This is a genomic window from Alteraquisediminimonas sediminicola (assembly GCF_019740335.1).
GTDB lineage: Bacteria > Pseudomonadota > Alphaproteobacteria > Sphingomonadales > Sphingomonadaceae > Alteraquisediminimonas > Alteraquisediminimonas sediminicola.
This window is the reverse complement of the sequence record NZ_JAHXZS010000001.1, coordinates 856,660-968,693: the sequence shown is the minus strand read 5'-3', so window position 1 is coordinate 968,693 and position 112,034 is coordinate 856,660. Positions and strand designations below refer to the sequence as shown.

General features: G+C 60.0%; 116 protein-coding genes, 2 tRNA genes and 1 riboswitch (1 of these 119 running past the window's edge). Of the genes, 74 read left to right on the top strand and 44 right to left on the bottom strand.

Annotated features, from left to right (window positions below; genetic code table 11):
- A protein-coding gene (locus tag K6117_RS04830) for a glycine--tRNA ligase subunit alpha (protein ID WP_343211743.1) crosses the window boundary here: on the bottom strand, positions 1-144 show its beginning. The gene continues 735 nt to the left of window position 1, outside the view; 144 of the gene's 879 nt are visible here — the first part of the coding sequence; its start codon is at positions 142-144; its stop codon lies off the left edge, out of view.
- Between the two features lie 29 nt (positions 145-173).
- Here K6117_RS04830 and K6117_RS04825 point away from each other — a divergent pair, with 29 nt between their 5' ends.
- Positions 174-1,247, top strand: a complete 1,074-nt coding sequence (locus tag K6117_RS04825) for a TraB/GumN family protein (RefSeq protein WP_221792561.1) — start codon at positions 174-176, stop codon at positions 1,245-1,247.
- A gap of 51 nt (positions 1,248-1,298) precedes the next feature.
- Here K6117_RS04825 and K6117_RS04820 read toward each other — a convergent pair whose 3' ends face one another.
- Together K6117_RS04820 and K6117_RS04815 are read right to left on the bottom strand one after the other, a co-directional pair.
- Entirely contained in the window at positions 1,299-2,606 is a 1,308-nt protein-coding gene (locus K6117_RS04820) for an ammonium transporter (protein ID WP_221792560.1), read from the bottom strand.
- A 121-nt stretch (positions 2,607-2,727) separates the two neighbouring features.
- Complete coding sequence (locus tag K6117_RS04815) at positions 2,728-3,726, bottom strand: 2-hydroxyacid dehydrogenase (protein ID WP_221792559.1); 999 nt, start codon at positions 3,724-3,726, stop codon at positions 2,728-2,730.
- A gap of 199 nt (positions 3,727-3,925) precedes the next feature.
- On the opposite strand from K6117_RS04815, the gene K6117_RS04810 reads away from it, so the two are divergent.
- The 5 genes from K6117_RS04810 (at position 3,926) to K6117_RS04790 (ending at position 7,746) form a co-directional block, all read left to right on the top strand.
- Complete coding sequence (locus tag K6117_RS04810; protein WP_246604806.1) at positions 3,926-4,432, top strand: SH3 domain-containing protein; 507 nt, start codon at positions 3,926-3,928, stop codon at positions 4,430-4,432.
- Positions 4,433-4,671: 239 nt separating this feature from the next.
- Positions 4,672-5,442, top strand: a complete 771-nt coding sequence (gene lptB, locus K6117_RS04805; protein ID WP_246604890.1) for an LPS export ABC transporter ATP-binding protein — start codon at positions 4,672-4,674, stop codon at positions 5,440-5,442.
- A 2-nt stretch (positions 5,443-5,444) separates the two neighbouring features.
- Positions 5,445-7,016: an RNA polymerase factor sigma-54 gene (gene rpoN / locus K6117_RS04800; RefSeq protein ID WP_221792557.1), complete on the top strand. Its 1,572-nt coding sequence runs from the start codon at positions 5,445-5,447 to the stop codon at positions 7,014-7,016.
- A gap of 72 nt (positions 7,017-7,088) precedes the next feature.
- Positions 7,089-7,529 carry an ion channel gene (locus K6117_RS04795; protein WP_246604805.1) on the top strand — a complete coding sequence of 147 codons (441 nt, stop codon included), beginning with the start codon at positions 7,089-7,091 and terminating at the stop codon, positions 7,527-7,529.
- Between the two features lie 61 nt (positions 7,530-7,590).
- Positions 7,591-7,746 (top strand): hypothetical protein, encoded by a 156-nt coding sequence (locus K6117_RS04790; RefSeq protein WP_221792945.1) that lies wholly within the window; start codon positions 7,591-7,593, stop codon positions 7,744-7,746.
- Between the two features lie 54 nt (positions 7,747-7,800).
- On the opposite strand, the gene thiC is transcribed toward K6117_RS04790, so the two are convergent.
- The 5 genes from thiC to K6117_RS04765 form a co-directional block, all read right to left on the bottom strand.
- Positions 7,801-9,672 carry a phosphomethylpyrimidine synthase ThiC gene (gene thiC / locus K6117_RS04785; RefSeq protein WP_221792556.1) on the bottom strand — a complete coding sequence of 624 codons (1,872 nt, stop codon included), beginning with the start codon at positions 9,670-9,672 and terminating at the stop codon, positions 7,801-7,803.
- Between the two features lie 40 nt (positions 9,673-9,712).
- Positions 9,713-9,867: riboswitch (TPP riboswitch) on the bottom strand.
- Positions 9,868-10,041: 174 nt separating this feature from the next.
- Positions 10,042-10,656, bottom strand: a complete 615-nt coding sequence (locus tag K6117_RS04780; RefSeq protein ID WP_221792555.1) for an ABC-type transport auxiliary lipoprotein family protein — start codon at positions 10,654-10,656, stop codon at positions 10,042-10,044.
- 20 nt (positions 10,657-10,676) lie between these two features.
- Complete coding sequence (locus K6117_RS04775; RefSeq protein ID WP_221792554.1) at positions 10,677-11,618, bottom strand: MlaD family protein; 942 nt, start codon at positions 11,616-11,618, stop codon at positions 10,677-10,679.
- Positions 11,618-12,424 (bottom strand): ABC transporter ATP-binding protein, encoded by an 807-nt coding sequence (locus K6117_RS04770; RefSeq protein ID WP_221792553.1) that lies wholly within the window; start codon positions 12,422-12,424, stop codon positions 11,618-11,620. Before K6117_RS04770 ends, K6117_RS04775 begins: the two co-directional genes overlap by 1 nt.
- On the bottom strand, positions 12,424-13,533 hold the full coding sequence (locus K6117_RS04765; protein WP_221792552.1) for an MlaE family ABC transporter permease: 1,110 nt from the start codon (positions 13,531-13,533) through the stop codon (positions 12,424-12,426). The genes K6117_RS04770 and K6117_RS04765 overlap by 1 nt, the downstream gene beginning before the upstream one ends.
- Before the next feature lie 204 nt (positions 13,534-13,737).
- Here K6117_RS04765 and K6117_RS04760 point away from each other — a divergent pair, with 204 nt between their 5' ends.
- Together K6117_RS04760 and K6117_RS04755 are read left to right on the top strand one after the other, a co-directional pair.
- A complete protein-coding gene (locus K6117_RS04760) occupies positions 13,738-14,997 on the top strand; it encodes an aspartate kinase (protein WP_221792551.1) in 1,260 nt (419 codons plus the stop codon).
- 5 nt (positions 14,998-15,002) lie between these two features.
- The gene (locus K6117_RS04755) at positions 15,003-15,992 is read left to right on the top strand and encodes an NAD(P)H-dependent flavin oxidoreductase (protein ID WP_246604889.1); all 990 of its coding nucleotides are present in this window, start codon (positions 15,003-15,005) and stop codon (positions 15,990-15,992) included.
- Positions 15,993-16,351: 359 nt separating this feature from the next.
- Here the strand turns inward: K6117_RS04755 and rlmB are convergent, their stop codons facing one another.
- Positions 16,352-17,104: a 23S rRNA (guanosine(2251)-2'-O)-methyltransferase RlmB gene (gene rlmB / locus K6117_RS04750; RefSeq protein ID WP_221792550.1), complete on the bottom strand. Its 753-nt coding sequence runs from the start codon at positions 17,102-17,104 to the stop codon at positions 16,352-16,354.
- Between the two features lie 94 nt (positions 17,105-17,198).
- On the opposite strand from rlmB, the gene K6117_RS04745 reads away from it, so the two are divergent.
- Positions 17,199-17,284, top strand: a tRNA-Tyr gene (locus tag K6117_RS04745).
- 143 nt (positions 17,285-17,427) lie between these two features.
- Here K6117_RS04745 and K6117_RS04740 read toward each other — a convergent pair.
- The gene (locus tag K6117_RS04740) at positions 17,428-17,862 is read right to left on the bottom strand and encodes an Hsp20/alpha crystallin family protein (protein WP_221792549.1); all 435 of its coding nucleotides are present in this window, start codon (positions 17,860-17,862) and stop codon (positions 17,428-17,430) included.
- 202 nt (positions 17,863-18,064) lie between these two features.
- Between K6117_RS04740 and msrB the strand changes: the two genes are divergently transcribed.
- The 6 genes from msrB (at position 18,065) to K6117_RS04710 (ending at position 22,922) form a co-directional block, all read left to right on the top strand.
- Positions 18,065-18,511: a peptide-methionine (R)-S-oxide reductase MsrB gene (gene msrB, locus K6117_RS04735; RefSeq protein ID WP_343211742.1), complete on the top strand. Its 447-nt coding sequence runs from the start codon at positions 18,065-18,067 to the stop codon at positions 18,509-18,511.
- 44 nt (positions 18,512-18,555) lie between these two features.
- Entirely contained in the window at positions 18,556-19,665 is a 1,110-nt protein-coding gene (locus K6117_RS04730; RefSeq protein WP_221792548.1) for an acyltransferase family protein, read from the top strand.
- A 124-nt stretch (positions 19,666-19,789) separates the two neighbouring features.
- A complete protein-coding gene (locus K6117_RS04725) occupies positions 19,790-20,134 on the top strand; it encodes a hypothetical protein (RefSeq protein WP_221792547.1) in 345 nt (114 codons plus the stop codon).
- Entirely contained in the window at positions 20,127-20,777 is a 651-nt protein-coding gene (locus tag K6117_RS14535; RefSeq protein WP_221792546.1) for a collagen-like protein, read from the top strand. Before K6117_RS04725 ends, K6117_RS14535 begins: the two co-directional genes overlap by 8 nt.
- A gap of 1 nt (position 20,778) precedes the next feature.
- The gene (locus K6117_RS04715) at positions 20,779-21,108 is read left to right on the top strand and encodes a hypothetical protein (RefSeq protein WP_221792545.1); all 330 of its coding nucleotides are present in this window, start codon (positions 20,779-20,781) and stop codon (positions 21,106-21,108) included.
- Positions 21,105-22,922 carry a BspA family leucine-rich repeat surface protein gene (locus K6117_RS04710; RefSeq protein WP_221792544.1) on the top strand — a complete coding sequence of 606 codons (1,818 nt, stop codon included), beginning with the start codon at positions 21,105-21,107 and terminating at the stop codon, positions 22,920-22,922. Before K6117_RS04715 ends, K6117_RS04710 begins: the two co-directional genes overlap by 4 nt.
- Positions 22,923-22,965: 43 nt before the next feature.
- On the opposite strand, the gene uvrA is transcribed toward K6117_RS04710, so the two are convergent.
- Positions 22,966-25,887, bottom strand: a complete 2,922-nt coding sequence (gene uvrA / locus K6117_RS04705; protein ID WP_221792896.1) for an excinuclease ABC subunit UvrA — start codon at positions 25,885-25,887, stop codon at positions 22,966-22,968.
- Positions 25,888-26,221: 334 nt separating this feature from the next.
- Between uvrA and rpsL the strand changes: the two genes are divergently transcribed.
- From rpsL to K6117_RS04565, 28 genes are all read left to right on the top strand, one after another.
- Positions 26,222-26,593, top strand: a complete 372-nt coding sequence (gene rpsL / locus K6117_RS04700) for a 30S ribosomal protein S12 (RefSeq protein ID WP_221792895.1) — start codon at positions 26,222-26,224, stop codon at positions 26,591-26,593.
- Between the two features lie 75 nt (positions 26,594-26,668).
- The gene (gene rpsG / locus K6117_RS04695; RefSeq protein ID WP_221792543.1) at positions 26,669-27,139 is read left to right on the top strand and encodes a 30S ribosomal protein S7; all 471 of its coding nucleotides are present in this window, start codon (positions 26,669-26,671) and stop codon (positions 27,137-27,139) included.
- Positions 27,140-27,198: 59 nt separating this feature from the next.
- Entirely contained in the window at positions 27,199-29,274 is a 2,076-nt protein-coding gene (gene fusA / locus K6117_RS04690) for an elongation factor G (protein WP_221792542.1), read from the top strand.
- Between the two features lie 116 nt (positions 29,275-29,390).
- A complete protein-coding gene (gene tuf / locus K6117_RS04685; protein ID WP_221792541.1) occupies positions 29,391-30,581 on the top strand; it encodes an elongation factor Tu in 1,191 nt (396 codons plus the stop codon).
- A gap of 137 nt (positions 30,582-30,718) precedes the next feature.
- Positions 30,719-31,030, top strand: a complete 312-nt coding sequence (gene rpsJ, locus K6117_RS04680) for a 30S ribosomal protein S10 (protein WP_221792540.1) — start codon at positions 30,719-30,721, stop codon at positions 31,028-31,030.
- Between the two features lie 188 nt (positions 31,031-31,218).
- Positions 31,219-31,971, top strand: a complete 753-nt coding sequence (rplC, locus tag K6117_RS04675; RefSeq protein ID WP_221792539.1) for a 50S ribosomal protein L3 — start codon at positions 31,219-31,221, stop codon at positions 31,969-31,971.
- 5 nt (positions 31,972-31,976) lie between these two features.
- A complete protein-coding gene (rplD, locus tag K6117_RS04670) occupies positions 31,977-32,600 on the top strand; it encodes a 50S ribosomal protein L4 (protein WP_221792538.1) in 624 nt (207 codons plus the stop codon).
- The gene (locus tag K6117_RS04665; RefSeq protein WP_221792537.1) at positions 32,593-32,895 is read left to right on the top strand and encodes a 50S ribosomal protein L23; all 303 of its coding nucleotides are present in this window, start codon (positions 32,593-32,595) and stop codon (positions 32,893-32,895) included. The genes rplD and K6117_RS04665 overlap by 8 nt, the downstream gene beginning before the upstream one ends.
- Before the next feature lie 13 nt (positions 32,896-32,908).
- Positions 32,909-33,745, top strand: coding sequence for a 50S ribosomal protein L2 (gene rplB, locus K6117_RS04660; protein ID WP_221792536.1), 837 nt, complete (start codon positions 32,909-32,911; stop codon positions 33,743-33,745).
- 3 nt (positions 33,746-33,748) lie between these two features.
- On the top strand, positions 33,749-34,024 hold the full coding sequence (gene rpsS, locus K6117_RS04655; RefSeq protein ID WP_221792535.1) for a 30S ribosomal protein S19: 276 nt from the start codon (positions 33,749-33,751) through the stop codon (positions 34,022-34,024).
- A 3-nt stretch (positions 34,025-34,027) separates the two neighbouring features.
- Positions 34,028-34,411, top strand: coding sequence for a 50S ribosomal protein L22 (rplV, locus tag K6117_RS04650; RefSeq protein ID WP_221792534.1), 384 nt, complete (start codon positions 34,028-34,030; stop codon positions 34,409-34,411).
- Between the two features lie 2 nt (positions 34,412-34,413).
- Complete coding sequence (gene rpsC, locus K6117_RS04645; RefSeq protein ID WP_221792533.1) at positions 34,414-35,109, top strand: 30S ribosomal protein S3; 696 nt, start codon at positions 34,414-34,416, stop codon at positions 35,107-35,109.
- 63 nt (positions 35,110-35,172) lie between these two features.
- Positions 35,173-35,595 (top strand): 50S ribosomal protein L16, encoded by a 423-nt coding sequence (rplP, locus tag K6117_RS04640; RefSeq protein ID WP_221792532.1) that lies wholly within the window; start codon positions 35,173-35,175, stop codon positions 35,593-35,595.
- A 10-nt stretch (positions 35,596-35,605) separates the two neighbouring features.
- On the top strand, positions 35,606-35,812 hold the full coding sequence (gene rpmC, locus K6117_RS04635; RefSeq protein WP_221792531.1) for a 50S ribosomal protein L29: 207 nt from the start codon (positions 35,606-35,608) through the stop codon (positions 35,810-35,812).
- Between the two features lie 14 nt (positions 35,813-35,826).
- Positions 35,827-36,087 (top strand): 30S ribosomal protein S17, encoded by a 261-nt coding sequence (gene rpsQ, locus K6117_RS04630; protein WP_221792530.1) that lies wholly within the window; start codon positions 35,827-35,829, stop codon positions 36,085-36,087.
- 15 nt (positions 36,088-36,102) lie between these two features.
- On the top strand, positions 36,103-36,471 hold the full coding sequence (rplN, locus tag K6117_RS04625; RefSeq protein WP_221792529.1) for a 50S ribosomal protein L14: 369 nt from the start codon (positions 36,103-36,105) through the stop codon (positions 36,469-36,471).
- On the top strand, positions 36,471-36,791 hold the full coding sequence (gene rplX, locus K6117_RS04620; protein WP_221792528.1) for a 50S ribosomal protein L24: 321 nt from the start codon (positions 36,471-36,473) through the stop codon (positions 36,789-36,791). Before rplN ends, rplX begins: the two co-directional genes overlap by 1 nt.
- Entirely contained in the window at positions 36,784-37,362 is a 579-nt protein-coding gene (gene rplE / locus K6117_RS04615) for a 50S ribosomal protein L5 (protein ID WP_221792527.1), read from the top strand. Before rplX ends, rplE begins: the two co-directional genes overlap by 8 nt.
- Before the next feature lie 34 nt (positions 37,363-37,396).
- Positions 37,397-37,702: a 30S ribosomal protein S14 gene (gene rpsN, locus K6117_RS04610; protein WP_221792526.1), complete on the top strand. Its 306-nt coding sequence runs from the start codon at positions 37,397-37,399 to the stop codon at positions 37,700-37,702.
- A 13-nt stretch (positions 37,703-37,715) separates the two neighbouring features.
- Positions 37,716-38,111: a 30S ribosomal protein S8 gene (gene rpsH, locus K6117_RS04605; RefSeq protein ID WP_221792525.1), complete on the top strand. Its 396-nt coding sequence runs from the start codon at positions 37,716-37,718 to the stop codon at positions 38,109-38,111.
- On the top strand, positions 38,111-38,644 hold the full coding sequence (gene rplF / locus K6117_RS04600; RefSeq protein ID WP_221792524.1) for a 50S ribosomal protein L6: 534 nt from the start codon (positions 38,111-38,113) through the stop codon (positions 38,642-38,644). The genes rpsH and rplF overlap by 1 nt, the downstream gene beginning before the upstream one ends.
- Before the next feature lie 3 nt (positions 38,645-38,647).
- Positions 38,648-39,004 carry a 50S ribosomal protein L18 gene (gene rplR / locus K6117_RS04595; protein ID WP_221792523.1) on the top strand — a complete coding sequence of 119 codons (357 nt, stop codon included), beginning with the start codon at positions 38,648-38,650 and terminating at the stop codon, positions 39,002-39,004.
- 2 nt (positions 39,005-39,006) lie between these two features.
- Positions 39,007-39,726, top strand: a complete 720-nt coding sequence (rpsE, locus tag K6117_RS04590; protein ID WP_221792894.1) for a 30S ribosomal protein S5 — start codon at positions 39,007-39,009, stop codon at positions 39,724-39,726.
- A gap of 6 nt (positions 39,727-39,732) precedes the next feature.
- Entirely contained in the window at positions 39,733-39,912 is a 180-nt protein-coding gene (gene rpmD, locus K6117_RS04585; protein ID WP_221792522.1) for a 50S ribosomal protein L30, read from the top strand.
- A gap of 226 nt (positions 39,913-40,138) precedes the next feature.
- A complete protein-coding gene (gene rplO / locus K6117_RS04580) occupies positions 40,139-40,669 on the top strand; it encodes a 50S ribosomal protein L15 (RefSeq protein ID WP_221792521.1) in 531 nt (176 codons plus the stop codon).
- A 157-nt stretch (positions 40,670-40,826) separates the two neighbouring features.
- Positions 40,827-42,203 (top strand): preprotein translocase subunit SecY, encoded by a 1,377-nt coding sequence (gene secY / locus K6117_RS04575; RefSeq protein WP_221792520.1) that lies wholly within the window; start codon positions 40,827-40,829, stop codon positions 42,201-42,203.
- A 66-nt stretch (positions 42,204-42,269) separates the two neighbouring features.
- Positions 42,270-42,920, top strand: coding sequence for an adenylate kinase (locus K6117_RS04570; RefSeq protein ID WP_221792519.1), 651 nt, complete (start codon positions 42,270-42,272; stop codon positions 42,918-42,920).
- A gap of 5 nt (positions 42,921-42,925) precedes the next feature.
- Positions 42,926-43,891: a bile acid:sodium symporter family protein gene (locus K6117_RS04565; protein WP_221792518.1), complete on the top strand. Its 966-nt coding sequence runs from the start codon at positions 42,926-42,928 to the stop codon at positions 43,889-43,891.
- Here the strand turns inward: K6117_RS04565 and holA are convergent.
- From holA to K6117_RS04545, 4 genes are all read right to left on the bottom strand, one after another.
- The gene (holA, locus tag K6117_RS04560) at positions 43,888-44,922 is read right to left on the bottom strand and encodes a DNA polymerase III subunit delta (protein ID WP_221792517.1); all 1,035 of its coding nucleotides are present in this window, start codon (positions 44,920-44,922) and stop codon (positions 43,888-43,890) included. The genes K6117_RS04565 and holA overlap by 4 nt on opposite strands.
- Complete coding sequence (gene lptE / locus K6117_RS04555) at positions 44,922-45,548, bottom strand: LPS assembly lipoprotein LptE (protein ID WP_221792516.1); 627 nt, start codon at positions 45,546-45,548, stop codon at positions 44,922-44,924. Before lptE ends, holA begins: the two co-directional genes overlap by 1 nt.
- Positions 45,545-48,082, bottom strand: a complete 2,538-nt coding sequence (gene leuS, locus K6117_RS04550) for a leucine--tRNA ligase (protein ID WP_221792515.1) — start codon at positions 48,080-48,082, stop codon at positions 45,545-45,547. The genes lptE and leuS overlap by 4 nt, the downstream gene beginning before the upstream one ends.
- A gap of 77 nt (positions 48,083-48,159) precedes the next feature.
- Complete coding sequence (locus K6117_RS04545; protein WP_221792514.1) at positions 48,160-48,591, bottom strand: DUF3576 domain-containing protein; 432 nt, start codon at positions 48,589-48,591, stop codon at positions 48,160-48,162.
- Between the two features lie 277 nt (positions 48,592-48,868).
- Between K6117_RS04545 and K6117_RS04540 the strand changes: the two genes are divergently transcribed.
- From K6117_RS04540 to K6117_RS04525, 4 genes are all read left to right on the top strand, one after another.
- Positions 48,869-49,615: a hypothetical protein gene (locus K6117_RS04540; RefSeq protein ID WP_246604804.1), complete on the top strand. Its 747-nt coding sequence runs from the start codon at positions 48,869-48,871 to the stop codon at positions 49,613-49,615.
- 79 nt (positions 49,616-49,694) lie between these two features.
- Positions 49,695-50,828 carry a tRNA epoxyqueuosine(34) reductase QueG gene (queG, locus tag K6117_RS04535; protein ID WP_221792513.1) on the top strand — a complete coding sequence of 378 codons (1,134 nt, stop codon included), beginning with the start codon at positions 49,695-49,697 and terminating at the stop codon, positions 50,826-50,828.
- A gap of 125 nt (positions 50,829-50,953) precedes the next feature.
- Positions 50,954-51,029, top strand: a tRNA-Lys gene (locus K6117_RS04530).
- 175 nt (positions 51,030-51,204) lie between these two features.
- Complete coding sequence (locus tag K6117_RS04525; RefSeq protein ID WP_221792512.1) at positions 51,205-51,663, top strand: hypothetical protein; 459 nt, start codon at positions 51,205-51,207, stop codon at positions 51,661-51,663.
- A gap of 64 nt (positions 51,664-51,727) precedes the next feature.
- Here the strand turns inward: K6117_RS04525 and K6117_RS04520 are convergent, their stop codons facing one another.
- From K6117_RS04520 to K6117_RS04495, 6 genes are all read right to left on the bottom strand, one after another.
- A complete protein-coding gene (locus K6117_RS04520; protein WP_221792511.1) occupies positions 51,728-52,366 on the bottom strand; it encodes a hypothetical protein in 639 nt (212 codons plus the stop codon).
- Positions 52,367-52,379: 13 nt separating this feature from the next.
- Complete coding sequence (locus tag K6117_RS04515) at positions 52,380-52,832, bottom strand: lysozyme inhibitor LprI family protein (RefSeq protein ID WP_221792510.1); 453 nt, start codon at positions 52,830-52,832, stop codon at positions 52,380-52,382.
- Between the two features lie 32 nt (positions 52,833-52,864).
- The gene (locus K6117_RS04510) at positions 52,865-54,004 is read right to left on the bottom strand and encodes a LysM peptidoglycan-binding domain-containing protein (protein ID WP_221792509.1); all 1,140 of its coding nucleotides are present in this window, start codon (positions 54,002-54,004) and stop codon (positions 52,865-52,867) included.
- A gap of 111 nt (positions 54,005-54,115) precedes the next feature.
- A complete protein-coding gene (locus K6117_RS04505; RefSeq protein WP_221792508.1) occupies positions 54,116-54,457 on the bottom strand; it encodes a MarR family transcriptional regulator in 342 nt (113 codons plus the stop codon).
- A gap of 160 nt (positions 54,458-54,617) precedes the next feature.
- A complete protein-coding gene (locus K6117_RS04500; RefSeq protein ID WP_221792507.1) occupies positions 54,618-55,286 on the bottom strand; it encodes a MarR family winged helix-turn-helix transcriptional regulator in 669 nt (222 codons plus the stop codon).
- 335 nt (positions 55,287-55,621) lie between these two features.
- The gene (locus K6117_RS04495) at positions 55,622-56,764 is read right to left on the bottom strand and encodes an aminotransferase class I/II-fold pyridoxal phosphate-dependent enzyme (protein ID WP_221792892.1); all 1,143 of its coding nucleotides are present in this window, start codon (positions 56,762-56,764) and stop codon (positions 55,622-55,624) included.
- Between the two features lie 87 nt (positions 56,765-56,851).
- Here K6117_RS04495 and K6117_RS04490 point away from each other — a divergent pair, with 87 nt between their 5' ends.
- Positions 56,852-59,461, top strand: a complete 2,610-nt coding sequence (locus K6117_RS04490; protein ID WP_221792506.1) for a cation-translocating P-type ATPase — start codon at positions 56,852-56,854, stop codon at positions 59,459-59,461.
- A gap of 9 nt (positions 59,462-59,470) precedes the next feature.
- Here the strand turns inward: K6117_RS04490 and K6117_RS04485 are convergent, their stop codons facing one another.
- A complete protein-coding gene (locus tag K6117_RS04485; RefSeq protein ID WP_221792505.1) occupies positions 59,471-60,748 on the bottom strand; it encodes an MgtC/SapB family protein in 1,278 nt (425 codons plus the stop codon).
- Between the two features lie 28 nt (positions 60,749-60,776).
- On the bottom strand, positions 60,777-62,126 hold the full coding sequence (rimO, locus tag K6117_RS04480) for a 30S ribosomal protein S12 methylthiotransferase RimO (RefSeq protein WP_221792504.1): 1,350 nt from the start codon (positions 62,124-62,126) through the stop codon (positions 60,777-60,779).
- A gap of 223 nt (positions 62,127-62,349) precedes the next feature.
- Between rimO and K6117_RS04475 the strand changes: the two genes are divergently transcribed.
- Positions 62,350-62,538 carry a hypothetical protein gene (locus tag K6117_RS04475; protein WP_221792503.1) on the top strand — a complete coding sequence of 63 codons (189 nt, stop codon included), beginning with the start codon at positions 62,350-62,352 and terminating at the stop codon, positions 62,536-62,538.
- Between the two features lie 235 nt (positions 62,539-62,773).
- On the opposite strand, the gene dksA is transcribed toward K6117_RS04475, so the two are convergent.
- Entirely contained in the window at positions 62,774-63,193 is a 420-nt protein-coding gene (gene dksA, locus K6117_RS04470) for an RNA polymerase-binding protein DksA (RefSeq protein WP_246604886.1), read from the bottom strand.
- 203 nt (positions 63,194-63,396) lie between these two features.
- Positions 63,397-64,317: a DMT family transporter gene (locus tag K6117_RS04465; protein ID WP_221792501.1), complete on the bottom strand. Its 921-nt coding sequence runs from the start codon at positions 64,315-64,317 to the stop codon at positions 63,397-63,399.
- Positions 64,318-64,412: 95 nt separating this feature from the next.
- On the opposite strand from K6117_RS04465, the gene ccmC reads away from it, so the two are divergent.
- The 8 genes from ccmC to K6117_RS04425 all read left to right on the top strand — a co-directional run bounded on the left by ccmC (position 64,413) and on the right by K6117_RS04425 (position 71,387).
- Positions 64,413-65,144, top strand: a complete 732-nt coding sequence (gene ccmC / locus K6117_RS04460) for a heme ABC transporter permease CcmC (protein ID WP_221792500.1) — start codon at positions 64,413-64,415, stop codon at positions 65,142-65,144.
- Positions 65,141-65,275: a heme exporter protein CcmD gene (locus tag K6117_RS04455; RefSeq protein WP_221792499.1), complete on the top strand. Its 135-nt coding sequence runs from the start codon at positions 65,141-65,143 to the stop codon at positions 65,273-65,275. The genes ccmC and K6117_RS04455 overlap by 4 nt, the downstream gene beginning before the upstream one ends.
- Entirely contained in the window at positions 65,272-65,703 is a 432-nt protein-coding gene (gene ccmE / locus K6117_RS04450) for a cytochrome c maturation protein CcmE (RefSeq protein ID WP_221792498.1), read from the top strand. The genes K6117_RS04455 and ccmE overlap by 4 nt, the downstream gene beginning before the upstream one ends.
- Entirely contained in the window at positions 65,703-67,673 is a 1,971-nt protein-coding gene (locus K6117_RS04445; RefSeq protein ID WP_221792497.1) for a heme lyase CcmF/NrfE family subunit, read from the top strand. The genes ccmE and K6117_RS04445 overlap by 1 nt, the downstream gene beginning before the upstream one ends.
- The gene (locus K6117_RS04440) at positions 67,670-68,197 is read left to right on the top strand and encodes a DsbE family thiol:disulfide interchange protein (protein WP_221792496.1); all 528 of its coding nucleotides are present in this window, start codon (positions 67,670-67,672) and stop codon (positions 68,195-68,197) included. The genes K6117_RS04445 and K6117_RS04440 overlap by 4 nt, the downstream gene beginning before the upstream one ends.
- Entirely contained in the window at positions 68,197-68,640 is a 444-nt protein-coding gene (locus tag K6117_RS04435; RefSeq protein WP_221792891.1) for a cytochrome c-type biogenesis protein, read from the top strand. The genes K6117_RS04440 and K6117_RS04435 overlap by 1 nt, the downstream gene beginning before the upstream one ends.
- Complete coding sequence (locus K6117_RS04430; protein WP_425514688.1) at positions 68,640-69,296, top strand: tetratricopeptide repeat protein; 657 nt, start codon at positions 68,640-68,642, stop codon at positions 69,294-69,296. The genes K6117_RS04435 and K6117_RS04430 overlap by 1 nt, the downstream gene beginning before the upstream one ends.
- Before the next feature lie 165 nt (positions 69,297-69,461).
- Positions 69,462-71,387, top strand: coding sequence for a potassium transporter Kup (locus K6117_RS04425; protein ID WP_221792890.1), 1,926 nt, complete (start codon positions 69,462-69,464; stop codon positions 71,385-71,387).
- 299 nt (positions 71,388-71,686) lie between these two features.
- On the opposite strand, the gene K6117_RS04420 is transcribed toward K6117_RS04425, so the two are convergent.
- The 3 genes from K6117_RS04420 to K6117_RS04410 form a co-directional block, all read right to left on the bottom strand.
- Complete coding sequence (locus K6117_RS04420) at positions 71,687-72,184, bottom strand: DUF192 domain-containing protein (RefSeq protein ID WP_221792494.1); 498 nt, start codon at positions 72,182-72,184, stop codon at positions 71,687-71,689.
- 11 nt (positions 72,185-72,195) lie between these two features.
- Positions 72,196-72,780 carry a cold shock domain-containing protein gene (locus tag K6117_RS04415; RefSeq protein WP_221792493.1) on the bottom strand — a complete coding sequence of 195 codons (585 nt, stop codon included), beginning with the start codon at positions 72,778-72,780 and terminating at the stop codon, positions 72,196-72,198.
- Positions 72,781-72,866: 86 nt separating this feature from the next.
- Positions 72,867-73,418, bottom strand: a complete 552-nt coding sequence (locus K6117_RS04410; protein ID WP_221792492.1) for a regulatory protein RecX — start codon at positions 73,416-73,418, stop codon at positions 72,867-72,869.
- Between the two features lie 295 nt (positions 73,419-73,713).
- Between K6117_RS04410 and K6117_RS04405 the strand changes: the two genes are divergently transcribed.
- Complete coding sequence (locus tag K6117_RS04405; protein WP_221792491.1) at positions 73,714-75,447, top strand: fatty acyl-AMP ligase; 1,734 nt, start codon at positions 73,714-73,716, stop codon at positions 75,445-75,447.
- A gap of 234 nt (positions 75,448-75,681) precedes the next feature.
- On the opposite strand, the gene trmFO is transcribed toward K6117_RS04405, so the two are convergent.
- From trmFO to K6117_RS04390, 3 genes are all read right to left on the bottom strand, one after another.
- Complete coding sequence (gene trmFO, locus K6117_RS04400; RefSeq protein WP_221792490.1) at positions 75,682-77,010, bottom strand: methylenetetrahydrofolate--tRNA-(uracil(54)-C(5))-methyltransferase (FADH(2)-oxidizing) TrmFO; 1,329 nt, start codon at positions 77,008-77,010, stop codon at positions 75,682-75,684.
- A 163-nt stretch (positions 77,011-77,173) separates the two neighbouring features.
- A complete protein-coding gene (locus K6117_RS04395) occupies positions 77,174-77,614 on the bottom strand; it encodes an NfeD family protein (protein ID WP_343211741.1) in 441 nt (146 codons plus the stop codon).
- A 4-nt stretch (positions 77,615-77,618) separates the two neighbouring features.
- Complete coding sequence (locus K6117_RS04390; RefSeq protein WP_425514687.1) at positions 77,619-78,503, bottom strand: SPFH domain-containing protein; 885 nt, start codon at positions 78,501-78,503, stop codon at positions 77,619-77,621.
- A 135-nt stretch (positions 78,504-78,638) separates the two neighbouring features.
- On the opposite strand from K6117_RS04390, the gene K6117_RS04385 reads away from it, so the two are divergent.
- From K6117_RS04385 to K6117_RS04365, 5 genes are all read left to right on the top strand, one after another.
- Complete coding sequence (locus K6117_RS04385) at positions 78,639-79,445, top strand: HpcH/HpaI aldolase/citrate lyase family protein (RefSeq protein ID WP_246604802.1); 807 nt, start codon at positions 78,639-78,641, stop codon at positions 79,443-79,445.
- A gap of 35 nt (positions 79,446-79,480) precedes the next feature.
- Complete coding sequence (locus K6117_RS04380) at positions 79,481-81,010, top strand: M28 family peptidase (RefSeq protein ID WP_221792487.1); 1,530 nt, start codon at positions 79,481-79,483, stop codon at positions 81,008-81,010.
- Positions 81,011-81,082: 72 nt separating this feature from the next.
- A complete protein-coding gene (gene guaB, locus K6117_RS04375; RefSeq protein WP_221792486.1) occupies positions 81,083-82,543 on the top strand; it encodes an IMP dehydrogenase in 1,461 nt (486 codons plus the stop codon).
- A gap of 24 nt (positions 82,544-82,567) precedes the next feature.
- Entirely contained in the window at positions 82,568-83,752 is a 1,185-nt protein-coding gene (locus tag K6117_RS04370) for an RsmB/NOP family class I SAM-dependent RNA methyltransferase (protein WP_221792485.1), read from the top strand.
- A gap of 30 nt (positions 83,753-83,782) precedes the next feature.
- On the top strand, positions 83,783-84,304 hold the full coding sequence (locus K6117_RS04365) for a tetratricopeptide repeat protein (RefSeq protein WP_343211740.1): 522 nt from the start codon (positions 83,783-83,785) through the stop codon (positions 84,302-84,304).
- 71 nt (positions 84,305-84,375) lie between these two features.
- On the opposite strand, the gene rsmA is transcribed toward K6117_RS04365, so the two are convergent.
- The 4 genes from rsmA to K6117_RS04345 all read right to left on the bottom strand — a co-directional run bounded on the left by rsmA (position 84,376) and on the right by K6117_RS04345 (position 89,991).
- Entirely contained in the window at positions 84,376-85,248 is an 873-nt protein-coding gene (gene rsmA, locus K6117_RS04360; RefSeq protein WP_221792484.1) for a 16S rRNA (adenine(1518)-N(6)/adenine(1519)-N(6))-dimethyltransferase RsmA, read from the bottom strand.
- Positions 85,245-86,240 (bottom strand): 4-hydroxythreonine-4-phosphate dehydrogenase PdxA, encoded by a 996-nt coding sequence (gene pdxA, locus K6117_RS04355; RefSeq protein WP_221792483.1) that lies wholly within the window; start codon positions 86,238-86,240, stop codon positions 85,245-85,247. The genes rsmA and pdxA overlap by 4 nt, the downstream gene beginning before the upstream one ends.
- The gene (locus tag K6117_RS04350) at positions 86,237-87,589 is read right to left on the bottom strand and encodes a peptidylprolyl isomerase (RefSeq protein WP_221792482.1); all 1,353 of its coding nucleotides are present in this window, start codon (positions 87,587-87,589) and stop codon (positions 86,237-86,239) included. The genes pdxA and K6117_RS04350 overlap by 4 nt, the downstream gene beginning before the upstream one ends.
- A gap of 80 nt (positions 87,590-87,669) precedes the next feature.
- Positions 87,670-89,991 carry an LPS-assembly protein LptD gene (locus K6117_RS04345; RefSeq protein ID WP_425514686.1) on the bottom strand — a complete coding sequence of 774 codons (2,322 nt, stop codon included), beginning with the start codon at positions 89,989-89,991 and terminating at the stop codon, positions 87,670-87,672.
- A gap of 119 nt (positions 89,992-90,110) precedes the next feature.
- On the opposite strand from K6117_RS04345, the gene K6117_RS04340 reads away from it, so the two are divergent.
- From K6117_RS04340 to K6117_RS04325, 4 genes are all read left to right on the top strand, one after another.
- A complete protein-coding gene (locus K6117_RS04340) occupies positions 90,111-91,598 on the top strand; it encodes a leucyl aminopeptidase (RefSeq protein WP_221792886.1) in 1,488 nt (495 codons plus the stop codon).
- On the top strand, positions 91,588-92,028 hold the full coding sequence (locus K6117_RS04335; RefSeq protein ID WP_221792481.1) for a DNA polymerase III subunit chi: 441 nt from the start codon (positions 91,588-91,590) through the stop codon (positions 92,026-92,028). The genes K6117_RS04340 and K6117_RS04335 overlap by 11 nt, the downstream gene beginning before the upstream one ends.
- Positions 92,029-92,164: 136 nt before the next feature.
- Positions 92,165-92,587 (top strand): nucleoside-diphosphate kinase, encoded by a 423-nt coding sequence (gene ndk / locus K6117_RS04330; protein WP_221792480.1) that lies wholly within the window; start codon positions 92,165-92,167, stop codon positions 92,585-92,587.
- A 100-nt stretch (positions 92,588-92,687) separates the two neighbouring features.
- Positions 92,688-94,064: an MATE family efflux transporter gene (locus K6117_RS04325; RefSeq protein WP_246604799.1), complete on the top strand. Its 1,377-nt coding sequence runs from the start codon at positions 92,688-92,690 to the stop codon at positions 94,062-94,064.
- Here the strand turns inward: K6117_RS04325 and K6117_RS04320 are convergent.
- Positions 94,042-94,806 (bottom strand): zinc-ribbon domain-containing protein, encoded by a 765-nt coding sequence (locus tag K6117_RS04320; RefSeq protein WP_221792479.1) that lies wholly within the window; start codon positions 94,804-94,806, stop codon positions 94,042-94,044. The genes K6117_RS04325 and K6117_RS04320 overlap by 23 nt on opposite strands.
- 126 nt (positions 94,807-94,932) lie before the next feature.
- On the opposite strand from K6117_RS04320, the gene ftsE reads away from it, so the two are divergent.
- From ftsE to K6117_RS04305, 3 genes are read left to right on the top strand one after another with little or no spacing between them, the layout of a single operon-like run.
- Positions 94,933-95,649 (top strand): cell division ATP-binding protein FtsE, encoded by a 717-nt coding sequence (ftsE, locus tag K6117_RS04315; RefSeq protein ID WP_221792478.1) that lies wholly within the window; start codon positions 94,933-94,935, stop codon positions 95,647-95,649.
- The gene (locus K6117_RS04310) at positions 95,646-96,533 is read left to right on the top strand and encodes a cell division protein FtsX (RefSeq protein WP_221792477.1); all 888 of its coding nucleotides are present in this window, start codon (positions 95,646-95,648) and stop codon (positions 96,531-96,533) included. Before ftsE ends, K6117_RS04310 begins: the two co-directional genes overlap by 4 nt.
- The gene (locus K6117_RS04305) at positions 96,530-97,063 is read left to right on the top strand and encodes a YdcF family protein (RefSeq protein ID WP_221792476.1); all 534 of its coding nucleotides are present in this window, start codon (positions 96,530-96,532) and stop codon (positions 97,061-97,063) included. The genes K6117_RS04310 and K6117_RS04305 overlap by 4 nt, the downstream gene beginning before the upstream one ends.
- 167 nt (positions 97,064-97,230) lie before the next feature.
- Here the strand turns inward: K6117_RS04305 and K6117_RS04300 are convergent, their stop codons facing one another.
- Genes K6117_RS04300 through K6117_RS04290 form a run of 3 tightly spaced genes read right to left on the bottom strand, consistent with a single transcriptional unit; the run spans position 97,231 to position 101,223 of the window.
- Complete coding sequence (locus K6117_RS04300; RefSeq protein WP_221792475.1) at positions 97,231-98,580, bottom strand: aspartate aminotransferase family protein; 1,350 nt, start codon at positions 98,578-98,580, stop codon at positions 97,231-97,233.
- Positions 98,577-99,869 carry an NAD(P)/FAD-dependent oxidoreductase gene (locus K6117_RS04295; RefSeq protein ID WP_221792474.1) on the bottom strand — a complete coding sequence of 431 codons (1,293 nt, stop codon included), beginning with the start codon at positions 99,867-99,869 and terminating at the stop codon, positions 98,577-98,579. The genes K6117_RS04300 and K6117_RS04295 overlap by 4 nt, the downstream gene beginning before the upstream one ends.
- A gap of 4 nt (positions 99,870-99,873) precedes the next feature.
- Entirely contained in the window at positions 99,874-101,223 is a 1,350-nt protein-coding gene (locus K6117_RS04290; protein WP_221792473.1) for a glutamine synthetase family protein, read from the bottom strand.
- Between the two features lie 257 nt (positions 101,224-101,480).
- On the opposite strand from K6117_RS04290, the gene rplU reads away from it, so the two are divergent.
- The 3 genes from rplU (at position 101,481) to K6117_RS04275 (ending at position 102,808) form a co-directional block, all read left to right on the top strand.
- Positions 101,481-101,786, top strand: a complete 306-nt coding sequence (gene rplU / locus K6117_RS04285; RefSeq protein WP_221792472.1) for a 50S ribosomal protein L21 — start codon at positions 101,481-101,483, stop codon at positions 101,784-101,786.
- A gap of 22 nt (positions 101,787-101,808) precedes the next feature.
- Positions 101,809-102,075 carry a 50S ribosomal protein L27 gene (rpmA, locus tag K6117_RS04280; protein ID WP_221792471.1) on the top strand — a complete coding sequence of 89 codons (267 nt, stop codon included), beginning with the start codon at positions 101,809-101,811 and terminating at the stop codon, positions 102,073-102,075.
- Positions 102,076-102,256: 181 nt separating this feature from the next.
- Positions 102,257-102,808, top strand: a complete 552-nt coding sequence (locus tag K6117_RS04275) for a GNAT family N-acetyltransferase (protein WP_221792470.1) — start codon at positions 102,257-102,259, stop codon at positions 102,806-102,808.
- A gap of 153 nt (positions 102,809-102,961) precedes the next feature.
- Here K6117_RS04275 and pepN read toward each other — a convergent pair whose 3' ends face one another.
- Genes pepN through K6117_RS04260 form a run of 3 tightly spaced genes read right to left on the bottom strand, consistent with a single transcriptional unit; the run spans position 102,962 to position 109,116 of the window.
- On the bottom strand, positions 102,962-105,562 hold the full coding sequence (pepN, locus tag K6117_RS04270; RefSeq protein ID WP_221792469.1) for an aminopeptidase N: 2,601 nt from the start codon (positions 105,560-105,562) through the stop codon (positions 102,962-102,964).
- Between the two features lie 31 nt (positions 105,563-105,593).
- Positions 105,594-107,354 carry a putative bifunctional diguanylate cyclase/phosphodiesterase gene (locus K6117_RS04265; RefSeq protein ID WP_246604798.1) on the bottom strand — a complete coding sequence of 587 codons (1,761 nt, stop codon included), beginning with the start codon at positions 107,352-107,354 and terminating at the stop codon, positions 105,594-105,596.
- Complete coding sequence (locus tag K6117_RS04260) at positions 107,338-109,116, bottom strand: ABC transporter transmembrane domain-containing protein (RefSeq protein WP_221792468.1); 1,779 nt, start codon at positions 109,114-109,116, stop codon at positions 107,338-107,340. The genes K6117_RS04265 and K6117_RS04260 overlap by 17 nt, the downstream gene beginning before the upstream one ends.
- 130 nt (positions 109,117-109,246) lie before the next feature.
- Between K6117_RS04260 and K6117_RS04255 the strand changes: the two genes are divergently transcribed.
- Complete coding sequence (locus tag K6117_RS04255; protein WP_246604797.1) at positions 109,247-110,122, top strand: DMT family transporter; 876 nt, start codon at positions 109,247-109,249, stop codon at positions 110,120-110,122.
- Between the two features lie 83 nt (positions 110,123-110,205).
- On the opposite strand, the gene glnA is transcribed toward K6117_RS04255, so the two are convergent.
- Positions 110,206-111,618 carry a type I glutamate--ammonia ligase gene (gene glnA / locus K6117_RS04250; protein WP_221792466.1) on the bottom strand — a complete coding sequence of 471 codons (1,413 nt, stop codon included), beginning with the start codon at positions 111,616-111,618 and terminating at the stop codon, positions 110,206-110,208.
- A 70-nt stretch (positions 111,619-111,688) separates the two neighbouring features.
- On the bottom strand, positions 111,689-112,027 hold the full coding sequence (locus K6117_RS04245) for a P-II family nitrogen regulator (protein ID WP_221792465.1): 339 nt from the start codon (positions 112,025-112,027) through the stop codon (positions 111,689-111,691).
- Positions 112,028-112,034 lie beyond the last annotated feature (7 nt).

The following is a 112,034-nucleotide window of genomic DNA, read 5'->3' as shown; positions in this document are numbered from 1 at the left end:
CGCGCGCAACGTGGTCGCCGGGTGGAACGTGCCTGCGCCCATTTCCATGTCATAGGGCTGCAGGATGACGCAGCCCTGTTTGCTCCAATAATCATGGAGGGTGAGGATCAGATTTTGGAAACTGAGCGGCGTACCGGTGTCCACGATGAACCCTTCGCAATGACGGAAATTATTTGGCATTGCCTTTGGCGGATGGGGTGCGCAGGGTCAAGTCGGCATCGGGTGCAAATGGCCATTGCGGCGGCAGTGCTTTGCGCCGTAAGCATGGGCGCATGAAATGGAAAACCCTGTTGAGCGTCGCGTTGCTGGCCATTGTTCCGGCGAGTGCTGTCGTATTCGCCGATAATGTCGCGAATGGCGTGGCGACCAAGTCGCAAGTCCCGGCGCGGGCCAAGCCGACATTGCGGTCGAATGGCAATGTTTTGATGCGGCTGGAACGCGCAAGGCCGGGTTTGTGGCTATTGTCCGATCAGGATACGAAAATCTGGCTGTTCGGCACGGTCCATGTCCTGCCGGAACATACCAAATGGCGCAGTCGGGTGCTGGATCAGGCGATGGCGGAGTCGCAGGAACTCGTGCTGGAAATTGCACCCGACAAGATGAAGGACGGCAGTGCCGGGGTGGCGATGCTGCAATTGGGGGTGAGCGACGGCCTGCCGCCGATCCGTGCGCGCGTGCCTGTCGATAAGCAACAGATGCTGGTCAGCATGATCGGCCAGAGCAAACTGCCCGAAGCGTTGTTTGATCGGCTGGAAAGCTGGGCCGCGGGCTTTACATTGGTGGGCGTGCAATTTGCCCAGCTTGGTCTGGTGTCGGGTAGCGGGGTGGAGGATGCGTTGGCGATGCGGTTCCAGCAAGCGGGCAAGCCGATTGCCGGGCTGGAAACGCCGATCGAGCAATTGGGCTATTTCGACGGGCTGAGCGAGGATAGCCAGCGGATGTTTCTCGCGTCGATGCTGGAAGATCCGACGGAATTGCGCGGCGAGTTCGATGCGATGCTGGCGGCATGGGCGCGGGGCGATGAACGCGCCATCATGGCCAGTTTCGACGAAGAGGCGAATCTGACGGCGGAATTGCGGACGGTGCTGCTCAACAAGCGCAATGCGCGTTGGGCGGACTGGCTGGCCAAAAGGATGGATAAGCCGGGGACTGTGATGGTCGCCGTGGGGGCCGGGCATTTGGCCGGGCCGCAATCGGTACAGGCGATGTTGCAGCAGCGCGGGTTGGCGACCAAGCGGGTGCAGTGATTTGTATACGCCCTCAAGCGCCAAGCGCCTGAGGGCGTATATCAAAAACGCTTAATCGAAATCATACGCCCGTTCGCCGTGGCTGTGGAGATCGAGGCCGTCATATTCGGCCTCTTGATCCACCCGCATGTCGATGAACAACGACACGACCCATGCGATGGCGGCGCTCATGACCGCCGACCAAAGCGCGACGATAGCGACAGCAATGAACTGCGCGATGAATTGCGACCCCATCGTGACCTGTCCTTCAAAACCCGGACCGCCAAAGGCCGGGAAGGCGAAGACCGCGAGCAGGAGCGAACCCAGCATGCCGCCGACACCGTGGACCGCAAAGACGTCGAGCGAATCGTCGACGCGGAAGCGGTGTTTGACCAGTTGCACGCAGTAAAAGCACAACACGCTGCCAATCGCGCCCAAGGCGATGGCGCCCATTGGGCCGACATAGCCTGCCGCAGGCGTAATCGTCGCAAGGCCCGCCACTGCGCCGGTGACGATGCCGATGCTGGTCGCCTTGCCGATTTTCACGCGTTCAATCGCGATCCAGATGAGCGCGGCCATGCTGGCGGCGAGATGGGTGTTGAGGATCGCGGTGGCGGCGCTGTCGCTCGCACTCAGGGCCGAGCCGCCGTTAAAGCCGAACCAGCCGAACCACAGCATGCCCGCACCGACCATCGTCAGGGCCGGGCTATGCGGCGGGATGATGTGATTATGTTTGAAGCCGTGGCGCGGGCCGATCAGCAGGGCCGTGACCAGCGCCGAAACGCCTGCGGTGGTATGCACGACGATGCCGCCCGCAAAATCGAGCGCGCCGAGATTGGCGAGCCAACCGCCGCCCCAGACCCATTTGCACACGGGGATGTACACGAGCAGCATCCACAATGTGGAAAAGGCCATGACCCAGCCAAAGCGCACGCGTTCGACGAACGCGCCGATGAACAGCGCCGGGGTGATGATCGCGAAGGTCATCTGGAACAGCACGTAAACGGTTTCGGGAACGGTTGTCCCGGCCCGTATTTCTGTCAAATTCGCGAGGAAAGCGTTGGAAAGACCGCCGATAAAGGGCGACCCATCGGCAAAGGCGAGGCTGTAGCCGCACACCGCCCAGATCAGCGAAGCCGCGCAGCAAATGGCGAAGCACTGGACGATGATCGACAGGAAATTGCGCGCGCGCACCAGGCCGCCGTAAAAGAGCGCAAGGCCGGGCAGCGTCATGAACAGCACCAAGGCGCTAGCGGTCAGCAGCCATGCGGTGTCGCCGCTATTGACCGGGGAAGGCAGGGGGGTGCTCGCCTGCGCCTGCGCAATTGCCGGCAGGGTGATGGGCAACAGCCCGGCGATATTCCGTAAAGATTTGACCATCGATGTTGCTCCCCTCGCCCGCCGGATTCCTGAACTGGTCGGTTGGCCGCCTTTACTGGCAAAGCCGGGGGGATGGCAATCGGTTGTTTAAGGGGACGACTTCGCCTTTATATCAGGTGGATCAGTTCCAGCCTTCCAGCACCTGATCGGGCGGGCGGTGGCCGTCTTTCCAGCTTTGGATATTGGCGATGACGCGGGCGCCGCTTGCCGCCCGGCCCTCGAACGTGGCGGAGCCGATATGCGGCAACAACACGACATTGTCGCAGGCCAACAGGCGCGGATTGACGGCGGGTTCATGTTCGAACACATCAAGCCCGGCCCCGGCAAGCTGGCCCATTTCCAATACCTCGATCAAGGCGGCCTCATCGACGATTTCGCCGCGCGCGGTGTTGATGAGATAGCCGTCGCGGCCAATCAGGCGAAGCCGTTCGGCGGTCAGCAAATGATGGGTGGCGGGGGTGTGCGGGCAGTTGACCGTGACGATGTCGCTATCGGCCAGCATTTCATCAAGATCGGCGACATAGCGCGCGCCGAGTGTTTTTTCGACCGCCTCGGGCAGGCGGTGGCGGTTGTGATAGAGGACATTCAGATCAAAGGCGCGGGCCTGACGCGCGATGGTCTGGCCGATCCGGCCCATGCCGATGATGCCCAATGTCTTGCCCTGAATGCGGTGGCCGAGCATGCCGGTCGGCGCCCAGCCACGCCAATTGCCGGAATGCACGACGCGACTGGCTTCGGCAATGCGACGCGGGACGCAGAGGATCAGCGCCATCGCCATTTCCGCCGTGTCCTCGGAATACGCGCCGGGGGTGTTGGTGACGATTACCTTGTGTTCTCGGGCGGCGTGGAGGTCGATATGATCGATGCCTACCCCGAAATTGGCGATCAGCTTCACCCGATTGCCGGGCGCAGCGATCAATTCGGCATCAATGTCATCGGTAAGGGTCGGCACCAGCACATCCGCGTGCTGCATTGCATCGCGCAATTGTTGGCGGGTGAACGGCTTGTCATTGGGATTGAGGATGGTGTCGAACAGCTCGACCAGCCGCCGCTCCGTTTCCGGGAGCAACTGGCGCGTGACAATGACTTTGGGTCGGGCGGGTCGATCAGCGCATATCATGGGGCAGACGATTGATCGTTCGGCCCGCGCCCGTCAAGGGGGTGGGTGCAGGTGGCAATCTGCACCACTTTGATCTCGACGCTTACTGACAAGGTTGATAGCTTCTGCCGTCTGTGTTTAAGGCTTTGCTTTGAGACTGCGGTGGGCAGATGCGCCGGTCGAACGGCGATCAGATCAAAGGGGGCAGCGTCAAGCGGCCATGTACAAGATGTTCGGGATCAAGCGCTTGGGATATTATCTGTCGCTGCTGTTGGCGGTGGTGGTATTTGCCATGCCGCAACCTAGCCTGGCCGAGGTGCGTAACCCTCCTTATTGGGTGTCGATTGCAGCCGGTCAGGCGCGGATGCGCACGGGGCCGGGGCGCAGTTTTCCCGCCACATGGCTGTATCAGCGTCGCGATCTGCCGGTCAGGGTGCTGGAGATTTATCCGAATTGGCGCAAGGTCGAAGACCCGGATGGCGCAAAGGGTTGGATCCAATCCAATTTGTTGAGCGAAAAGCGCACGGCAATGGTGCGCGGCGGTGTTGTCGCGATGCGCGAAGCCCCCAATCCATCGGCAAAGATTTTGTGGCGGGCGGCGCCGGGCGTGATTGGCCGGGTGACCAAATGCCAGTCGTCTTATTGTGAATTCGATGTGTTGGGCAAAATCGGCTATGTCGAGATCGCGTCCCTTTGGGGGATCACGCCGGGTGAGGCGATTGATTGAGCGCGCGTATCGATTTAATATTATATCTCCATGTTCAATCTGATGATGCGCCACATTCGATCCGGGCGCGGAATCTCATCGTGACAAATCTCATAGTGACAGGGGCTGGACCTCGGGTCTAATAACCCGATGTTCATCATACTGGATGCATGAAGTGCGCCAAGCTATGGTGCTGCAACAGTTTTTAACCTATCCGGGCGACGGAATCGCAACAGGAATCCTTGTTTATGACCGATAGCATGACGCTTGACATCGACCCGCAGGATTCTTCGGCATCATTTGCCGGGGTCAGCGGCCTGTCGGTTGAGAATATCGCGAAGTCCTATGACAAGCGCCGGGTGTTGTCGGATGTGTCGCTGTCGGTCGCGCCGGGCGAAGTGGTGGGCTTGCTGGGGCCAAATGGCGCGGGCAAGACCACGTGCTTTTATTCGGTCATGGGATTGGTCAAGCCGGATGCCGGTCGGATCTGGCTGGATGGGCAGGATATTACCGATCTGCCAATGTATCGCCGTGCAATCCTTGGCCTTGGGTATCTGCCGCAGGAAACGTCGATTTTTCGCGGGCTGACGGTCAGCCAGAATATCGAGGCCGTGCTGGAAACGGCAGAGCCGGACCCGGTACTGCGCGGGGAGCGGCTGGATCATTTGCTGGCGGATTTCCATCTGGAGCGGTTGCGCGATGCGCCGGCCATGGCGCTGTCGGGTGGGGAGCGGCGTCGGTGCGAAATCGCCCGCGCCTTGGCCGCCGATCCGTCGATCATGTTGCTCGATGAGCCGTTTGCAGGGATCGATCCCTTGTCGATCGCGGACATTCGCGAACTGATCAAGGCGCTCAAAAAACGGGGGATCGGCGTACTGATCACCGATCATAATGTGCGTGAAACCCTTGATATTGTTGATCGCGCCTGCATCATTTACGGCGGCACCGTCTTGTTCGCGGGTAGCCCGGAAGATCTGGTCGCCAATGAAGATGTGCGTCGTCTTTATCTGGGCGAGGGTTTCAGTCTCTGACCATGAAAATGGGGCCTCGCCTCGACCTGCGGCAAAGCCAGTCGCTGGTAATGACGCCGCAATTGCAGCAGGCCATCCGCTTGTTGGCCTTGTCCAATCTTGAAATCGAGAGTTTCATTGCTGAGGAGCTGGACAAGAATCCGTTGCTCGAAATGGCGCGGGATGAGCAAGCGCCAACTGCGGATGCGAGAGATACGGATAGCGGCGATTTAGGCGAGGCGGCGGCCCGCGATGGCTTTGAGGGCCATGAGGGGATTGACGGCGATCTTGCACCTGCCGAGCCGCAAAGCGCGGACCGGCTGCTGGAACAGGGTGCCGAGGCGGGGGATGCGCCGCTGGATGTCGATTTTGACAGCGAAACCTTCATGCATGACAGCAATGCCGACATGGGGCGCGGTCAGGATGGCGGCCTGTCGATGGAGGGCGGAGTCTCCGGTGTTGGGGGCGGTGATGACGGCGTCGATTTCGACAGCTTTGCAGGTGCCAGCCTGTCATTGCATGATCATTTGCTGATGCAGGCAGGGCAAAGTCTGGATGAACCGGTGTTGTCCGTGGCGCGCGGGTTGATCGATCAGATCGACGAGGTCGGATATTTTACCGGATCGGTGTTGGAGATGTCGCAGCGGTTGGATGTGCCGGGGGTGCTGGTTGAGCAGGCTTTGGCGGCGGTGCAGGGGTTTGATCCGGCGGGCGTCGGGGCGCGTTCCTTGGCCGAGTGCATTGCGATTCAGGCGCGCGAGGCGGATCGTTATGACCCGGCGATGGCGCGGTTGATCGAAAATCTCGACCTGCTGGCAGAGGGTAAGCTTAGCCAGCTCAAGCGCATTTGCGGTGTCGATGATGAGGATCTTGGCGATATGGTGCGCGAATTGCGCGGCTATGATCCCAAGCCGGGATTGCGATTTTCGGCGGAACGGACCGAGGCAATTACGCCCGATATTTTCGTGGCCAAGACCAAGCAGGGCTGGGCGATTGAGTTGAACAGCGCCAGCTTGCCGCGCGTGCTGGTCAACCGTAGCTATTATGCGGAACTGAGCCGGGATGCGCAGGACAAGACATCCAAGGCGTGGCTGTCCGATTGCCTGACTAACGCCAATTGGCTGATCAAGGCGCTCGATCAGCGGGCGCGGACGATCGTCAAGGTCGCGACCGAGATTGTGAAGCAGCAAGAGGGGTTCTTCCTCAACGGGGTGGAGCAATTGCGCCCAATGACCTTGCGGACGGTGGCAGAAGCGGTGGAGATGCATGAATCCACCATCAGCCGAGTGACGTCGAACAAATATCTGTCCTGCGCCCATGGTATTTTCGAGCTGAAATATTTCTTCACCAGCGGCATTGCATCCGCCGATGGTGGCGAGGCGGTGTCGGCGGAGACGGTCAAGAGCCATATCCGGGCGTTGATCGCCGCCGAGGATGCCAAAGCGATCTTGTCGGATGACAGTTTGGTGGACCTGCTGCATGCCAAGGGCTTTGATCTTGCGCGGCGCACTGTCGCCAAATATCGCGAGAGTCTGGGGCTGGGGTCGTCCGTCCAACGGCGGCGGCAAAAAGCGATCAGCGCCAAGGCCGGCTAGGTAAAGGGCACGGCTTGCGGTCGTGCGGGTGCCGCGCTATCCCCTTTAATAAATTATTGGGGGACAAAGCAGATGGTTGCAGGCGGGATGTTCCTGCATCTCGCCGTATCGACGGTGATGGTGTTGGTGACAGTGACCATCCACGGGGCCGGGTTGGCGCTGCTGGCATGGCTGGTGCGCAACGAAACGCAGTCCGAACGCATTCATCATGTGCCGAGCATGTCTTCACGCGGATTGCTGTGGACCTTTGGACTGGTGATCGGCCTGTTTGTGCTGCACGGCATTGAAATCTGGCTTTATGCCGCCCTTTTTATGGCATTGCAGGCGGTCGGCGATCTTGAAACTTCGGTCTATTTTTCGACCATCAGCTATTCCGGCGTCGGCTATGACGATGTCTATATCACGCCCCAATGGCGGATGCTGGCGGCAATTGAGGGGATCAACGGGGTGTTGTTGCTCGGTTGGTCGACGGCGTTTTTCCTGACGGTGGTGGCGCGTATACGGCGGGATTAAGCGGGTGTGCTGAGATTAAAGGCGACCCGGGTGAATTAAAGGCCTAGCTGTGTCATCGGGCATGACGCCCATGAAGGAATATCTCGTGGCCAAGTCACAGAAGAAATCCAACCGGGAAGTACGCAAACCCAAGGCCGAAAAGGCCCCCAAGCAGAATGCGTCCAACCCATCGACCAAGGCGGGCGTTGTCGCCGGATTGGATAATTTCAAGCGTTAAGCAGGTGCGGATGCCGCCCCCCTCCCGTTTGCACGGGAAGGGGGAGCGGTGTTTTTATTCCGCAGGGAGGTAGATTTCCCCGCCCTTTTCTTTGAACTGCTCGCTCATTTTTTGCATGCCCGCTTCGGCATCGGTCGCATCGCCGGTGGCGGCGATGAAGGCGTCTGCCGATTGATTCTGCTTGGCGGCGAATTCGCGGACTTCCTGACTGATTTTCATCGAGCAGAATTTCGGCCCGCACATCGAGCAGAAATGCGCGGTCTTTGCCCCTTCGGCGGGCAAGGTCTGGTCGTGATATTGTTCCGCCGTATCCGGATCGAGGCTGAGGTTGAACTGATCGCGCCAGCGGAATTCGAACCGCGCCTTTGACAAAGCATCGTCGCGGACCTTGGCCGCCGGGTGGCCCTTGGCAAGATCGGCCGCATGGGCGGCGAGCTTGTAGGTGACGACGCCGACTTTCACATCGTCGCGATCCGGCAGGCCGAGATGTTCCTTCGGCGTGACATAGCACAGCATCGCCGTGCCATACCAACCGATCATCGCCGCGCCGATGCCGCTGGTGATGTGATCATAACCCGGCGCGATGTCGGTCGTGAGCGGCCCCAAGGTATAGAAGGGTGCTTCGCCACAGCTTTCCAACTGCTTTTCCATATTTTCCTTGATCTTGTGCATCGGCACATGGCCGGGGCCTTCGATCATGACCTGCACATCCTGTTCCCATGCCCGCTTGGTCAATTCGCCAAGGGTGTAGAGTTCGGCGAATTGCGCTTCGTCATTGGCATCGGCAATCGAACCCGGACGCAGGCCATCGCCGAGCGAATAGGCGATGTCATAGGCCTTCATGATTTCAGTGATGTCGTCGAAATGCTCGTACAGGAAGCTTTCCTTATGATGCGCGAGGCACCATTTCGCCATGATCGACCCGCCGCGCGAGACGATGCCGGTGACGCGCTTGGCCGCGAGCGGCACATAAGGCAGGCGCACGCCCGCATGGATGGTGAAATAATCGACGCCCTGTTCGGCCTGTTCGATCAAGGTGTCGCGGAAGATTTCCCATGTGAGGTCTTCGGCCACGCCGCCGACCTTTTCCAGCGCCTGATAAATCGGCACGGTGCCGATCGGCACAGGCGAATTGCGGATGATCCATTCGCGCGTGTCGTGGATGTTGCGGCCTGTGGACAAGTCCATCACCGTGTCGGCACCCCAGCGGATCGACCAGACCATCTTGTCGACTTCGTTCGCGACATCGGACGCGACGGCGGAATTGCCGATATTGGCATTGATCTTCACCAGGAAATTGCGGCCAATGGCCATCGGTTCCGATTCCGGGTGGTTGATATTGTTCGGGATGATCGCGCGGCCACGGGCGATTTCGTCGCGTACGAATTCCGGCGTGACATAATCGGGGATCGATGCGCCGAAGCTTTCGCCATCGCGAATATATTCGGCCAACCGTGCGCGGCCGAGATTTTCGCGTTCGGCGACATAGATCATTTCCGGGGTGATGATGCCTTTGCGGGCATAATGCATCTGGCTGACGTTCGCGCCCGGCTTGGCGCGCAACGGGCGGCGGACGACATGGGGGAAGGGCTGCACCCCGCCCGAGCGATCCGGGCCAAGCTGGCCATTATCTTCCGGCTTTTGCGCGCGGCCATCATAGGCCTCGACATCGCCACGTGCCATGATCCAGTCGCGCCGCAACGGGGACAGGCCCGCCGAAATGTCGATCTGGACATTGCTATCGGTATAAGGGCCGGAGGTGTCATAGACGCGGATCGGCGGTTCACCTGATGAGGCTTCAAGGCTGATTTCGCGCATCGCGACCAAGACGTCCGCGTTGCCATTGGCGGGCACGTGGATCTTGCGGCTGCCGCGAATGGGGCCGGTGGTGACGCCGATTTCTGCCTTGGCGGGAATATCTGCCATGTGGTCGCTCCTCAATTCAATGTCGGAAGCGAGAGTGCGGTTGCTATAGCCGCTCCCTCCCTCCGCCCGCATCAACGGGATCAGGTTCAGCGGGTCGTATGGCGCTACCCATACCTCTCAGTCGCCAATATTCCAGATGCAATGTCGCATGGAATGATGGCCCTATTTCTAGGGCAGACTCCCCGGGGAACGGCCTTCATAGCGGAGGTCGCGGGAAAGCGCCAAGGGCTAATTCAGAAATGTGCCGGGATTAAGCCTCGTTCCCTCATCCTCGTCATTCCCGCGAAGGCGGGAATGACGAAGATGAGAGCGGGGTGGAGGCCGGGGGTGGCGAAGGGTGGCGGGCGAGGGGGATGACAGCGCTATTGTTTAGTTTTCCGCCACCCATGTCGCGACTTGGGCGGCGACGGCGTTGGCCGCGGCCTCAATCGCCTTGGCGGCGAGTTGTGGTTTGGACAGATTGGCCGGGGTGCGATGTTCGAAACGGCGGCTGCGGACCGCGACATCGGTCGGGCCGGTCAGCGTGGCGTCGAAGATCACCACGGCCTCATTCGTCGCATGGTCGAGACCGAACATCGTAAGTTCGCCGCCCAAACGCGGGCCGTCGGTGCTGCCTGCCTGACGCGCGGGCAGGGCGACGATTATAAGCGGGACGGTGCTATTTTGCGCGGTGATGGTTTCGGCGATCAGGCGCTGGAACAATGGCGCGGGCGTATCGACCCATGCGGTGTTCGGCAAATAGGCGACACCGTTCGGGGCGTTGATCACCGGGATGCGGCTCGTCGCGAGCAGGCGTGGCTGGGTGGGCAGGGTCACCGAGATGAGCTTGCCCGCCGCGACAGACTGGCCCGCATCCGCCGGGCGGTGTTGGCTGGCGGCGAGGTTGAACAGATATTGCGGCGGTTTGACGCTGCTGCCCAGACCGATGCAGGCGGTCAGGCTGGTGAGCGCGGCCAGGCTGAACAGAGTTTGCGAAAAGCGCATCGGGGAAAATCCTCTGGCGATCATGGTTTGTAATCCGGCAATTGCTTGCCGTTGATGATGCTGCCGGCGCCGCGTTCATCGAGCTGGGTCGTGATCGAGCGTAGCGATTCGGTCGTGGCTTGCAGATCGCGGATCAGCTGATTGGCCTCGGGCAGGGTTTCATTCGACAAGGTTCGCATGCCGGGGCGGGCTTCGGTCACCGCCTGATCGAGATTGGCCATGCTGCGTTCGGCGGTGGCCAATGTCTTGCGCAGGTCCGCCAGCATCGGGCGACCGTCTTTGTCGAGCAATTCATTGGTGGTGCCGGCGAGTTTGCCCAATTGTTCGGCGGCGATGCCTGCCTGTTTGATCGTGGCGCGGGCGTCGTTCAGCGTGGCGGCAACTTCTGGCCCCTGTTTGGCCAAGGCTCCGGTGAACTGATCCATATTGGCGAGGATGCCGCGAATGCTGCGCTGATTTTTTTCGGCCAGCAATTCGTTCAGCCGTTCGGTCAGGGTCGAAAAGCGTTCGAGCAATTGCGGCGCGTTGTTGAGCAGCGCGCCAAGGCCGACTTGACGGGTCGGGATCACCGGCACGCCATAAGGGCCGGGTTCAGTGAGCGTGGCCGCGCCTTTGAGTGAGCCTTCAAGCTGGATTTGCGACACGCCGGTAAAGCCGACGCCCTGAATGGCCGCCGTGGTGCCGATGGTGATCGGCACAGCCTCGTCAATCGAGATGCGGACGCGCACGAATTGTGGGCTTTCCGGCATGATCGCGATTTTCTTGACCTGCCCGACCGGCACGCCGTTGAAGGCGACGGACGAGCCTTTCGCCAGCCCATCGACCGATTGGTTGAAGAGGACGTCGAATTCCTTCGCCTCGCTATCCGACACGCGGGCGAGCCACACGGTAAAGGCGACAAGCACAGCCAGCAAAGCGAGGACGACGCTGCCGACGAGAATCTGGTTCGACCGGGTTTCCATCAGTCCTGTGTACTCCTTTGCGGCGTGTGCCGGTCAACTGCTGCGGTGGCGGCGCGTCCGCGCGGGCCGTTGAAATATTCCTGTATCCATGGATGGTTGAGCGCCATCAATTCCGGAATCGTCCCCACGGCCACGACCTTGCCATCAGCCAGTACGGCCACCCGGTCGCAGATTGCGTAGAGCGTATCAAGATCATGGGTGATGAGGAAGACCGTCAGGCCCATCGCCTGTTTTAGTTCGAGGATCAATTCATCAAAGGCCGCAGCGCCAATCGGGTCCAGCCCGGCGGTTGGTTCATCGAGAAATAACAGATCTGGATCGAGCGCAAGGGCGCGAGCAAGGCCCGCCCGCTTGCGCATCCCGCCGGAAAGCTGGGATGGATATTTGGGGCCAGCCTCCGCCGGAAGGCCGGTCATCACCACCTTATAGGCGGCGATCTCGTCGAGTAGTTTTTCGCTGATTTGCGGGTAGAATTCGCGGATCGGCACTTCGACATTTTCGGCGACGGTGAGGGTCGAAAACAATGCGCCGCCCTGAAATAACACGCCCCAGCGTTTGCGCACCCGCCAGACATCTGCATCCGCGCGGCCCAGCATATGTTCGCCAAAGACGGTGATTTCACCGGCGGTTGGTTCTTGCAGGCCGATGATCGAGCGCATCAGCACCGATTTGCCGGTGCCGGAACCGCCGACCACGCCGAGAATTTCGCCGCGATAGACATCGAGGTCGAGTGCTTCATGCACCACCTGCTCATCGAACACATTGCGCAGGCCGGAGACGCGGATGATGGGTTCTGGCGCGGCCATCAATTCCACCCGATGCTGGAAAAGAACACGGCGAAGAACGCATCCAGCACGATCACGAGGAAGATCGCCTGCACCACGGCGGCGGTAGTTTTGAGGCCGACCTCTTCGTTATTGCCATGGACCTGCATCCCTTGAAAGCAGCCGGAAATCGCGATGATCGCGCCGAAGACCGGGGCCTTGATCAGCCCGACCCACAAATCGGTGATCAGCACCACTTCGCGCAGGCGCTGGATGAAGGTGATCGGCGGGATTTCGAGATCGATCCAGCAGAACAGCCCGCCGCCGATGATCGTGATGATCGAGGCGTAAAAGCCGAGCAGCGGCATCAAGATGATGGTCGCGAAGATGCGGGGGAGGACCAATGCCTCCATGGGCGAGACGCCGATGGTCCGCATCGCGTCGATCTCTTCCGCCAGCTTCATAGAGCCGATTTGCGCGGCAAAGGCCGAGCCGGAGCGGCCCGCCACCATGATCGCGGTCATGAGAATGCCGAGTTCGCGCGTGGTCAGGCGACCGATCAGGTTGATGGTGAATACCTCGGCCCCGAATTGGCGCAATTGCACCGCGCCTTGCTGGGCGATGACGATGCCGATCAGGAAGCTCATCAAGCCGACGATGGCAAGCGCCTGCACCCCGACGGTTTCGAAGCGATGGACGATGGCGTTATAGCGCAGGCGCGACGGGTGGCGCAGCACGCTGCCAAAAGAGATCATCACCGCGCCGAAAAAGCCGAGCAGGCCTTTGAGCGTGTGCAGCGCCTGCAAGGTGGCGGTGCCGATTTCGGCGAGGACGCGTTGATAAGGGACGGTGTGATCGGGGTGGATTTGCACCGGTTGATCCGCGCGACGGACCTGCCCCAAGAGCCTTGCCACATCGCCGACATCGCCTGTGACCGGCACATCCCGGCGTTTTTGCATGCGGTGGATGATCCATGCACCGATGGTGTCGATCCGTTCGATCTCTTGCAGGTCGATATGATCATATGGGACATCGAGCCGGTCGAGATCGTCGCCGACAGACCCCATACCCGCCAAGGTCATGGTGCCGGACAGGCACAGGACGGGCCGTCCTTCACGTTCTTCGATCCGATATGCCGCACTACTCGTCATGCGACAGGTGAATGGGCCAAATTTGTTGGGGCGGCAATATCTTTGTGGGGGTTGGACTGGCTCTTTATGGGGTTTGGCGTGGCGGATTCATGTGGCCGGGCGTGATGTAGCGGGGCGATGCCCTTGCCATTTGGGGGTGCTTTGCCTAACAGGGCGCGATTTTGGCCCGCAGATCGGGCCTTGGTATAACGCATAGGGAGTTTCATGGCACGGATCGTGATGAAATTCGGCGGCACCTCGATGGCGGGGATCGAACGGATCCGCACCGTCGCCTCGCTGGTCAAGCGGGAAGTGGACGCCGGTAATGAAGTCGCCGTGGTCGTTTCCGCCATGTCGGGGGAAACCGACCGGTTGGTGAATTTCTGCCGCGAGGCATCGCCTTTGTACGACACGAAGGAATATGACGTTGTCGTATCTTCGGGCGAACAGGTGACGGCGGGCTTGCTCGCGCTGACCTTGCAAGCGGCGGGCGTTTCCGCGCGCAGCTGGCTCGGCTGGCAATTGCCGATTGCGACCTCCGATGCCCATGCATCGGCGCGGATCGAGGCGATCAACGCCGATAAGCTGGGCGCGGCGATGGCGAGCGGTCAAGTGGCGGTGATCCCCGGTTTTCAGGGCATGACCGAAGACGAGCGCGTGACGACCCTTGGTCGCGGCGGTTCGGATACATCGGCAGTCGCGGTGGCGGCGGCGATCAAGGCGGATCGTTGCGATATTTATACCGATGTCGATGGCGTTTACACCACCGACCCGCGCATCGTGCCAAAGGCGCGCAAGCTGAATTATGTCACTTATGAAGAGATGCTCGAATTGGCGAGTGTCGGCGCGAAGGTGCTTCAGACCCGTTCGGTCGGGCTGGCGATGAAGGAAAAGGTCCGCGTGCAGGTCCTGTCCTCCTTTGTTGAACCGGGCCAAGCGCCCAAACCCGGCACGTTGATCGTGAGCGAAGACGAAATCGAGGATACGGATATGGAACGGCAATTGATCACCGGCGTGGCCTATGACAAGAATGAGGCCAAGATCACCCTCATCAGCGTGCCGGATCGTCCCGGCGCGGTGGCGACCATCTTTGGTCCGCTGGCCGATGCCAGCATCAATGTCGATATGATTATCCAGAATATCGCCCATGACCAAGGGTCGACCGATGTGACCTTCACGGTCCCTGCCGCCGAACTGACCCGCGCGATCGACGTGCTGGAAAAGGCCAAAGCGACCATCGGCTATGAAAAGATCCTGCAAGACCCGAAGGTCTGCAAGGTATCGGTCGTCGGTGTCGGCATGCGCAGCCATGCCGGTGTCGCGAGCGACATGTTCAAGGCGCTGGCCGAACGCGGGATCAACATTCAGGCGATCTCGACCTCGGAAATCAAGGTCAGCGTGCTGATCGATGCCGATTTCACCGAACTCGCGGTGCGCGTGCTGCACACTGCTTATGGCCTTGATGCCGAGGAAACCGCCGCTTGAGCAAGATGCAGGAATTGATGGCGCGGGGCACGGCCCTGCTGGGCAGCGAATATGCGATCCTTGGTGGCGCGATGAGCTGGATTTCAGAGCGGCACCTTGTGTCGGCTTTGTCCAATGCCGGTGCGTTCGGCGTCATCGCCTGCGGTGCCATGCCGCCTGAATTGCTCGACAAGGAAATCGCCGCGACCAAGGCGATGACCGCCAAGCCGTTCGGCGTGAACCTTATCACCATGCACCCGCAGCTCGATGAACTGATCGATATCTGCGGCAAGCATCAGGTGAGCCATGTCGTGCTGGCCGGTGGCTTGCCGCCGACGGGGTCGATTGATCGGATCAAGGGTCATGGCGCCAAAGTCTTGTGCTTTGCTCCGGCGCTGGCGCTGGCGAAGAAGCTGATGCGTTCGGGCGTCGACGGGATCATCATCGAGGGCATGGAAGCCGGTGGTCATATTGGCCCGGTATCGACTTCGGTGCTGGCGCAGGAAATCCTGCCCGCCATCGCCGATGACGTTCCGGTGTTCGTCGCTGGCGGCATTGCGACCGGCGAGATGATCGCGGCCTATCTCGAAATGGGTGCGGCGGGCGTGCAGCTTGGCACGGCCTTTGTTTGCGCGACCGAGTGCATTGCGCATCCGGCGTTCAAGAAGATGTTCCTGCGCGGCAATGCCCGCGATGCGATTGCCAGCGTGCAGATTGATCCGCGCTTGCCGGTGATTCCGGTTCGGGCGTTGAAGAATGCCGGGACCGATGCGTTCAACACCAAGCAGCGCGAAGTCGCGCAAAAGCTGGATGAAGGCACGATCGACATGGGCGAGGCCCAGTTGGAGATCGAGCATTTCTGGGCAGGCGCGCTGCGTCGCGCGGTGATCGATGGCGATGTCGAAAACGGGTCCGTCATGGCGGGCCAGTCTGTCGGCATGGTCAAGGCGGAAGAGCCGGTCGCGGATATCGTTGCGCGCTTGGTGCGTGAAGCCGAAGCGGCGTTGCTTCGTTAAGTCGTTTCTTTGTTTTAGCCTCAAGCGCCGGGCGCGGGCATCCGCCCGCTTGGCTACGCCGCAATAAGCGGCGGCGCCCATTCGCGCTTGCGGCACTGCGTGCCGTTGGTTTTTGTTTAGCCTCAGTCGCCGGCGCGGGCATCTGCCCGCTTAGGCTTTCCTCGCAATAAGCTCGGGCGCGCGTTCGCGCTTGCGGCACTGCGTGCCGTTGGTGGCAATTACCAAGGGGTGACCTTGTTATCCCCCACCAACGGCGGCATCGCCGCCGCAAGGCCGAACGGCCGCCGCGCCTTATTGGCGCGAAAGCCAAGGCGACGGATGTCGCCGCCCGGCGCTTGAGGGGCTAAACAAAAAACCTGTTAAACGGCACGTTTGACAGAAGCAGCATAGAGCGCGATGGCGGCGGCGTTGGAGACGTTGAGGCTTTCGACCTGCGGGCTGATCGGCAGGCGGGCGAGGACGTCGCAATGTTCCATCACGTTGCGGCGCATGCCTTCGCCTTCTGCGCCGAGGACGATGGCGATCTTGCCATTGCTCAGGGCCGAATCGAGGGTTTGCTCGGTCGCGCCGGTCAGGCCGATGCGCCAATAGCCTGCATCGCTGATCTCATCGAGCGCTCGCGCAAGGTTCACCACCCGCACCCATGGCACGATTTCCAGCGTACCGGAGGCCGATTTGGCGAGCGAACCCGATTCGGGCGGAGCATGGCGATCCTGCGTGATGATGCCCAGCGCATCAAATGCCGCAGCTGAGCGCATGATCGCGCCGACATTATGCGGATCGGTGACCTGATCGAGAATGATCAGCGGGCGATTCGAATCCTTACCCTGAATCAGCAGGTCGCCCAGCCAGATGTCATCCAGCGGCTCCACCTCGATCACCAGCCCTTGATGCGGGGCATCAGACGGCACGAGACGCGCCAAATCGGCGGCCTGCATATATTCGACAGGCATGCTTGCGGGCAGGCTGAGCGGCTCTGCAGCCTCTCTGGTGCACCAGATGCGCCGGACGACCCGGTCTGGATTGGAAAGTGCCGCAGTGACGGCGTGGCGACCCCAAAAGCGTGGACGTCCGGTGGGGGATTGTGACGGACGGTGACCTTTTCTGCTCATAGCGCGCCTTTTCCACGGGATGGCATTGACAGGCAAGCGCTCAATTGCCATTGAGCCGCCACCACGTCGCATGAATCGATGCGGCAACACCTTTGGACAGGTGGCCGAGTGGTTAATGGCAGCAGACTGTAAATCTGCCCGCGTGAGCGTACGCTGGTTCGAATCCAGCCCTGTCCACCACCCCCTTTGAGGGGTTCACGCCCCGAGGGGCGATATTTCATCATGTCGCACAACTTTGGGGATGGCGAAGGGCCGCAAGGGACCTTGTCGCCATTGTACGCGACGATGTGCCGTCAAGGTGCGATAGCGGCGCGCATGACCCCCTATTCGATTTTGAGGCGCTTTGAGGCGTTGTTGACCATTTTGGGCAGGGTGAGCCGCAATACGCCATTTTCGCATGTGGCCTTGGCATTGGCCTGATCGACGGTGGCAGGCAATGTGAAGGTGCGTGACACCGCCCCATAATAGCGTTCGGAGCGCAGGATGCGATCAGTGTCGGCATCCTTGTCCTGATCATGCTGTTTCATTTCGGCGCTGATGGTGACGGTGTTGCCGTCGACCGAGACGTTGATGTCGTCCTTGCGCACGCCGGGGATATCGGCCTTGACGATGAAGTCGTTGCCGCATTCCTTGACATCGACCTTGATCTGGTCGGGCGAGGGCAGGGGGTCGCCGTGCAATGGGTGGACGAAATAGCCCAAGGGCGAATCACGGAAGAATTCATCGAGAAATTTTGTGCTGCTGACCAACGGATTCATGGTGGCTCTCCTTGCTATGCCAATAAGCGCGATATTGGCGAATATGGGTGCGACCGGCCGGACAGTTGCGGCTTATGTTCTGTGGGTGTGAATAGCGGGAAATTTGGGGGTGCTTCTCTTGGCATTTCTACTTAGGGCCTGACCCTAGCGTGCGTGCGCGCTATGAGGGGCGTGTGAGCAAGAGATTAGGTGGAGGTTTGCCGTGTTGAACTGGTCCGATATTTTGGTATTTGCCCGCGAAGGCGCGCCTGCGCCCGACCGCCGCGATGAACGCAGCGATGAAGAATGGCAGGCGGTCTTGTCGCCCGAGCGTTATCATGTGCTGCGCCAAGCCGGGACCGAGCGGCCGTTCAGCTCGGAAATGTGTTCGAAGTTCGAGCCGGGCCTTTATGGTTGCGGCGCGTGCGGCACTTTGTTGTTCGATGCGCAGGAAAAATTCGAATCAGGGACCGGTTGGCCGAGCTTTACCCAGCCGGTGGCCGAGAATGCGGTCGCCTATCATCTGGACAATAGCTATGGCTGGGAACGGATCGAGGCCGTGTGCAATTGCTGTGGGTCGCATCTGGGGCATGTGTTTCCCGATGGCCCGGCACCGTCCGGTCTGCGCTATTGCATGAACGCGCTGGCCCTTGAGCGGGTGAAGGGTTAAGGGGCGGGTCGGATTATTAATTCCTTCGACCGCACAGGATTTTCATGCTTCCGGGGCTTTCTCTTTATCTCGACCTGATCCGATTGCTGGCATCGATCGAGGTGTTCGCCTTTCATCTTGGCGTATTCGGGATGTTGGGGGTGGGGCGGTCATTTTGGAACGCCTATGGCCATGAGGCCGTCACCATTTTCTTTGTGATGTCGGGTTTTGTGATTCGCCATGCGGTGAGCAAGCCTAATGTGACGTTGCGCGATTTTTCGGTGAACCGGATCAGCCGGGTCTATGCGGTTGCGCTGCCGTGTCTGATCCTGACCTTGTTGTTCGACTGGCTGGGCCGGGGGGCGTTGCCTGCATTGTACAAAGGCATGGTGCTTGCCGGGCCGCCGTTGCAGATCGCGGGCATTGGCGCGTTGATGCTGAACGAGAATTGGGGATCGACATTGATGTTGTCGAACGTCCCTTATTGGTCGATTTCATACGAATTCTGGTATTACTGGATTTTCGCGGCGCTGTTTTTCTGCACGGGCTGGGTACGCTGGCTGTGGGCGGCGGTGTTTGTCGCGATTGCGGGGCCGAATATCATGCTGATGTTCCCGATCTGGGCGATGGGCTGGTGGGCCTATCGCTGGCGGGCGGGCAAGCCGGTGGCGACCTGGCTCGGTTGGTTGTTGTTCCTGCAGCCGGTGGTCGTGTTTTTTCTCTATGCGAAATTCCACTGGATCATGTGGAGCCGGGATTTGCTGGTGCCGATCATTGGGTTTCATGAATGGCATGTCGGCTTGGGCTTTTCGCGCTTTTTCGTCAGCGATCTTGCCTTAGGGGTCTGTGTCACCGCGCATCTGTTGGGCGCGCGGGCGATTTCGCCTGTGCTGGAGAAATTATTGACCCGATTTGGCGGGGCCATCCGGTCATTGGCGGGGCATAGTTTCACGCTGTATTTGCTGCATCAGCCCGCGATGTTGATGATCGGGGCGTTTGCGATCCCGCATGTCGGGCCCGAATATCGCGGCTGGTTGGTGGCGGGTCTGACCTTGCCGATTATCTGGGGCGTGTCGGTGGCGACCGAGATCAAGCGGGAGTGGCTGCGTGCGCCCTTATTGGCGGTGATCGATTTTATGGGACTGCGGTTGCGGCGCCTAAAAATAACCCAATAGGTTAAATATAACTTTCCAACAGCGCCTTATCGGCACTATCTCGCATTTATGACTTGTTTAGTCGTTCCCGACGTGGGGCGATGAAGCGGGGGGTGATGTGCGTTAGTGGCGAAAGGCGTAGGGCATGATGGAGCCGACCTATCAATTCCAGCGGGGCGAACCGATTGTGATCGGACGGCAATTGGTTGCCGGGGACCCTGCCGATTATGTGTTGCTGGCTGATCTGAAACCCGCAAAGGGGCGTTTGGTGCCGCCCGCCAATGTGCCGGCGGTGGCGCGATTTGCGGTGCAATTCGTGCCGGTTGTGGGTGACGCGCCCGCGCATTGGCTGATGACGCTGGATGCGGCGGTCTCCGCAGGCCTCGCGCCGGGCCAATATGTGACGGATGTGAAATTCACCCGTGCGGGCGCGACGGTGCAGATTAGCGACCCGGCGTTTATTCAACTCAATGAAAGCGTGAGTGGCTGAGATGGTGGTCACGACCGGATTTATCGCGCCTGAGGCGCTGATCACGATGTGGATGGGGGTGCCGTTGTCGCCATTGGCGCTGGCGCGGGGCGTGCGGGAACCGGCGGCGATCCCGGTGGTGATCGGGCCGCCCGGGGCGCGGGGCGAAATGGGGCCAAAAGGCGATGCGGGGGTGGCGGGGGCTGTTGGTCCGGCCGGTCCGCAAGGCCCGGTCGGTCCCATCGGCCCTGCCGGGGCAATGGGACCGCAAGGACCATCTGGCCCGGCTGGTGGACCTGTCGGTCCCGCAGGAGCGGATGGCGAGGTTGGCCCGCAGGGTCCGGCTGGGCCCATGGGACCTATCGGTCCTGTTGGTCCTGTCGGTGCAACGGGCGCGACTGGTCAGACCGGCCCGGCTGGACCCGCTGGAGCCGCTGGTCCAGATGGAGCCGCTGGCGCGGATGGGGCGGTAGGTCCCCAAGGTCCGGTTGGCCCGACCGGTCCCGCTGGTCCAGCCGGGGCAGATGGCTTGATTGGTCCCACCGGCCCCGCCGGTCCGACGGGCGCTACCGGCCTTACAGGCGCGACTGGTCCGCAAGGCCCCGCTGGCCCCAAGGGGGATAGCGCCGGGCTGCAAGACATTTTCATGATGATGGGGGCCTGACATGGCGACGACCTATAAGACACTGGGGCAATCGGCTCCGGGCGCGGCGGCGAATTCCGATCTTTATACTGTCCCAGCGGGCGCATCCGCCGTCTGTTCGACGCTGGCGATCTGCAATCGCGGGGTGTCGACGACCTTTCGCGTGGCGGTGCGGCCAGCGGGGGCGGCACTCTCGAACCAGCATTATATCGTCTATGACGGCGCGGTGAACCAATATGACACGGTGTTTCTGACGCTGGGGGTGACGCTCGCTGCCGGGGATGTGGTGACCGTTTATGCGGGTGCGGCCACGCTATCGTTTTCGCTGTTCGGTTCCGAGATCACCGCATGAGCATCCGCACGCTGCAATCATCGGCGCTGGGGCCGAGGCATTCGGTGGTGGCGGGCAGGTCCGGGGGTAATCCTTTTGCCGCGCCCGCGCCGATACTGCCTTGGGTGCGGAACCCTGCATGGGCGGCGCTGCCGGTCGTTGGCAATGCCGAGGAAAAGTTCGTCGGGGTGCATGCGGTCTGGAAAGACGGCAATTTCCTCGCGCTGTCGGCCACCGGCAATTATCGCGTCGATTGGGGCGATGGGGTGATCGAGACATTCGCCAGCGGGGTGCAGGCAAACCACCAATATAATTATGCTTCCGCCACGCTGACCGATAGCCCGATCACGTTCAGCGCGGCGGGCAGTACGGTTAATCGCGCGGACCATGGCTATGCCAATGGGCAGACGATTTCCTTTGCCGTCATCACGACGACCACCGGTATTGTCGCCGGGCAGGTCTATTATGTCGTCAATGCCAGCGCGAACAGTTTTCAGGTGGCGGCGACACTGGATGGCCCGGCGCTGGCATTGACGGGTGATGGCAGCGGCACGATCCTGCCGTATAAAACGGCGATTGTGGTGGTGACGCCGCAGGCCGGGCAGGTGTTGACGAGCGTCAACCTCAATTTGAAGCATAATCAGACGGGGTTGCAGGCGGGCTATAGTTCCGCCTGGCTCGATCTACTGATCAGCGGGCCAAACCTGACCTCGCTCCAGATCGCGGGTAATGCGGCGGGGCTGAACGTCAAGCATCACTTCCTTGAGCAGGCACAGTTGATCAGCACGAACAATATCGCGTCGATGGCCTATCTGTTCAACGATTGCCTCAAGCTGCAATCCGTGCCGATCTGGATCGCCAGTGCGACAGCGTTGTTGAATACCGCGAATATGTTCCAGAATTGCTATAGCCTTCAAACGGTGCCGCTATTCAGCACGAATGCGGTGACGAACATGTCGGCGATGTTCGCGAATTGCCTCAGCCTGCAAAACGTGCCGATGTTCAATACATCGGCGGCGACCAACATGTCGACCATGTTCCAGAATTGCTACAATATTCAGGCTGTGCCGCTGATCAATACGGTGCTGGTCACGAATATGTCGGCGATGTTTCAAAGCTGCGTCAGCCTGCAATCGGTGCCGTTGTTCAATACGCAGGCCGTGACGAATATGTCGACCATGTTTCAGGCGTGCGCCAGCCTGCAGACGGTGCCGTTGTTGAACACGGCGGCGGTGACGATGATGACGGCCATGTTTTATGGCTGTTCCAGCCTCCAGATTGTGCCGCCGCTGAATACGCAGGCGGTCACCAATATGTCGACCATGTTTCAGAATTGTTCAAATCTACAGATCGTGCCGCCGTTCAACATGGCATCGCTGGCGGTGGCGACCTTCATGTTCCAGAATTGTTTTAATCTTGAAACGGTGCCTTTGTTCAACCTCAAGACCATTGGCACGGTCGATCTGTCTTATATGTTTTATGGTTGCACCAGCCTGCAAACGGTGCCGCTGTTCAACACACAGGCGGTCACGAACATGGGCAATATGTTCCAAGGCTGCGTCAGTCTTCAGGCGGTCCCAGCCTTGAATTGCGCAACGGCGACCAGCCTTGCCAATATGTTTGCAGGCTGCGTCAGTCTCGTCTCGATCAAGCTCATCAATGTCAAAGTCACTATCTCGGTGGCGAGCTGCAAATTATCAGCGGCGGCGTTGGACGAGATTTATACCAACCTGCCAACCGTCACCGGGCAGACGATAACCGTGTCGGGCAATTGGGGGGCGACAGGTGATACGCCGAGCATTGCCACCGCCAAGGGCTGGACAGTCACTGGTTGATGTTGCTGTGGAGGCCAGTGCCCGCCCGTCCGGCGCGGTTGTGCTATTTCGCGAGCATCGGTTTGAGATAATATCCGGTGTAGCTGCGGTCGACCTTGACCACTTGTTCGGGCGTGCCTTCGGCGACGATTTCGCCGCCGTTGACGCCGCCTTCCGGGCCAAGGTCTATGATCCAGTCGGCGGTTTTGATGACGTCGAGATTATGTTCGATCACCACCACGCTATTGCCCTGTTCGACCAAGGCTTGAAGCACCTCCAATAATTTGCGGACGTCCTCGAAATGCAGGCCGGTGGTCGGCTCATCGAGAATATAGAGCGTGTTGCCGGTGGCGCGGCGGGATAGCTCCTTCGCCAATTTGACGCGCTGCGCCTCACCGCCCGAAAGGGTGGTCGCCTGTTGGCCGACCTTCACATAGCCGAGACCGACCTCTGCCAGCATCGCCATTTTGTCGCGGATGCTGGGGACGGCCTTGAAGAATTCGACCGCGTCTTCGACCGTCATGTCGAGGACATCGGCGATGCTCTTGCCCTTGAACTTCACCTCCAAGGTTTCGCGATTATAGCGTTTGCCGTGGCAGACATCGCAGGTGACATAGACATCGGGCAGGAAGTGCATTTCGATCTTGATCAGGCCATCGCCGGTGCAGGCCTCGCAGCGGCCACCCTTGACGTTGAAGCTGAAGCGGCCCGGCTTGTAGCCACGCGCTTGCGATTCCGGCAGACCGGCGAACCAGTCGCGGATATTGGTGAACGCGCCGGTATAGGTCGCCGGGTTGGAACGCGGGGTGCGGCCAATTGGCGATTGGTCGATGTCGATCACCTTATCGAGATGTTCGAGGCCGGTGAGCTTATCATGCGCGCCCGCGACAACGCGCGCGCCGTTCAACGACCGGGCGGCGGCGGCGAACAGGGTGTCGATGGTGAAGCTCGATTTGCCCGAACCCGAGACGCCGGTGATGCAGGTGAAGGTGCCGAGCGGGATCGAGGCGGTGACGTTTTTCAGATTATTGGCGCGGGCGTTGTGGACGGTCAGTTTCTTGCCCGTGCCTTTGCGGCGCTTTTTCGAAAAGGGAATTTCGCGCGTGCCGTTGAGATAATCGGCGGTGAGGCTGCCGGTCGCGGCGAGGATGTCGTCGAGCTTGCCCTGTGCGACAATCGCGCCGCCATGCACGCCCGCGCCCGGACCCATATCGATGATGTGATCGGCGGTGCGGATCGCGTCTTCATCATGTTCGACCACGATCACGGTGTTGCCGAGATCGCGCAGGCGTTTCAGGGTTTCGAGCAGCCGGTCGTTATCGCGCTGATGCAGGCCGATGGACGGTTCGTCGAGGACATAGAGCACGCCGGACAGGCCGGAGCCGATTTGCGAGGCGAGGCGGATGCGCTGGCTTTCGCCGCCGGACAAGGTGCCGGAGGTGCGGTCGAGATTGAGATAATCCAGCCCGACATTGTTGAGGAAGCCCAGTCGCTCGTTGATTTCCTTCAAGATCGCGCGGGCAATCTGGCGTTGCTGGTCGTTGAGCTTATCTTCCAGCGTCGAAAACCAGTCGAGCGCGTCGCCGACCGACATTTTGGTACAATAGGCGATATCGGCATCGGCGATGCGAACGGCCAGAGCTTCTGGCTTCAGCCTTGCGCCGCCGCAGGTTTCGCAGGCCGCGGCGGATTGGTATTTCGACAGTTCTTCCTGCATCCATGTGCTGTCGGTCTGCATAAGGCGGCGCGCGAGGTTGCCGACGACGCCGTTGAAGGTTTTTTCGACGTCATAGCTTTTGCGGCCATCGACGAAGGTCATCAAAATGACCTCGCTGCCCGCGCCGTTCATGATCTTGTCGCGAATGTCGGCAGGGAGGTCTTTCCATGGCGTTTTCAGGTCGAAGCCATAATGGCGGGCGAGGCTGGTCAGCACCTGCATATAATAAGGGCTGGGTGGGTTGGACTTGGCCCAAGGGAAGATCGCGCCGTCCTTGATCGACAGATTGCTGTTGGGGACGATCAGTTCCGGATCGAAATAGAGCCGTTCGCCCAAGCCGTCGCAGGTCGGGCAGGCGCCTTGCGGGGCGTTGAACGAGAACAGGCGCGGCTCGATTTCGGCAATGGTGAAGCCGGAGACCGGGCAGGCGAATTTTTCCGAAAAGACGATGCGATTGGCGGGGATGCCCGCGCCTTTCAGCTTTTGTTCGACCTCGGGCAGGGGGGCGTCTTCGTTGGAGGTGTTGGTTTTGACGAGATCGGCCAGCGTGCCTTCCGCCAGATCGACAAAGGCGAGGCCGTCCGCAAGTTTGAGCGCGGTTTCGAAGCTGTCGGCCAGACGAGTCTGAATATCGGCGCGCACGACCAGCCGGTCGACGACGACTTCGACATCATGCTTATATTTCTTGTCGAGCGCGGGGGCGTCCTCGATATCGTAGAATTCGCCGTCGATGCGGACGCGGGTGAAGCCCGCCTTCTGCCATTCGAGCAATTCCTTTTTATATTCGCCCTTGCGGCCCCGCACGACGGGGGCGAGCAGGAACAGGCGCGTCCCCTCCGGCAGGGTCATCACCCGGTCGACCATCTGGCTGACGGTCTGGGCGGCAATCGGGAGGCCGGTGGCGGGAGAATAAGGGATGCCGACCCGTGCCCAGAGCAGGCGCATATAATCGTAGATCTCGGTCACGGTCGCGACCGTCGAGCGCGGATTGCGGGAGGTGGTCTTTTGTTCGATGCTGATCGCCGGGGACAGGCCCTCGATATGGTCGACATCCGGCTTTTGCATCATTTCGAGAAACTGCCGCGCATAAGCCGACAGTGATTCGACATAGCGGCGCTGCCCTTCCGCATAGATGGTGTCGAACGCCAGCGACGACTTGCCGGACCCGCTAAGACCGGTGATAACCGTCAGCGTGTCGCGCGGGATGTCGACATTGATGTCTTTGAGATTGTGTTCGCGGGCGCCCCGCACGTTGATATGGGTCAGCATGGCGGGGCTTGTTCCAAATTTGCGCAGGTCGAGCAAGCGGAATGGGTCGCGAATGCGGAATGAAATGAGACGGAGATGGGGGAGGTCGGCATTGACCTTTTGCGGCAGGGCAGGTAGAGGCCGCGCAGCCCGGAGATGGGGGGAGTGTCGATGAGTCGGCATTTTTCCCGGATTTCCGGTCTAAAGAGCTGAACAGTGTTGAGCTTGTGAGGGCCTGGGGGGTGTTATCACCGCCGGGGTTCTTTCGTGTTTCGTGATTCCGGGCGCCATGGGGGTGTTTGCGAGGATCGGAACCAAGAGTGTCATCACAGTAACTGAAAAGGTGAAGGGCTTCATGCCAACAATCAACCAGCTGGTCCGCAAGGGCCGCACCCCCAAGGTGGTCAACTCCAAGGTTCCCGCCATGGATGCCAACCCGCAGAAGCGCGGCGTTTGCACCCGCGTGTACACCACGACCCCGAAGAAGCCGAACTCGGCACTTCGTAAGGTTGCGAAGATCCGTCTGACCAACCAGCGCGAAGTCATCAGCTACATCCCCGGCGAAGGCCACAACCTCCAGGAACACAGCGTTGTGCTGATCCGCGGCGGCCGTGTGCGAGATCTTCCGGGTGTCCGCTACCACGTATTGCGTGGCGTGCTGGATACGCAGGGTGTGAAGGATCGCAAGCAGAGCCGTTCCAAATACGGTGCAAAGCGTCCGAAGTAATGTGGTCGGCCAGACTTTTGGTCTGGCAATGATCCGCCCTGGCAACGGGGTTCTGGCTGATATAAGGAATTCAAAATGGCACGTCGTCGTCGTCCCGAGAAGCGGGAAATCCTGCCTGATCCTAAGTTCGGAGATCAGGTTCTCTCCAAGTTCATGAACAGCGTCATGCTGGACGGCAAGAAGTCCGTCGCTGAACAGATCGTCTATGGTGCATTCGAAACCGTCGAAGCGCGCGCCAAGAAGGATCCGTTGGCTGTGTTCCATGAAGCGCTCAACAACGTAAAGCCGGGCATCGAAGTCCGCAGCCGTCGCGTTGGTGGTGCTACCTATCAGGTGCCGGTCGAAGTGCGTCCGGATCGTGCGCAGGCGCTGGCTATTCGCTGGCTCATCACGGCGGCGCGCAACCGTTCGGAAAACACCATGGCTGGTCGTCTTTCGGGTGAATTGCTCGATGCATCGAACAATCGCGGCAACGCGGTCAAGAAGCGTGAAGACACGCATCGCATGGCCGAAGCGAACCGCGCGTTCTCGCATTACCGCTGGTAATATCAGCGTAACAAAAGGGTCGTTATTGCAACGACCCTTTACCCTTTCGGAGATTTGACATGGCCCGCAGCCATCCGCTCGAAAAATACCGTAACATCGGGATCATGGCGCACATCGACGCTGGCAAGACCACGACGACGGAGCGTATCCTTTATTATACCGGCAAGTCCTACAAGATCGGCGAAGTGCATGAAGGCACCGCGACGATGGACTGGATGGAGCAGGAACAGGAGCGCGGGATCACGATCACGTCTGCTGCGACGACCTGCTTCTGGAACGATCACCGGATCAACATCATCGATACCCCGGGCCACGTGGACTTCACGATTGAAGTCGAACGTTCGCTCCGCGTGCTCGATGGTGCCGTGGCTTGCTTCGACGGCGTTGCCGGCGTTGAGCCGCAGTCCGAAACCGTGTGGCGCCAGGCTGAAAAGTACAAAGTGCCGCGCATGTGCTTCGTCAACAAGCTTGACCGCACCGGCGCCAATTTCGAAATGTGCGTGGACATGATCCGCGATCGCCTCGGCGCTCGTCCGCTCGTCCTCTACATTCCGATCGGCATCGAAAGCCAGTTGAAGGGTCTTGTCGACCTCGTGCGTAACCGCGCGATTGTCTGGCTCGACGAATCGCTGGGCGCGAAGTTCGAATATCAGGATATCCCTGCTGATCTGGCCGATAAGGCTGCGGTGATGCGTTCGGAACTGATCGAAATGGCCGTCGAGCAAGACGATGATGCCATGGAAGCCTATCTCGAAGGCAATGAACCGGACGTCGAAACGCTGACCAAGCTGATCCGCAAGGGCACGCTGAACTTCTCGTTCGTGCCAGTGCTGTGCGGCTCGGCGTTCAAGAACAAGGGCGTTCAGCCGTTGCTCGACGCCGTTGTCGACTATCTCCCTTCGCCGCTGGATATTCCGCCGGTCGAAGGCGTGAAGCTCGATGGCGAAACGCCTGATACGCGTGCGCCTTCGGATGAAGCACCGTTCTCGGCGCTCGCGTTCAAGATCATGAACGATCCTTTCGTCGGTACCCTGACCTTTGCCCGTATCTATTCGGGTAAGCTGGAAACTGCATCGCAGTGCCTGAACTCGGTCAAGGACAAGAAGGAAAAGGTTGGCCGCATGCTGTTGATGCATGCCAATGACCGTGAAGACATTCAGGTGGCCTATGCAGGCGACATCGTGGCGCTGGCGGGTCTGAAGGACACCACCACTGGCGATACGCTCTGCGATCAGGCAAACCCGATCATTCTCGAACGCATGGAGTTCCCGGAACCCGTGATCGAGCTGTCGGTGGAACCGAAGACCAAGGCTGACCAAGAAAAGATGGGCGTCGCGCTCAATCGTCTTGCACGCGAAGATCCGTCGTTCCGCGTCACGAGCGATCATGAATCGGGCCAGACGATCATCAAGGGCATGGGTGAACTTCACCTTGAAATCCTTGTCGATCGCATGAAGCGCGAATTCAAGGTCGAAGCCAATGTCGGCGCGCCGCAGGTGGCCTATCGCGAATATCTCGCGAAGAAGGTCGACATCGATTACACCCACAAGAAGCAGTCGGGTGGTTCGGGTCAGTTCGGTCGCGTCAAGGTTACGGTTGTGCCGGGCGAACGTGGTTCGGGCATCACCTTCTTCGACGAAATCAAGGGCGGTAACATTCCGAAGGAATATATCCCCAGCGTCGAAAAGGGCATGCGCGAAACCGCTGCTTCGGGCTCGTTGATCGGCTTCCCGATCATCGATTTCGAAATCCACCTGACCGACGGTGCCTATCACGATGTCGACTCGTCGGCACTGGCGTTCGAAATTGCTGGCCGCGCTGCGATGCGTGAAGTCGCGCAGAAGGCCGGCATCAAGTTGCTTGAACCTGTCATGAAGGTCGAAGTCGTTACCCCGGAAGATTATCTGGGCGACGTCATCGGCGACATGAACTCCCGCCGTGGCCAGATTCAGGGCACGGACAGCCGCGGTAACGCGCAGGTTCTTGAAGCAATGGTCCCACTGGCCAACATGTTTGGCTATGTGAACCAGCTGCGTTCGTTCACTCAGGGACGCGCGCAGTACTCGATGCACTTCTCTCACTATGATGAAGTGCCGCAGAATGTTGCCGACGAAGTGAAAGCAAAGCTGGCATAACTGAAAAAACATGCTAATGGCGCGGGCGCATCGGGCGTTCGCGCCGGAGTCAGAACTCTGATGGCCGCGCTTTTATGTGCTTTGTCCATCATAGGTGAACAAGAAGGTAGGAAAACATGGCTAAGGCTAAATTTGAGCGGAACAAGCCGCACTGCAACATTGGCACCATCGGTCACGTCGACCATGGTAAGACCTCGCTGACTGCCGCGATCACCAAGGTGCTCGCTGAAACCGGCGGCGCGACGTTCGTTGACTATGCGAACATCGACAAGGCACCGGAAGAGCGTGAACGTGGTATCACGATTTCGACCGCACACGTCGAATATGAAACCGAAAAGCGTCACTATGCGCACGTCGATTGCCCGGGCCACGCTGACTATGTGAAGAACATGATCACCGGTGCCGCACAGATGGATGGCGCGATTCTCGTCGTGTCCGCCACCGACGGTCCGATGCCGCAGACCCGCGAGCACATCCTGCTTGCTCGTCAGGTTGGCGTGCCGCAGCTCGTCGTGTTCATGAACAAGGTTGACCTTGTTGATGACGCTGAAATCCTCGAACTCGTTGAGCTCGAAATCCGCGAATTGCTGTCGTCTTATGACTTTGACGGCGACAACATTCCGGTGATCCCGGGTTCGGCTGTTTGCGCACTGAACGACACGAAGCCGGAAATCGGCCGTGAAGCCGTTCTCAAGCTGATGCAGGCTGTTGATGACTGGATTCCGCAGCCGGAACGTCCGCTCGATCGTCCGTTCCTGATGCCGATCGAAGACGTGTTCTCGATCTCGGGTCGTGGTACCGTTGTGACGGGCCGCGTTGAAACCGGTATCGTCAAGGTTGGTGAAGAAGTCGAAATCGTCGGCATCAAGGACACGGTCAAGACCGTCGTCACCGGTGTTGAAATGTTCCGCAAGCTGCTCGATCAGGGCCAGGCTGGCGATAACATCGGCGCGCTTCTGCGTGGCACCAAGCGTGAAGACGTTGAGCGTGGTCAGGTTCTGGCCAAGCCGGGTTCGATCACGCCGCACACCGAATTCCAGTCGGAAGTCTATGTGCTGTCGAAGGAAGAAGGCGGTCGTCACACCCCGTTCTTCGCGAACTATCGTCCGCAGTTCTACTTCCGTACCACGGACGTGACCGGTGAAGTCGTGTTGCCAGAAGGCACCGAAATGGTCATGCCAGGTGACAATGTCACCCTCGGTGTCAAGCTGATCGCCCCGATCGCCATGGAAGAGGGCTTGCGCTTCTCGATCCGTGAAGGTGGCCGCACCGTTGGTGCAGGGGTTGTCGCCAGCATCCAGAAGTAATATAGGCTTGCTCACCGCCTGATTCGCGAGAGTCGGGCGGTGAGAAATTTTTTGGCAAACCGCCCCCGGCGCCAAGCTTTTTGGGGGTTGTTTGTTTTTTGGCTCTTTCGCATCGATAGTGGAATTTGGGATTTACCATGGAAACGCAGAATATCCGCATTCGCCTCAAGGCCTTTGATCACCGCGTGCTTGATCAGGCTACCGGCGATATTGCCGAAACCGCCAAGCGCACCGGCGCACTGATCCGTGGCCCGATTCCGCTGCCGACGCGCATCGAAAAGTTCACCGTGAACCGCGGTCCGCATGTCGACAAGAAGTCGCGCGAGCAGTTCGAGGTCCGTACTTACAAGCGGCTGCTTGACATTGTGCAGCCAACGCCCCAGACGGTCGACGCGCTGATGAAGCTCGACCTCGCCGCTGGCGTTAACGTTGAGATCAAGCTGGCCTAATAAGGCCGGTACGAGCAAGGGATACCGCCGGTCTTCTTTTAGATCGGGTCCTGCGTCCCCCGTCTCTTCTTTTGCATGGCAACATGCAGGAGGAACCTAGCCCGGACGGGGCGACGTTTTCTTTTTTGGGTTGGATCACGCCCGCAGGCAATGGTGCCGGCGGGCCTCTGTAATGGGAGAATAAGATCATGCGCACTGGCGTGATCGCACGTAAGGTGGGGATGACCCGCCTGTTCCAGGAGGACGGACGGCATGTGCCGGTTACCGTTCTGCAGCTGGACAACGTGCAGGTAGTAGCCCGCCGCGAGGTGGATCGTGATGGTTATGTGGCAGTTCAGCTTGGTGCTGGCGCTGCAAAGCCTAAGAATCTGACGAAGCCGGAACGCGGCCATTTCGCCAAGGCGGAAGTGGAGCCGAAGGCGCAGTTGGTCGAATTCCGCGTGACGGAAGACGCCCTGCTTGACGTCGGTTCGGAAATTTCAGCGGATCATTATGTCGTTGGCCAGATGGTCGATGTCTCCGGTCATACCCAGGGTAAGGGTTTTGCAGGTGCGATGAAGCGTTGGGGTTTCGCCGGTCTGCGCGCCACCCACGGTGTGTCGGTTTCGCACCGTTCGCACGGTTCGACTGGTCAGCGCCAGGATCCGGGCAAGGTTTTCAAGAACAAGAAGATGGCCGGCCACATGGGCGACCGTCAGCGCACCCAGCAGAATCTGGAAGTCGTGCTGACTGACGCCGATCGCGGCCTGATCTTCATCAAGGGTTCGGTTCCGGGCCATAAGGGCACGTGGCTCACCGTCAAGGATGCGATGAAGGTGTCCCGCCCGGCTGAAGCGCCGTATCCGGCTGGCCTCAAGGCTGCTGCCACCAACAACGCTGCACCTGCGGAAACGCCGGTTCAGGCCGAAGCGCCTGAAGCAGCTGAAAACCAGGAGGGCTGAGCGCCATGAAAATCAAGGTTCAAAACCTCGATGCGGCTGCTGCTGGTGACATCGAACTTAACGATGACATCTTTGGCCTCGAACCGCGCGCGGACATTCTCCACCGCGTGGTGACCTGGCAGCTTCATAACCGTCGTGGTCCAGCACGTGCTGCGCGTGAGCGTAGCGATGTGGCACGCACCGGCAAGAAGTTTGGTCGTCAAAAGGGCGGTGGTACTGCTCGTCACGGCGATCGTCGCGCCCCGATCTTTATCGGTGGTGGTAAGGCGCATGGTCCGCGTGCTCGTGTGTTCGAAAACAGCCTGAACAAGAAGATCCGTGCATTGGGTCTGAAGATGGCGCTTTCGAGCAAGGCACGTGACGGCAAGCTGCTGATCCTCGACACGTTGGAAATGGCCAATGTGAAGACCAAATTGCTGCAGGGTTCGCTCGACAAGCTCGGTCTCACTTCGGCTTTGGTCATCGACGGTGAAAGCGTGAACAACGGTTTCCGTCTGGCGGCTGCCAACCTGCACAAGGTCAATGTCATGGCGGCGGCTGGTGCCAATGTCTATGACATCCTGAAACATGACACGCTGGTGCTTTCGCGCGCTGCTGTCGAAAAGCTGGAGGCGCGGTTCAATGGCTAATGCAGTCAATATCCGTCACTATGATGTGGTGCTCGCGCCTCACATCACGGAAAAGGCCACGCTTCTTTCCGAAAACAACGCGGTGGTGTTCAAGGTTGCGGATGACGCAACCAAGACCGAGATCAAGGCTGCCGTTGAAGCGCTGTTCAATGTCAAGGTGAAGGCGGTGAACACCATCGTCACCAAGGGCAAGACCAAGCGCTGGCAGGGCCGTCCGTACAAGCGGTCGGATTTCAAAAAGGCGATCGTGACGCTGGCTGAAGGCCAGACCATCGACGTCACCACCACGATCTGAGGGCTGAAGCAAGATGGCACTCAAGCATTATAATCCGACGAGCCCGGCCCGCCGTGGCCTGATTCTCGTCGACAAGTCCAGCCTGTGGAAGGGCAAGCCGGTTAAGGCGCTGACCGAAGGTAAGCGCAAGTCCGGTGGTCGTAACAACATGGGTCATGCCACTGCACGTGGTATTGCCGGTGGTCACAAGCAGAAGTACCGCTTCATCGACTTCAAGCGTCGTAAGTGGGACATGCCAGCGACCGTCGAACGCCTGGAATACGATCCCAACCGTTCGGCATTCATCGCCTTGGTGAATTACGAAGACGGCGAACAGACCTACATCATCGCGCCGCAGCGTCTCGCTGTCGGTGACCAGATCATCGCCGCCAAGAAGTGCGACGTGAAGCCGGGCAATGCGATGGAACTCGGTCAGGTTCCAGTCGGCACCATCGTCCACAATGTGGAAATGAAGCCGGGCAAGGGCGGTCAGATCGCTCGCGCTGCTGGTACTTATGTTCAGGTCGTCGGTCGTGACCGCGGCATGGTCATCGTTCGCCTGAACTCGGGTGAACAGCGTTATCTGCGTGCGGATTGCATGGGCACCGTCGGTGCTGTGTCCAACCCGGACAATGCCAACCAGAACCTTGCAAAGGCCGGTCGTAACCGCTGGCTCGGCAAGCGTCCGCTGACCCGCGGTGTTGCAAAGAACCCGGTCGATCACCCGCATGGTGGTGGTGAAGGCCGGACCTCAGGTGGTCGCCATCCGGTGACGCCATGGGGTAAGCCGACCAAGGGCGCCCGTACCCGTTCCAACAAGGCGACGGATAAGTTCATCATCCGCTCGCGTCATGCGAAGAAGAAGAGGTAAGCCATGGCCCGTTCCGTCTGGAAAGGTCCCTTTGTCGACCTGCATTTGTTGAAAAAGGCCGAGGCTTCCCAGGAAGCTGGTGGTCGCGCCCCGATCAAGACCTGGTCGCGTCGTTCCACCATCCTCCCGCAGTTTGTTGGCTTGACGTTCAGCGTCTATAATGGCCGTAAGTTCGTGCCGGTTCTCGTGAACGAGGACATGGTTGGCATGAAGCTCGGCGAATTCGCCCCGACCCGGTATTTCCCGGGCCACGCGGCCGATAAGAAGGGCAAGAGGTAAGACATGTCCAAACCCGCAAGCCCCCGTCGCGTAGGCGACAAGGAAGCCTTGGCTGTCAACACCGCCGTGCGTGGTTCGGCTTACAAGCTGAACCTCGTCGCTGGCCTGATCCGCGGCAAGAAGGCGGCTGACGCCCTCAACATCCTGTCCTTCTCCACGAAGGCCATGGCGGTTGATGTGCGTAAGTGCCTCGCTTCCGCGATCGCAAACGCCGAGAACAACCACAACCTTGATGTGGACGCCCTGGTCGTACAGGAAGCAAGCGTCGGCAAGGCGATCACGATGAAGCGTTTCGCAACGCGTGCTCGTGGCCGTTCGACCCGCATCTTGAAGCCGTTCAGCCGCATTCGCGTGGTTGTCCGCGAAGTTGAAGAAGCCGGAGAATAATCATGGGTCAGAAATCAAACCCGATCGGTCTGCGGCTTCAGATCAACCGCACCTGGGACAGCCGTTGGTATGCAGAAGGCCAGGAATATGGCAAGCTGCTGCTCGAAGACATCAAGCTGCGCAAGTTCATCATGAAGACCGTGCCACAGGCTGCGATCTCCAAGGTGGTTATCGAGCGTCCGGCCAAATTGTGCCGCATCTCGGTATTCGCAGCACGTCCCGGCGTCATCATCGGCAAGAAGGGTGCGGACATCGAAAAGCTGCGCCGCACGCTCAGCCAGATGACCGGTTCGGATGTGTCGTTGAACATCGTCGAAATTCGCAAGCCGGAAATCGATTCCAAGCTCGTCGCCCAAGGCGTTGCCGATCAGTTGGAGCGTCGTATCGCGTTCCGTCGTGCGATGAAGCGGGCCGTGCAGTCGGCGCTGCGTCTGGGTGCTGAAGGCATCCGGATCACCTGCGCTGGCCGTCTCGGTGGCGCGGAAATCGCTCGTACCGAATGGTATCGTGAAGGTCGCGTGCCGCTGCATACGCTGCGCGCGAACGTCGATTATGCCGAAGCTCAAGCTCACACCGCTTATGGCGTGTGCGGGATCAAGGTCTGGATCTTCAAGGGTGAAATCCTTGGTCATGATCCGATGGCCCAGGATCGGCTGATGATGGAAGCTCAAACATCGGGGGTCCGGCCGGCGCGGTAAGGGTTTATCCCTTTCCCCGTCGCCTGATCGGCCGAACTCAACGGTGTCAGAAGGCGAATAGAAATGCTGCAACCAAAGCGCACTAAATTCCGTAAGGCCCATAAGGGCCGCATTCATGGCGATGCCAAGGGCGGTACAACGCTCAACTTTGGCACGTTCGGGCTGAAAGCCCTTGAACCGGACCGTATTACGGCTCGCCAGATCGAAGCCGCACGTCGTGCAATTACGCGTCACATCCGCCGTCAGGGCCGGTTGTGGATCCGTATTTTCCCGGACGTGCCGGTCTCGTCAAAGCCTGCCGAAGTCCGCATGGGCTCCGGTAAGGGCTCGCCCGAATTCTGGGCAGCCCGCGTTAAGCCGGGTCGTATCTTGTTTGAACTTGATGGTGTACCGGGTCCGCTCGCTCGCGTCGCGTTTGAACGTGCGATGGAAAAGCTCCCGATTAAAACCAAGGTGGTTGCCCGCCTTGGTGAATCAGTTTTCTGAGGTGATGGTCATGGCCAAGATTGCCGATCTCAAGACGAAGACCGACGACCAGCTGGTTGAACAGCTTGCCGAACTGAAGCGTGAGCAGTTTAATCTGCGCTTCCAGTCGGCAACGAACCAGCTCGAGAAGCCGGCACGCATTCGCGAGGTGCGCCGCACCATCGCCCAGATCAAGACCCTGCAGACGGAGCGCGTAAGCGCTTCGGCTCAGGCCTAAGAAGGAGCAACAACATGCCGAAGCGTGTGCTGACCGGGACGGTTGTCTCCGACAAGGGTGACAAAACCGTGGTCGTGCTGGTAGAGCGGAAGGTGAAACATCCGCTCTATGGCAAGATCATCCGTCGGTCGAAAAAATATCATGCCCATGACGAGGGTAATGTCTTCAAGGAAGGTGAAACCGTTCGCATTCAAGAATGCGCACCGGTCTCCAAGCTGAAGACCTGGACCGTCGTTGAAAAGGTCGGTGGCGCTGATGCCCCGGCTGCCGCGTAAAGAGGAGACTGACAAATGATTCAGATGCAGTCAAATCTCGATGTGGCCGATAACTCGGGTGCAAAGCGCGTCCAGTGCATCAAGGTGCTCGGTGGTTCCAAGCGTCGGTTCGCCGGCGTGGGTGATGTCATCGTCGTCTCGATCAAGGAAGCCGCACCGCGCGGTAAAGTGAAGAAGGGTGACGTGCATCGTGCCGTGATCGTTCGGACCGCCAAGGACATTCAGCGTGCTGATGGTTCGGTGATCCGTTTCGACGGTAACGCTGCCGTGCTGGTCAACAAGAATGAGGAGCCGATCGGCACCCGTATTTTTGGCCCAGTCGTTCGCGAACTGCGCGCCAAGAACTTCATGAAGATCATCTCGCTTGCGCCGGAGGTGCTGTAATGGCCGCTGCCAAGATCAAAAAGGGTGACAAGGTTGTCGTTCTGTCCGGTAAGGACAAGGGCAAGACCGGTGAAGTCACCAAGGCCCTGCCGAAAGAAGGCAAGGTCGTCGTAGCGGGTGTCAATGTGGCAACCCGCCATCGCAAGCCGACCCAGACCAACCCGCAAGGTGGTCTGGAACGGACTGAAGCACCGATGCACATTTCGAAGGTCGCGATTGCCGATCCTAAGACTGGTGCACCGACGCGTGTCCGTTTCGAGGTCAAGGATGGCAAGAAGGTTCGTGTTGCCGTCAAGTCCGGGGAGACGATCAATGGCTGATGCTTACAAGCCTCGTATGCAAAAGCTGTACGAAGACACCATCGCCAAGGCGATGATGGAAAAGTTCGGCTACAAGAATATCATGGAAGTGCCGAAGCTCGGTAAGATCGTCCTCAACATGGGCGTGGGCGAAGCAACCCAGGATAAGAAGAAAGTTGAAATCGCTGCTGCGGAAATGGAATTGATTGCTGGTCAAAAGCCGGTGATCGCCAAGGCCAAGAAGTCGGTCGCAACTTTCAAGCTGCGTGAAGGCATGCCGATTGGCTGCAAGGTCACGTTGCGCCGTAACAATATGTATGAATTTCTGGATCGCTTGATCACCATCGCGCTGCCGCGCGTTCGTGACTTTCGCGGCCTGAACCCCAAGTCGTTCGACGGTCGTGGCAATTATGCCATGGGCCTGAAGGAACAGCTGGTGTTCCCAGAAATCAGCTATGACGCCATCGACAAGGTGCGCGGCATGGATGTTATTGTCACCACCACTGCGAAGACCGATGAAGAAGCGCGCGAATTGCTGCGTCTCTTCAACTTCCCCTTCCCGGTGGAACAGGAATCCCAGCAGGCGGCCTGAGCCGTCCTTGCCGAAAGGAGCGAGAACTTAAGTCATGGCGAAACTGAGTTCGATTAATAAGAACGAAAAGCGTAAAAAGCTGGTCAAGAAATATGCCGGCAAATATGCGCGTCTGAAGGCTGTTGCGGCTGATGAAAGCCTGGATGAAACCGAGCGTCTGATCGCCCGGCTGAAGCTGGCAGAAGTTCCGCGCAACGCGAACCCCACCCGCGTGCGTAACCGCTGCGAAGTGACGGGCCGTCCGCGTGCCTATTATCGTAAATTCCGGCTGTGTCGTGTGCAGCTGCGGGAACTGGGCAACATGGGCCTGATCCCCGGTCTCACCAAGTCGAGCTGGTAAGGATAGTCGTAAGATGGCATTGACCGATCCATTGGGTGATATGCTCACCCGCATCCGCAACGGGCAGCAGGCGAAGAAGGACAGCGTGGTAACCCCCGCGTCCAAGCTCCGCACTCGCGTGCTCGACGTGCTTCAGCGCGAAGGTTACATCCGTGGCTACACCGACGAACAGGTTGGTGGTCATGACGGTATCCGTATCGAACTGAAGTATTTTGAAGGCCGCCCCGCGATCCAGCATGTGTCGCGCGTGTCGAAGCCGGGCCGTCGGGTTTATTCCGGCAGCAAGGAATTGCCGCGTGTCCGCAATGGCCTGGGCATCATGATTGTTTCGACGCCTAAGGGTGTTCTGTCTGACGCGGAAGCGCGTGACCAGAACGTCGGCGGCGAAGTGCTTGCGGAGGTATTCTGATGAGCCGCATTGGTAAGAAACCTGTCCCGATCCCTGCTGGGGTGACGGCGTCGATCGACGGCGGCCAGCTGTCGGTAAAGGGTCCGAAGGGCACGCTTTCGATTCCGCTCGCTGACCAAGTCACTTATGCACTGGAAGAAGGCTCGATTTCGGTCCAGCCGATCAACAGCACCAAGCGTGCACGCTCCTTCTGGGGCATGCAGCGGACGCTGATCCAGAACCTGATCAACGGCGTGACCTCGGGCTTTTCGAAGACCTTGGAAATCACCGGCGTCGGCTATCGTGCCAACGCGCAGGGCAAGAACCTGAAGCTCCAGCTCGGCTATTCGCATGATGTCGATATGGCGATCCCGGAAGGTCTTGAAGTCAAGACCCCGGATCAGACCACGGTCGAAATCAGCGGCAACGACAAGCAGATGGTAGGCCAGTTCGCGGCTGAAGTCCGTCGCTGGCGCAAGCCGGAGCCTTATAAGGGCAAGGGCATCAAGTATCGCGGGGAATTCATTTTCCGCAAGGAAGGGAAGAAGAAGTAAGCCATGGCAAAAATTCTTTCAGCCTTTGCAAAGCGCCGCCAGCGCGTCCGCACTGCGTTGCGGGCCAAGGGTGGTCAACGTCCCCGCCTTTCGATCCATCGCTCCGGCCAGCATATCTATGCCCAGATTATCGACGATACTCAGGGTCATACGGTTGCTGCAGCTTCGACGCTCGACAAGGACGTCCGTGGCAAGGTCGGCACGACCTGCGAAGCGGCTGCCGAAGTCGGCAAGCGCGTCGCGGCGAAGGCCCAGGCCGCTGGCGTTACCAAGGTCGTGTTCGACCGCGGTGGTTTCCTGTTCCATGGCCGCGTGAAAGCGCTGGCCGATGCTGCCCGTGAGGGCGGACTGGAGTTTTGATGATGGCAGACGAAGCAAACATCCAGGCTGCCGCAGGCGCCGAAGGTGCGTCGGCCGACGCCGCACCGAACGAAAATCGTGGCCGTGGCGGCCGTGGGCGTGGCGGCAACGACCGCAACGCTGGCGGTCGTGGCCGTGAAGGCGGCCGTGGCCGTCGTGACGATCGTCGTGGCTCGGAAGAGCAGGGCGAAGAACTGATCGAAAAGCTGGTTCACATCAACCGCGTTTCGAAGACGGTTAAGGGCGGTAAGCGCTTTGGTTTCGCCGCGCTCGTCGTGGTTGGCGATGGCAAGGGCCGCGTTGGCTTTGGCCATGGCAAGGCACGCGAAGTGCCGGAAGCCATCACCAAGGCAACTGCCGCCGCCAAAAAGGCGATGGTGCGCGTGCCTTTGCGTGAAGGCCGCACCCTGCATCATGACGGCAAGGGTCACTTCGGCGCAGGCCGCGTGACGCTTCGTTCGGCACCGCAGGGAACCGGGATCATCGCGGGTGGCCCAATGCGCGCCATCTTCGAATCGTTGGGCGTTGCGGACGTGGTGACCAAGTCGGTCGGTACTTCCAACCCGTACAACATGATCCGCGCCACCTTTGAGGCGCTCAAGGAACAGACCAGCCCCAAATCGGTGGCACAGCGTCGCGGCAAGAAGATTGCCGATTTGCTGGGTCGTGGTGGTGCATCGGTGGCAGAAGCCGAAGCAGCCGCCGAAGCGATCGCGGAGTAATTCGATATGGCGAAGATCAAGATCAAGCAGACGGGTTCGCCCATCCGCCGTACCGACGATCAGCGTGGCACGTTGATCGGCCTCGGCCTGAACAAGATGCACCGCGTGCGTGAGCTCGAAGATACCCCGGAAGTCCGTGGTATGATCCGCAAGGTTCGCCACATGGTTGAAGTCCTGGAAGGCTAAACCAAAAAGTCTCTATCCCGTTCGTGTCGGTGCTGAATTTGCGGTCTTCCTCTTGGGATATTGCAAATGGCTCGACACGGGCGGGATTTGACGTTAAGGGCGCAAGCTCTTTTCCAATGCCGGGTGATCGGTTTTGGAAATATCATCGCCCGGATCTGTCCGGGCCAAGTTTAACTATGCTGGGTTACCCCAGCAGCGCGAACATAGCGAAAGCGAGTGCAACATCATGAAACTCAACGAACTCCGTGACAATAATGGCGCCCGCAAGGGTCGCGTCCGCGTCGGCCGTGGTATCGGTTCGGGCGTGGGCAAGACCGCTGGTCGAGGCCAGAAGGGTCAGAAGAGCCGCTCGGGCGTCTCGATCAAGGGTTTTGAAGGCGGTCAGATGCCGCTTCACATGCGTCTGCCTAAGCGTGGTTTCAACAACCCGTTCGGCAAGGACTATGCTGAAGTGAACCTCGGCCAGCTCCAGAAGCTGGTTGAAGGCGGCAAGCTCGACATCTCGGCTGTGATCGATCACGCCGCGTTGCAGGCTGCTGGCGTTGCCCGTGGTGGCAGGGACGGCGTGCGTTTGCTCGGCAAGGGTGCGATCAGCGCGAAGATCAACCTGAAGGTTGCTGGTGCGTCGGCTGCGGCAAAGGCTGCGGTTGAAGCGGCTGGCGGTTCGGTTGACGTGATCGTCGTTGTCCCGGCTGGCGAAAAGGCTGCCGCGAAAAAGGGCGTGTCCCGCGCGGCACGGCTGGCGAAAAAGGGCTAATCGCCTGATTTTGTCGGTAGGATTAGACATTGTCGATCCACTGAGTATATGAGGCGGCGAGGGCATTACGCTCTTCGCCGCCTTTTATTTTTTCGGAGTCTTTCGGGCTTCGTTTCGTCACTCTTTCCAGCCCACTCGTTCTAATAAGGTCAGACCTATGGCATCCGCTGCGGAAAATATGGCCGCCAACATGAACCTCGGTAATTTTGCCCAAGCGGCGGAGCTGAAAAATCGGCTCTGGTTCACGCTGGGCGCGTTGGTGGTATTCCGGTTTCTGAGTTTCGTGCCGCTGCCGGGGATCGATCCGGTCGCCATGGCGAGCCTGTTCGAGACGACCAAGGGCGGTGTGCTTGATTTCTTCAACACCTTTTCTGGTGGTGGTCTGGAGCGGATGAGCCTCATCGCGCTCGGTGTCATGCCCTATATTACCGCGTCGATCGTCGTGCAGTTGGGGACGACGTTGGTGCCTTCGCTGCAGTCTTTGAAGAAAGAAGGCGAATCAGGTCGTAAAAAGATCAACCAATATACCCGTTACGGCACGGTGCTGCTGACCGCGTTTCAGGCCTATACCATTGCGGTGGGCTTGGAGAGCTGGGGGGCGTCGCAGGGCGTGAGCGCGGTGGTTGAACCGGGTATGTTGTTCCGGATGACGGCTGTCGTGTCCTTGATTGGCGGGACGATGTTCCTGATGTGGCTGGGTGAGCAGATCACGAGTCGCGGCATCGGTAATGGCGTGTCGCTCATCATCATGGCCGGGATTGTCGCGCATTTGCCGACTTCGCTCGCCAAGGTGTTTGAAGGTGGCCGGACCGGTACGATGTCGCCGCTGATCATCATCGGCGTGTTGGTGCTGGCGATTGGCCTGATCTGGGGCATTTGCTTCATGGAACGCGCGCAGCGTCGTGTGCTGATCCAATATCCCAAGCGTGCAACGCAGCGCGGGATGATGCAGGCTGACAAGTCGCATCTGCCGCTCAAGATCAATACCGCAGGCGTGATTCCGCCGATCTTTGCATCGTCATTGCTGTTGTTGCCGCTGACGATCGCGCAATTTGCGGGCACGGCCAGCAAGGGCGCGACCGACAGCACCGGCAATGAAATCCTGCTGACGATCACCAGCGCGTTGCAGCATGGTTCGCCCTTGTACATGGCGCTTTATGCCGCCGGGATCATCTTCTTTTGCTTTTTCTACACGGCGGTGGTGTTCAATCCGGAAGAAACGGCGGAAAATCTCAAGCGTTATGGCGGGTTCATTCCGGGCATTCGTCCGGGCAAACATACCGAGACCTATCTCGATTATGTGCTGACCCGCGTGACCGTGATTGGCGCGGCCTATCTGACCGTGCTGTGCCTTGCGCCGGAATTCCTGATTTCGCGCATGGGTATTCCATTTTATCTTGGCGGGACTAGCCTGTTGATCGTGGTGAACGTCACGATGGACACCGTGAGTCAGATTCAAAGCCATCTGATCGCCCATCAATATGGGAATTTGATCAAGAAGGCGAAGCTGAAGACCGGTCGGACCACCCGCTAATATCTATAACCGCGCGACGGGACATGCATCCGTCGCTGCATTCAAAGTCGCTCACAAGGGGGATGCATGAAGGACATCATTTTGTTGGGCCCTCCGGGCGCAGGCAAGGGCACGCAGGCGAGTCGTCTTCAAGACGAGCATGACATGGTGCAGCTCTCCACCGGCGATATGTTGCGGGCGGCGGTGAAGGCGGGGACGCCCACCGGCTTGCAGGCCAAGGCGGTGATGGATGCGGGCGGACTGGTGTCGGATGAGATCGTGTCCGGGATCATCGGTGAAGAGCTGGATCGTTTGGGCGCAGGCAAGGGCGTCATCTTTGACGGCTATCCGCGCACCGAGGCACAGGCGCTGTCGCTGGATGAGATCCTGTCGTCACGTGGACGCAAGCTTGATCATGTCATTGAACTGGTGGTCGATGAAGACGCATTGGTCGATCGCATCACTGGTCGCTATACCTGCGCGACGTGCAATCAGGGCTATCATGACCGCTATCTGCAGCCAAAGGTTGAAGGCGTTTGCGATCAATGCGGTGGGACTGAGTTCAAGCGTCGTCCCGATGACAATGAAGCGACTGTCCGCACCCGCATGGCCGAATATCGCGCCAAGACCGCACCGATCCTGCCAATCTATGAATCGCGCGGTCTGGTGGCCAAGGTTGACGGCATGGCCGATATCGATCTGGTCAGCACCGCGATTGAGGCGATTCTGAAGGGATAAGCCCGATGGCATGGCCGCGCTGGTTGCCGGAGCCGTTCATCGCGGCCCTGCTGGGCGCGGTGGTGCTGGCGGCGTTGCTGCCCGCACAGGGTGTTGTTGCCTTATGGGTCGATGGGCTGGTGACAGCCGCGATCATGCTGTTGTTTTTTATGCATGGGGTGAAATTGCCGCGTGACGCCTTATGGGCGGCGTTGGTGAACTGGCGGCTGCATGGCGCGATTGTTGCCACGACCTTTGTGTTGTTTCCCCTTTTGGGGCTGGGACTGCATTATCTGTTGCCGGGACTGTTAACGCCTGCCTTGTGGCTGGGGGTATTGTTTTTGTGCGCACTGCCGTCGACGGTGCAGTCCTCCATCGCCTTTACCTCGATTGCGCGCGGGAATGTCGCGGCGGCCGTGACGGCGGCGGGATTATCGAACCTGTTGGGCATGGCGCTGACGCCGGTGATCGCGGGGCTGTTGATCGGGACGCGGGGGGGCGAGGGCATCGGTCTCGATCAGTTCGACCGCATCCTGTGGCAATTGTTCCTACCCTTCGTCGCGGGCCAATTGCTCCGACCTTTGTTTATTGGCTGGGTGTCGGCCCATAAGGGGCTGGTCAGCCTGACCGACCGTAGCACGATCATCATGGCGGTCTATGCGGCGTTTTCAGCCGCTGTGGTGGGCGGTATCTGGTCGCAGGTGGGTGTGAGCGAGCTGGCGATACTGATGGGCCTGTGTGGCGTGTTGCTGGCGCTGGTCATGGGCATTGGCTGGTGGGCGAGCCGCTTGGCCGGAATCGACCGGGCGGATCGGATTGCGATGCTGATGGCCGGATCGAAAAAGAGCCTTGCCGCCGGGGTGCCGATGGCCAAGGTGTTGCTGCCGGTCGGCGCGGTCGGCTTGGCACTGTTGCCGTTGATGATCTTTCACCAGATCCAGTTGATCGTCTGTGCGATTCTGGCGCGGCGATTGGGGCGAGAGGGCGTTTAACGCCGTCCGGCGCGCGCCGCCTGTCGGCAGAGCGTGAACAGTTCCTCGCCCAGCCGGGTCATGCCCAGCGCCTGTGGCCCACGATCGTCGCGCTCCAGTTGCAGCAAGCGGCTATGCGCGGTTTCGAGCCGGGCGAGCGGCCAGCGGCTGAGCTGGACCTTGATCGACGGCTTGTCTTTCCAAAAGATCGCCTTGCCCCGCGCCTCGACCGTGTCAGAGGCGCTGCGGCCCGTTGTCGCCATGTCCTGCGCAAGGCCGAGCAGGAGATGGGCGCGGCGCATCAGCACGCGGATGATCATGGCCGCAGGCGAGGAGGCCGTCGCGAACAGATCCAGTTCATGGGTGAGGGTGTCCGGATCGCCCGCAAACACGGCATTGGCGATCGCGCCCACATTGCCCTCATCATTATCTGCGCCGAGCAGGTCGATCGTGTCGTGATCGAGTGTGCGCACCGCGCCTTCATCGGCATCGAGGTAAAGCGCGTATTTTTCGATCTCGCGGGCGATCAGCGCCCGGTCATTACCGACCATTTCGGTCAGCCGGCTGGCGATATCCTGATCGACGCGGAGGAAAGAGGTGGCAGCAAGGGCGCGGACCAATGCGGTCGCATCCTGTCCGCCGGGGACATAGCTTTCAAGGCAGCGCGTGTGCGGATGGTCGCGGACCAAGCTCAATAATTTGGCATCCTTGCGCAGCGTGCCGGTGACGATGGTCACGGCGTGATTGGTCTGCGGCAGTTCCAATAGGGCAGTGACAGCCGGGACGAGTTCATCGCCGCTGCCGGTCACGCGGATATGTTGTTGCCCGCCAAACATCGAAAAGGCCGCGGCCTCATCCGCGAGGCGGGCAGGGTCGTCCTTCAATTGCGCGCCGGTCATGTCCAGCCGTTCGGTGCCAGCGCCAAGGGCGGCTGTCAGGCTGTTCGCCAGTTCATTGGAGGCGGATTCATCCGGCCCGTAAAAAAGATATAGCCGAATGTCGGGCGCAGCCGCCGCCAGCGCCCGTTGCATTTCAGGCAGTTTGACGAGCATTATTTAGCGGGCTGGCATTGTTCGCCGGGCTGGCAGATGGCGTCCGCCTGGCTTTGCTCTGCTAACAGGCGTTGCTCTGCTGCCCGGCGTTGCTCTGGCGACAGGTTTTGCGCTGGCGACAGATCTTGTTCGGCGGAGGGGTTTTTTGCGAACAGGGCCAGCCGGGTGGTGATCTGATCGACAAGATCGATGCTCAGCCGGTCGAGCGCCATTTCTTCGGCGGCGATGGTGGCGAAATCGGATTGGGTCAGATCGATCCCGGCTTCCGAACTGGCGGTGGCCTGCAACACCATCTTGCCGGTCGCATTATCCACCAGCGTGTAATGCGCCCGGAGCGTGCGGCGTTCGCGCGAGACGGAGTTGTCGAGGCTGATGCCGAAGCTGGTCAACTGATCATTCAGATCGATATTGAGGCGATAGGTGCCGCTACCCTTCGGGACCGGGGCGAGGCGCTGTTTCAGTTGCTGGGTCATGATCCAGCCCGCCTTGCCATCGATTGGCCCGACTTCCACCGAGTTCAGCACATTGGCGACGGTGCTGTTCGACCCGCCGCTATAGACGGGGCGCAGGCCGCAGCCGGGCAGAAGGATCGCACAGGCGAATAAAGGCAAAAGGCGACGGATCATGCGACGATATTGACCAGCCGGTCCGGCACGACAATCACTTTTTTCGGGGTGGCTCCATCCAGCGTGCGGATGATTTTTTCCGACGCAAGCGCGGCGGCCTCCAATGCGGCCTTGTCCAGCCCCTTGGCGAGGGTCAGCGTATCGCGCAGCTTGCCATTGACCTGCACGGCGATATTGACCTCATCCTCGACCAGCAGGGCCGGGTTGACGGTCGGCCATGCGGCATCGGCGACAAGGCCGGTGCCGTTGATCGCGGCCCATGCTTCTTCCGCGAGATGCGGGGCCATCGGGGCAATCAGGCGCACCAGCGTCTTGATGGCGATGGTCTTGCTGGCGGTATTGCCCGCTTTTTCGATGCTGTTCGCCAGATCGTGCAGCTTGGCCACGGCCTTGTTGAAGCCCAGTCCTTCGACATCGCTGGCAATGCCTGCGATGGTCTGGTGCAATTTGCGATCAAGCGCCTTGTCCTCGCCCTGCGCATTGTCATCGCGCCCGTCGACGATCCGCCACAAGCGGTTGATGAAGCGCCAGCAGCCTTCGATGCCTGCTTCTGTCCACGGCAAATCGCGTTCGGGCGGGCTATCGGACAGCATGAACCAGCGCACTGCGTCCGCGCCATATTGATCGATGATCTCATCGGGATCGACGACGTTCTTCTTGGACTTGGACATTTTGATCACGCGGCCCACGTCCACTTCGGTTCCGCCGCTGCCGGTCACGACCATTGCGCCGCTATCGATGCGATGCACCTCGGCAGGGCTGAAATAGAGCGGCTGGCCAGTATCGGGATCGGTGATCGAATAGGTTTCGTGCGTCACCATGCCCTGCGTGAACAGGCCCTTGAACGGCTCGGTCACGTTGATCTTGCCGATGCGATGGAGCGCGCGCGTCAGGAAACGGGCATAAAGCAGATGCAAGATCGCATGTTCGACCCCGCCGATATATTGGCCGACCGGCAGCCATTGTTCCGCAATCGCGCGGTCGAACGGCTGATCATTGGGCTGGCTGGCAAAGCGGATGAAATACCAGCTTGAATCGACAAACGTATCGAGCGTGTCGGTTTCGCGCCGCGCCGCCTTGCCACAGGACGGGCAGGGGACGTTCTTCCATGTCGGGTGACGATCAAGCGGATTGCCCGGCACGTCGAAGCTGACATCTTCCGGCAGCGTGACGGGGAGCTGGTCCTTCGGCACCGGCACCACGCCGCAATCATCGCAATGGATGAACGGGATGGGCGTACCCCAATAACGCTGGCGCGAGACGCCCCAGTCGCGCAGCCGCCACACGGTTGTGCCCTTACCCCAGCCTTCGGACTCAGCCCTGCCGATCACGGCGGCCTTGGCATCTTCGACGCTCATGCCGTTGAGGAAATGGGAGTTCACGATCTGGCCGGGGCCGGTATAGGCCGTGTCGCCCGCGAAATGCGGGTCGGTGTCATCGCCTTCCGCCACCACGCGGGTGACGCGCAGTTCATATTTGCGCGCGAAATCAAGGTCGCGCTGATCATGCGCCGGGCAGCCGAAGACCGCGCCGGTGCCATAATCCATCAACACGAAATTCGCGACATAGACCGGCAAATGCCAATCCGGATCAAGCGGGTGCTGCACCGACAGGCCGGTGTTGAAGCCCTTCTTTTCCGCCGTTTCGATATCGGCGGCGGCGGTGCCGGATTGCTGGCATTCAAGGATGAACGCGGCGAGATCCGGTGCATTTTCGGCCAGCTTCTTCGCAATCGGATGTTCCGGCGAAATCGCCGCAAAGCTCGCGCCGAACAGGGTGTCGGGGCGGGTGGTGAACACCTCGAACCCATCGGTGTTGCCGACGAAGTTGAACCGGAATTGCATGCCCTTCGACTTGCCGATCCAGTTTTCCTGCATCAGCCGGACCTTTTCCGGCCATTGATCGAGCGTGTCGAGACCTTCCAGCAGTTCATCGGCAAAGTCGGTGATCTTGAGAAACCACTGGCTCAATTTCTTCTTTTCGACCAGCGCGCCGGAACGCCAGCCACGCCCGTCGATCACCTGCTCATTGGCGAGCACGGTCATGTCGATCGGGTCCCAATTGACCGCCGATTCCTTGCGATAGACGAGGCCAGCCGCATAAAGATCAAGGAACAGGGACTGTTCATGGCCGTAATATTCGGGTTCGCAGGTCGCGAGTTCGCGGCTCCAATCAAGCGCGAAGCCCAGGCGCTTCAACTGCGCGCGCATTGAGGCGATGTTTTCGCGGGTCCAGTTGCCGGGATGGACTTTTTTCTCCATCGCCGCATTTTCGGCGGGCATGCCGAAGGCGTCCCAACCCATCGGGTGCAGCACTTCATGCCCGGTCATCCGCTTATAGCGGGCGAGTACGTCGCCCATCGTATAATTGCGGACATGGCCCATATGGATGCGTCCCGATGGATAAGGGAACATCTCCAGCACAAAGGCCTTGGGCTTGTCACTGGCATCATTGGCACGGAACGTCTGGCGCTCGTCCCATGTCTGTTGCCAGCGCGCATCCGCCGATTTGGGGTTGAAGCGCGTGTTGGTCATCCGAAAATTCCGAACCTGTTTTTGCCTGTTCTATGTATATGGTTTCGGCTGCACCGATTACCAATAACGCGACAGTTTTATTGGGCGTTGGCCAATTGCCGCAGATCGCGGGCACGGCCCAGCACGATTTCTTCAAGCCGCTGCACGGTCGCCGCCTGTACCGGGGTATCGATCCACTGGCCTGCGTTCATCACCTGACGTGCGGCGGAAACGCGCAGCGCATCGGCGCGCAAATCCTGATCGAGGATCACGACGGTGACCTTCATCCGTTCATTCGGATTGGCGGGGCTGGCATACCAATCGGTCACGATCACGCCGCCATTGCTGTCGGCAGAGGTGATCGGCATGAAGCCGAACGTATCGAGCGCACCGCGCCAGAGATAGGCATTGACGCCGATCGACGTCACCTTCGACGCCGCGAGATCGGCCACTGGCCGCTCTTTCTTGCCGCATCCGGACAGGGCAACAGCGGCAACCAGCAACAAGGGCAGAGCAACGGGACGGAGCATCGGGACATCCTCAAGGTATCAGTCGGGACAATAGTTCGAAACAGCCTTATAGAATGTCGCCACCTTGTCGCAAGGCTATAGGGGCCGCAATGCGGTTTTATCCTGTGGAGGGGGCTGGCCAAAGTGCCGAGCAGGGTGCCGGGCATGGTGGAAGTGTGTGGCTTTGGCAACAGGTGGAAAGAATCCGTGTGTTAGGCCGCAGTTAAGTGATTCCACCTGTTTAATCTTTACGCGCTTGCCTTATATCGGATTTGTTCGAGGAGGAGTCGAAAAGATCATGGTTGTGAGTCGCAAGACATTGGGGATGATGGGGGCTGGAGCGCTTGCGCTGCTGTCGATCATGTCGCCTGTCTCGCCGACATCGGCCGCCACGATCAGTGCCGATCAGGGGCGATTGTCGAAACCGCGCGCGGTTTCGCTCAATGCGCCCGGCAATCTTGGTTCCTTCACCCCGGCTTCCAACCCGCGCATGGCGGCGTTGTTGGCTCGTGGGGGCGCGAACAACAGTTTCCGTTTCACCCCATCGGTGGCGCCGGGCGCGCGTCGTGCGGTCACGGTGGCCGTGCGTGCGCGCACCACTGGCCCTGCGGCGGTCCATACCGGTTCGCGGCCAACCGCCGTTGCCATGGCACAGAGCGTGAATAACACCGGCGCGGTGGCGACGGCTTATGATCTGGGCGCGGCCATTGGCTGGAGCCGGTTTGTCGTTTCCGGTGATATGGCGCGGGTCGATACCGGGCCATTGTTTGGCGAACGCAGCGCGGCTGATTTGGGCCTGAGCTTTGCGGGCCGCCGCTGGTCGACAAAGGTGCAATTGTCGGCTGATCGCGGCAATGCGATTGGCCGTACCCTTGGTCGCGACGAAAGTGTCGCGGTTGATTTCGGCGGGTCATACCGGATCGCCACCAACATCGATGTGACCGGTGGCGTGCGCTATAAGGTGCAGCGTGACCGTCAGGATGCGTTGGTCGACAACCGTCGCGACAGCCAGGCTGTCTATGTCGGCACGGCCTTCCGTTTCTGATCCTCTTATTGCCGATCAAGACGCCTAATGGCCTTTCGGCTTTCGCGCCTCACATTCTCTTTATCGACCTTGGCCTGATATGGTGACGAGCCTTGAATCGCGCCTGAAGGATGAGGCGCATCGCCTCGGCTTTGTCGCGTGCGGCATTTGTCCTGCCGATGCCATTCCACAGGCGGGGGATCGTTTGCAGCAATGGCTGGCACTGGGCGCGCATGGCAGCATGGGCTGGATGGAGGCGCGGGCGGAACAGCGTGCATCGCCACAGGGGCTGTGGCCAGAGGCGCAGTCCGTGATCATGCTGGGGATGAGCTATGCCCCGCCCAACGATCCGATGCAGCATGCCGATGCGCCCGATGCGGCGCGGATCAGCGTCTATGCCCAAGGCGCTGATTATCATGATGTTATCAAGAAGCAGTTGAAGCATCTCGCCGGGTGGCTGATCACGGCGGCGGGCGGCGGCAATGTGAAGGTGTTTGTCGATACCGCCCCGGTGATGGAAAAACCGTTGGCAGCGGCGGCTGGCCTTGGCTGGCAGGGCAAGCACAGCAACCTTGTCAGCCGCACACATGGTAGCTGGTTGCTGCTGGGGGCGATTTATACGACGCTCGATCTGGTGCCGGATGCGCCGGAACGCGACCGTTGCGGGTCGTGCGATGCGTGCCAGCGGGCATGCCCGACCGATGCGTTTATCGCGCCCTATCGGCTGGATGCGCGGCGCTGCATTTCTTATCTGACGATTGAGCATAAAGGGCCGATTCCGGTCGAGTTTCGCGCGCAGATGGGCAATCATGTCTATGGTTGCGATGATTGCCTTGCGGCCTGCCCGTGGAATAAATTTGCCGATGCGGCGCAGGCGAACAAGGCCTTTGCCGCACGGGCCGAGCTGGCCGCCATCACCATCGCGGATTTGATCGCGTTGGACGATCCCGGCTTTCGGACGATTTTCGCAGGCTCGCCGATCAAACGGATCGGGCGCGACCGGATGGTCCGCAATGCGCTGATCGCGGCGGGCAATAATGGCGATGACGCGATCAAGGACCGGGTGAGGGCGTTGCTCGACGATTCCTCGCCATTGGTACGCGGCGCGGCAATCTGGGCATTGGGGCGGCTTGATCCGGACGGAATCGCGGCTTTGGCAGCAGCAGGATTGCAGACGGAGCCGGATGAAGAGGTGCGACAGGAATGGCAGGCGGTGATGGCTACCGCGCATTGAATATCGGTGGATCGGTAGAAAATTCTTCAAAATGTCATTTGAGGATTGCACACCCTTATTACCCATGTTAGTGGCCGCGCCAGACAAGACGGAGCGGGCAACCAAGCCGCTTCAATCGGTCGGTCGGACGCATAGCTCAGTTGGTAGAGCAGCTGACTCTTAATCAGCGGGTCCTAGGTTCGAGCCCTAGTGCGTCCACCATTTTTTCCTGATAAATCGAAAAGATCCATCAAAGTGTGATGGATAGCTGTGTACACGCCTGAATGCATGTCAACGTGTTGGGCGGCAGAATTTTAAAATTTTCTTGTGAAAACAATCTTGTATTAAATATTCCACCTCCTATTATCTATTTTATAGTAAAAAAGGTAGGTGGCTTATGTATTCTCAACTGATCGCGCTGTACGAATTAAAGCGGCAGTCTTTCTTGGTCGGATATATTCAAAACCCTGATCATTTCAGCGATGCGCTTGCCTATGCCTATTACCATCGGATCGCACCGGTGTTCCATGAAGATATAGCGCGAGAAACCTATGCAGCCGATCCGTTTGAAGAGGTCTATGCGGTCAAATCGGACTTTATCAATGACGTGCTGAAATATGTCGATGACCGGTGGCGGGACGATGATCTCAAAGCCGTAGCTTTTGCCGAGCTCGAAAAAAAATTTGGGGGGTATAGGACCAACAGGATCGAGTTGATCCGTACACTGGGATATGCCCGGATCGACGGCCACCATAGATTCGATGATAAGTTGTGGGCTGCAATCGAAAACAGGGCTCCATGTGAAGCAAGCTCGATTGATGCCATGTTTTCGCCGAAGGATGTAGAATTCGACTAAAATGGTTGCGCGATGCGCCTGCGGCAGATTTGCTGCGTTAAGAGTTCATCGCTTTTGGCCCGCGTCATGGCCGCCGTTTTCCATCAAAGCGGCTTGTTGCTATTGATTGGACTGCCCGTGCCTTGGTGCAACTATAGTCCTTTGCAGACAGAGTGCCGCTACCAACGCGTTGCGCGATATGTTGTACCACAAGGCCCAAGCTATCAGGCGTTGCCTTTCCCGCCTGAGATATTGTCAATCCCAGCTTCTTGCCGGGGATGATGGCACATTGTTGTTCGGTGGCTGTGCCCTGCTGCATGGAGATGATTGAGAAGCGGAAACGTTTATCAAGATATGTGGTGGCAAGCGCATGTGCCATGCCATCATCAAAGATGAAGAGGTGCAACGCCTTGTCGAGCCTCATTGACCACATATTAGAACTGCGAATAAACCTGTATCGCCTGCCCTCATAGGTAATCTGGTAATCGCATTCTTCTTCAGCTTCATCCGCAGTCAGGCGCAGCTTCACCGCAAGCCCTGCCTTGTGAAGGGGGGCATCATAAGTCTGTGTTGTGGTGCCGCTATTGATATCTTCCGAAACCTTGATGCCTTCGGTATTATCGTCTCGGACATACACATGTTGAGGGTGATAATAAGGTGTGGCCCCATCTGCCGGGAGTGGCGATAACAGTGTCAGGATATACGCCAATATCAGCGGGGACAAAGAGGGGCGCATATTATTTGCCCGCAATTGGATGGCGCACCACATAATTGGATTTCAGCCATTGAATGCGCTTTTCAGTTTCATCGAGCATGCATCCAGACCCGCTAAGTCGGCCAAGAGTACCGCCTATCTCGATCATTTCAGCTAAACATTGTTGATCTCGACGGGCGATCCAACGGCGCTCCAATAGCTGAAGTTGCCGCTTTTGCGCGAGGTTGAGGGTTTTCCGAATGGATTGATAGGTTTTGTTCAATATATCATCCAGTCGGATGAACTCTATATTATTACATTCCATCATTCCAGACGTCATCCCCATGCCCGCATCCCCTGAAGCCATGCACTGTTCATATGTCATTGCTGGCCTGACTTGTCCGTCTTGCGCCAGTGCAGATTGGGGCATTGCAACAGGCATGAACATGGCTAAGGCCATGATGGCGAGAAGGGGAAAACGAGATAGCTGCATCATAAAGCCAATCCTTATCACAGAGGTATGCGTGATTACGGGCGTTGATTGCGTAACATTTTTTGGGCCGCTGACCGCTCCTGCGGGTAGCGAATTGTGATGACATCGCTAAAGGTTTGAGCCTCGCACTTTTTACCTTTTGCTATCGCGTTATTTCTGAGTGCCGCCACATATTCCGTGCGGCGATCATAAATCTTGTCGATCAACAAGGCCTCAAAATGGGGGTCGGTTCTGGGCAAAAGCTGATCGGTTCGTTGCACAGCTTCCGTCAGGATCTTCACAGCGCCAACATGCTGAACGGATACCGAGAAAGCGACATTCCGCACCGCCTCGCTCGCATGGTCCAAACTATATCCCGTACTGCGGGCTACATGGTTGACGACCGGCATATAATGTGTCCGCTGTATATAGGTATCCTGCGCTTGCCTGAACGCAGATGGATCACGGGCGGCAACGGCCTTCCATTGGTTTCCAAAAGCCACTGTCCCCGGCTGTAGATTGGCAAAATCACGCGCCCAAGGTCGAAATTCCGGGCTTGCGACAGCCGCTGCGGCGCTCCCTGTTTTGGTTGCGAGCTGATATATTCCATAAGAGATGCCGCCGGGGTCACCCTTCCCGGAAGAGATGGTTCCCACATTGCCTTGCGATTCAAATCGTGCTGAAAGCATGCCCAGTGGATGGCCAACATGTGATCCCCCCGTCCGATCCGCGGCGACATGCGGGTGCGTTGGGGCATTGCTTGTTTGCGGCGCATTGGCCTGCGCCTTGGGAGGGCGCTTTACCTCGGCGGGGGGCGTTGGTGCGCGTGGTGGCATCCGCAGCGTTTGTCCCGCTTGAATATGGTCCGGCTGTTTGATGTTGTTCGTTTTGGCCAGACCTGCTGTCCGCACTTTGTGCTGTTGCGCGATCTGGGAGAGCGTATCACCTTTGCGGACACGATAGGTTTTTGCCTTTTCTGGCACATGACTTTGGCTATGTCCCGGCACAGGCTGTGGGCCAGTTCGTGTGCCACCGGGCGCGGAGGTGAACTGCCCATTGCGCGGATCGTGATAGGGGTTGAACTTCAGCTCAACCTCCTGCGCGTCAAGGAACCACTCTTCCGGCAGGCGTTGGCCGGTTCTCAAATAATGGGAAAATGCCCTTTCGCTGGGCGATTTTGGGGACGCAGGACGCATATAACTAAACCTCGAACATGATACGCCCTATATGTAATGGATGTGTCATGTTGTTGAAAAGTTTAATTTATAATGGGCGTGAAGTGCGCTTGGCAGTTGTCGCGCCGGGCATCAGACCTGCCGTGCCATGTCATGCGATTGCGCCAGCACCAGTGCGATGAGTGCCTCGCATTCTTGATCGAGCATGGCGCGTGTGTCGCCATCGAGAGAGTAACGCGTGATTCTTTTGTCTACTTCATCCGGGCGCGAATGTATTACGCCAGCTTCGTGCAGGCGCTTCAGCGTATTGTAAAAGGATGTGTTGGATGCCCGACTATTTGCCGACAATTCGCCAGCAGAAAGGCTAATATTACGGTACAAATATGAAATGATTTCATATTCTGCTGTGATGCACTTAATCCCGTGTACATTCTCGAAATTCACCGGAATTTTATCAATTAAGATATTGTACATTAAATGATATTTCCCAGCGCGATATAATTTTTACGATACGTCATAGACACATGCGTAAAAACAACTTTTTTCGTATACGATTTTTATATATTTTTAACGTATCTATATAAAAAATAACGACTAATTCTGCTGATGGCAATGTCGAATTGATCGCGAAGCTCTAGTTTTGGGGGCGCGTGCGGAGCCATGACTGCCACCAAAGCTGCATCTGAGCGAATTGCTTTGCCATCATACTGCGGGTGGAGGGGGTGAGGTCATGCACCTTTTTGCGGCGGTCATCAGGGACCTTGTGCGTGATGATCACGCCATTGGCGTTTAATTTACGGAGTGATGTATGGAATTTCGAGCGTGAGGCCCGACAGATGGCATGCAGATCGGGGGTCGATGTCGGGCCGCAGTCGAACAGATAGATCACCAATTCATAATCGCATGACAGGCAATGGAGGCCCAATGTCTGTTCCACCCCGCGGACGAATTGCTGGAAGCTGAAATGCGGGGTTTCTCCATTGTCGAGCTTGGCCGCGAACCATTGGGGTAGGCTGGCATGATGGACGTCAAGCTTGTCGCGTATGTTGTCGGCCAGACGATAGCGGCGAATACGGCGGTCGGCATTGTCGGCGATGAGGTCAACCATGCCCAAATCTGCCAATTTGCGGAGCGCCGCATAAAAGGTGGAGCTGGATGCATGGGTTAGCCCCCATAAATCGCCGGCTTGGGCGGATGGCAATTCATACAGGCGGATTATTATATCGAATTCAAAAGAATGGCAGCGCAGATTGAGTGCGCTTTCGATATTATTGACAAGGGCGTTGAAGCCCAGGTCTGCCATGTTTCGCTCCCCTTATTATGGCGTTTCGGTCGTTATGACATGGACCCAGCGCGATATAATGGTTGGTTGAGATTAATTTGAAAATGCGCGCGATGCCAGTGTCAAATGGACCCGTCGCGGGCCTATATGTTTCACAGTGTGTAACATGAAGTGTTGACGATAGTTCACAACGATTTTTGGCACTATTTTACGCAGTTGATCCCTTGGGGTGCGAGATGGCAATAAGACGGTGCGACCCTAGATAGCAAGCGTAACGGCTATCGAAACACGGAAGCCCGGCGTGATTTGTCCGCCGGGCTTCTTGTGTTTTTGGACCCTCGCGCTTGGCGTTTTGTTCAAATTTCCCGGCGCGGCTGGCGTTGGAACCAGGGAATCATGCGGTCGATCGCATCTGCGATGTCCGCACGGGATGCGGCGACGCTAAAGCGCATGAAATGATGTCCTTCCACCGGATCGAAATCCACGCCGGTCGCGGTGGCAACGCCGGTGTCGTTCAGCAGCTTCAAACAGAATGACAGGCTGTCGTCGGTCAGATGGCCGATATCGGCATAAACGTAAAACGCCCCATCCGATGGCGCGATGCGGGACAGGCCCAATTCGGGCAGGCGGGCTAGCAACAGATCGCGATTATGGCGATAGGTCGCGACATGGCCATCGAGTTCCGCCTTGCAGTCGAAGGCGGCTAACGCAGCGTGCTGGCTCATCACCGGGGGCGTGAGGAAGAGGTTGCCCATGCGCGCGCGGACCGGTTCGACCAAGGCAGGGGGCGCGACCAGCCAGCCGAGCCGCCAGCCCGCCATGCTGAAATATTTCGAGAAGCTGTTCACGACCAGCGCCTGCGGATCATATTCGAGGATCGAATGGGCGGGTTCGCCAAAACTCAGGCCGTGATAGATTTCGTCGGAGATGATCTGGATATTTCTGGACCGGCAGATCTCGGCAATGGCCTGCAATTCATCGGCCGGGATGATCGTGCCGGTGGGATTGGCGGGGCTGGCGATGATCACGCCCGCGGGTGCGGGATCGAGCGCGGCAAGGGCGGCGGCGGAGATCTGGTAGCGCTCCTCCGGTCCGCAGGCCAGTTCGATCGGCTCCATCCACAGCGCCTTCAGATTATTGCGATAGGCGACATAGCCGGGCCGGGCGAGCGCGACCCGAGCACCGGGGGCGAAGGCGGCGTTGAGCGCGAGGACCAGCGCGGGCGATGCGCCACAGGTCAGGATGATCTGATCGGGTGAGACCGTGATGCCGTAATTTTCGCGATATTGTGCGGCGATCCGGGCTTTCAATTCCGGGCTTTCCCAATAGCCCATGGGTTCATTGTCGATGATGCAATGGGCGGCCTCAATCGCCGCGCGGGGCGCGCCGGTCGATGGCTGGCCGAATTCCATATGGATGATGGACCGCCCTTCGCTGGCAAGCCGATGGGCGAGGGTGCTGATGGCGATGGTGTGAAAAGGGTCGATAGCGGCGGTCATGCGATTGTTCATGCGGGATGGGCCGGTGCGGCGCAATGTATTTAACCTTAGTCGCCTTTGTCATCATTTCAGGGCATAAACCGGCTCATGTCTTTATCGCCCGTCAACGCGTCCTCCGCTGAAGCACCTTTAGAGGTCGATCCGCTTGTCGGTTTAAGCGAGGCCGAGGCCGCAGCGCGGCTGTTGGCTGAAGGTGCCAATGAAGTGCCGCGCAGCGACAAGCGCACGACGTTGCGCATATTGGTCGAGGTGTTGAAAGAGCCGATGCTGGCGCTTTTATTGGTTGGCGCGGGGCTGTATTTTGCCATTGGCGACCGGACCGAAGCGATCATCCTTGGCAGTTTTGCGATGTTTTCGGTCGTTATCACTTTGGTGCAAGAGGTCCGGACCGAACATGTGCTGGAAAGTCTGCGCGATCTTTCCAGCCCGCGCGCATTGGTTGTTCGCGATGGGGTGCGGCGGCGCATTGCCGGGCGCGAGGTGGTACGCGGCGATCTGGTCGTGGTGGAGGAAGGGGACCGCGTGCCCGCCGACAGCCGCATCATTGTCGCCAATGGCTTGTTGGTCGATGAATCGCTGCTGACCGGTGAATCGATCCCGGTGCAAAAGCTTGAAGGGCTGGAATTGGTGGAGGGCGCTGCGATGGCGGCGGCGGAGAATGCAGCCTTTGTCTATGCGGGGACGTTGGTGGTGCGCGGTAGCGCGGTGGCATCGGTATGCGCCACCGGGGCGAAAAGCCAATTGGGCCAGATCGGCAAGCTGATCGGCGAGATTGAGGATGAACCGCCGCGTTTGCGCGTACAGACCCAGCGGATCGTCATGATCTTGGCGGTGATCGGCGTGGCGGTCAGCCTGACGGCGGTGCTGCTTTACGGCCTGTTGCGGGGGAGCTGGCTGGATGCGGCGCTCGCCGGGATTGCGTTGGGCATGTCGATGTTGCCGGAAGAATTGCCGGTCGTGCTCACCGTTTTCATGGCGATGGGGGCGTGGCGCATTTCCAAGCTGCGTGTGTTGACCCGCCATGCCGCGACGATCGAGACATTGGGCGCGGCGACTGTTTTATGCACCGACAAGACGGGGACACTGACCCGCAACCGTATGGCGATTGCCGAATTGCGGCTGGCCGATGGGGCGGCTTTGCATGTCGGCAGCGACAGCGCCACGATCCTGCCCACCCCATTCGAGCGCTTGGCCGAGATCGGGATTCTGGCTTGTGCGCCGGATTCGCTCGATCCGATGGAGATGGCGTTTCACCTGTTGGGGGAACAACAGGCGCAAGGCCGGGTCACGCGCTGCGTTGATGCGGGCTATCGGCTGCACCGCCATTATCCGCTGGAAAAGCCGGTGCTGGCGATGGCCAATGTCTGGGGTCAAGATGTTGAAAACGGGGCGGGGGATGAACATCCCAAGACCTTGGCCGTCAAGGGCGCGCCGGAGACGTTGATTGAGCTGTGCCATTTGTCGGGGGATGAGGCTGCGCAACTGCGATTGATGGTCGATGAAATGGCGCGCGAGGGGCTGCGCGTGCTGGCGGTGGGCGAGGCGATATGGAAGGGCAAGGATTTGCCACAGGCGATTGGCGAGGCGGATGTCCGCCTGATCGGGCTGGTCGGGCTGGCCGATCCGTTGCGGGCGTCCGTGCCGCAGGCGTTGGCATTATGCCATACAGCAGGCATTCGCGTGATGATGATTACCGGGGATTATCCGGTGACGGCCCGAGCCATTGCGCGGCAGGCGGGCATTGTTGCGGATGAGGTGATGACCGGGGCGGAACTGGCCGCGCTTGACGATGAAGCCTTGGCGCAGCGGGTGCGGCAATGCTGCGTCTTTGCGCGGATCATGCCGGAACAGAAATTGCGGATCGTGGCGGCGTTGAAGGCCGGGGGCGAGGTGGTGGCGATGACCGGCGACGGTGTCAACGATGCGCCCGCGCTCAAATCCGCGCATATCGGCATTGCGATGGGCGGTCGTGGGACCGATGTCGCGCGCGAGGCCGCATCGATGGTGTTGCTCGACGATGATTTCGGCTCGATTGTTGCCAGCGTGCGGATGGGGCGGCGGATTTACGACAATCTGCGCAAGGCGGCGGGGTTTATTCTCGCGGTCCATGTGCCGATTGCGGGGCTGGCGCTGATCCCGTTATTGTTCGGTCTGCCGTTGTTGTTGGGGCCGATCCATATCGCTTTTCTGGAGATGATCATCGACCCGGTGTGTTCGCTCGCGTTCGAGGCGGAGACGGAAGAAAAGGATGTGATGGAGCGCCCGCCGCGCCCGCCCGAGGCACAGTTGATGTCGCGCGCCTTGGTGATGTGGGCGCTGCTGCAAGGCGCGGTCGCGCTGGGGTTGAATGCGGCGGTTGTTGCGATTGGGGTGGCGCGTGGCTTGGCGGCGGATGATTTGCGCGGCCTTGTGTTCATGGCGTTGGTGCTGACGATTCTGGCGCTGATCCTCATCAACCGATCATTCGGAACATCAATTATGGCGGCGGTGCTGCGGCCCAATCCGGCGCTGGCTTATGTGGTGGCCGGGGTTGTTGCCATTCTTGCCGCTGCCCAGTTTTTCCCGGTGGTCGGGCATTTGTTCGGCTTTGCCCCGCTGCATGGCCGCGACATGATAATGGCGCTTGCGGCCGGCTTGGGGGCATTGTTTGTGCTGGAGGCGATCAAGCCGTTATTGCGGGGCCGATTGGCAGGATAAGGGAGCGTTTCAGATCAGGAATAGCGCGATAAACCCGGCCAATAGCGCGATGGTGCTCGTCACGCCGACATATAGGCCGATCTTCCGCGTGCCGACCGATGCGGCCATCACTGCCTTGGATACCGTATTGACGGCAACCGTCGTGCCAATGGCATGGGTCGCTGTGGCAAGGTCGATCTGATGGCCGCCAAGACGCGCCATCGAAATGGTCACCGCATCGACATCAGCAATACCGGAGGCCGCGGCCACCGCCATCACCCCCGCATCGCCAATCCAATGATGCACGACCTGTGACAACAGAATGACCATAGCGATCACAGCCGCTAATTTCAGTGCGGTGCCGAGTTCGAGCGGGTTGGTGATGACGATCTGCGGATGGGCGTTTTTGGGATTGCCGATCAACAATATGGTCGCACCTATCCCCAGCGCCAGCCCCATGCTGACAAGCGGGAACAGCATGGGGCCAAGCAATGCGCCGTTCAACAAGGTCGCGACCACGCCGACGCGTATGAGCATGACCGTACTCGACAACAAGATGCCGCCCGCCAACAGACGGTCTGATCCGGGTTGTTGTTCCCCTAGTCTGGCGAAGGTCAGGGTCGTCGCGGTCGAGGAGGCCAGCCCGCCTGCGATGGCGGCCATCGTCACGCCCAGCCGGTCGCCAAACAAGCGAATGGCGACATAGCCGCCAAAGGAAATCGCCGCGATCATGATCGCCAGCAACCAGATTTCGGAAGGGTTGATGGAGTTCCAAGGGTCGATCATGCGATTGGGCAGGACCGGCAGCAGCAGGAAGGTCATCGCCAACAGGATCAGGACCGCGCGTATATCTTCCCAGCGCAAGCGAGCGATCCAGCGATGCAGCGGTTCGCGTAGAGCGAGCATCCCCGTCATCGCGACGGCGCAGGCAATGGCGAGGTGCAAATCGCCCAGCACTGCATAAGCGCCAAGGCAGAAGGTCAGCATCCCAGCCACGACCGAGGTCGCGCTCAGTTCGCGATGGGTTTGGGCCTCCATCCATTCGAATGCGCCGAATACGGCGGTATAAGCGATGAAGATCGCGCCAAGCGCAATCGGGCCGCTGACCTGTGTCAACGCACCCGCGACCCCGCCCAACAGGCCTGTCAGCGCAAAGGTGCGAAAACCGGCGGCGCGCTGGCCATCTTCATGGTCACGAGAATGCCAACCGCGTTCCAGACCGACCAGCAGCCCGACGGCAAGCGCAACAGTGAGGCGGATCAACAGGCTATCCATCCCCGCAACATGCCCCGGTTGCGCGATCAGCACAATGGTTCGTCAGTCAATTGCCGGCCAATTACTCTTTTGCCGGCACGCCATAGAGATCATGATCGTCAGCATCTTCGATCAGGACCGAGATGATGTCGCCGGATTTCAGCCCTTCGGCATCGCGCAGGAACACATTGCCGTCGATTTCCGGGGCATCCGCCTGTGAACGGCCATTGGCGCCGCCATCTTCATCGACCTCGTCGATAATGACGGGCAGGGTGCGACCAATCTTCGCCTGCAACTTGGCCGCCGAAATCGCGGCGGTTTTTTCCATGATGCGGGCGAAGCGTTCTTCCTTGACCTCTTCCGGCACCGGATTGGGAAGGTCGTTGGCCGCCGCACCCGCAACCGGTTCAAACCGGAACGCGCCGACGCGATCGAGCTGTGCCTCGTCCAGCCAATCGAGCAGATATTGGAAATCTGCCTCGGTCTCACCGGGGAAGCCGACGACGAACGATGAACGGATCGCAATATCCGGGCAGATGTCGCGCCATGATTTGATGCGTTCCAGCACCTTGGCTTCGTTCGCCGGGCGCTTCATCGCTTTCAATACATTGGGGGCGGCATGTTGGAACGGAATGTCGAGATAGGGCGTGAGCAGCCCTTCGGCCATCAGCGGGATGACCTGATCGACATGGGGATAGGGATAGACATAATGCAAACGGACCCATGGGCGGCCATCCGGCCCTTCCAACTGGCCCAATTCGCGGGCGAGATCGGTCATATGGGCGCGGACCTCGCGGCCCTTCCAGTTGCGGACCTCATGCTTGTTGTCGACGCCATAGGCCGAGGTGTCCTGCGAAATGACGAGCAATTCGCGGGTGCCGGCCTGCACCAGCTTTTCCGCCTCGCGCAGCACGGCATCGATCCGGCGAGACGCGAGATCGCCCCGGATCGACGGGATGATGCAGAAGGAACAGCGATGGTTGCAGCCTTCGGAAATCTTCAAATAGCTGTAATGGCGCGGCGTGAGTTTCAGCCCGCCTTCCGGCACGAGATCGGTGAACGGCGAGGGCGGGACGGGCGCATTGTCATGCACCGCGTTGACTACCGCTTCATATTGATGGGCGCCGGAAATGGCGAGCACATCGGGGAAGCGCGCGCGGATCATTTCGGCTTCATTGCCGAGGCAACCGGTGACGATCACCCGGCCATTTTCGGCCATGGCCTCGCCAATCGCCTCCAGACTCTCTTCCTTGGCGGAATCGAGAAAGCCGCAGGTGTTGACCAGCACGATATCGGCATTGTCATAATCGGGCGACAGGTCATAGCCGTCCGACCGGAGCTTGGTCAGGATGCGTTCGCTATCGACCAATGCCTTGGGGCAGCCGAGGGAGACCATGCCGATTTTCGGCGGAGTGGGTAAGATCTTTGCCATTGGGCCGCGCCTATACGTGAATGCAGCGCAGGAGTCACGAAAAGCGTGAAGGCCGTATGCGCCAAGTTTTTTTGGTCACATTTAGGGCTGTTGATCTGGCGAGATTCGGTTTGACACGTCGCCGCTTTCACTAGACGCTGATGATCTTGGTGGAATGCAGGAATATCAACGCCCCAAGACGAACAAAGACAAGTCCCAAGACCAACAAATAAGGGAGAGGAACATGCTCGTTACGTTCACCAGCACCGACCGTGTCGAGACCGCGATCAACGCGGCGCAGGTCAGCTTTGTTACCCCGGTTTCTGATGGCACCCGCATTCGTTTTGGCGAGGGACGCAGTGTCACGGTGATCGAACCGCTGGCGGAGGTGGTCGAATTGCTCAACCGCACATTGCGTGGGCCGGAAGGTTAAGGTGCGGACGACGTTGTTGTCGCTGCCAAATCTTGATGACGGCGGGGCGTTTCATCGCAGGGAGTAGGCTTTGCGCCTCCTCCCTCGTCATTCCCGCGAAGGCGGGAATCCATATAGCACTATCTGAGAAGGGTGCGCCCACGCCTCGGTTCACACTGTCTGGATTCCCGCCTTCGCGGGAATGACGGCGTGTCGAACTGAAGGCGCGGAGAATAACTGGCGCGGAGAATAGCCCCTATTCGTCGCGCGAGACTTTTTCCTGACGTTCGTGACGTTCTTGCGCCTCGACGGTCATGGTGGCGATCGGGCGGGCTTCGAGCCGGGCGAGTGAAATCGGTTCGCCGGTCACTTCGCAATAGCCATATTCGCCATCTTCCAGCCGACGCAGCGCGGATTCGATTTTGGAAATCAATTTACGCTGGCGGTCGCGGGTGCGCAGTTCGATCGACCAATCCGTTTCGGAGGAGGCGCGGTCGGCAACGTCCGGTTCACGCAGCGAATCATTCTTGAGCTGGGTCAGCACTTCCTTGGATTCGCGCAGGATCGATTCTTTCCAGTCGATCAGCTTGCGCCGGAAATATTCCTGCTGACGGTCGCACATAAAGGGTTCTTCGGGGGTAGGGCGGTAGTTGTCGTCCAACACGGCACTTCCCATCGCGCCATTTTCTGAGCGATTATCAGTATTTGCCGTTACGTCGTTCATTCTGATCTCCGCCCTGTCAGATGTAAATACTTGCGACCTACCCTGCATGACATGCCCGACGGATCATTATTCTGTCCGCCAATCCATGTCTTCGGTCGGGGCTATAACCCCGCGCAAGGACCGATACAAGCGACCAAGTCAGGCTGATGGCGATTTCATCCGCTCGCGGTCGGAGTTGCCTGACGCGAGATCCGGTGGCGATGTTCGCGATAAATAGTCACAAGGCCCGCTGTGATGATGATTGCGGACCCCAGCCAGGTGGTGCCGGGGGGAATATTATTCCACACCAGAAAGCCGACAAGCGTGGCCCAGAGCAATTGGGTGTAATCGAACGGCACCACCACCCCGACGGGGGCAAAGCGCAATGCTGCCGTCATGAATAATTGGGCGATAGCACCGATGCCGCCCATGGCTGCGAGCATGGCGATTATGCGCCAATCATGCATGTGGCCGAACCAGGGCATCAGCATGGAGAAGATCAGAAACGCGCCGATGGTGAACCAGAAGACGATGGCGGTGGCGGATTCAGTGTCGCTGATCTGGCGGACGGTGACGGTGACCATCGCGATGCCGATGGCGGACAGCACCCCGGCGATCAGTCCGTCCAGTGGCAAATGATGGTCGGTAAAGCCGGGCAGCATCACCACCAGCACACCCAGAAAGCCGAAGATGACGGCGGTGATGCGCCAAATGCCGATCCGTTCGCCAAGCAGCATTGCGGACATGAGGGTGGAGAAAATCGGCGCGGAGAAGCTAAGGGTCGAGGCCTCGGCAAGCGGCAAAAGGGTGATCGCGTAAAAGGTGAAAAACATCGAAATCACGCCGATGCCGGTGCGTTGCAGATGCGCGAACGGTCGCGCGGTTCTGATCGAATGCAGCCCGGGTCCCAATAATGTCCACAGCAACACCACCGGGGCCGCGAACAGGGAGCGATAGAAGACGATCTCGATCGTATTGACCCCGGCTTCCGATGCAATTTTCGATAATGTCCACATCAGGGTGAACAAAATGGTCGCAAGGCAGCGGCACAAAATGGCGCGGCCCGGTTGGTGTTGCGGCTGATGTGGCGGGTGCATGATGCCGCTTTGGAATGGGCGTGCGATAAACGCAATGCTTTAGCGTCTCGTGGCGCTTTCCAAGCCGGTGATGATTGGCTAGATGCACATGCATCATGCATGCTTATGCGAATCCCGCCCGTTTTTTGAAGATCGCACGCCCGTTGACGGGCTGGCTTGGCCTTGTCGGCGGCGTGCTGCTGATCTTGTGCGTCGTTTATGGCGTGTTGTTCGGCCCTGCCGATTATCTTCAGGGCGATACGGTGCGGATCATATATATTCACGTACCTGCCGCATGGCTGGGCATGGCGGGGTGGAGCGGGATCGCCATTGCCAGCGCGATGCAATTGATCTGGCGGCACCCTTTGGCGGGCGTGGCGGGTCGGGCCTGTGCATTGCCGGGCGCGGTGTTTGCGGCGATTTGCCTTGCGACCGGTGCGATCTGGGGGCGGCCCACATGGGGAACGTGGTGGGAATGGGACGGGCGGTTGACGTCGATGCTGGTCCTGTTCTTTCTCTATCTCGCTTATATGGCGCTGTCGCGGGCCGAGCGCGATGCCGATGGAGAGTCCGCAGGCGAAGGGCGGATGACCGCGATTTTCGGGCTGATCGGTGCGATCAACCTGCCAATTATCCATTATTCAGTCTTGTGGTGGCGGACCTTGCATCAGGGCCAGAGCATCAGCCTGATGAAGGGATCGAGCATTGACGCGTCGATGCTGTGGCCGTTGTTGGGCGCAGCGGTCGGTGCGAGCCTGTTGTTCGGCGCGATTGTGTTGATGCGGATGCGGGCCGAACTGGCCGAAACCAAATTGGAGATGCGCATGCGTCGACTGGCGGCCTCGTGAACCAGTGGCATTTTGTGATTGCGGCTTATGGCGTGAGCGTGCCTGCGCTTGGCTGGCTGGTATTGGTCAGCTTCAACCAGATGCGCCGCGCCGAACAGGCCGTGGATGAGATGATGCGAGGGCGCAAGTGAAGGCCAAGAACCAACGGCTGATCCTGATTGTTGCGGCTGTGGTCGCGATGCTGGGGGCGGTGCTGCTCGCGATGTCGGGCCTGAAGGATCAGGCGGCGTATTTTTATGCGCCGTCCGATGTGCTGCGTAGCCCACCTGCGCTTGATCGCGATGTGCGGCTGGGCGGGATGGTGCGCACAGGCTCGGTCAAGAAACTGGCCGATGGGGTGACGATCCGCTTTGTCGTGGAAGATGAGCGTCATGCGATTCCGGTGGAATTCAAGGGCATTGTCCCCGATCTGTTTCGCGAGGGTTCGGGCGTGGTGGCCGAGGGCAAATTCGTGACGCCGGGCCAATTTGTGGCCAGCAATATCCTCGCCAAGCATGATGAACGCTATATGCCGCCGCAAATGGCGGGCGATAAGCACAAGACCGGACGCGTGAGCTGATGTTGGCAGAATTCGGACTGGCCGCCTTGTGGCTGGCGGCGGCGCTGGCGGCGTTGCAGATGTATGCGGGGCTGTTTGGCTGGCGTCAGCCGGACGGGCCGGTCGCGGCGCTGGTAAGGCCGGTGGCGGTGATGCAGGCGGTGCTGGTATCGGGCGCGTTTTTGACCCTGATTGCGTTGTTCATGCGGACCGATTTATCGGTCAGGCTGGTGGTGATGAATAGCCATGCGGCCAAGCCGTGGCTGTATAAATTCGCAGGCACTTGGGGCAATCACGAAGGGTCGATGCTGTTGTGGGTGACGGTGTTGGCCGTTGCGGGGGCGATGGTCGCGCTGTTGGAAAAGCGGCTGGAGCCGAAAACATTGGTCGCGACCTTGGGCGCGCAGGCGCTGATCGGCCTTGGTTTTTACGCCTTTCTGCTGATCGCCTCCAACCCCTTTGCGCGGCAATTGCCCGCAGCGAGCGAGGGGCAGGGGCTGAACCCGTTGTTGCAAGATCCGGGGTTGGCCTTCCATCCGCCGACGCTGTATTTCGGCTATGTCGGGATCAGCATCGCCTTTGCCTTTGCGGTCGGCGCGTTGATCACCCGTGATGTCGGCCCGGCCTTTGCCCGCGCCATGCGGCCATGGGTACTGATTTCATGGGTTTTCCTGACGGTTGGAATCGTGGCGGGCAGCTATTGGGCCTATTATGAATTGGGCTGGGGTGGCTGGTGGTTCTGGGACCCGGTCGAAAATGCGTCGTTGATGCCGTGGCTCGCGGCGACGGCCTTGCTCCATTCGGTGACGGTGCTGGCGACGCGCGACGGCCTTCGGGCATGGACGGTGATGCTGGCGGTGGTCGCGTTCTCGATGTCGATGGTGGGCACATTTTTGGTGCGTTCCGGCATTTTGACGAGTGTGCATAGCTTTGCGGTCGATCCGCAGCGCGGCAGTTTCTTGTTGATGCTGCTCGCGATCTATATTGGCGGCGCGCTGGCGTTATTTGGTCTGCGGATCGGCACGGTGCGCGAGGGCAATCAATTCGATCCGTTGAGCCGCGAGGCCGGGCTGGTGATCAACAATCTGTTGCTGTCGGTGCTGTTGGCGATTGTGTTTATCGGCACGCTCTATCCCTTGGCGGCGGAAGTGATGACGGGTGATAAGCTGTCAATCGGCCCGCCTTATTTCAATTCGGTCAGTGCGGCACCTGCGTTGATCCTTGTCGTGTTGATGGGGGTCGGCCCGTTGGTCCGTTGGCGGCGCGATGAACCCGGCGCGGTGGCGCGGCGCGTACTGGTTCCGGCCTTGGCGTTGCTGTTGGCGGCGGTGATCGCTGTGGTGATCTGGGGCGGGAAGATCGGCATTTTGCCGTTGCTCGGCCTGATTGTCGCCGGTGGTACGGCGGTGGCGAGCCTTGCGCCGCTGGCCAAGCGCAGCCTGCGCCGGACGCCATTGTTTACATGGGGGATGGTGATTGCTCATCTCGGCGTGGCGGTGAGCCTTGCGGGCATGGCGGCGGATAGCGCGTTCATGCAGGAGCGGCTGATCGCGATGAAAATTGGCGATGTCGCGGAGATTGGCGATTTCCATGTGCGCTTCCATGATGTCCGTCCGGTGGCGGGGCCGAATTGGACGGCGGTCGAGGCGGAATTACAGGTCACGCGCGGCAGTTCCCACATTGTCCGGGTGATGGTGCCGGAATCGCGGCAATTCTGGTCGCCGATGACGGAAACGTCCGAGGCCGCGATTGCGACGCTTTGGGATGGCCAGCTTTATACCGTGATCGGCAAGGCCGATGGCGCGGGCGGTTGGCAGATGCGTTTGTGGTGGAAGCCCTTTGTCACGTTGATCTGGTTAGGCGGTTTGATGATTGCCCTTGGCGGGCTGCTGGCGCTGATCGGGCGGCTGTGGCGTGAGGGCGGGGCAGAGGTCTGGAAGAACTGGCGGGCGGGCCGTGGGCGTGTTGCAGCATCGGGAGCCGCGCGATGAAAAAGCTCGCGATCTGGGCACCGTTTGTGCTGTTCCTGATTTTTGTCGGGGTGGTCGCGCGTGGGCTGATTCAACCGGGTGGCCGGGTGGTGCGTTCGGCGTTGGTGGGCAAGCCTTTGCCTGTATTTACGTTGCCCGCCGCAACCAAAGGGGTGCGCGGGCTGAACACCGCCGATCTGGCGATGGGCCAGCCCCGGCTGCTCAATATCTTTGCAAGCTGGTGCATCCCCTGCATCGCGGAAGCGCCGGTCTTGCTCGAACTCAAGGCCAAGGGCGTGGCGATCGATGCCATCGCCATTCGCGATACGCCGCAAGATGTGGCGCGCTTCCTTGCCCGCAATGGCAATCCCTATCAACGCATCGGCAGCGATGTCACCAGCGCCGTGCAATTGGCGCTGGGGTCTTCGGGCGTGCCGGAAAGCTATGTCGTGGATGGCAAGGGCGTGATCCGTTATCAGCATGTCGGCGATATTCGCTCGGAAGATGTGCCGATGATCCTCGATCAGATGGAGGTCGCGCGATGATGCGGCATTGGCTGGCCCTGATCCTGATGGCGATGTTGCTGCCCGGCGTGGTGCAGGCGGATAGCAATCTGCCGCCCGCCGCCCTTGCCAACACGCAATTGCCCGATGCCAAGCAAGAGGCCGAGGCCAAGGCGCTGATGGAAACATTGCGCTGTGTTGTGTGTCAGGGGCAAAGCATTGCCGACAGCAATGCCGAAATGGCCGGCGATATGCGGGCCTTGGTGCGGGGCAAGGTGGCGGCGGGCGAAAAGCCGGATGCGATCCGCGCCTGGTTCATCGAACGTTATGGCCCTTGGGTCAGTTACAAACCGGAAATGAGCGCGATCGCTGCCCCGGTGTGGATTGTGCCTCTGGTCGTTTTTTTCATCGGGCTGTGGCTGGTGCGTGGTCGTTTTCGCCAACGTTCTTCAAATGCGCGACCGTCTGACAAGGGTGAAGCGTGATGGGGTGGTTCTGGCTGATCTTGTTGTTGGCGGCGGCATTGGCAGGGCTGGCACTTGCGCTGCGTCATAGGTCCGCGCGCATGTGGCCGGTGGCGGCGGTGCTGTTGCTCGGTGCTGTGGGCTATGGCTGGCAGGGTCATCCCCAATCGGCCGGTCAACCCGCGCCGACGCCGCCTTCATCCACCAAGGAAGAGGGCGCGTTGAAAAACGAAGTCGATGCCGTGGCTAAGGGCGCGCAGAATGCGGACGGGTTGTTCGTGTTGGCCTTGGCGCAAGAGCAAAAGGGCGATCACCGCATGGCGGCGGCCCTGTTGGCGCGTGCGGCGCAGATGCAGCCGGACAATGCGGATATTTGGGTGGCGATGGGCAATGCATTGGTGTTGCATGCGGGGGGCTTGCTGACGCCTGCCGCCGATCTGGCGTTTGACCGGGCGTTGGCGATTGCCCCTGATCATCCGGGACCGGCTTTTTTCAAAGGCTTGGGGCTGGCGCAGGCGGGGCAATATGATGCGGCGGCGGCGATCTGGGCGAAATTGCTGGCGAGAACGCCCAAAGACGCGCCATGGCGAGCCGATCTTGAACAGCGTCTGGCCGAGATCGCCCAGATGACAGGTGATTCGGATGCCACTGCGCCCGCCGCAGCCTCGGCACGTTGATCCTTTTTTACTGAATTAATAAAATTTCCCGGAAATCTGCCGTATGTAGCGCGATTGCAGGGCCATAGGGGCTGTGCTAGTGCGCGGCGTCCTATCCCGCCTTCTTGGGAGTGCAGGACGTTTAATATACGGGCAATTTAGCCGATGACCACAAGCGCTTCCGACATGAATACATCCCCGACACAGGCTGGCGATACGCCGGTTGGTGGACATCATGTCCATGGGTCGTTGTTGAGCCTCGCGATCAGCGCGGTCGGCATCGTGTTTGGCGATATCGGCACCAGCCCGATTTACGCCTTTCGTGAAACCTTTGGCGGGCATCATCGGCTCGCGCCCGATCCGATGCATATTTATGGCGTGTTGAGCCTGATTTTCTGGTCGATGATGATCGTGGTGACGATCAAATATGTCAGCATCATCATGCGGGCCGATAATAAGGGCGAAGGCGGTAGCCTTGCGCTGCTGGCGCTGATCAACCGCAAATCGCCGGATGCGAAATGGAGCATGTCGATTGTGCTGCTCGGCGTGTTTGCGACAGCGCTTTTTTATGGCGACAGCATGATTACGCCTGCGATGTCGGTGTTGTCGGCATCCGAAGGTCTGATGGTCGTCAATCCCGGTTTCGAGCCATTTGTGCTGCCGATTGCGATTGCGATTCTGGTGGGCCTGTTCATGATTCAGGCGCGCGGCACGGCAAAGGTCGGGTTATTGTTCGGGCCGATCATGGTCATCTATTTCATCGTGCTGTCGGTATTGGGGTTGAGCCATATCGTCCAGGCCCCGGAAATTCTCTGGGCGCTCAATCCGATGTATGCGGTGGAGTTTTTCAGGATCGACGGGGTCAAGGCGTTTCTAGCGCTTGGTTCTGTCGTGCTCGCGGTGACGGGGGCAGAGGCGCTGTATGCCGATATGGGGCATTTTGGCCGCAATCCGATTCGCGTGTCATGGCTGTTCTTCGTCTTGCCAGGGCTGATGCTCAACTATCTGGGGCAGGGCGCGATGATCATTTCGCTTGATCCGGTGGCGGCGCAGGCGGCGATTTTCAACCCGTTCTTCTTGCTCGCGCCAGAAGCCTTCCGCTTGCCGCTCGTGCTGCTGGCGCTGATGGCGACGGTTATTGCCAGTCAGGCCGTGATTTCGGGTGCGTTCTCGTTGACGCAACAGGCGATCCAGCTTGGCTTCATCCCGCGTCTGCGTATCGCCCATACCAGCGCACGCGCCGCCGGGCAGATTTACATCCCGGCAATCAACTGGGCGCTGATGGTCGCGGTGATCGCTTTGGTCTTGATGTTCCAGTCGTCGAGCAACCTCGCGGCGGCTTATGGTATTGCGGTGACGGGGGCGATGTTCATCGATACCTGTCTGTTGGCGGTGGTATTGTTCTCCTTGTGGCATTGGAACAAATTGCTGGCGGTGCTGGTGTTGACGGTGTTCCTTGTCGTCGATGTCGCCTATTTCGCGGCGAACCTGACCAAGGTGCCGGATGGCGGCTGGTTCCCATTGTTGGTCGGGCTGATCATCTTTACATTGCTGACCAGCTGGTCGCGCGGGCGCAAGCTGATGCTGGAACGGATGCGTGAATCGGCGATGCCGCTTGGCATCTTCATCAAATCGGCGGCCAATAGCGCGTCGCGCGTGTCCGGGACGGCGGTGTTCATGACATCGACCCCGGAAGGCGTGCCGCATGCGTTGCTGCACAATCTGAAGCACAACAAGGTGCTGCATGAGCGTGTGGTGCTGTTGACCGTGCGGATCGAAGATGTGCCTTATACCGATGAGACGCGGCGGTGCAGCATGAGCGATCTCGGGCAGGGCTTTTTCCGCCTCGTCATTCGCTATGGCTTTATGGAAGAGCCGAATGTGCCGGATGCGTTGAAGAATCTGGGCAATTGTGGCGGTGCGACGTTCAACATGATGGACACGAGCTTCTTCCTCGCACGGCAGACCTTGTTGCCGTCATCGCGCCCCGGCATGGCCGTATGGCGCGAACATCTGTTCGCATGGATGCTGCGGAACGCAGAAAGCGCGATGGAGTTCTTCCGCTTGCCGACTAACCGCGTGGTGGAGCTGGGTAGTCAGGTCGAGATTTAATTGCAGGGCGGGGTACACCTCCGTCGTTCCGTGCGCGGTTAGTTTTTTTGTTTGTTCCCTCAAGCGCCGGGCGGCGACATCCGTCGCCTTGGCTTTCCTCGCAATAAGCTCGGGCGCGCGTTCGCGCTTGCGGCGGCGATGCCGCCGTTGGTGGCACTATCTTAGGGTTGCGCATGACAATTGCCACCAACGGCACGCAGTGCCGCAAGGCCGAATGGCCGCCGCGCCTTATTGGCGCGAAAGCCTAAGCGGGCGGATGCCCGCGCCGGCGACTGAGGCTAAAGCAAAAAAAAGCTCCCCTAAAAGGGGAGCGTCACCAGATCGCCGGGGGCGATGCCCTGGGCGACGGCTTGGCCGCCTGCGATTTCCAGCACCGCGATGACGGGCTCGTTGGAGGACACTGGGTCGAGCGTTTCCGGCACGGTGTTTGCCTCGATCCGGGCGATGGTGCGGTTGGGGCGGATGAAGATCATGTCGAGCGGGATGAGGGTGTTCTTCATCCAGAAGGCCACATCGCGCGGCGGCAACATCGGAAAGATCATGCCGCGATCAGGCGCAAGCTTGGTGCGAAACATCAAGCCGCGCGATTGTTCTTCTGCAGTCTGCGCGATTTCGACGGTGAAGCGACGTTCACCCTTCATGGTCGCAATGGACAGGGTTTCGGTGGCAAGGCCGCTTTCGGCCTCATTCTCGGTCGCATTGGCGTTGGAGAAGGGCGCGCTGCCGCCTGCATGGCAGGCGGCAATCGGCAAGACCGCGACACCGATAAAAAGGGCAAGCCGCAGCGCATGACGCATGTTAACGCGCCTTATTCTGGCAATTCACGGTTGACCACGACAGCCAGCCGCCCCTTGCGGCCCGCTGCGATGCGGGCGAAAAGCCGCTCGCCCGGTTCGACTTCTTCGATGCCGCCGCGACGCAGGGTTTCCATGTGGAGGAACACGTCTTCGGTCGTGCCATCCGGCACCACAAAGCCATAACCCTTCAGCCGGTTGAACCATTTGACCGTGGTGGGTGTATATTCGCCTGCATCATCGACCAAGGCGACCGGGTCGATGCGGTCAGCCGCGCGTTGTGCGATTTCCTGCAAATCCGGGCCTGTGGCGCAGCTTAGGTCAATTGCCGTGACGCGGTCGGCCTGACGGCCCCGGTCACGCTGCACTACCGTGCAATCGATCCGCGCACCTTCCGGCAAGCTACGGCGATCATGTTCGCGCAGCAGCGAAAAATGGATAAGCACGTCACCCAAACCATCATCTGGCACGATGAACCCAAACCCCCGGGTGGCATCGAACCATTTCACTAAGCCTGAAACAACCTGTTTACCCGCTTCTTCACCGGTCCCGCTCGCCTCTACATTTTCGTGCTCAGGCGATGTGTCCCGTTCTGTCATCTCTTGTACTTATCCCGCGTGTTACAACAAGATCACGTATCAGCAGGCCATTGGTGCCTTCGTCAATGGTTTAGTTTCCGAAGTTTTCAATTTTCATCAATGTCAGTAGCGCTCATCTGTGATATTTTATGTGCAATATCATAAGGATGTCCGGCTCTGACCAGCTTTCCGATGGTTTGGTGAATTTGATGTTCATTTTCTTTAACGGGACGGAAAGGCCCAATTCGGTGGCGTCTGGCGAATCGCAACGCAATGTCCATCGGACTTTCCGCTTCTCTTTCATCCTCGCCCGTCCCTTCATGCGGGGTAAGGCTAATGTCTTCAACGACATCGCGGGCAATGCCGTTGCTTCTTAAATTGTCGCGGACCCGCCTGTCGCCATAGCCGCTGGCGCGTAGCGAGGATGCTTTCATTTCGGCCCATGCGCGATCATTGACATAGCCAAGCGTGACACAGCGGGCGAGAATGTCGGCAATCTGGGCATTGAGGGTCGATGCGACGGCTTCATCAATGCTATCGGCGTGCCGTGCTTCCATGATTTTGCGCGATAAATAGCGCTGGAGCTTGACGCTGGTGGTGGCATAGCGCGCGACATAATCAAGCGCGAGCCGGTCCAGCCGGGCAGAGTCGAGCTTCATTCCCTTTGGCCGTGCGGGGGGGCGTGCCGATGGCCGTGTTGAGGTGTCACCCGATTGATCGGGCGTAGCTTGTGTATTTTCGTCGGCCAATTCGTGCGGAAAAGTTGCACTTTTCGTGCCCTGACGTGTAGAGCGCCATTTTTGTGCCATAGTGCGGTCCGATGTAGTGCTCCGGTTCACCCATACCTAGCCCGATGGCGAGGGTGCGGGAAGACCATTTGGCTATTCGGTCCTGAACAGGCTGATCTAAAGCAGGCCGGACACCACAAGCCGGTCGCAAGCAGGAAAGTATATTATGTCGCCCATTCCGTCGCAAAGCTGCCCCACGGATGACCATCTAGCCCGCCGGTTCGCCGATTTTGGCACCTTGGGTGAGGCGTTGGATTATGCGGCAACGGGCCTGCGCGGCCTGAATTTTCATGATGCGCGCGGCTCTTTGGTGCGGCCTTATCGCTTTGCCGAGATGCGGGTGGATGCGCTGGCACAGGCGGCGCGGCTGATTGCCGATGGCGTGAAGCCCGGCGACCGCATCGCGTTGATCGCCGAAACTGGCCCGGATTTCGCGGCGCTGTTTTTCGGTGTGATCTATGCGGGCGCATGGCCGGTGCCGCTGCCGTTGCCGACGAGCTTTGGCGGCAAGGAAAGCTATATCGACCAATTGAAGGTGCAATTGGGCAGTTCCGATCCCTCGATCCTGTTCTATCCGCCTGAACTGGAAACAATGGCGGGCGAGGCCGCGCGTCAATGCAATGTGCGCGGACTGGATTGGGAGAGCTTTTCCGCGAACGACGCGCCTGCGGTGGATTTGCCACAGGCCGATCCGGACGACATCGCCTATCTGCAATATTCATCGGGTTCGACCCGTTTCCCGCATGGGGTGGCGGTGACGCACCGGGCGTTGCTCAACAATCTGTCCGCCCATGCCCATGGGATGGAAATCACCACCGGCGACCGCTGCATTTCGTGGCTGCCTTGGTATCATGACATGGGTCTGGTCGGTTGCTTCCTGTCGCCGGTCGCCAATCAGGTGTCGGTCGATTATCTCAAGACCGAAGATTTTGCGCGGCGTCCGCTGGCGTGGCTCGATATGATCAGCCGCCATGACGGCACGTCGATCAGCTATTCGCCGACCTTTGGCTATGACATTTGCGCGCGTCGCATCAGCCTCCAGACCAATGTCGCTGACCGTTTCGATCTGTCGCGCTGGCGCATCGCAGGTAATGGCGCGGATATGATCCGCCCGGATGTGATGCAGGGCTTTGTCGATGCGTTCCACCCGGCGGGCTTCAACGCCAGCGCCTTTTTGCCGAGCTATGGCCTTGCCGAGGCGACGTTGGCTGTCACCATCATGCCGCCGGGCGAGGGGATTGTCGTCGAACTGGTCGAAGAAACCGAATTGTCGGGCGCGGATGCGCGGCCCAATCGGCCACAGCGTTTCCGCTCGATCGTGAATTGCGGCAAGCCGGTGAAGGACATGGTCGTCGAAATCCGCGAGGAAGACGGCACATTGCTACCTGAAAAGGCGATCGGCAAGGTCTGGTGCAAGGGCATTTCGATCATGACCGGCTATTATCAGGACGAGGAAGCGACCGAAGCCTGTATGGCGGATGGCTGGCTCGATACCGGGGACATGGGCTATTTGTCGGACGGCTATTTGTATATCGTGGGCCGCGCCAAGGACATGATCATCATCAATGGCAAGAACCATTGGCCGCAGGATATCGAATGGGCGGTGGAGCAATTGCCGGGCTTTAAATCGGGCGACATCGCTGCTTTTGCGATCACCACGCCGGGTGGCGAAGAAACGCCTGCCGTGCTGGTGCAATGCCGCACGACCGATCCGATGGAGCGTAGCCGGTTGCGCGATGCGATCCGCGAACGCGTCCGCGCGATTACCGGCATGCATTGCGTGGTCGAACTGGTGCCGCCGCGCACCCTGCCGCGCACCTCTTCGGGCAAGTTGAGCCGGGCCAAGGCGCGGAACCTCTATCTGTCAGGCGAGATCCAGCCTTACGATATTGCGGCGTAGTTTGATTGTTCCCTCAAGCGCCGGGCGGCGACATCCGTCGCCTTGGCTTTCCTCGCAATAAGCTCGGGCGCGCGTTCGCGCTTGCGGCTGCTCACGCAGCCGTTGGCGGCAATTTCCAAGGGCTGACCTAGCTATCCCCCACCAACGGCGGCATCGCCGCCGCAAGGCCGAACGGCCGCCGCGCCTTATTGGCGCGTAGCCAAGGCGACGGATGTCGCCGCCCGGCGCTTGAGGCTAAAACAAAAGACTCCACGCCTTGAACGCTTCGCGGCCACGGCTGGAGTAGAGCAATTTCCGGTCGGCCTTTTTGCTGCGGCCCTGCAATTCGAGCGGCGGGAACAGGCCGAAATTCACGTTCATCGGTTGATAGCTATCGGCCTCTGCGCCGCCCGTGATGTGATGCAGCAATGCGCCGAGCGCGGTTTCTTGCGGCGGCGGGGGGAGCGTTTTGCCGGTCAGTTCCGCCAGCGCGAAACGGCCTGCGATCAGGCCGATGGCGGTGGATTCGACATAGCCTTCGCAGCCGGTGATCTGGCCCGCAAAGCGGATATGCGGCGCGGATTTGAGGCGCAATGTTTCATCCAGCAAAATGGGAGAGCGGATGAAGCTGTTGCGATGCAGGCCGCCAAGCCTTGCGAATTCCGCATTTTCCAAGCCCGGAATCGTGCGGAAGATGCGGACCTGTTCGGCGTGTTTCAGCTTGGTCTGGAAACCGACGATGTTCCACAAGGTGCCAAGCGCATTGTCCTGCCGCAATTGCACCACTGCATAGGGCCAGCGCCCGGTGCGCGGATCATCAAGGCCGACCCCCTTCATCGGGCCATAACGCGGCGTATCCAGCCCGCGTTCGGCCATCACCTCGATCGGCATGCAGCCATCGAAATAGGGGGTGTCCTTTTCCCATTCCTTGAACTCGGTCTTTTCACCGGCGATCATGGCGGCGTGGAAGGCGATATATTCATCCTTCGACATCGGGCAGTTGATATAATCCTTGGTCTCGCCCTTGTCCCAGCGCGATTGGAGCCAGCAAATGTCCATGTTGATGCTGTCGCGATAGACGATGGGCGCAATCGCATCGAAAAACGCCAGCGCATCCGATCCGGTACGCCGCGCAATCGAGGCGGCGAGGCCGTCTGCGGTCAATGGCCCGGTGGCGATGATGACCGGCACGCCGTCATCGGGAATGTCATCGACCCGTTCGCGCACGACCTCGATATTCGGATGGTTGCTGAGCGCCTGTGTCACATAATTGGCGAAGTCCTCGCGCGCGACGGCGAGGGCGGAGCCTGCGGGCAGGCGAGTGGCGGTTGCCGCCTGCATGATCAGCGAATTGAGATCGCGCATTTCCTGATGGAGCAGGCCGACGGCATTGCGTTCGGCATCGTCGGAGCGAAAGCTGTTGGAGCAGACCAGTTCCGCCAGCGCGTCCGTTTCATGCGCGGGGGTCATATGCCCGCCGCCACGCATTTCCGATAATTTGACGCGGATACCGGCCTCGGCCAATTGCCATGCCGCTTCCGACCCGGCGAGCCCGCCGCCGATGATGTGAACCTGATGTTGCATGGCCTTGCCGATAGGCGGAATCAGCAAGGGGAGTCTATTTTTTTGTTTTAGCCCTCAAGCGCCGGGCGCGGGCATCCGCCCGCTTGGCTTCCTCGCAATAAGCTCGGGCGGCCGGTCGGCCTTGCGGCGCTTACGCGCGGTTGGTGGCCGTTGCCAAGCGTCTTTATACCCCCTCCACATCCAGCGCGCCGCCGGTGCTGCCGATGACCCGCGCTTTTGCGCCAAGTACGAGATCGGGACCGTTGGCGAGCCATTCGGTATCGCCGACCTTGACCCGGCCCTGACCATTTTCAAAGCCCTGTGTCACCGTCACGACATGGCCGATCAACCGCGCCGTGCGGTCGTTGAGCATCGGATCGTCCGACACGGTCGGATGGTCGTGGATCACGCGGCGGCCCAGATAGACCGAGCCAATGGCCGTTACCGCCGCGACCGCCAATTGCGCCGAATGGCCAAGGTCGAAGGCCATGGTCGCGAGGCCAGTGACCAACGCCGCGCCGCCAAGCCAGATCAGGAACACGCCGGGGATCACCATTTCGGCAATGGCGAGGGCGAAGGCGAGGCTGAGCCACCAAAAATGGGGCGCGAGTTGGTCGATCATCATCGCCTCACGATGTCTTGTCGGTCAGCGTACCGCGCAGCAATTCGCCGATGCCGCCAAGCGACCCCATCAATTGCGTGGCTTCGACCGGGAAGAGGATGGTCTTGGCATTCGGGCTGGTCGCGAACTGGCTGATCGCCTCGACATATTTCTGGGCGACGAAATAGTTGATTGCCTGACTATTGCCCGACCCGATGGCATCGGACACCATTTGGGTTGCCTTGGCTTCGGCCTCGGCGGAGCGTTCGCGGGCTTCTGCGTCGAGGAATGCGGATTGGCGACGGCCTTCGGCCTCCAGAATTTGCGCCTGTTTCAGGCCCTCTGCGCGGTTGATTTCATTCTGACGCGCGGCTTCGGATTCGAGGATGGTCGCGCGTTTTTCGCGTTCGGCCTTCATCTGGCGGCCCATGGCGTTGACGATGTCCATCGGCGGGCGGATGTCCTTGACCTCGACCCGGGTGATCTTCACGCCCCATGCGATGGTGGCATGATCGACCACCGACAACAGCCGGGCGTTGATTTCGTCACGTTTGGACAGGGTTTCATCAAGGTCCATCGCGCCCATCACGGTGCGCAAATTAGTGGTGACGAGGTTGAGGATCGCGACATAAAGGTCGGACACTTCATAGGCCGCGCGGGCGGCATCAAGGACCTGAAAAAAGACCACGCCATCGACCGACACCATGGCATTGTCCTTGGTGATGATTTCCTGCCCCGGAATATCCAGCACCTGTTCCATCACATTGACCTTGCGGCCCACGCGATCGAAAAACGGCATGATGAAGTTGAAGCCGGGATGGGCGACATGGGTGAAACGCCCGAAGCGTTCAATCGTATATTGATAGCCTTGGCGGACAACGGTGACGCCCATGAACACAAAGACAATCGCCATCACCAATGCGATCAGTAAAAACCCTTCCACAGACATTCCCCTTGTACACCCGAGGACCAGACTTGATCTTCCGGCAATTAATGTGACAAGCCTTTCGGCGGTTGCCAACCATTATCCATCACCAGAGGTTTCAATTTGATGATCGTCGCCCCGCGCTCTGCTCTTTATCTGCCCGCCAGCAATGCACGTGCCATTGAAAAGGTGCGGGGGCTGGCCTGCGATATGGTGATCCTCGATCTCGAAGATTCGGTGAAGGATGAGGATAAGCCGGTGGCGCGCGCGGGCGCAGTCGCTGCGATGCAGGCAGGATTTCCGGGCAAGATCACCGCAATCCGCGTCAATGCGGTCGATAGCCGCTTTCACGCCGATGATCTGGCGGCGGTGGCAGGGGCAGCGTGCGATTTGTTCGTACTGCCCAAGGTCGAGGATGCGGCGGATGCGGCGCGGGTGGCGCATCAACTGGGCCGTCCGGTCTATGCGATGATCGAGACGCCCTTGGCGGTGCGCCGCGCGTATGAAATTGCCGCCGAGCCTGCGGTTGTCGGGCTGATCATGGGCAATAACGATCTCGCGCATGTGCTGCATCTGCCGGACGATCCGGCGCGGACAGGCCTGCAATATGCGATGCAGGTGGCGGTGATGGCGGCGCGGATGGCGGGCATCACTGTATTGGATGGCGTGTTCAACAAATTGAAGGATGAGGCCGGATTAGCCGCGGAATGCGCGCAGGGGCATTTGCTCGGCTTTGATGGCAAGACGTTGATCCATCCCAATCAGATTGACACAGCCAATGCCGCATTCGGGCCGGATGCACAGGCGATTGCCGAGGCGCAGGCCTTGATTGCCGCCGCGACCGGCGGGGCGGAGCGTTATCAGGACCGGATGATCGAAACGATGCATGTGGAGTCCGCGCGTCGTTTGCTTGCCCGCGCGCGCGTTTGAATTTGCGACCAGTGGCGCATGTATCGGTGAGGCATTTGCGTAAGGTAGCTGCGGCGCTCCTGTTGCTGGCGGGGCTGGCGGGGGCGACCCATGCCGTGCTGCCACGCGCCAATGCGCCGGTGGCGACCTTGCCGGATCAGGCGATCAGCGAGGCCGATCTGATGCAGCATATCGAGGTGCTGGCGAGCGATGCGTTTGAGGGGCGTCGGGCCGGGACCGAGGGCGAGCAAAAGACCATCGCCTATATCGCCAAGCAGTTCGAGGCGCTGGGCGCGGTGCCGGATGGGGCGAATGGCCAATGGTTCCAGCCGGTCCCGCTGGTGGAGCGCCGTCCGTTCAAGGCGACGGGCAAGTTTAAATTCGCTGGCGGGTCGATGTCGCTTTCCTCCGATGGATTGATCGCGACGACCCGCGAGGAACAGCTCAGCTTGCGTAATATGCCGATCTTGTTTGCGGGCTTTGGCCATCAATTGGATCAGGCGGAGGTCAAAGACCGGCTGATATTGCTCTTGTCCGATAAGCCGCCGGGCGGGATTGCGCCGATGGTGATGACGGATGTGCGGAGCAGCCTTGCCGCGCGTGGGGCAGGCGGGGTGATATTGGTTGCCCCGCATGATGTGACATGGCAGCGCATCCGCGAATTGAACCGTGGCCCGCGCACGATGCTGGCCAATGATCCGGCACTGGCCGCCAGCATCATCCTGCCGCGCGATCAGGTCGATCAGATGGCGCAGCGTGTGGGCCGCAGCCTTGATGGCCTGATCGAAGAGGCGGGGCGGGCGGATTTTCGGCCCATGATGCTGCCGGTTACTTTCAGCCTGCACGCGACCAGCATCATCCGGGCGTATGACGGCTATAATGTGGTCGGGCGCATTCGGGGCCGAGCGGGCAATGGCACGGGTAATCTCGCCGGGGCGATTGTCCTGTCCGCCCATCATGATCATCTTGGCATTTGCGCACCCAAAAGCGAGCGCGACCGTATTTGCAATGGTGCGGTCGATAATGCGAGCGGCGTGGCGATGATGATCGAGGTGGGACGGCGGCTTAATAAGGGCGCACCACTGGCGCGCGATGTGATCCTGATCGCGACGACGGCGGAGGAATTGGGCTTATTGGGCGCGCGTTATTATGCGGGGTCGTTGCTCGGTATCAAGGCCGAGGTCGTGGCGGCGCTCAATATGGATACGGTGGCGGTGGTGCCGCGCGGGGCCAAGATCGGCGTGATCGGGCGCGGGTTGACCGTGCTTGATCCGCTTATCGACAAGATCGCGCATGATATGGGGCGCGAGGTGGATGATCGCCCTGTCCATAATGCGTTGTTGCGGCGTCAGGATGCTTGGGCCTTTATGCAGGCCGGGGTGCCTGCGGTGATGGTCGGCGGATTTTTTACCGATGAGGCGCGGCTCAAGTCATTCTTTGATAAGCCTTATCACCTCCCCGAAGATGATCTGAGCCACGCGATTGAACTGGGCGGCGCGGCGCAGGATGCGGATTTGATGGTCCGGCTGGCCCGCACATTGGCCGATCCAGCGCAATTTCCGGGAAAAAGTCCTCCCACACCCTAGCGAAACCCGACATCCCCCCTTATAGGGTCAGCGCACGACTCATTCGCAGCATTGAAAGGTTGGGACGCGCAAATGGACATTCGGATTGGCTTAACCTTTGACGATGTCCTGCTGGTGCCTGCGGAATCCAGCATTGTGCCTAGCCAGGCCGACACGCGTACCCAGGTGACGCGCGGCATCAGCCTCAACATTCCGGTGCTTTCCTCTGCCATGGATACCGTGACGGAAGAGAATATGGCGATCGTCATGGCGCAGCTTGGCGGCATTGGCGTGCTGCATCGCAATCTTTCGATCGAAGAACAATCGGCAGCGGTCCGCGCGGTGAAGCGGTTTGAATCCGGCATGGTCGTCAACCCGATCACCATCGCCCCCGATCAGACCTTGGCCGAGGCGCAGATGTTGATGTCCCGCCATCGCATTTCGGGCATTCCCGTGGTCGAGGCTTCGGGCAAGCTCGTCGGCATTCTCACCAATCGCGATGTGCGCTTTGCCGAATATGCGGCTCAGCCGGTGCGCGAATTGATGACGAGCCAGAATCTCGCGACCGTGCAGGCGGGCGTCAGTCAGGAAGAGGCGCGGCGCTTGCTCCATCAACGCCGGATTGAAAAGCTGCTGGTCGTCGATGAAGCCTATCATTGCGTCGGTCTGATCACCGTCAAGGACATTGAAAAGGCCGTGACCTATCCGAATGCGACCAAGGACGCATCGGGCCGGTTGCGCGTGGCCGCCGCCACCACCGTCGGCGACAAGGGTTTTGAGCGGACACAGGCGCTGATCGATGCGGAATGCGATCTGATCGTGATCGATACCGCCCATGGCCATAATGCCGAGGTCAGCCGCGCGGTCGAGCGCGTGAAGAAATTGTCGAGCAATGTGCAGGTGATCGCAGGCAATGTCGCGACCGCCGCCGCCACCCGCGCCTTGATCGATGCGGGTGCGGACGGGATCAAGGTCGGCATTGGCCCCGGCTCGATCTGCACCACGCGCATTGTCGCCGGTGTCGGCGTGCCGCAATTGACGGCGGTGATGGATTCGGCGGAAGAAGCGCATAAGCACGGCGTGCCGGTGATTGCCGATGGCGGTCTGCGGACATCGGGCGACATCGCCAAGGCGCTGGCGGCGGGCGGTAGCTGCGTCATGGTCGGGTCGTTGCTCGCGGGCACGGAAGAAGCGCCGGGCGAAACATTCCTCTATCAGGGCCGCGCGTATAAGAGCTATCGCGGCATGGGTTCGGTCGGCGCCATGGCGCGCGGTTCGGCGGATCGTTATTTCCAGCAGGACATCACCGACCAGATGAAACTGGTGCCGGAAGGGATCGAAGGGCAGGTCGCGTATAAAGGCCCGGCCAAGGATGTGATCCATCAGCTGGTGGGCGGCGTGAAGGCGGCGATGGGCTATACCGGCGCCAAGACGATCAAGGAATTTCAGGAACGCGCGAGCTTTGTCCGCATCACTAATGCGGGCTTGCGCGAAAGCCATGTCCATGATGTCACCATCACCCGCGAGGCCCCGAATTACCCGACCCATGGGTGATTTTATGTCGGCGCGTTTCGCGGCATGAACCCGGCGGCCCGCGTCCAGACCGCGATTGAATTGCTGGATCAGATCATCAACGCCTGCCGCGATAATGGCGCGGCGGCGGATCGGATCATCACGGAAGGGATGAAGCAGCGGCGCTATGCCGGTTCCAAGGATCGCCGCGCGATCCGGGAACTGGTGTATCGCGCCATTCGTCGTTGCGGCGATCTGCCCGAAAATGGCCGCGCGGCGATGGTCGGGCTGGCGCAGGACGATCCTGAACTGGCGGCGCAATTTACCGGCGTGGCTTATGGCCCGGCGATCATCGCGGCGGATGAGGCGACCGCGCCTGCCTCGCTGGTGCCTTTATGGTTGCAGCCGATGTTGGCCCCGACTTTACCGGCAAGCGAATGGCCAGCCTTGTTGGAACGCGCCCCGCTGGATGTGCGGATCAACCCCCTGCGGGCCGATGACGCGGCGCTGGCGGCTTTGGCGGAGGAATGGTCCGCGATCCCCGGCCTGCCCGATGCGCGGCGTGTGGCAAATGACGCCTCGCCCGCCATGCAGGCGTTGATGGAGCAGGGGCTGATCGAGGTGCAGGACGCGGGCAGCCAGTTGGTGACGCTCGCTTGTCCGGCCAAGCCCGGTGCGAATGTGATTGATCTGTGCGCGGGGGCGGGCGGCAAGACATTGGCGCTGGCGGCGATGATGGAGAACAACGGCCATATCATCGGCTGCGATACGGATCGGGCGCGATTGTCTCGCCTGATGCCGCGCGCCGAACGGGCGGGCGTGACGATTGCCGAGACGCGCCTGCTCAATCCGGGGCGCGAGTTGGACGCCTTGCACGATGTGTGCGGCGCGGCGGATGCGGTGCTGATCGATGCGCCTTGTTCCGGCATGGGGACATGGCGGCGCAACCCGGAAGGGCGCTGGCGTTTGACGCCCGCGCGGCTGGAGCGGCTGAACCGGACGCAACGCAGCCTGTTGGAGGTCGGCGCAGAGCTGGTGCGACCGGGCGGGGCGCTGATTTATGTCGTTTGTTCCCTGCTGGATGTCGAAGGCGCGGATGCGGTGGATGATTTCCTGCAAGGCCGTCGCGATTGGGAGGTCGATCCGCTGGATTTGCCTTTGGGCGCGGTGCATCGGTCCGGCTGGCGCTTGACGCCGGGGCGGGACGGGACCGACGGATTTTTCGTCGCCAGACTGAAGCGGGCATGGTAGAGGCTGGGCAGTAAAGAGGCCCTTATGCCGATGATGGAGTTACTGATGCGCTTTTCGCCGATTGCCGTCGCCTTGTCGTTATCGCTGGCGACCGTATCGAGTGCCGTGCTGGGGCAAAAGGCGGACGATCAGATCAACCCGCGTTCCATCGCGCTAGTGCAGCAGGGCGAGGCCGCCTTGGCGGCGGGCCGTCTTGATGAGGCCGCCGATTTGATGGAGGCGGCATTGGTCGTCGATCCGCGCAATGTCGCGGGTTTCAACGGGCTGGGCAAGGTCGCGCGGGCGCAGAACCTGCCGGGCAAGGCCATTCGTTTCTATCGCGAATCATTGTCGATTAACCCGGACGATCTGGCGGCATTGGAAGGGCAGGGCGATGCCTATGTCCAGCGTGGCGCAGTCGAGCGGGCCAAGGCTAATCTGGCGCGAATCAAGGCGTTGTGCCGGGTGACCTGCCCGGCGGCGACCAATTTGACGGCGGTGATCGCCAAGGGGCCACCGGCCCCGGCAGCAGCAGCGGTCGCTACCCAGACGAACGATAAGAAGAATCCCTGATTTAGGGGTTTTTGTTTAGTCCCGTTTTCTTCTTTTAGCCTCAAGCGCCGGGCGCTTGAGGGCGCGACAAATTACGCGGCGGCATCCATCATGCGGGCGACGGCGATGAATTCGTCGATCGACAAGGTTTCCGCCCGACGCGTGGGATCGATCCCGCATTTTTCCAGCGCATCGAGTGCACCGGGCAGGCCCTTCAGGCTTTGACGCAACATCTTGCGGCGCTGGCCGAATGCGGCGGCGGTGATGCGTTCGACGGTCGTCATGCGCGCGCCTTCAGGGGCTTGGCGTGGCGTAATGTGGATCACCGCCGACATGACCTTGGGCGGTGGCACAAAGGCCGAGCGATGGACCGGCAACGCGAGCGTCGCATCGGCCCGCCATTGCGCCAGCACCGCCAGCCGCCCAAAGGCGCTGGTGTCCGGCTTGGCAATGATGCGGTCGGCGACTTCGCGTTGGAACATCAAGGTGAGCGATGCCCACCAAGGTTGCCATTGTTCGCCACCGAGCCAGCGCACCAACAGGGCCGTGCCGACATTATAGGGCAGGTTGGCGACGATATGCGCGCCATCGCCCACCAACGCGCGTTCGTCCATTTTCAGGGCATCGCCCTCGATCACCCGCAATTTGCCGGGATAATAGGTTTCAAGTTCTGCCAAGGCCGCGATGCAGCGCGGGTCCATTTCGACCGCGACGACATTCGCCCCGGCCTTCAACAATGCACGGGTGAGACCACCGGGGCCGGGGCCGACCTCGTACACGGTCTTGCCCTCCAGCCCACCGGGAATGGCGGCGATGCGGTCGAGCAACTGGCTATCGAACAGGAAATTCTGGCCAAGCGATTTCGACGCGATCAGGCCATAACGCTGGATCACCTCGCGCAATGGCGGCAATTTGGGGCGCTTGCCGCTGGTCGGCAGCGCTGCTTCTGGCGTTTGATCGGTCATTGGGCGGCTTGGCGACGCTCGGCACAGGCGGCGGCCATGCGGATGGCGGCGATCATCGCATCGGCGCGCGCGATATGCTTGCCCGCAATGTCGAATGCGGTGCCATGGTCGGGCGAGGTGCGGATGGCGGGCAGGCCCAAGGTGATATTCACCCCTTCATCGAAATGCAGCAATTTGAGCGGGATCAGCGCCTGATCGTGATAATGGCAGATCGCGACATCATATTGCGCGCGGGCGCGGGCGTGGAACATCGTATCGGCGGCGAGCGGGCCGATGACGGTCAATCCCTCATCCCGCAAGATCTGGATCGCGGGCAGGATGATGTCGATTTCCTCGCGCCCGATTTCGCCATTTTCACCGGCATGGGGGTTTAAGCCCGCAATCGCGATGCGCGGATCGGGGATGCCGAAATCGCGTTGCAAGGCGCGGGCGGTGACGCGGACCTTGGCGCAGATCAGCTCAATGTCGAGATGCTGGGCCACATCCTTCAACGGGATATGGGTGGTGACCGGCACGACCTTCAAATCCGGCCCGGCCAGCATCATCACTGCATTGTCGCTCGATATGCCGAAGCGTTCGGCAACGAATTCCGTTTGGCCGGGATGGGTGAAACCGATGGCGTATAATTGCGCCTTGCACACCGGGCCGGTGACGAGCGCAGAGGCCGCGCCCGAACGCACCAGCCCCGTTGCGAGTTCGAGCGAATCCAGCGCACAGCGCGCGCCTTCAAGGTCCGGCTGGCCGGGGATCGGGGTGGCGGCGTCGGCGACCTGAATCAACGGCAGGCCATGTTCAAACACGCTGGCCGTTTCATCGGGCGAGGCGATGGGACAGACCGGGCCATCCCATACTGCCGCTATCGAACGGGCATCGCCGACCGCAAAGAACAACGGCAATTGCGCCGCCTTGCGATTGGCCCATGCGCGCGCGACGATTTCAGGCCCGATGCCCGCCGGATCACCAAGCGCGATGGCCAGCGGCAGCACCGTCAACGGTATTCGACCTCGGCATCGCGGCGCAAATCGCGCAGATAACGCTGGGCACGACGGCTGACGCGTTCTTCTTCCATCTGCGCCAGCACCTGATCGAACGAGGGGGCGTTGCCCGCCGCCGGATCATCGCGACCACACACGACGAGGAAGCGAATGCCCTCGTCAAGCGAACCGAATGGCTGTGTCGCCTGCCCGATCTGGAGGTTGACCATCATGTTCTGGAGCGCTGCCGGCAAATCCCGCAGCGGGATATTGTCATTGCCGACCACGGTTGCGCCCAGAGCACCCGCCACTTGTTCTGCCTGACCGCAGCCCGCGATCGTCCGCGCGGCCTTGGCCATCGCCTCGACCTTTGGCGCGGCTTGCGCCTGTGTCGTGCCCTTGGGGAATTCCATTGCGACCTGTTTGAGGCTGAGCACCGCATCACGCGGATCGGCGGTCAGCACCTTGCGTTCGTCGATCTTGACGATGATCGAATAGCCGCCCGGAATGGCGATGGGATCGCTGATCCCGCCGGTTGCAAGGCCCTGCGCCGCTGTGGCGAGCACATCGGGCAATTGTTCGGGGCGGACCCAGCCGAGATCGCCGCCAACGGCTGCGGTCGAGGCTTCGGAAAATTGGCGGGCATAAGCGACGAACGATGCGCCGCCCCGGACGTTTTCAACGATTTTCTGGCCACCAGCCAAGACCTCAGCCGCATTGGCCGGGTTGGCGGAGAGGAAAATTTCGCCGATGCGCAACTCGGTCGCTCCCTTGGATGCCGTCAGGCGGGAGATGACCGACTGGACCTCTTCCTCGGCGACATTCACGAAGGGCTGAATCTTCTTGCGCTGCAAACGGCTCCAGGCGCTTTCGGCCTCGATCTGCCGCTTGAGCGTGCGTTCCGATGCGCCCTGCGCCCGCAGAAATGCCTGGAATTGTTCCGGCGTGCGATTGCTGTTCGCCGCCACACGGGCGAAGGTCTGATCGACCTCGGCAGGCGTGATGGTGATTTCATTGGCCTTTGCTTCCTGAATTTCGAGTGTTTCATCGATCAGGTTGCGCAGGATCTGGCCGCGAAGCCGTTCCTTTTCTTCCGGTGAAATCCGCCCTTCATTCGCCGCCATGACGAGCGCAAGCCGCTGTTCAATGTCGGTTTCGGTGATGACATCGCCATTTACAATGGCGGTGGCCTTGCGCACCGATGGATCGCTTTTGCCGAACAGGGTGATGTTGGACGGGAGTTTCAGACTCGCGGCAGGCGAGTCATCGTCGCGCACGGTCTGTGCGCCGGTCGGCCCGGTCAGTAACGAGGCTGTCAGTAGCGAGGTCGCGCATGCCAGCGCAGCCCAATTCAAGCGGTCTTTCATCCTTGCTCCTTGACGACAACGCGCATCATGCGGCCAAAAGTCGTGGCCGAAACCATGGGTCATAGCGGCTGAACACAGGCTTAGCGACCCAAATTCTTGAAGGCCAGTCGAAACAACATGGTATTGCCGATCCGCGCATCGCCAAGCCCGGCGCGATCATGTCGCAATGTGGCGGAGAAGATAAAGCATTCATCTTCATAGGCAATGCCTGTGGCGTTGCGAAGCGGCTGATATCCATCCAATTTTGTCGTCGGGTCTTCTGATTTGCCGGTCAGGATGATGACCGAGCTGGTATAGACCGACCAAAAGCGATTAATCGCCACGCGCGCCCCGAGCCGCAATTCTTCGCGGTCGCGCAAATCTTCGATCGAGGCGTCGATATTGCGATTGAGGCGGAGATAGCCGACCATCGCATAGGTACGCTTGGTGCCGATAGTGGCATCGAATTCATTGCGGCGGACCGAGAAATTATTCTTGTCGAGCCGGAAGCGATGGGTGAATTTCAGCAGATCGCCATAGGCCAGCGTATTGCGGCCCACAATGTCGGACATACGGCCCGACAGGCCCGTGCCATCAGGGAAGAGTTGCGTGCGGCTGTTGAGCCGATAGCTTTGCCCGACGACGGAGCGGAGCGAGAAACGCGGCAGGTTCAGCCCATATTCCGCACCATAAGTAATGCGCGCGCCATCTTCCCAGCGGTCATAGCCGGGAAATCGGTTGAGCGCGAACAGGTTGCTGTCTTCCAGTTCGATCGCGCGGCTGTCCTCGTTCGGGATGCTCAGATTTCTGACATTGGGCGAGGCGGCGATCTGCACGCGCGGCGTGATCAATTGGGTGCCGCCAAGGGCCGGACCCAGTAACGGCCAGCGCATATCGGCGGCAACCGCGCCGATTACGCGCTTGGACCAGCCTTCGCTACCCCGATATAGCGCGATTCTGGTGTCGAGCGTGTCGTTCGCATTATAGACATCCGCCCGGCCATAAGTGGTGAACGACAATTCCTGCCCCATCGGGGTCAGGCTACGTTTTTCCCATTTGAACGAGGCGAAGGCGCGCTGCGTGTCCTGTCCGGCGGTGCGGACCAGCGACAGGCTGTTGGCCTGAAACTCTAACGCGCCACTCAACACCGGGTCGGCAAGGCGCAGGCGATAGTCGATCAACGGCAAAGCGACCGGCTGACTGCCCTGACTGCTGCCGGGGCGCAGATCCTGCACCGCCCAGCCTGCAATCGAGAGATAGCTGTTGGGGCCAACGCGCTCTGCGCGCGCTGTCGTACGCAGGCGATCGTCGCCAGAAATATAATAACGCTGCAAGAAGGTCTTGTCGGTCGTGACCCGGCCAGAGCCGGAGATGTTCCAAAGCGGCGATAATTGGAATTTGCCGCTGATGTCGAAATTGCCGCGCACGTCCTTGATGGCTTTCGAGGGGCCGGACAATGGCACGGTCTGTCTGGTGCTATAGGTGAGGTTGGACTTGATTTGATACGCGCCGCTCGACGTCAATTGACGATAGACCACCCCCAGCATCGGCAGCGTGATGGAATAGACATGGGGCGTCAGCAATAGATCGCGATTGGCCGAGAAACGGATGTAAAAGGGTGTGACCAGTTCAAAGCCGTTATTGAGGCGATAGCGAAGATCGGGCACGAGAAAACCCGTGCCACCATTTCCCGAACCGTCCGGGTGCGACAGTGCGGGCAGGCTGAGGACAGGCATACCCAACAAGGACAGGCGCGCATGGCGATAACGGATGCGATGTTTGACCGGATCATGAATCACGCGCAACGCGTCGATTTTCCACAATGGTTTTTTCGCGCAACCCTTTGAATCAACGACATGGCAAGGGGTGTAGCTGGCGCGATTGAGCTTGGTGACGCCGTCGGTGCGTTCGCCATGCAAGGCGGCAAGGCGGCCGCCATCTGTGAGGACAAGCAGCATGTTTTCCGCCACGCCGTCTTTCAGCGTGTCCTGCAAATCAACCGAATCGCCATAAGCGACATCCCCGCCGGGATTGATCACGCGGACATTGCCGGTGGCGGTGACTTTGCCGGTGACGCGGTCCCAAACGACCACATCGGCGCGCAAATGATTGCCATCGCGCTCCATTTCGACATTGCCGGTGGCGGTGACGACATCCAGATTTTCGTCATAATCGAGCTGGTCTGCCGCAAAATCGACCGGGCTGTTTTCGGTTGGCGTCAAATCCGGTGCCAGATCCGATGAGGTATCAGAATTCGTGGCAGCATCCATCGGCCCTTGCGCGGACAGGTCTGCCGCCGCTTCTGCTTCGGTATTCTGGGTAAATTGGGCCAAGGCTGCGGGCGACCAGAAGATCGACAGCAGTACCGGGCAGAGCATCAGGGCATTGGGGTTCAATCTTGGCACGAACGTCCACCAGTTCATAAATTCGACCCCGCCTATCGCATCCCGCTGGCTTATCTGCAATCATTGTTCCTGTGGCTGCGGTCGAATCGTCGGAGCAACAGTCGTTTTTTCGTCATCAGTATGGAATGTACATCATTATGCGCTTCAGCTTTGCCGACCAAGTCTCCCAAGTCGCCCAGCCTTTGGTCCTGCCTGTGCGCGGGGCGATTGACCTGACCCGCGCCTTGCGGCGTTTGTCGAACGATGTAGCGCGGGTGGTGCAGGCATCGGCGATTGCCCAGCGTTTCGAAGGCGAAGCGGCGAGCATCGCCGAGGCGTTGGTCGCGGATGGCGCGGAGGTGCGGCGCATCCTGCTGGTCGGGCTTGGTACGGGACCTCTTGATACCAATGGCCTGATGGAAAAAGCGGGCGGCGCGGTGGCGGTGAAGTTGCTGACCTCTGGCGTGACTGCGATTTCGGTTGATTTTACCGGGTTGGAAGGGGTTGGGCTTGATCAGGCGGCGGCGCGTTTTGCGTATGGCGCGCGGCTGCGGTCGTGGCGGCATGATGTCTATCGCACCAAGCTCCCCAAGTCGCAAAAACCGACCCTGTCCGACATTGAAATCGTCGGCGCGCGCGGGGCGGCGGACGCATGGACGACCCTGTCGGCGATTGCCGATGGCGTTGAATTCACGCGGACCTTGGTCACGGAACCGGCCAATGTGATCTATCCGGAAAGCTTCGTTGCGCGTTGCGAGCGGCTGGCGACCTTGGGCGTCGAGATTGAAATTTTGGGCGAAGACGAAATGCGCGCCGCCGGCATGGGGGCGTTGTTGGGTGTGTCCCAAGGCTCCGCCCGCCCGCCGCGTTTGCTGGTGATGCGCTGGAATGGCCTGGATAGCGCGACAGAGCGCAAGCCCGTGGTGTTCGTCGGCAAGGGCGTGACCTTCGATACCGGCGGGATTTCGATCAAGCCTGCCGCCGGTATGGAAGATATGAAATGGGACATGGGCGGGGCAGGCGCCGTGGCCGGGACCATGCTCGCGCTCGCCAGCCGCAAGGCCAAGGCGCATGTCGTCGGCATTTGCGGTCTGGTTGAAAATATGCCGTCCGGCACCGCCCAGCGCCCCGGCGATGTGGTCGTGTCGATGTCCGGCCAGACGGTCGAGGTGATCAACACCGATGCCGAAGGGCGGCTCGTCCTGTGCGATGCGATGACATGGGTGCAGCGCAAATATAAGCCCGAAGTCATGATCGATCTCGCGACCTTGACCGGCGCGATCATCATTTCGCTGGGCCATGAATATGCCGGTCTGTTCAGCAATAACGACGAATTGGCCGAACAATTGCTGGCGGCGGGCAAGGCATCGGGCAACCCCTTGTGGCGGATGCCGATGGGCGAAGCCTATGACAAGCAGATCGATTCCCCGATTGCCGATATGAAGAATGTCGGCGGGCGCGAGGGCGGGTCGATCACCGCCGCGCAATTCCTGCAACGCTTTGTCGATGAAGGGGTGCGCTGGGCGCATCTCGATATTGCAGGCACGGTCTGGACAGCAAAGCCCGGCCCGACATGGGAAAAGGGCGCATCCGGCTATGGCGTGGCCTTGTTGAACCAACTCGTGGCTGATCATTTTGAGGGCTGATTTCTATCATTTGACGCAATTGCCGTTGGAACGCGTGTTGCCCGCCATTTGTGAGCGGGTGCACGCGCAGGGCGAACGCATGTCGATTGTGGCCGAGGATGAGGGGCTTTTGAATCGGCTCGATCAATTGCTGTGGACGTATAAGGCGGAGAGCTTTCTGCCGCATGGCCGCGCAGGCGGCGAACATGATGCGGCGCAACCGATCCTGCTCGCATTGCCAGATCAGCCAACTGGCGAAGCACGTAATATCGCGCTTGTCGATGGCGTGTGGCGCGATCTGGCGTTGGGGTTCGACCGGGCGTTTTACCTGTTTGACGAGGTGACCATAGACGGCGCGCGCGCGGCGTGGCGAGCCTTGGCGGGTAATGACAATGTCGAACGGCATTATTGGAAGCAGGACGAAGAAGGCCGCTGGCGCGAGGGGCCTTAAGGGGGGCTTTGGCGGCTGTCCTTCTATCTGCGGCCAAGATTTGACCGCATTTCAACGCGCCCTTCGACTTGCGTTGCGGTGCAGCAACGGCTAGGGGACCGGCCATTCTGATCACATCATTTTCCGGAGCGAACCCATGGCTGTTACCCGCACCTTTTCGATCATCAAGCCGGACGCGACTCGTCGTAACCTGACCGGTGCCGTCACCGCCAAGCTGGAAGAAGCCGGCCTGCGCGTTGTCGCTTCCAAGCGCATCCAGATGACCAAGGAACAGGCCGAAGGCTTTTATGCCGTCCACAAGGAACGTCCGTTCTTTGGCGAACTGGTGTCCTTCATGATTTCCGGTCCGGTCGTTGTGCAGGCGCTGGAAGGCGAAGACGCCGTGAAGCGCAACCGCGACATCATGGGCGCGACCAACCCGAAGGATGCCGCAGAAGGCACGATCCGCAAGCTGTTCGCCGAATCGATCGAAGCCAATTCGGTCCATGGTTCGGACTCGGATGAAAATGCGGCGATCGAAATCGCCTATTTCTTCAAGCCGGAAGAACTGGTCGGCTAAAGCTGATTTTACCGGGTCGGATCACTATCCGACCCGGTCATTTATGCGCCGGGCGAGCTATCTCTAGCCCCCGCCGCGCGGATCGGGCTATGACGCCGCCATGATCCCGATATTCACCAGTCGTCGCGACGAAATTCGCCGCATATTCGGACTGGCTTGGCCGGTCATGCTGACCAGCCTCAACTGGACGCTGATGCATTTGATCGATGTCGCCATTGTCGGCCGCATCGGCACGGCGGAGCTTGGCGTGCTGGCCGCCGGGCGGAGCATTACCTTCATCACCATCGTTGTCGGGATTGCGGCCATGTCGGGCGTGCTGGTCTCTGCCGCGCGTGCGGATGGGGCGGGGAACGCCTTGGAAACCGGCGATATATGGCGGCGCGGGCTGTTGCTGGGTGGGCTGATCGGGACGGTGTTGTGCGCCTTGTTGCTGGTGAGCGCGGATTTATTGATGCGCGGCATCGGGGTCGCGCCTGATCTGGCAGGCGGTGGTGCGGCGGTGGTGCGGGCGATGGCGGTCGCGTATCCGGCGCAGTTCCTGTCGATTGCATCTGCTTTTTTCCTTGAAGGGATCAGCCGCCCGCGCCGGGTGATGGTGATCAACCTTGGCGTGTTGCCGGTGAATGCGGTGCTGGCCTGGGCCTGGGCCGGGGGGCATTTCGGCCTGCCTGCATGGGGCGCGGTGGGGGCGGTGCTGGCGACGGCGGTGGCATCGACCTTGGCGATGCTGGCGATGATCGCTTCGGTCTGGTGGATTGATGAGGCGCGGACCCGCGGGATCCGATGTGTCGCATGGGTCGATTGGCGGCGGGCGGCGCGCGGTCTTTGGCCCTTGGCTCGGTTCGGGCTGGTGCCGGGATTGGCTGCCGGGTTTGAAGTCGCCGGTTTTGCGTGGCTGATCGTGCTGTCGACCCAATTTGGCGCGGTCGCGGCTGCCGCGTTTCAGACGATGCTGTCGCTCCATAATTTCGGTTTTGCCATGTCGATGGGTTTTGGCTCCGCCGCCGGGGTCAGGGCGGGCAATGCGATGGGCGAGGGGCTGCCGCTGGCGGCGACGGCGCGAGGCGTGTTGGCGGCGATCATGGCGGTATTGGTGACGGGGGGATTTGGCCTGTTGGCCTATTGCGCACCTTATGGCCTGATTGCGCCTTTTTCCAGTGATCCAGCGGTGGTTTCACTGGCGGTGGCGATGTTGTTCGGGCTTGCGCCCTTCATGCTGTTTGATGCGTTGCAGGTGGTGCTGGTCAATGTCCTGCGCGCGATGGGCGATCAGGTGGTGGCCGGGGTGAACACGATGTTCGGCTTTTTCATCGTGACCGGCATCGGTGGCTGGTGGATGGTCCGCCATGGCGGCGGACCGATGGTCTTGATCTGGGCCGCAGCGGGCGGCATGTTGCTGGTCGCGTTGTTGCAATCGGCGCGATTGTGGTGGTTGCGCCGTCAGCTCATGAAAATCAGTCGGCGAAGCGCATCGTGACGGATTTCGTGCCGCGCGGGGGATTGACCTCGGCGGTGTTGAAATCGACGCTGCCCTTGGCGGCGAGCTTGTTGCCCTCGATCCGGATCGTCCAGCTATAGATGGTGCGGCCCTGTGCATCGCGCATTTCGCCCAGCACCGGCGGGATTTTCTGGATCTGGTCGGTGGGGTTGATCACCCGGCCCGACAGCGCCAGCAATTTATCGCCGGACGCCGATGTTTCGAGCGAGACATTGCCGATCTGTTGGATCAGCAACGGCGTGTGACCGCCATTGGCGGTGATGCCGAGCCGTTCGCCGAGGTTGTTCGGCCCGAACGCCATTAACCCGCCGATCGCTGCAAACATGATCACCGCGAAAATGATCGCGAGTATCATGTTACGACGGGCCGGATTGAGGCGCGGCTGGAACGGGGCCTCATGGGCATAAGGATCGGCAAGGCCTGCATCCGCGATATGGGGGCTTAGCGCGATGGGCGCGACCGGCGCTGCGACAGGCTGCGGCGCGGCATCGGCAAAGGGCAATGACGGGCTGACCACAGGAGCGGGCGCCGCGGGTGCGGGAGCGGCTGGTGCCATCGGGGCCGTGGCCGGCGCTGCGGGGGCGGGCCGTTCGGGCAATGCCGCACCTTCCTGATACCAGCTATGGCGACACGACGCGCAGCGGACCTGACGACCAGTCGCGCCAATGGCGTTGTCGGGAACAAGATAGCGGGCGGCACAGGAGGGGCAGGTCAGGATCATATGGCGGCAATCTACGCATCAGATCACCAAGCTGCAAGCATTGCCGTATCCAACATGGTGATAAGGTTCTTAGAACTGTGGATCATGGCTTTACGGCACGGCCCTTGCTGTGCCATTGCCAAGATCATGTCCGGCATCGTGCAGTTTGAAAATGTTGGCCTGCGCTATGGGACCGGCGCCGAAACCCTGTCGGACATCAGTTTTACGCTGCGTCAGGGCGGGTTTTACTTTTTGACGGGACCATCCGGCGCGGGGAAGACCTCTTTGCTGCGGCTGTTGTACCTTGCCCAGCGGCCCAGCCGGGGCATGATCCGCATGTTCGATCAGGACATCGTGACGATGCCGCGCGATATTCTGCCCGGCCTGCGGCGCAAGATCGGGGTGGTGTTTCAGGATTTTCGGCTGCTGCCGCATTTATCCGCCTTTGATAATGTCGCCTTGCCCTTGCGGATCGCGGGGGTGCGGGAGCGTGAAATTCAGGCCCCGGTGCAGGAAATGCTCAATTGGGTGGGTCTTGGCGAACGCGGCGCGGCGCGGCCTGCGACGCTTTCCGGCGGGGAGCAGCAGCGCGTCGCGATTGCGCGGGCGGTAATTGCGCGGCCTGAAGTGCTGGTCGCGGATGAACCAACGGGCAATGTCGATCCGGATATGGCGGCACGGCTGTTATATCTGTTCGATGCGCTCAATCGTTTGGGGACGACGATCATTGTTGCGACCCATGATCTTCATTTGCTCAGCCGCATTACCAGCGCGGAAATGATCCGCATCGATAATGGCCGCATTCTCGATCCGACCGGCACATTGCGGAATCCGCCCGGCGCGCGGACCTATCGCCCGCAATGATCCGCTGGCTGCGCCCCCCGACCGCCGAACGGCAATTGCTGCCGGAAACCCGTTTATCGGGACCGATGCCGTGGATGCTGGCGATCATGATGGTGATGACGATCCTTGCGGGGGCCGCGACGCTGGCGATTGGCAATGCGGTGGTGCGGATTGGCGGCGATCTTGAACGCCGCGTGACCATTCAGTTGATCGAGCCGAATCCGGATCGGCTGGAGGCGCAGCGCGCGGCGTTGATCGTCTATTTGGGCGCGGAATCTGCGATTTTGCACCATGAGGAAGTGGGCGCGGCGGAATTGCGGCAGTTGCTCGCGCCTTGGCTGGGGGCCGATGTGTTGGGCGATGATCTGCCGGTGCCGGTGATGGTCGATGCGGAATTGCGTCCCGGCGCAAGGCTGGATGTGATCGCCGCGCGGATCAAGCGGGTCGCGCCTGCGGCCCGGATCGACAATAATGCGGCGGGTCTGGCGCCGGTTGCGGATTTATTGGGCACGATCCGCGTGATTGCGTTGATGGTGATGGTGATGATGCTCGCCGCGATCATGACGGCGATTGTGCTGGCGGTGCGCGGGACGCTGAATACCCATCGCTCGACGATTGATGTGATGCATTTGATGGGCGCGACCGATGCCCAATTGGCGCGTCATTTTCAGCGCCGGGCGGCCTTGGATGCATTGTTTGGCGGTTTGATCGGGCTGGCGGTGGCGACGTTGATTATCGCGCTGCTCGGCCAAAGGGTGGCCGCGATGGAATCGGAACTGACCGGGGCGGCAAGCCTTGGTTTAAGTGATGTGGCGTTGCTGACGATGATGCCTCTTGCGGCTGCCATGGTGGCGGCGCTGGTGGCGCGTGTGACTGTCATTCGGACCCTGCGGAAGATGCTATGATCCGGCGCTTGCTTTCTATCCTGTTTATTCTCTGGACCCTTGGCCTGACGGTATTCACCTTCACCTTGCCGGGGCCGTTGGCGGGCGTCCGCACCGATGGCGCGATTGCGTTGACGGGCGGGCGCGGGCGGGTGGCGCGTGGGTTGGAGGTCGTTGCCGATAAACAGGCCAAGCGCCTGTTGATTTCGGGCGTCGATCGGCCGGTGCAGCCTTATGAACTGGCCTTGGCTTATGGCTATCCCCGGTCGTTGTTCGATTGCTGCGTCGATCTCGATCGCGATTCCTTCGATACGCGCACCAATGCCGAGGAATCCGCCAAATGGATCAAGCGCCGGGGCTATGGCTCGATCCGGCTGATTACCAGCGACTGGCACATGCGCCGTGCCACGTTGGAATTGCGCCGCCTGATCGGGGACAAGGTGACGATCCACGCCGATGCGATCCGCACCACGCCCGATATGGCCGGGCTGCTGATCGAATATAACAAGACCTTGTGGCGCTTGCTGTCCCTGCCGTTTGATCGGCCCTAAGCCTCTCCCCTCGGTTTCTTCTTCCTTCGTCATTCCCGCGTAGGCGGGAATCCAGACAAGGCAGGCCAAGGGGGAGAGGTGCCCACCTTCGATCCGATAGAGTTTTATGGATTCCCGCCTTCGCGGGAATGACGAAAGGGGGCGAATTAGATACCCTGTTTGCAGCCCTAAATGCCGGATAGCGTGGCGGCCAAACCCTCCACACCCGCGATGAGCCGGTCGACTTGCGCGGCGGTGGTGGCGGGGCTGATCAGCGCCATATTGTGAAATGGTGCGAGCAACAGGCCGCGATTGATCAGATAGAGATGGATGACATGTTCAAGCTGGCCCTGCATCGCGGCGCGGGCTTCGGTGCCGTTGCGCGGCGGGCGCGGGGTGCATATGAACTCCACCCGCGCGCCGACATGGGCGACATGCCAATCCAGACCATGATGCGCGATCACCTCGCGTAGCCCGGCGACAAGCCGATCCGCCAGCGGCAGCATCTGGGCGTAATTTTCGGGGGTGATGACCTGTTCCAGTATCGCCCGCATCGCCGCCATCGCCAGCGCATTGGCGGAGAGGGTCGTGCCGATCCCGCTATGGCCGGGGGGGCGATCCCGCTGCACCCGATCCATCGCGGCGGCGACATCTGCGGAAAAGCCATAGGCCGCAGCCGGCACGCCGCCTGCAATCGCCTTGCCGATCACGAATAGATCGGGCGCGATGCCGATCCGTCCGCTTTCGCCCGAGGGGCCGGAGGAAATACAATGGGTTTCATCGAAGATCAGTAGCGTTTCGGCTGCGCGGATCATCGCGCTGGCAGCGGCCCAATAGCCGGGATCGGGCAGGACCATGCCGACATTGGTCATCACCGGTTCGGCCAGCACACAGGCGATGTCGCCCGTATGCAGCGCGGCTTGGAGCGCGGGCAGATCGTTGAATTCGATCACGACGGTGTCTTGGCGAGGATCGGCGACCTGTCCGATCAGGCTGGGACGCAGACGCGGTGCGCCGTCTTGCAGATCGACAAACACATCATCGACTGCGCCATGATAGCAGCCGTTGAAAATGAGGATCTTGCGCCGCCCGGTGATGCCCCGGCACCAGCGGATGACCGCGCGATTGGCCTCGGATGCGGTGGTCGTCACCTGCCAATAAGGCAGGCCGAAGCGCTGGCTCAATAACGCGCCGACTTTGAGCGTGTCTTCGCCCGGCAGCATATAGCCAAGGCCCCGGCTGGCTTGATGGCGCAGGGCTGCGGCGACGGCGGGCGGGCTATGGCCGAACATTGCGCCGGTATCGGCCAAGCAGAAATCATCGAACTGCTGGCCATCCACGCTGGTCAACGTCGCGCCTTGCGCCTGTTCGACGACCAAGGGGAAGGGAGTCCCCCAATCCAGCATCCAATGAAATGGCACGCCGTTGTGCCAATGCTGCGCCGATTGTGCCGCCAATGCTTGCGCGCGGGGATTGGTCTGGATGAAGCGTGCTTCTTCTTGGGCGATAAGGGCATTCAGCCCCTGTTGATCAATCATATCCGGTCCCGCAGCGCATAATAGAGCATGCCCAGCACATAGAGCGGGTGGCGCAACAGCCGTCCGCCGGGGAAGGGATGATGTGGCAATTGGGCGAACAGATCGAAGCCGGTGGAGCCGCTGGTGATCGCCTCGGCCATTAATTCGCCTGCGAGTGTTGTGAGCGCTGCGCCTTGGCCGGAATAGCCATGGGCGTAAAAGATGTTCCCATCCCGCCCCATCACCGGCAGGCGATTGAGCGACACGCCGACTGCGCCGCCCCAGCCAAAATCGATGCCGATATTGTTGAGTGAGGGGAAAACGCGCGCCATATGCGGGCGGACAAAGCCGGGAATGTCTTTTGGCGGGCGCGGGGAATATTTCTCGCCGCCGCCAAAGATCAACCGATGGTCGGATGACAGGCGGAAATAATTGAGGACGAAGCGGCTGTCGGCAATGGCGGCATTGGCCGGGATCAGGCTGCGTGCGCGATCTTCGCCCAAGGGCTCGGTCGCGATATTATAATTCATCACCGCCATCGCATAACGTGCGAGATCGGGCCGGATCGATCCCATGCCGCTGTCGCAGCCCAAGACCGCATGATCCGCCGTGACTACGCCATGATCGGTGGAGACGATGACTTTATCGCCCAGTTGTTCGATGCGGCGGGCGGGGCTGTGGTGATGGAGGCGGACGCCTGCCGCATCGGCGGCATGGGCAAGGCCGATCAGATAATTCAGCGGGTGAAAATGGCCGCCGTTGCGATCCATGATGCCGCCATAATAGCCATCGGCGTTGACGATGCGGTGGACATCGTCCCGCGCGACCAGCTTTACATGGTCATAGCCCATAACATCGCGCAGGAACGCCACCTCCTTGGTCATTTTCGGGAAATGATCGGGGCGGGCGGCGGCGTAAAACTGGCCGGGGCGATAATCGCAGGCGATGTCATGCCGCGTGATTCGGGCGCGCACACGATCCAGCGCCGTCACCGCAAGGTCGAACAATGCCTTGCCCTGTGCCATGCCGAAACGCTCGACAAGGTCGCTCGCGTCCCAACGCAGCCCTGCGATCAATTGCCCGCCATTGCGGCCCGATGCGCCAGCGCCGATGGTCTCAGCCTCCAGCAGCAGCACCGACCGTCCCGCCTCGGCCAGCGACAAGGCGCTGGCGATGCCGGTAAAACCGCCGCCGATGACGACGACATCCACCCGCGCATCGCCAACAAGCCGGGCGGCGGCGGGGGCCGCATGGGCCGTGGCCTGATACCAGCTTTGGGTGTTGCCAATATGGGGGGCGTTGTTGTTCATGATGCTAGACCCGCAGCAACAGATGTTCGCGCTCCCAGCTGCTGATCACCGATTGATAGTTGAACAGTTCGCTTTCCTTGATGGCGTAGAAAATCTCGAAAAAATCCTCGCCCAGCAATTGCTTGACCGGCTTGCAATGGCTGAAGCGATCAAGCGCGCCTTCCAACGAGCGGGGCAAGGTGCGCGCCCGGTTATAGGCATTACCGGCGATGCTCTTGGGAGGCTGCATCCGCTCAACCATGCCGATATAGCCGCAGATCAGCGACGCCGCGATGGCGAGATAGGGGTTGGAATCCGCGCCCGGCAGGCGGTTTTCGATCCGGCGGTTCTTGCTGTCGGAGATCGGGATACGCAGGCCGCAGGAGCGATTGTCGCTACCCCATTGGACATTGATCGGCGCATCCGAATCCGGGCGCATCCGGCGATAGCTGTTCACATTGGGCGCAAACAAGGGTGTGATCTGCGGTAGCAGGCGCACCAGCCCGGCAATATAGGAGCGGAACAACGCGCTATCCTTGCCATTGCCGGTGCTGAACACATTCTTGCCGGTGGCGATGTCGGTCAATGATTGGTGGATGTGCATCGCGCTGCCGGGTTGGTTGCTCATCGGCTTGGCGAGGAAGGTCGCATACACCCCATGTTCGAGCGCGACCTGCCGGACGATTCGCTTGAACAATAACACCTCGTCCGCCAGCCGAAGCGGATCGCCATGGAGGAAATTGACCTCCAATTGCGCCGCGCCCGCCTCGTGAATCATGGTGTCGATGTTGAGCTTCGCCTTTTCGCAGCTATCGTAAATATGTTCGATAATGTCTTCGAACTCATTCAGCGCTTCCAGCCCATAAGGTTGGCTCGCGGTTTCCGGTCGGCCAGAGCGGCCAGAAGGTGGCGTGAGCGGGAAATCGGGGTCCTGATTGACGGCGACAAGGTAGAATTCCAGTTCCGGCGCGATTACCGGCGCCCAGCCCTTGTCCGCGAACATCTGCAATACCCGCTTCAGGACCATGCGCGGCGCAATGGCGATCGGTTCATGGTCGCGATTATAGGTGTCGGCGATGACATAGGCGGTCGGGGTGCGGAAACCCGGCGCTTCGCGGATCGTGCTGGCATCCGGGACCATGATCAGGTCCGGGTCGAAATCGGGGATGATGTGGTTGACGCCTTCTGGATATTCGCCGGTTACCGTTACGGTGAAGATGCTGCCAGGAATCCTGAGGGTGCCATCCTTGACCGAGGACAGGAATTTCCCGGCGGGCAAGACCTTGCCGCGCTGCACGCCATTCATGTCGGGGACAATGCATTCCACCTCGCTGATCCCATGTTCGGCGATGAAGTGCTGCAATTCCTTGGACATGGCGGATATTCCTTTTTTGCCCTGATCGACTATCACCCCTCATTCAGGTGCTTGGCAAGCAGAAAGCAGCATGAAAATCAGGTGTCCTATGCTGATTTTCAGGCTCAAATTAGTTGACTCTCGGTTGGGCCTCGCATAACGGGACCACTCTTTCCCGCATCACGTTCGGGACGGTGGATGAAAATCCGCATGTCCGGGCGCGTCGCGGCGATTTTTGTTTTATAGCCATTACGGCTTGATGAAAGAAGATGAGGGCCATGTTCGCTATCGTGCGCACGGGCGGCAAGCAGTATCGCGTTGCCGCAGGAGACAAAATCGTCGTCGAGAAAATCGCCGGCAACGCTGGTGATACCGTGAAGCTGGACGATGTCCTGCTCGCCGGTGAAGGCGCCGATCTGAAGGCCACCAAAGGCCTGACGGTTTCGGCCGAAATCATCGCGCAGGCGAAAGCCGAGAAGGTGATCGTGTTCAAAAAGCGCCGTCGCCACAATTATCGCCGCAAGAATGGCCATCGTCAGCAGCACACGATCCTGAAGATCACCGCTGTCGGCGCGGCAGCCTGAGCGAATACGAGGAGTTTGAACCATGGCACATAAGAAAGCAGGCGGCTCTTCGCGCAACGGTCGCGACTCAGCAGGTCGCCGCCTTGGTGTGAAGAAGTTTGGCGGCGAAGTCGTCATTCCGGGCAACATTCTGGTCCGTCAGCGCGGCACCAAATTCTATCCGGGCCGCAATGTCGGCATCGGCAAGGATCACACCTTGTTCGCGCTGACCGAAGGCCGCGTATCGTTCCACGAAGGCCGTCTTGGCCGCAAATTCGTGCACATCGATATGCCGATGGCAGCCGAGTAATCGGACGACCATGAATTGGGTCGTCCTTGAGGGGACGACCTGATGGTTCCCGGCGTAAAAACCGGTTGAAACAGGGAGACGGGCCCGCCCGATCTCCCTTTTTTCATGTCTCCTCCGAATCGGAGCCGAATGCCCTGAAACTGTAACGTTCGGGTGCTACAGGGCTCGCATGGAGAGAGAGATGTTTATAAGAACAGGCAGATTATTGCTGCGCCCCGCTTGGCATGAAGAATGCCACGAACTCGCCAGCCTGTTGGGTGACGAGGCCGTCGCGCGCAATCTGGCGCGGGTGCCTTTTCCCTTTACGGTCGATGATGCCGCGGCGTTGATCGCGGGCGCGCAAGAGCAGAATTTGCCGGGGTTGCTGATGTTCAGCCGGACCATGGGCCAGCCCCGGCTGGTGGGTGGCGTTGGCCTGCATCGCGGCGATGGTGGCTTGCCCTATCTCGGCTATTGGGTGGCGCGCCCTTATTGGGGCCTTGGTTTCGCGACAGAGGGTGCGGCGGCATTGTTGGATGCGGCGCAGCACAGCCTTGGCTTGTCAGCGGTGGGTGCATGGCATTTCTGCGACAACCCTGCATCGGCCAATGTGCTGGAGAAGCTCGGTTTTCAATCGACCGGCATGACGGCCCCGCGCCCGAGCCTCGCCCGCCCGGATTTGTCGCTGGCGCGCGCCTATCGGCTGGAGTTCAATCGGGCCGATGCGGACGGGCCACAGGCGATGGCGGCGTAGTTTGTTTAGCCCGCGTTTTTTGTTTTAGTCCTCAGGCGCCGGGCGGCGACATCCGTCGCCTTGGCTACGCCGCAATAAGCGGCGGCGGCCGGTCGGCCTTGCGGCGCTAATGCGCCGTTGGTGGGAATAACGCGGTCAGGTCTCCCCCCAATCCTATGCGCCTAAGCTCTTGCTCGCTTGTTCCAACACGTCCTTGCTCATACCGGGATGGGCGAGGATGCGTTCGAGCTGGGCCTTCATCAACCTTGCCCGTGCATCGTCAAAGCGCCGCCAGCGGCCCAAGGGCGGGACAAGGCGGGCGGCGACCTGGGGGTTGATCGGGTCGGTTGCCAGAATCATGTCGCCGATAAACGCATAGCCATCGCCCGATGCATCGTGAAACGCATATTGATTGGCCGCAAAGGCGCCGATCAGGGCGCGGGCGCGGTTGGGGTTGTGCAGGGTGAAATCGGCATGCGTCGCCAAGCGCCGGACCTGCGCAATTGTATCTTCACGGGTCGAGGCCGCCTGCGCCGTGAACCATTTGTCGATAACGAGATTATCGGCTCGGTAACGCCCGTAGAAATCATTAAGCGCGGCCATCCGTTGTTCGGCATTGCTGTTCACAAGCGCCGTCAACGCGCCTTGCCGGGCGGTCATATTATCGGCCTGTGCAAATTGCGCCCATGCGGTCTTGGCACCCATCGCCTCATCTGCGGCCATCAAATAGCCGAGGATGACATTGCGCAGCCGCCTTTTGCCCTTGGCGACCCGGTCGAGCGAGAACGGCCCGGGTGCGGCATCTTCATATGCCTTGGTCCAAAGGGGTAGGAGCTGCTGGCCCAATTGGGTGCGCAGCCGGTCGCGCGCCTGTCGAATCGCGACCGGATCGACGCGCACCAGTTGATCGCCGAGAAAGGCCTCGGACGGCAGCAATACGGCCTCGGCAGCAAAGGCATGGTCGGCAGCGGCATGTTCAAGCGTGCGCTGCACGGCGGTGATGATCGGGGCGATGTCCGGCTGTTCGCCGCGCATGTCCGCCAGCAAAATATCGACCATCAATTGTTGCAGCGCCTCATAACGCGAGAAGGGGTCGTCATCATGGGCGGCGAGCGTCACCAAGGCGGCGGCGCTGCGGTCCATGTCGATGATCACCGGTGCGGAAAAATGGCGGTTGATTGACAGGATCGGCGCATCGGCCTTGTCCGCGAGCTTGAGGCTTTGTTGCGCGGTATCGAGCAGGATCAATTGTTCATCGCCAATCGCGCGGCCATCGGCCTGTTCGAATAATTTGACCCGCAACGGGATCGGCATCGGCAACTTGTTAGGTTGGCTCGGGGTCGGCGGGACAATTTGTTGCAGGTGCAGGATTACGCCATCTGCGCCGTGTTCCAGCCTTGCCACGACCTTGGGCGTGCCCGCCTGTTCATACCAGAGGTGAAAGGCGGTGAGGTCGACGCCGCTACCGTCTGACAGGGCGGCGACGAACTGGTCGCAGGTCGCGGCCTCGCCATCATGGCGGGCGAAATACAGGTCTGTGCCTTGGCGGAAACGATCCGGTCCCAACAGGCTGTGCATCATGCGGATGACTTCCGCGCCCTTGTTATAGATGGTGGCGGTGTAGAAATTGCTGATTTCGATATAGCTGTCCGGGCGGATCGGATGGGCGAGCGGACCGCCATCTTCCGGGAATTGGGCAGCGCGCAAATTGCGGACATCGTCAATCCGCTTGACGGCGGGCGAGCCTTGATCCGCCGAAAAACACTGATCGCGGAAAACGGTGAAGCCTTCTTTCAACGACAATTGGAACCAGTCGCGGCAGGTGACTCGATTGCCCGACCAATTGTGGAAATATTCATGGGCGACGACCCCTTCGACATTGTCGAAATCGAGATCGGTCGCGCTCTCCGCATCGGCGAGAATATAGCGCGCGTTAAAGACGTTAAGCCCCTTGTTTTCCATCGCGCCGAAGTTGAAATCATCGACCGCCACGATGTTGAACACATCGAGATCATAGGCGCGGCCATAGACGGTTTCGTCCCATTTCATGCTGGCCTTGAGCGCGGTCATCGCATGATGGGTGCGCGGCACATCATCCGGCTTGACCCAGATGTTGAGCGCGACCTCGCGCCCTTCGCTGGTGGTGAAATGATCTGCATTGGCCGCCAGATCGCCCGCCACCAGTGCGAAGAGATAACAGGGCTTGGGGTGGGGATCATGCCATTCGGCCCAATGCCGCCCATCGCCGCTGTCGCCCGATGCAATCGGATCGCCATTGGCGAGCAGGATCGGATACGCGGCCTTATCGGCGCGCATCTGGACCTTGTAGCGGCTCAACACATCGGGCCGATCGGGGAAGAAGGTGATGCGGCGAAAACCTTCGGCCTCGCATTGGGTGCAGAGCAGGCCGCCAGAGGCATAAAGCCCCATCAACTGGGTGTTCTGGTCCGGCTGGATCGCGACCTCGGTGGTGATGACATGATCATTGCCGGACAACGGCACGATCAATTGCTGATCGACCAATTGCCAATCGTTGATCGGCTGGCCATCGACCTGCACCACCAGCGGGGCCAGCCCATCGCCATCCAGCACCAAGGGCCGATCATGCGCGCCATTGCGGCGGACATGGAGTCGGGCGATGACCGTGGTTTCCTCTGAATCAAGATCGAAATCGAGCGCGATGTCCGGCACCAGCCAATCGGGCGCCCGATAATCATGCCGCTGGATCACGGCAGGGGCATGAGTGTTGGCATTGGCGTTCATCGCATCGGTCATGGATGGTGTCTCGGTGTTAAGGGGCAAGGGTTCAATCCGGGATATGGCCTGCGGCAAATTCGGCCAATTGGGCCGAGTTGAGCGGCGGCGCGAAGAGAAAGCCCTGAATCAGGCCACAGCCCTCGGCGGCGATCAGGGCGAGCTGTTCTTGCGTTTCGATCCCTTCGGCGATGACGGCAAGGCCGAGCGACAGCGCCATTTCGATCACGCTGCGGATCACGATCCGATCGCGCGGGGAGCCCGCGATATCGCGGGCAAAATGTTGGTCGATCTTGAGATAATCGAGCGGCAGGCTTTTAAGATAGGCAAGGCTGGAATAGCCCGTGCCGAAATCGTCAATCGCGATGCGAATGCCTTGCGACCGTAATTCCGCCAGCCGCTCCGCCGCTGCTGACAGATTGTCGATCAGCCCGCTTTCGGTGATTTCCAGCGTCAACCTGTCTGCCGGGAAGCCCGTTTCAGCCAGCATCCGGCTGACTTGTTGGGCGAGATCCGGCTGGTCGATATCGGCGGCGGTGATGTTGATCGACAGCCGGATGTGATCGAGGCTGGCGGGCCATTGCATCGCCAATGCCAGCGCCTTTTGCTGGACATGGGCGGACAATTGCGGCGCAAGCCCGGCCCGATCCGCAACATTGAACAAGGTGGTGGCGTTGATCTGGCCCAGCACGGGATGATCCCACCTGGCCAGGGCCTCGACGCCGACCATGCGGCCATCCGCGCTTTGGCATTGCGGCTGGAACAGCATGTCGATCGCATCGGTGGCGAGCGCGGCGCGCAGGTCCACCTCCAGATCGACCTCCCACCCGTCTTCGCCGATGTCGAGCGGGATCGAGCCCGTCAACGCAAGGCCGGTACGGCGAATGAGCGACATCGCATCATCCCCCGTGCGGGCCAAGGCAACGCCGGTGCGGCATGAGATGGTGATGAGGTCGCTATCCACCACAAACGGGCGAGCAGTTTCGGTGGCGATTTGCTCCGATATGATCTGGATGATTTCCGGGGCCTGTTCATCTTGCAGGGCTATGATGAATTCCGACCCGGCGATACGGCCCAAGATGCTGTGACGCCGCCCGGTGGCGCGCACGATCCGATCAATCCGCCGCGCCAGCATTTGCAGCACCAGATCGCCTGCGCGTCGGCCATAAGCCGCATTGATCGCATCATAGCGGCTGATCCCGACCATCAACAACGCGAGCTTGCCCTTGGGCGCGGCCAATCTGGGGCCAAGCCATTGATGCACGGCGGTGGCATCGGGCAGGCTTGTCAATAAATCACGGGTGTCGGTGCCAGTGATGTCGTCTTGATGATCACCGCCTTCGCGCAGGCTGTGCTGCCAATGGCCGGACAGGCGGCGGGCATGGCGTTCGGCAAAGCGCAGTGCGTGCTGAAAGTCGTTTTCGATGAATGGTTCGATCAGATAATGGGTCGCACCCGCCTGATAGGCGGCTTCCAATGCGCTGCGGTCCTTGCGGCCCAACAGGATCAGTAATGCCGCGCCGGTGCTGCTGGCCGGGCCAGCGAGCTGGCGCGTAGCCTCCAGCCCGTCGAACAGCGCATCGCGGGCGTCGACGACGGCAATCTGGGCATCGGATTCAAGGAAACGCTGGTCCGCGCCTTCGCCGCGTCGTGCGGCAATCGTGCGCCACCCACCGCGCCCGGCCATGCCGGCAAGGCTATCCCGATGCCGGAACGACAAGAGGAACAGCGCGGGAGAGAGCGGGGCCGGACGATGCGAGATAGAGCTTTCCTTTACGCGGACAGCGCGAACGCTATCAGAGTTGAATACCATCAAATTGCAGCCGCGCCAGTCGGGCATAAGTCCCATTCAGCGCGATCAGGCTATCATGCGTGCCGGTTTCGACAATGCGCCCGCGATCCATCACGATAATCCGGTCGGCAGAGCGAATGGTCGCGAGGCGATGGGCGATGACCAAGGTCGTGCGATTCTGGATCAATCGGTCGAGCGCGTCCTGAATCAGCCGTTCCGATTCGGCGTCCAGCGCGGAGGTGGCCTCATCGAGCAGCAGGATCGGTGCATTGCGTAACAGGGCACGGGCAATGGCGATGCGCTGGCGCTGCCCCCCGGACAGGCGCGCGCCGCCTTCGCCCATGAACGTATCCAGCCCATCCGGCAATTCGCGTAGGAAATCGGCAGCGTTCGCGCTTTCTGCGGCGGCCCAGAGCGCGGCATCATCCGCATCCCAATGGCCATAGCGCAGATTGTCGCGGGCCGAGGCCGCAAACAGCACGGTTTCCTGCGGCACCATCGCGATGCGGCAGCGAATGTCCTCGGGGTCAGCGTCCTTGAGCGCGACGCCATCTACGCTGATCGTGCCGCTTTCCGGGTCGTAAAAGCGCTGGAGCAACTGGAACAAGGTCGATTTGCCCGCGCCCGACGGCCCGACAATCGCGACAGTTTCGCCCGGACGGACGCTGAGCGAGAAATCTTCCAGCGCCAATTGTTCAAGCCGGGTCGGATAACGGAACGACACATGGTCGAACGCGATCTCGCCGCGCGGCGGGGAGGGGAGGGCCACCGGATGGGCGGGCGGCGCGATGGTCGGCTGCTGCGCGAGCAGTTCGGCCAAGCGGCTGGCGGCGCCTGCGCCGCGCACGATGTCGCCATAAACCTCCGCCAGCGTGCCGAGCGAACCCGCCACCAATGCGCCGGTCAGCACAAATGCGGCGATGGTCCCGCCGGTAATCCGACCGGCCTGCACATCGAGTGCGCCCTGCCACATGATGAAGGTGATCGAGCCGAAGATCAGACCGATGACGATCACGGTCAGCAAGGCGCGGAGCATGACCCGTTTGCGCGCCGTGCCAAAGGCGGTTTCGACCGAGCGTTCAAACCGGTCGCCTTCGCGCTGTTGCTGGCCGAAGGCCTGCACGATTTTCATCGAGGACAGGACTTCGCTGATGATCGTGCCGACATCCGCGACCCGATCCTGACTGGAACGGGCGACCGCGCGCAGGCGCTTGCCGATGACGCGAATGGGGACGATGACAATCGGGATGATCAGCAGCATCATCGCCGCGAGCTTCGGCGCGATGTAAAAGAGATAGGTGATGCCCGCCAGCCCGGTCAGGCTGTTGCGCAGGCCGAGCGAAATCGTCGTGCCGACCAATTGTTCGATCAACGTCGTGTCGGACGTAATCCGCGAGGTGATTTCCGCCGGGCGGTTTTCTTCGAAATAGCTGGGGGACAGGCGCAACAGATTGCGCTGCACCGCGATGCGAATGTCGGCCACGACCCGTTCGCCGAGCCAGGATACGAAATAGAACCGCAACGATGTCGCCACCGCCAGAATGACGACGACAGCCAGCAGATATTGGAACCAGCGCCCGATATCGCCGCCATGTTCGGCGGAGAAGCCCTTGTCGATCACCAGTCGGAAACCATTGGGGATGGCCATGGTCGCGGCGGATGAGGCGATCAGCGCAGCGATCGCCGCCGCGATGCGGCCCGGATAATGTCGTGCGAAGCTCCAGACCATTTGAAGCGAATCGAATTTGCGACTGCCCGGTGCGGGACTTTCTTGGCGTGCCATGGCGTTATCGCCTAGCAGGGCGATGGCTGTGCCTCAACCGCAGAACATGCGCGTTTCTATGTTTTGTCCCGCCATCATCGCGATGTATAGCGCTGGCATGAACCATTCACTCCCATCTCATCCGTCTTTGATGGCGCCGCTCGCGATGGCGCTAGTTGGTACGGCGTTGTTTTCCCTGATGGATGCGTTGATGAAAGGGGCCTCGCTCGCGATTGGCGCGTATAATGCGATGCTGTGGCGCGCGTTGATCGGGGCGGTGGTCATGGGCAGTATTTATGCGCTGCGTTGCCGCCAGCGGCCTTCCCGCCTCGCGATGCGCTATCATGTGTTACGCAGCGCGGCGGCGACGGTAATGACGATGTTCTTTTTTTGGGGCCTGATGCGCACGCCATTGGCCGAAGCCATCGCCTTGTCGTTCATTGCGCCGTTAATAACGCTCTATCTCGCCCGCGTCATTTTGGGGGAGCAATTGAACAATCGGGCGATTGGAGCGACCTTGGTCGGGTTGGCGGGCGTGGCGGTGATCCTGTTTGGCAAGTTGCGCGGCGATTATGGCGCAGACGCAATGTTGGGGGCGGGGGCGATCCTGATTTCGGCGGCGAGCTATGCCTATAATCTGATCCTCCAGCGATTGCAGGCCGCGCATAGCGACCCGTTGGAAGTGAGCGCGTTCCAGAATATCTTCATGTGCCTGTTGTTCGCCTTGGCCGCCCCGTGGCTCGCGCAGGTGCCGGGGGGCGAACACTGGCCGGGCCTTATAGGTGCGGCGGTGCTGGCGAGCATTTCCTTGATGTTGCTGTCATGGGCCTATGGTCGGGCGGAGACGCAATATCTGCTGCCCATCGAATATACCGCATTTTTATGGGCAGTGCTGTTTGGCTGGATATTCTTCAATGAGCGCGTCACCCCGACGACATGGATGGGCGCAGTATTGATCCTTGGCGCATGCTGGCTGGCGGCAAAGGCGGGACGTCCCGGCCATCCGGTGCCGGTCGAGCCGGTCTGAACTTTTACAGCGCGTTTCAGCACATACAAAAACGCCCGGAAGTTTCCTTCCGGGCGCTCTTGCGATGAACTGATGAAATCAGCTTACCAGCTGTAGTACATGTCGAATTCGACCGGGCTCGGGGTCATTTCCCAACGCGCCACTTCCGGCCATTTCAGTTCCATATAGGCTTCGATCTGATCCTTGGAGAACACATCGCCGCGCAGCAGATAATCATGATCGGCAGCGAGCGAATCCAGTGCTTCACGCAAGGAGGCGCACACGGTCGGGACCTGCGACAGTTCTTCCGGCGGCAGATCGTACAGGTTCTTGTCCATGGCTTCGCCCGGGTGGATCTTGTTCTGGATACCATCCAGACCAGCCATCAGGATCGCTGCATAGCAGAGATACGGGTTGGCCATCGCATCCGGGAAGCGGAATTCAACGCGCTTCGCCTTGGCACCCGAACCGTAAGGAATACGGCAGGAAGCGGAACGGTTGCGGGCCGAATACGCGAGCAACACCGGTGCTTCATAGCCCGGGACCAGACGCTTGTAGCTGTTGGTCGTCGGGTTGGTGAAGGCATTCAACGACTTGGCGTGCTTGATGACGCCGCCGATGAAGTACAGGCACATGTCGGACAGACCGGCATAGCCGTTACCGGCGAACAAAGGCTGACCCTTATCCCAGATCGAGAAGTGGGTGTGCATGCCCGAACCGTTATCTTCCTTGATCGGCTTCGGCATGAAGGTTGCGGTCTTGCCATAGGCCTGCGCAACCATGTGCACGACGTACTTGTAGATCTGCATGCGGTCGGCGGTCTGCACCAGCGTCCCGAAGGTCAGGCCGAGTTCGTGCTGGGCGGAAGCGACTTCATGGTGATGCTTGTCGCATGGCAGGCCCATGTCGAGCATGGTGCTGACCATTTCAGCGCGGATGTCGACGCAGCTGTCGATCGGCGCGACCGGGAAATAGCCGCCCTTGGCACGCGGACGGTGACCGAGGTTGCCGCCTTCATAGTCGCGACCGGTGTTGGTCGGCAGTTCGATATCATCGATCTTGAAATAGCTCTGATGATAGCTGGTGTCGAACTTCACATCGTCGAACATGAAGAATTCGGCTTCCGGGCCGACATAGACGGTATCGCCAAGGCCGGTCGACTGGAGGAAGGCTTCGGCGCGCTTGGCGGTCGAGCGCGGATCGCGTTCGTACAATTCGCCCGTGGCCGGGTCGACGATGTCGCAAACGAGGATCATCATCGGGGTTGCCGAGAACGGATCGATCCAGACTGCGTCCAGATCCGGCTTCAGGATCATGTCGGATTCGTTGATGGTCTTCCAACCATCGATCGACGAACCGTCGAACATGAAACCGTCGGACAGTTCATCTTCGCCGACGACGACCGAGCACATGCTGAGGTGCTGCCACTTGCCCTTGAAATCGGTGAAACGGAGATCGACCCATTCGATTTCCTTTTCCTTGATGAGGTTGAGCACGTCTTGGGCCGTATTCGCCATTCTTGATACCTTCCTGTTTTGCCCCATGTGGGCCAATCTGCAGATGTTGATAAAAAGTTAGAAACTGAAATCAAATAGCATCCGAGCCACGTTCGCCGGTGCGGATGCGGATTGCCTGTTCAATCGCGGACACAAAGATTTTGCCATCGCCGATTCGGCCTGTTTGGGCGGCATTGGCAATAGCCTCAACCACGCGATCCACCATCGCATCGTCGACGACGACTTCCAATTTCACCTTGGGCAGAAAATCGACGACATATTCAGCGCCGCGATAAAGTTCAGTATGCCCCTTTTGGCGGCCAAAGCCCTTGGCTTCCGTGACGGTGATCCCGGACACGCCGACTTCATGCAGCGCCTCTTTGACCTCGTCGAGCTTGAAAGGCTTAATGATCGCCTCGACCTTTTTCATGGCAAAG

Bases quoted from the DNA above. Each gene is read 5' to 3' on its own strand.
- K6117_RS04820 (WP_221792560.1), bottom strand. From the start codon at position 2,606: ATGGTCAAATCTTTACGGAATATCGCCGGGCTGTTGCCCATCACCCTG.
- K6117_RS04815 (WP_221792559.1), bottom strand. From the start codon at position 3,726: ATGATATGCGCTGATCGACCCGCCCGACCCAAAGTCATTGTCACGCGC.
- K6117_RS04810 (WP_246604806.1), top strand. From the start codon at position 3,926: ATGTACAAGATGTTCGGGATCAAGCGCTTGGGATATTATCTGTCGCTG.
- lptB (WP_246604890.1), top strand. From the start codon at position 4,672: ATGACGCTTGACATCGACCCGCAGGATTCTTCGGCATCATTTGCCGGG.
- rpoN (WP_221792557.1), top strand. From the start codon at position 5,445: ATGAAAATGGGGCCTCGCCTCGACCTGCGGCAAAGCCAGTCGCTGGTA.
- K6117_RS04795 (WP_246604805.1), top strand. From the start codon at position 7,089: ATGGTTGCAGGCGGGATGTTCCTGCATCTCGCCGTATCGACGGTGATG.
- K6117_RS04790 (WP_221792945.1), top strand. From the start codon at position 7,591: ATGACGCCCATGAAGGAATATCTCGTGGCCAAGTCACAGAAGAAATCC.
- thiC (WP_221792556.1), bottom strand. From the start codon at position 9,672: ATGGCAGATATTCCCGCCAAGGCAGAAATCGGCGTCACCACCGGCCCC.
- K6117_RS04780 (WP_221792555.1), bottom strand. From the start codon at position 10,656: ATGCGCTTTTCGCAAACTCTGTTCAGCCTGGCCGCGCTCACCAGCCTG.
- K6117_RS04775 (WP_221792554.1), bottom strand. From the start codon at position 11,618: ATGGAAACCCGGTCGAACCAGATTCTCGTCGGCAGCGTCGTCCTCGCT.
- K6117_RS04770 (WP_221792553.1), bottom strand. From the start codon at position 12,424: ATGGCCGCGCCAGAACCCATCATCCGCGTCTCCGGCCTGCGCAATGTG.
- K6117_RS04765 (WP_221792552.1), bottom strand. From the start codon at position 13,533: ATGACGAGTAGTGCGGCATATCGGATCGAAGAACGTGAAGGACGGCCC.
- K6117_RS04760 (WP_221792551.1), top strand. From the start codon at position 13,738: ATGGCACGGATCGTGATGAAATTCGGCGGCACCTCGATGGCGGGGATC.
- K6117_RS04755 (WP_246604889.1), top strand. From the start codon at position 15,003: ATGCAGGAATTGATGGCGCGGGGCACGGCCCTGCTGGGCAGCGAATAT.
- rlmB (WP_221792550.1), bottom strand. From the start codon at position 17,104: ATGAGCAGAAAAGGTCACCGTCCGTCACAATCCCCCACCGGACGTCCA.
- K6117_RS04740 (WP_221792549.1), bottom strand. From the start codon at position 17,862: ATGAATCCGTTGGTCAGCAGCACAAAATTTCTCGATGAATTCTTCCGT.
- K6117_RS04730 (WP_221792548.1), top strand. From the start codon at position 18,556: ATGCTTCCGGGGCTTTCTCTTTATCTCGACCTGATCCGATTGCTGGCA.
- K6117_RS04725 (WP_221792547.1), top strand. From the start codon at position 19,790: ATGATGGAGCCGACCTATCAATTCCAGCGGGGCGAACCGATTGTGATC.
- K6117_RS04715 (WP_221792545.1), top strand. From the start codon at position 20,779: ATGGCGACGACCTATAAGACACTGGGGCAATCGGCTCCGGGCGCGGCG.
- K6117_RS04710 (WP_221792544.1), top strand. From the start codon at position 21,105: ATGAGCATCCGCACGCTGCAATCATCGGCGCTGGGGCCGAGGCATTCG.
- uvrA (WP_221792896.1), bottom strand. From the start codon at position 25,887: ATGCTGACCCATATCAACGTGCGGGGCGCCCGCGAACACAATCTCAAA.
- rpsL (WP_221792895.1), top strand. From the start codon at position 26,222: ATGCCAACAATCAACCAGCTGGTCCGCAAGGGCCGCACCCCCAAGGTG.
- rpsG (WP_221792543.1), top strand. From the start codon at position 26,669: ATGGCACGTCGTCGTCGTCCCGAGAAGCGGGAAATCCTGCCTGATCCT.
- fusA (WP_221792542.1), top strand. From the start codon at position 27,199: ATGGCCCGCAGCCATCCGCTCGAAAAATACCGTAACATCGGGATCATG.
- tuf (WP_221792541.1), top strand. From the start codon at position 29,391: ATGGCTAAGGCTAAATTTGAGCGGAACAAGCCGCACTGCAACATTGGC.
- rpsJ (WP_221792540.1), top strand. From the start codon at position 30,719: ATGGAAACGCAGAATATCCGCATTCGCCTCAAGGCCTTTGATCACCGC.
- rplC (WP_221792539.1), top strand. From the start codon at position 31,219: ATGCGCACTGGCGTGATCGCACGTAAGGTGGGGATGACCCGCCTGTTC.
- rplD (WP_221792538.1), top strand. From the start codon at position 31,977: ATGAAAATCAAGGTTCAAAACCTCGATGCGGCTGCTGCTGGTGACATC.
- K6117_RS04665 (WP_221792537.1), top strand. From the start codon at position 32,593: ATGGCTAATGCAGTCAATATCCGTCACTATGATGTGGTGCTCGCGCCT.
- rplB (WP_221792536.1), top strand. From the start codon at position 32,909: ATGGCACTCAAGCATTATAATCCGACGAGCCCGGCCCGCCGTGGCCTG.
- rpsS (WP_221792535.1), top strand. From the start codon at position 33,749: ATGGCCCGTTCCGTCTGGAAAGGTCCCTTTGTCGACCTGCATTTGTTG.
- rplV (WP_221792534.1), top strand. From the start codon at position 34,028: ATGTCCAAACCCGCAAGCCCCCGTCGCGTAGGCGACAAGGAAGCCTTG.
- rpsC (WP_221792533.1), top strand. From the start codon at position 34,414: ATGGGTCAGAAATCAAACCCGATCGGTCTGCGGCTTCAGATCAACCGC.
- rplP (WP_221792532.1), top strand. From the start codon at position 35,173: ATGCTGCAACCAAAGCGCACTAAATTCCGTAAGGCCCATAAGGGCCGC.
- rpmC (WP_221792531.1), top strand. From the start codon at position 35,606: ATGGCCAAGATTGCCGATCTCAAGACGAAGACCGACGACCAGCTGGTT.
- rpsQ (WP_221792530.1), top strand. From the start codon at position 35,827: ATGCCGAAGCGTGTGCTGACCGGGACGGTTGTCTCCGACAAGGGTGAC.
- rplN (WP_221792529.1), top strand. From the start codon at position 36,103: ATGATTCAGATGCAGTCAAATCTCGATGTGGCCGATAACTCGGGTGCA.
- rplX (WP_221792528.1), top strand. From the start codon at position 36,471: ATGGCCGCTGCCAAGATCAAAAAGGGTGACAAGGTTGTCGTTCTGTCC.
- rplE (WP_221792527.1), top strand. From the start codon at position 36,784: ATGGCTGATGCTTACAAGCCTCGTATGCAAAAGCTGTACGAAGACACC.
- rpsN (WP_221792526.1), top strand. From the start codon at position 37,397: ATGGCGAAACTGAGTTCGATTAATAAGAACGAAAAGCGTAAAAAGCTG.
- rpsH (WP_221792525.1), top strand. From the start codon at position 37,716: ATGGCATTGACCGATCCATTGGGTGATATGCTCACCCGCATCCGCAAC.
- rplF (WP_221792524.1), top strand. From the start codon at position 38,111: ATGAGCCGCATTGGTAAGAAACCTGTCCCGATCCCTGCTGGGGTGACG.
- rplR (WP_221792523.1), top strand. From the start codon at position 38,648: ATGGCAAAAATTCTTTCAGCCTTTGCAAAGCGCCGCCAGCGCGTCCGC.
- rpsE (WP_221792894.1), top strand. From the start codon at position 39,007: ATGGCAGACGAAGCAAACATCCAGGCTGCCGCAGGCGCCGAAGGTGCG.
- rpmD (WP_221792522.1), top strand. From the start codon at position 39,733: ATGGCGAAGATCAAGATCAAGCAGACGGGTTCGCCCATCCGCCGTACC.
- rplO (WP_221792521.1), top strand. From the start codon at position 40,139: ATGAAACTCAACGAACTCCGTGACAATAATGGCGCCCGCAAGGGTCGC.
- secY (WP_221792520.1), top strand. From the start codon at position 40,827: ATGGCATCCGCTGCGGAAAATATGGCCGCCAACATGAACCTCGGTAAT.
- K6117_RS04570 (WP_221792519.1), top strand. From the start codon at position 42,270: ATGAAGGACATCATTTTGTTGGGCCCTCCGGGCGCAGGCAAGGGCACG.
- K6117_RS04565 (WP_221792518.1), top strand. From the start codon at position 42,926: ATGGCATGGCCGCGCTGGTTGCCGGAGCCGTTCATCGCGGCCCTGCTG.
- holA (WP_221792517.1), bottom strand. From the start codon at position 44,922: ATGCTCGTCAAACTGCCTGAAATGCAACGGGCGCTGGCGGCGGCTGCG.
- lptE (WP_221792516.1), bottom strand. From the start codon at position 45,548: ATGATCCGTCGCCTTTTGCCTTTATTCGCCTGTGCGATCCTTCTGCCC.
- leuS (WP_221792515.1), bottom strand. From the start codon at position 48,082: ATGACCAACACGCGCTTCAACCCCAAATCGGCGGATGCGCGCTGGCAA.
- K6117_RS04545 (WP_221792514.1), bottom strand. From the start codon at position 48,591: ATGCTCCGTCCCGTTGCTCTGCCCTTGTTGCTGGTTGCCGCTGTTGCC.
- K6117_RS04540 (WP_246604804.1), top strand. From the start codon at position 48,869: ATGGTTGTGAGTCGCAAGACATTGGGGATGATGGGGGCTGGAGCGCTT.
- queG (WP_221792513.1), top strand. From the start codon at position 49,695: ATGGTGACGAGCCTTGAATCGCGCCTGAAGGATGAGGCGCATCGCCTC.
- K6117_RS04525 (WP_221792512.1), top strand. From the start codon at position 51,205: ATGTATTCTCAACTGATCGCGCTGTACGAATTAAAGCGGCAGTCTTTC.
- K6117_RS04515 (WP_221792510.1), bottom strand. From the start codon at position 52,832: ATGATGCAGCTATCTCGTTTTCCCCTTCTCGCCATCATGGCCTTAGCC.
- K6117_RS04510 (WP_221792509.1), bottom strand. From the start codon at position 54,004: ATGCGTCCTGCGTCCCCAAAATCGCCCAGCGAAAGGGCATTTTCCCAT.
- K6117_RS04505 (WP_221792508.1), bottom strand. From the start codon at position 54,457: ATGTACAATATCTTAATTGATAAAATTCCGGTGAATTTCGAGAATGTA.
- K6117_RS04500 (WP_221792507.1), bottom strand. From the start codon at position 55,286: ATGGCAGACCTGGGCTTCAACGCCCTTGTCAATAATATCGAAAGCGCA.
- K6117_RS04495 (WP_221792892.1), bottom strand. From the start codon at position 56,764: ATGACCGCCGCTATCGACCCTTTTCACACCATCGCCATCAGCACCCTC.
- K6117_RS04490 (WP_221792506.1), top strand. From the start codon at position 56,852: ATGTCTTTATCGCCCGTCAACGCGTCCTCCGCTGAAGCACCTTTAGAG.
- rimO (WP_221792504.1), bottom strand. From the start codon at position 62,126: ATGGCAAAGATCTTACCCACTCCGCCGAAAATCGGCATGGTCTCCCTC.
- K6117_RS04475 (WP_221792503.1), top strand. From the start codon at position 62,350: ATGCTCGTTACGTTCACCAGCACCGACCGTGTCGAGACCGCGATCAAC.
- dksA (WP_246604886.1), bottom strand. From the start codon at position 63,193: ATGGGAAGTGCCGTGTTGGACGACAACTACCGCCCTACCCCCGAAGAA.
- K6117_RS04465 (WP_221792501.1), bottom strand. From the start codon at position 64,317: ATGCACCCGCCACATCAGCCGCAACACCAACCGGGCCGCGCCATTTTG.
- ccmC (WP_221792500.1), top strand. From the start codon at position 64,413: ATGCATGCTTATGCGAATCCCGCCCGTTTTTTGAAGATCGCACGCCCG.
- K6117_RS04445 (WP_221792497.1), top strand. From the start codon at position 65,703: ATGTTGGCAGAATTCGGACTGGCCGCCTTGTGGCTGGCGGCGGCGCTG.
- K6117_RS04440 (WP_221792496.1), top strand. From the start codon at position 67,670: ATGAAAAAGCTCGCGATCTGGGCACCGTTTGTGCTGTTCCTGATTTTT.
- K6117_RS04435 (WP_221792891.1), top strand. From the start codon at position 68,197: ATGCGGCATTGGCTGGCCCTGATCCTGATGGCGATGTTGCTGCCCGGC.
- K6117_RS04430 (WP_425514688.1), top strand. From the start codon at position 68,640: ATGGGGTGGTTCTGGCTGATCTTGTTGTTGGCGGCGGCATTGGCAGGG.
- K6117_RS04425 (WP_221792890.1), top strand. From the start codon at position 69,462: ATGAATACATCCCCGACACAGGCTGGCGATACGCCGGTTGGTGGACAT.
- K6117_RS04420 (WP_221792494.1), bottom strand. From the start codon at position 72,184: ATGCGTCATGCGCTGCGGCTTGCCCTTTTTATCGGTGTCGCGGTCTTG.
- K6117_RS04415 (WP_221792493.1), bottom strand. From the start codon at position 72,780: ATGACAGAACGGGACACATCGCCTGAGCACGAAAATGTAGAGGCGAGC.
- K6117_RS04410 (WP_221792492.1), bottom strand. From the start codon at position 73,418: ATGAAGCTCGACTCTGCCCGGCTGGACCGGCTCGCGCTTGATTATGTC.
- K6117_RS04405 (WP_221792491.1), top strand. From the start codon at position 73,714: ATGTCGCCCATTCCGTCGCAAAGCTGCCCCACGGATGACCATCTAGCC.
- trmFO (WP_221792490.1), bottom strand. From the start codon at position 77,010: ATGCAACATCAGGTTCACATCATCGGCGGCGGGCTCGCCGGGTCGGAA.
- K6117_RS04395 (WP_343211741.1), bottom strand. From the start codon at position 77,614: ATGATGATCGACCAACTCGCGCCCCATTTTTGGTGGCTCAGCCTCGCC.
- K6117_RS04390 (WP_425514687.1), bottom strand. From the start codon at position 78,503: ATGGCGATTGTCTTTGTGTTCATGGGCGTCACCGTTGTCCGCCAAGGC.
- guaB (WP_221792486.1), top strand. From the start codon at position 81,083: ATGGACATTCGGATTGGCTTAACCTTTGACGATGTCCTGCTGGTGCCT.
- K6117_RS04370 (WP_221792485.1), top strand. From the start codon at position 82,568: ATGAACCCGGCGGCCCGCGTCCAGACCGCGATTGAATTGCTGGATCAG.
- K6117_RS04365 (WP_343211740.1), top strand. From the start codon at position 83,783: ATGATGGAGTTACTGATGCGCTTTTCGCCGATTGCCGTCGCCTTGTCG.
- rsmA (WP_221792484.1), bottom strand. From the start codon at position 85,248: ATGACCGATCAAACGCCAGAAGCAGCGCTGCCGACCAGCGGCAAGCGC.
- K6117_RS04350 (WP_221792482.1), bottom strand. From the start codon at position 87,589: ATGAAAGACCGCTTGAATTGGGCTGCGCTGGCATGCGCGACCTCGCTA.
- K6117_RS04345 (WP_425514686.1), bottom strand. From the start codon at position 89,991: ATGAACTGGTGGACGTTCGTGCCAAGATTGAACCCCAATGCCCTGATG.
- K6117_RS04340 (WP_221792886.1), top strand. From the start codon at position 90,111: ATGCGCTTCAGCTTTGCCGACCAAGTCTCCCAAGTCGCCCAGCCTTTG.
- ndk (WP_221792480.1), top strand. From the start codon at position 92,165: ATGGCTGTTACCCGCACCTTTTCGATCATCAAGCCGGACGCGACTCGT.
- K6117_RS04325 (WP_246604799.1), top strand. From the start codon at position 92,688: ATGATCCCGATATTCACCAGTCGTCGCGACGAAATTCGCCGCATATTC.
- K6117_RS04320 (WP_221792479.1), bottom strand. From the start codon at position 94,806: ATGATCCTGACCTGCCCCTCCTGTGCCGCCCGCTATCTTGTTCCCGAC.
- ftsE (WP_221792478.1), top strand. From the start codon at position 94,933: ATGTCCGGCATCGTGCAGTTTGAAAATGTTGGCCTGCGCTATGGGACC.
- K6117_RS04310 (WP_221792477.1), top strand. From the start codon at position 95,646: ATGATCCGCTGGCTGCGCCCCCCGACCGCCGAACGGCAATTGCTGCCG.
- K6117_RS04305 (WP_221792476.1), top strand. From the start codon at position 96,530: ATGATCCGGCGCTTGCTTTCTATCCTGTTTATTCTCTGGACCCTTGGC.
- K6117_RS04300 (WP_221792475.1), bottom strand. From the start codon at position 98,580: ATGATTGATCAACAGGGGCTGAATGCCCTTATCGCCCAAGAAGAAGCA.
- K6117_RS04295 (WP_221792474.1), bottom strand. From the start codon at position 99,869: ATGAACAACAACGCCCCCCATATTGGCAACACCCAAAGCTGGTATCAG.
- K6117_RS04290 (WP_221792473.1), bottom strand. From the start codon at position 101,223: ATGTCCAAGGAATTGCAGCACTTCATCGCCGAACATGGGATCAGCGAG.
- rplU (WP_221792472.1), top strand. From the start codon at position 101,481: ATGTTCGCTATCGTGCGCACGGGCGGCAAGCAGTATCGCGTTGCCGCA.
- rpmA (WP_221792471.1), top strand. From the start codon at position 101,809: ATGGCACATAAGAAAGCAGGCGGCTCTTCGCGCAACGGTCGCGACTCA.
- K6117_RS04275 (WP_221792470.1), top strand. From the start codon at position 102,257: ATGTTTATAAGAACAGGCAGATTATTGCTGCGCCCCGCTTGGCATGAA.
- pepN (WP_221792469.1), bottom strand. From the start codon at position 105,562: ATGACCGATGCGATGAACGCCAATGCCAACACTCATGCCCCTGCCGTG.
- K6117_RS04265 (WP_246604798.1), bottom strand. From the start codon at position 107,354: ATGGTATTCAACTCTGATAGCGTTCGCGCTGTCCGCGTAAAGGAAAGC.
- K6117_RS04260 (WP_221792468.1), bottom strand. From the start codon at position 109,116: ATGGCACGCCAAGAAAGTCCCGCACCGGGCAGTCGCAAATTCGATTCG.
- K6117_RS04255 (WP_246604797.1), top strand. From the start codon at position 109,247: ATGGCGCCGCTCGCGATGGCGCTAGTTGGTACGGCGTTGTTTTCCCTG.
- glnA (WP_221792466.1), bottom strand. From the start codon at position 111,618: ATGGCGAATACGGCCCAAGACGTGCTCAACCTCATCAAGGAAAAGGAA.
- K6117_RS04245 (WP_221792465.1), bottom strand. From the start codon at position 112,027: ATGAAAAAGGTCGAGGCGATCATTAAGCCTTTCAAGCTCGACGAGGTC.